Consider the following 115343-nt stretch of genomic DNA (forward strand, 5'->3'; position numbering starts at 1 on the left):
AGCTGGACCAAGCGGGTGGTGGCAGCGGTCGTCGATGCCGTGATCGCTGCGGGCGTGGCGTACCTCGCGCCGATCGGCGTCGGGACGACGTTCCCGTTCCTCGGGCAACCGGCTTCGCTCACCGGACTCAACCCGCTGGTCGGGTCGTGGTTCCGCAACCCGTGGGTGGTGGCCGTCATCGTGGTGACGATCGTCATGCAGGCCTACCTCGGCGTCACCCCGGGCAAGGTGCTGGTCGGGATCGCGGTGGTGAGCGAGTCGGATGCCCGTCCGATCGGGTTGGTGCGGACGTTGCTGCGGTGGCTGGCCCACGTGGTCGACGGGATCCTCTTCATCGGCTACCTCCGGCCGCTCTGGAACTCGCGCCGCAAGACGTTCGCCGACAGCGCCGTCGGGAGTGTTGTCCTGGTCACCCGACGTCCGCGGCCGCATCGCTGGCTCATCTCGCGGTCGGCGCCGGATGTGGGGCCGCCGTTCACGTGGGAGGCAGCCGCCACACCGAGGTGGCGCCGAGCGGCGACGTGGCTCTCGGTCCTCGCCGTCGGGCTGGGCGGCCTGTTCACCTTCGCGCCGTCCACGAGGGTGGATCCCGCACCGGCGGATCTCACGTGCACGATGACCAGGCTGGACGCCGGGGCCGCCAGGCTGACGCACGCGACCCTGCACGCGATCACGTCGACGGGGCTGGTCACCCGGCTCGGTGTGACCCGCCGACTCGGCTCGACGCCCCAGGGCGCGTGGGCCGACTGGACCTGGGGTGGGACCCTGTCACCGAACGACGAGGTCACGTTCCGTCTGGTCGTGACCGCCGCCGATGGGACGTCCACGACCCACGACTTCCCGTTCTTCGACACCTCCACGAGCTTCGCGACGATGCAGGTCCCCTCGAACACGCTGCAGGGAGTCGGCGACCGCTGGTCGTGGGCCGCGTCGGTCATCGTGAACGGCGTCGAGTCACCCGCGTGCGTGGGCCACGTGACCGGCCTCTTCACCTGACGCAGTCGTCCCACCGGCGCGTGGCGCCGACCCCGGGCCAGCAGTCACCACGGCTCCACCCCCGCCGCGTCGACGAGGGTCCCCGTCGGCCCGTCGGCCCCGATGAGCGCCATCCGCACGATCGCCACCGCACCCTGCTCGACGGTCTGCGTCCCGCGGTGACCGTTGAGGTCCGTCGCCGTGTAGCCGGGGTCCACGGCGTTGATCCGGATCCCGGGGAAGGCGCGCGCGTACTGCAGGGTGAGCATGTTCACGGCGGCCTTCGACGAGCTGTAGGCCACGAGCGTGAACTGCGCGGCGATGTTGTCGGGGTCGGTCGTCAGCGCGAACGACCCCAGCCCGCTGCTGACGTTCACGACGACGGGCGACGTGCTCGCCTCGAGCAGCGGCAGGAACGCGTGCATCATCCGCACGATGCCGAACACGTTGGTGTCGAAGGTCCGCACCATGTCGGGGCCGCTGACGTCCCGCGGGGTCGGTCCGCTCCCGGCGATGCCCGCATTGTTGACGAGCACGTCGAGGTGGCCTTCCTCGGCCCGGACGACGGCCGCGGCAGCCTGAACCGAAGCGTCGTCGGTGATGTCGATGAGGAGCGGCCGTGCGCCGATCGATGCGGCGACCTCCTGCCCGCGCTGCGCGTCGCGCGCCCCGAGGTAGACGGTGTGGCCGGCGGCGAGCAGCTCGCGAGCGGTCTGCAGGCCCAGGCCCTTGTTGGCTCCGGTGATCAAGGTGATGGTCATGCGCCCAGCATCGCCGGGCCCGTCCGTCGCAGGCAGTGCCCGCCACAGACCCTGGACCAGCAGGGCCAGGCTGCGACGGTCGCCGACGCCGCGCCGTCCCCGATACTGAGCCGGTGACCCAGCTCGGCCTCGCCCTGCACCGCTGGCGCGACCGGGTCAGCCCGGCGATGGTCGGGCTGCCCGACGCGGAACCTCGCCGCGCCGTCGGCCTCCGGCGCGAGGAGCTCGCCCAGCTCGCCGGGCTGTCCGTCGACTACCTCACGCGCCTCGAGCAGGGCCGCGCGACGCGCCCCTCCACGCAGGTCGTCACCTCGCTCGCGCGCGCGCTGCGGCTCTCGACCCAGGAACGCGACCATCTCTTCCTGCTCGCCGGGCACGCACCGCCCGCCGCCGGGCTGGCCCCGACGCACGTCCCCGCGGGGGTGCAACGCTTGCTCGACCGGTTGACCGACACGCCGGTCAGCGTCTACGACGCCACCTGGAACCTGCTCACGTGGAACCAGCGGTGGGCCGCTCTTCTCGGCGAGCCACCCGCGCGCACCGGCCACGAGCGCAACCTCGTCTGGCGGTATTTCACGGATCGGCCGAGTCGGGTGGGCCACACCCCGGAGCAGGACGACGCGTTCGCGAGTGCCCTGGTCGCGGACCTCCGTGCGGCGGACGCCCGGTACCCGAACGATGTGTCGCTGCGGTCGCTCGTGCGCGACCTGACCGAGGCGAGCCCGCGGTTCGTCGAGCTGTGGGACGGGTACGCCGTCGCCACCCACGAGTCGAGCCGCAAGACGATCCATCACCCCGAGGTCGGTGCGCTCACGCTCGACTGCGACGTGCTGACCGTCCCCGGCAGCGACCTGCGCATCGTCGCGTACACGGCCGAGCCCGGGAGCGACGCGGCCGACCGGCTGGCGCTGCTCGCCGTCCTCGGTACCAGCCCGTCGGTCTGACGCTCGCCGTCCTCGGCGCCAGCCCGTCGGTCTGGCCGGCTGTCGCCCGCCGCTCTCTCAGGCCGCTCGCGCTCAGGCCACGCGTGCCCACCGGGCGAGCTGACCAGCCGGGACGACGCGGTGCCGGGCGATCGCCGCGACCGTGAGCCCGAGCCCGACCAGGGCCCACACCACGAGGAGCACCACCGGTCCGAGCACGCTGCCGCTGCCGGTGGCCACGGCCTGCAAGGCCCCCAGGGCCGGCGACGGTGGGAGCAGCCCGAACGTCGAGTCGAGCACGGCCGGGACCGTGGACACCACGACGGTGGCCAGGGCGACCACGGCGATCACGACCGAGACGAATCGGCCGACCCCGCGGAACGCCGCCACCAGCCCCTGGTTCACGGCCGCGAACACGACACCGGCCAGCGCCGCCACGGCGCCGAACGCCACCCAGCCGCCGGGCGACAGGTTCAGCACGGCCGCCATCGACGCGGTCAGCACCACGCCCTGGATCGCACCGATCAGCGCCGCCGGGGCGAATGCCCGCAGCGCGAGCGACAACGACGACCGCGTGGACCCGAGCGCCCGTGCCGGTTGCGCCCCCAGGACGAGGAACGTGGCCAACCCACCCAGCCACAGCGCGACGACGATCAGGAACGGCACGCTGCTGGACCCGAACAAGGAGGTGTTCCCGTTCGACGCCGCGACGGGATCCGCGACGACGCCGGCGAGGGTCTTGGCCTGCTCGGCCGTGCTGGCCGGCACCTGTGCCGCGGCCTGACCCAACCCGTCGGCCAGCGAGGACGTGCCCGAGGCGATCGAGTCGGCGCCGCTGCCGAGGGACGTCGCACCGGAGGACACCTGCGAGGCGCCGGATGCGAGCGCGGTCGCGCCGCTGGCCAGCTGGTGCGCGGCGGAGGCGGACTTCGCGAGGTACGACGCGAGGGTGCGGAGCCCGGTCACGGACGACGTGGCGCCGTCGGCGATCGACTTCCCCCCGGCCGCGAGCTGTGCGGTGCTCGACGCGAGCGACGGTGCGCCGTTCACGCCGGTGTTCACCGCCGCGTCCAGACCGGCGGCCCCCTGGGCGAGCTGGGCTGCCGAGTATGCGAGGGACGGCTGCTGACCTGCGGCGGGTGCGCTGGTGCTCTGCTGCGCGGTGATCGTCGCGGTGAGCTGGTCGCACGCCGTCGTGACACCGGCCCGGCACGCCGTGGCGAGCTGGCTGATCCCGTCGAGGAACGTCCCGATGCCGCTGCTGAGCTGGGAGGCACCCGAGGACAACGACGCGGTGCCCGACGCGAGCCCGCCCGTCCCGTTCACCCCGGCGGAGAGCGCAGAGAGCCCGGATGCGAGCTGCTGGGCGCCGGGCACGGCGGCGGCCGCGGAGGTCGCCGAGGACGACGTCTGGGAGGCGAGGGCGTCGAGCCCCGAGGCGAGCTGCGCGGACCCGGAGGCCAGCGACGTCGCACCGGTGTCGAGCTGACCGGCGCCGCTGGCGAGCTGTTGCGCGCCACCGGTGAGCGACTGGGCTCCGCTCGCGAGCTTCCCGGCGCCGTCAGCGGCCTCGGTGAGCTTGCCGTGCAGGGTGTCGAAGCCGATGAAGACGTTCTGCAGGTAGGTCGTGGTCAGCTGCTGCCCGAGCACGCGCACGGCGGTGCTGGTGACCGCCTGGGCGACGGCCGTGTCGACGATCCGCGCCCGGTCGCTCATCGCGATGTCGATCGTCGCCTTCTCGGCGTGCGTCGGGTCGGTCGCGGTGGACGTCGCGGCGGCCGAGAAGCCTGAGGGGATCGTGACGACCGTCGCGTACCGGCCGTCGGCCAGCCCGGCTGCGGCGTCGGACGCGTCGGTGACCACCCAGGTGAAGTTGGTGGTCGCGTCCGAGCCCGAGACGTTGGCCGCCGCGGTCGGCGATGCGCTGGGCGAGGGGCTGGCCGACGGGGAAGCGGTCGGTGACGCCGTCGCGGACGCCGTGCTCGCCGTCGCTCCCGTCGACGTGACCAGACCGGCCGCGAGCTCGCGGCCGAGCGGGACGGTCTGGCCGTTGACCTTCACCGGGGTGTCGAGGTTGACCACCGCGGCGTCCATCCGGCTGAGGCGTTCGGTCGGTTGCCACAGCGCCCACGTGAGCAGGCCGCCGACGGTGAGCGGGACGAGCACGAGCCCGAGCACGGTGAACCAGGTCACGCGGCCGCCGGCTCGTGCACGCTCGGGACGCAGGAGGGTGTCCATGACAGGAGGCACGGCGATCAGAGCACCTTCGCGAGGTCGGGGACGGCGGTCAGCGTGAGTGTGGTGGTCGGCGGAGCGGGCAGCAGGTCCCGCACGGCCTCGACCGTCTGCGCGCTGACCACGAGCGTCAGCGGTCTTCCGTCGGCCGCCGCGGTGGTGAGGGCCGCGCGCAGCTCGTCGCGCACCGCACGTTGCAGCACCGGGTCGGCGACGGCGTCGAGGTCGTCCACCACGACGACCGGGGTGTGCGGGGCGAACGCCTCACGCAGCTCGCTCACCGGATCGGCGGCCCGCATGAGACGGGCGAACGCGACCCGGCGGCGGATGTCCCGTGCGCGCACCGGCGCGACGAGGCCGTCGACCTTCAGGGCGCCGTCGTCGGCGTGCGCTCGGCCGGCGATGGTCAGCAGCACCGCGGTGCGCCCGCTGCGGTGCGGCCCGGCGACGACCAGCACTCCCCCGGTCGGCACCCGGACGGAGACGTCCCGGTACAGCGGGGTGCCGTCGGGGCGGTCGAGCCGCAGCCCGGCCGCGACGATCGCGTCGTCGGCCCCGGGCTCCGGCCAGTCCGCGAGCGCCAGCTCGCTCGACAGCCCCTCGCCCTCGATGTCGAACGACGGCAGGATCCGGTCCAGGCGTCGGGGCATGTGCCAGGCGCGGTCGCCGAGCAGCTGCAGCACGGCGGGCACCAGCGTCATGCGCACCACGAACGCGTCGACGAACACGCCCGACGCGAGACCCAGCGCGATGGGCTTGATGTTGACGTCACCCTCGGGGACGAACGCCGCGAAGACGGAGAACATGATGGTCGCGGCGGCGGTGACGACGACGGCCGAGGCGGTGAACCCGCTGCGGATCGCAGCGCGCGCATCCCCGCCGTGCACGTAGTCCTCGCGCATCCGGGAGACGAGGAACACCTCGTAGTCCATCGCGAGACCGAACAGCACGCCCATGAGCACGATCGGCATGAAGCTGATGACGGGCATGGTGTGGTCGAGCCCGAACAGGCTCGCGCCCCAGCCCTTCTCGAACACCATCGCGACGACGCCGAACGACGCCGCGACCGACAGCAGGTAGCCGAGAGTCGCTTTGAGCGGCACCCACAGGGACCGGAACACCATGGTGAGCAGCACGAACGACAGCCCGACCACGAGGATCCCGAACGGCAGCAGCGCGTTGCCGAGCCGGTCGGAGATGTCGATCTGCACCGCGGTCACGCCGGTGACGGACAGGTTCACGCCGTAGGTCTGCTGGAAGTGGTCGTGCAGGCTGCGGATCTTGGCGACGAGGTCCTTGGTCGCCTGCGAGTCGGGGCCGCCGGTCGGCACGACCTGGATGATCCCGGTGGTCGCGTCGGCGTTCGGGGTGGCGACCGGCACGGATGCGACCCCGGGCAGGGCCTCGATCTCCTTCTTGAGGTCCGACATGAGCGTCATCGGGTCCTTCGAGCCGACGATCGTGCCGGTGACGATGAGCGGGCCGTTGTAGCCCGGGCCGAAGTGCTCGGCAAGGAGGTCGTAGCTGACCCGGGCCCGCGAGCCCGCGGCCTGCGTCCCGGCGTCCGGCAGGGCCAGGCGCAGGTCGAGCGCGGGGAGCGCGACGGCACCGAGCCCGAGGACGACGAGCAGGATCGTCACCACGGGCCAGCGCGTGACGGCCCGCACCCACCCGAGGAAGAACCGGTTCTGGTGCACCTGCTCGCCGGCGAGGTGCGAGCCGCGCGACGCGGCGGTCGCGGTCGCATCGCGCTCCGTGGTCTCGTCCGTGGTCGCGTCCGCGGCTGTGGTCGCTGCCACCGCGCCGTGCCGCCTCGACCCGCCGGTCGCCGCGTCGGCGTTCCGGGCCCGACGCGCCGCCCGACGCTCGCGCCGGTAGCCGGGCCGCACCCGGTCACCGGCGAAGCCGAGGAGGGCGGGCGTCAACGTCAGCGCGATCAGCACCGCGAGACCCACGGCGACGGCGGCGGCGAAGCCCATGATGGACAGGAACGGGATCCGGGCGACGGCCAACCCGACGAGGGCGATCATCACGGTGAGCCCGGCGAACACCACGGCGGAGCCGGCAGTCGCGAGTGCCCGGGCGGCCGACTCGCGCGGTTCCAGCCCGGCCCGGAGCTGGGCCTGGTGCCGGGACACGATGAACAGCGAGTAGTCGATCCCGACCGCGAGGCCGAGCATGAGCGCGAGCATCGGCGTGGTCGACGAGATCGTCGCGAACCGGGTGGCCAACGAGATCGCCGCGGTGGAGATGCCGACCCCGAGCAGGGCCGTGACCAGCGGCATGCCCGCGGCGAGGAACGACCCGAACGTCACGACCAGCACGGCGAGCGCGACGAGCACGCCGACGCCCTCGGTGGCGCTCACCGTCGGGATGTGGAGCGAGAAGAGGTCACCGCCGAAGATCGCGGTCGATCCGGCCGGGAGGGCCGATCGCAGCGTCGACTCGACGTCGAGCAGTGCCGTGCGGGTGGCGTCGGTGATGCTGCCGCTCTGCCCGTCCATCTGCACGGTGACCACGGCCGCGGAGCCGTCGTTCGACACCCCGCCGGTCACCTGGGTGCCGAGCGGGTCGGTCACCGCGGCGACCTGGTTGACGTCCTTGAGCTGGGTGACCGCGGCCTCGAGCGGGCCCTCGACGGCGGTGTCGCGCACCGTCATCCCTGGCGGCGCGACGACGACGAGCCGTGCCGACGTTCCGCTGACCTGCGGGAACGTGTGGGCGAGCTGGTCGAGGGCCACCCCGGACTCGGTACCGGGGATCGAGAAGGTGTTGTCCGTGCCGGTGCTGAGGAACCGCGCACCGATCCCGATCGCGGCGATGATCGTCAACCACGTCAGCAGCACGCGCAGTCGCGCGCCGAACGACCAGTGGCCGAGGCGGTAGAGCAGCGAGGACACGTCGGCTCCAAGGATGGGTGGTCGGGGATGGATACATCCACGTATCCGATACACGAACGTATCCGATACGATCGACACACGCCAAACCCACCAGGAGGTGGACACCATCTCGATCCAGCCCGACGCCATGCTCACCCCGCGCCGCCAGCGCACGCGTGAGCGGCTGATCGATGCTGCCTTCGACGTCTTCGCCGAGGAGGGCGTGCACGCCAGCACCGTGGAGCAGGTGTGCGAGCGGGCCGGGTTCACCCGCGGGGCCTTCTACTCCAACTTCACGTCGAAGGAAGAGCTGTTCGCGGCGCTCATGGAACGTCAGCAGGAGATCCTGCTCTCCGAGCTCGCCGCGAAGGTCGACGCCCTCGGGCCGCAGCTCGAGAAGGTCACCAAGCCCCTCGACGAGGACGGCCTCGGCGAGCTGCTCCTCGACTTCTTCATCGGCCCGATGGACGACCGCACGTGGTGCCTGATCGACGACGAGTTCCGCCTGCTGTCCCTGCGCGACCCCGAGGTCGCCGTGGTCTTCCAGGCCCACCAGGAGCAGTTCGAGACGTCACTGACCGCGATCGTGCAGCGGGCGATCGACGGCGCCGGTCGCGCGTTCGTCGTCCCCACCGGGGTGGCCGTGCGCGTGCTCGCCGACCTCTACAAGGACATGCTCCAGCGGGAGATCCGGGCCGGTCACTCGATGCGCGACCGCGAGGACGTCCGCCTGATGATGGCGCAGCTCGTGATCGCCCTCACGCGGCCGGTGGGGTAGAGGTCCGGTTCGGCGCAGGGACGTGGCTCGACACCCGCCAGTGACACGCGCTCCGCGTGCGAGAGGTGGGTCTCTACCTCGTACCGATGTTGCCTCGGTACTCCGCCGAGGAGACGATGCCCGCGATGATCTGCTCGTCGCGGTAGCCGGTCTGGATGAGGTGGACCCAGGTGGACTGGCCTGCGGGGTCGATGTGCCGGTGGAGCAGCTCGACGTAGTAGCCGTCCACGACCGCGGTCAGGTGCTCGGTCGAGTACAAGAACCCGAGCGCGACCTCGTACCGCGAGCTGCCGGTGTCGAGACGCCGCTGCCATGAGCTGACCTCGGCGTCTGCCGGGACACGACCCAGCACCTTGTCGTACAGACGCGTGATCCACCCGCGGTCGGTGCCCCCACCCAGCGCGTAGTACTCCGTGGACGAGATGAATCCCGCCTGCATGTCTTCGATGTGCAACGACACCCGCATCGCTGCAAGCCAGTCCGAGAACCCCGTCGGATCAGGAGCTCGGTCGAGGTACGTCCGATAGGCGTCGGTGATCATGCGCCCGCGGTATTCGTCCGAGTACGTGATCGCATCAGCGACCGCGCCGTACGGCACACCGTTGCCCAACGCCGTCGACCAGGTCCTCAGCCCGGCCGGATCCGGTGCACGGTCGAACAGGTCGCGATACACCTGGGTGATGTACCGCGCGATCGTCGCATCGCTCGGTACTGCGATCCCGGTCCACCACGAGCTCTGCATGTACGCGCCGCTCCAGCTGAGGGAGACGTGGACGTGATCGGTGTGCGGGACGGCGCCGGTGTAGGCGGTCCAGCCCGCTCCCGGGTTGTAGCTCCCCCAGATCTGCCGGTTCCAGATGACGTACATCACGCCGAGGCGCCGCGCGTTGTAGCCCGGCTTCCCGTCCGGGCCGTCCTCCGTGAGCCAGGTGGTGAACTCGTCCGCCGCAGCCTTCTCGACCGGGTTGTCGACGCTGACCCCCCAGTCAAGCGCTCGCCCTTCCTTGTGCTCGCTCGTCCCACCGACGGAGCACGCGCGGCCGATGCCCACGTCGCGCCCGACCCCGTAGTAGGTGAGGACCAGGTGCATGAGGTACGTGGCGCCAGGCTTGGGCGTCGGGTCGCACGTCGTCTGCGGCTGGTAGTGCGCGTAGGCGTCGATCGGATCCGGCGCAGGTGCCGGAGACGTCGGTCCAGGGAGAGGCGTCGCCCCGAAGGCCGGCGACACCACGGCGAACGGAAGCGCGACAGCGAGCGCGAGGATCACCAGGCGACGGGTCGAACCGACGGTCCATCTGAGCGAGCGCATGAGACTCCGAGCGAGCGGGCGGGCGTCGAGGCAGGGGAAAGCACGCCGGACCAGCCGCGCTGGAAGATCCACGATCGGTCCGCCGAGGCCCGACACTCGACTATCGACAACAACCCGCGCTGACTGAAGGCTCACCCAGCGTTCGCGGCGTCGATGATCAGTGGCAGGCCCGCGACGTCGACGATCTCGACGATCCGCTGATCGGTCGGCTCGTCGGCGAGCAGCAGCTCGTGCCGCAGCAGGACGACCGGCACGGAACAGACCAGGAGCGGGACGGGTGCGGGGCCGATCTCTCCGCGGTCGCGGGCGCGCTGCACCACCGAGCGGGAGATCTCGGCGGCGAACACGTCCGTGATCTCAAGGGCGACGTGGCGGAGCTCGTCATCGGCGTCCGCGATGATGCCCCGGATCGTCTGCGCCCCGACAAGGTCGAACCGGGTGCGCATCAGCTGCAGGAGCGCGATCAGGTCTCCCCGGAGACTTCCGGTGTCCGGGATCGGGAGCACGGGCGGGAGCTCGGCCGTCAGCGCGTCCAGGACCAGGTGGGCGCGCGAGCGCCAGCGCCGGTAGAGCACGGGTTTGCTCGTGTGCGCCCGTCGGGCCACGCCGTCGTAGGTGACGCCCGGGTAGCCCTGGTCCCGCAGCTCGTCGAGGACGGCGTGGAGGATCTCCGCCCGCAGCGCGTCGCCGTGCCGCCGGGTCGTCGGTGTCGACATGTCCGCCCTCTCCTGCAGAGTACGTTGCGTATCTTAACGCGATGCTCTACCGTCCGGAGATACGGGTCGTATCTTATCGATCCCCGACGCACGGAGGGCAGTTCCATGGCCATGGCACCGACGGCACCCCTCGGACACCCCGCTCCGTCGAGCTGGCGACGCATCGGGCTGACGACCCTCGGGCTCGTCGGCGGCGTCGTGATTCTGCTGCTCGCGTTCGCGCTGCCGGGGATCCACTCGGGCCTGCACCACGTCCCCGTCGCCGTCGTCGCGCCCGCTCCCCAGGCGGCGGCGCTCACCGCACGCCTCGAGCAGGCAAGCCCGGGCGGGTTCGACGTGCGCACGCTCACGAGCGTCGACCAGGCTCGCGACCAGATCCTTGGCCGAGAGATCTACGCGGCGCTCGTGGTCGACGGCTCCGGCCTCACCCTGGAGATCGCCACCGCCGCGAGCCCCACGATGGCCACCACGTTGACCCACGCGGCCACCACGCTCGCAACGGGCATGTCGGTGCCGCTGACGGTCGACGACCTGCGCCCGTTCCCCACCCGCGAGCCGACGGGCTTCGGGCTGTCCGCCGGCGCCCTGCCGCTCGCCCTCGGTGGCTGGATCGCCGCGGTGGGCATCATGGCGGGCGTGCACGGCGCCCGCCAGCGGGTGATGACCGGACTGGGGTTCGCCGTCCTCGGCGGCCTCGCGCTGACCGCCACCCTGCAGTTCGGGTTCGGCACGATCAACGGCAGCTACTGGCTCACCGCGCTGGGTGCGATGCTCGGCGCCGGTGCCGCCTGCTTCACCGTCCTGGGGCTGCAGCGGATGCTCGGGCGCGTGGGCCTGGGCCTGGCCGTCGTCGCGCTGATCCTGCTCGGCAGCCCCCTGTCCGGGCTGACCAGCGCGCCGGAGCTGCTCCCGACCCCGTGGGGCACGATCGGACAGCTCCTCCCCCCGGGCGCGACCGGAACCATGCTGCGCAACGTCGCGCTGTTCGACGGCGCTGCGATCACCCGTCCGCTATTCGTGCTGGCGGGATGGCTGATCGGGGGTCTCGCCCTGTTCGGGGTGGGGACGTGGCGCGACGGGCGGCGGCGCGAGCTCACCGTGTGAGGCGGTGTCCGACTCCCGGGGGCTGACATCCGCGTCGGGCTACCCGTCTGACGCCGCCTGAGTCCCCCCACGTGGCCGCGTCAGAACCATGGCGAAAGTGCCATGGTTCTGACACGCGTCACAAAGGTCGGCCGCCCACACGCGATACATCCCTTGACCTCGCGAAGGCGCAGAACGGGTTGGTGACCAGCCGGCAGGCCATCGCTGAGCTCGACGTCGGCCACACCGCATCCGATGCGTTCACCGCTCGCAGCCGGTTCGTGTTGAGGGTTGCCTGCGAACTGACCGATTCGCGTCCTGCTACTTGTCCGATTCACAGCGTGCAGGCCGCGTGAATCAACGACGGGGCACCTCTGCCACGTCTTCGACGACGAGCTGGCTGACCTCTTGAAGTAGATCCCCGAGCTCACCATCGACGGACCGCAAGCGCTCGGCACGACGGCCACCCCTGTCCGCCGCGTGACATCGACAGCACGCGCTACGCAGACTGGCCGGGTGGAGACGGACATGGGACGGGTGGCCGTGATCGGCGCAACCGGCCGGGTCGGCCGCAGCACGGTCGACGCCCTGCGGGCGGCGGGTCGCGAGGTGACGGAGGTCGCGAGGTCGACCGGGGTGGACGTGGTCACCGGCGCCGGGCTGGATGACGCGCTGCACGGCGTGAGCGTCGCCATCGACGTGACGAACACACCGGCGACGGACCCCGCCACGGCGGTGGAGTTCTTCGCCACCGCGACCAGCAACCTCCTGGCGGCCGAGCTCCGCGCGGGGGTCCGCCACCACGTCCTGCTGTCGATCGTCGGGCTGGACCGCGCGAAAGGCACCGGGCACTACGACGGCAAACGCCGGCAGGAGCAGCTGGTCGAGGCCGGAACGGTGCCGTGGACCATCCAACGCGCGACCCAGTTCTTCGACTTCGCCGAAATGGTCGTCGGCTGGACCACCCGCGACGGCGTCGCAACCGTCGCACCGCTCCTGCTGCAGCCGGTCGCGATCGCCGACGTCGCCGCCGTCCTGGTCGAGGCCGCCGCCGGTCCGCCGCAGGGCAGGGCCGTCGACCTTGCCGGTCCCGAGCCGCTGGACCTCGTCGACATGGCCCGGCGCACCCTGACCGCTCGACGGGACCCGACCCGCCTGCGCGCGAGCTGGCGGGATGGGCCGTTCAGCCTTGCGATGGCCGGTGAGGGGCTTCTGCCTGGACCGGGGGTACGGCTTGGTCTTGTCACGTTCGACGACTGGCTCGCGGAGCAGACGTCGGGGTGACGTACGCACCAGCGGCGGCCACCGCGGGCCTGGTTCGCCGCGGACGAGTCACGGCAACTTCCTCGCCTGGGGCGACCATCGTCGCCAACCCGACATTGGTCGCCCCTCGCCCCTCGCGCACCCGATCGAACGGTCCCGTCGTGCGCACCCATCCACGCGACAGCTCCGACAGAGTCGGCCGACTCATCAACCGCTCAGCGCGGCCCGTCCGAGCGAGCCGGCCCGGACCGCGACCGCCGCGCAGACACCCGCGCCCACCGGTACCCCACACCGACAACCAGCACCCCCACCCCGATCCCAATCGCGGCCGGCGGCAACGTCGCCACGAGCGTCACGCACCCCACGGCCCCGAGCACCGGCAGCCACCGCGGGAACCGCCGCCGCTCACTCCCCTGCGTGAACGCGGCGAGGTTGGCGATCAGGTAGTAGGTGAGCACCCCGAAGGACGAGAAGCCGATCGCCCCCCGCAGGTCCACCGTGACCACCAGCACGCTCACGACGACGGCGAGGGTCGCCTCGGCGCGATGCGGCACCCGGTAGCGCGGGTGCACCGCGTCGAGCCAGCCGGGCAGGTCACGCTCACGGGCCATCGCGAGCGACGTCCGCCCGACCCCGGCGACCAGGGCCAGCAGGGCACCGAGGGACGCGGCAGCGCCACCGATGCGGACCACGACCGTCGCCCACGTCCAGCTCCCGGCGTCGACCGCGGCAGCGAGCGGCGCACGGGTGGCGGCGATCCCGTCGGGACCGAGCACTGCGAGCAGCGCGACCGCGATGACCGCGTACACGACGACCGTCAGGCCGAGCGCGAGCTGGATCGCCCGCGGGATCGTGCGCGACGGGTCGCGCACCTCCTCCCCCAGCGTCGCGATCCGCGCGTACCCCGCGAACGCGAAGAAGAGCAGCCCGGCCGACTGCAGGATCCCGTACCAGCCGTGGCCGCCCAGGTCGAGCGCCGTCACCCGGCCGAGGTCCGTGTGCCCGCCGCCGAGGCTCGCGGCGACCACCACGGCGAGCGCGACCAGCACGACCGCGACGATCACGCGCGCAAGCCGCGCCGTCCGGGTGATCCCGCGGTAGTTGACCGCCGCGAGCGCGAGCACCGCGACGACGGCCACCGGCCGCTCGGCGCCCGGAGCGGCGTACGCGGCGAACGTGAGCGCCATCGCCGCACAGCTCGCGGTCTTCCCGATGACGAACGCCCACCCGGCGACGAACCCCCACCACTCGCCGAGCTGCTCACGCCCGTAGACGTACGTGCCGCCCGACGTCGGGTACTGAGCCGCGAGCTGCGCCGACGACGTCGCATTGCCATAGGCGACGACGGCCGCGAGCGCGAGCCCGACGAGCAGCCCACCGCCCGCTGCGGCAGCGGCCGGCGCGAACGCCGCGAACACGCCCGCACCGATCATCGAGCCGAGCCCGATCACGACGGCGTCGGCGGTTCCCAGTCGGCGCGCGAGGGCGGGACGGTCTGCGGGTGGTGCGGCTCCGGACATCGGCGCCCTCTCGCTCAGGTCGGTGGACACGGCCGTCACGACGGGACGCTACCGGTCACCTCGACCGTGTCACGACAGCGTGTGCCCGCTGAAGAAGTCCCAGATGACCGAGGTCGCGTCGAGGGCCTGCGAGGGCGGGTCGGTCCCCAGGAGGCGCTCGGCGACACGGTTCGGCGTCGCACCCGGCCACTGGTGACCGGCGCCGTCGATCGTGATGAGCTCGACGGTGCGGCCGCTCGGGCAGGTTGCGATCGAGGTCGTCACCGAACCGGAGGTCGTGACCTCGGGCGCGGCGCAGCCGTCGATCTGCCGCCAGTGCGCGTTGACGGTCGCCACCGGGGGGCCGTCGACATGCGCGGGTCCGTCGCCCACTCCGCCGTCGTACCGGATGGTCTGGTCGGCGGTCCCGTGCACGTGGATCACCGAGGTGGGGGCCGGGTCGGGGCAGTCGGCGAGCTCGGTCGCGGAGTCCGGGCCGATCGCGGCGAACAGCGTCGTCCGGCAGGCGAGCGTGTACGCCATGATGCCGCCGTTGCTGATGCCCGTCGCGTAGACGCGGGCGGGGTCGATCGGCATCGACTGCTCGACCGCGTGGACCACGGCGGTCACGAATGCGACGTCGTCCACCCCGGTCCGGGAGGGGGTGCCGCAGCACCCGCCGTCGGTGTTCCACGCCCGGTCGAGACCGTCGGGGTAGACCACCACGAAGTGGCCCGCGTCGGCCTCCTGGTCCCAGTGATAGGCCTTCTCCGCCTGGTCGGCCGAGCCGAAGCCACCGTGCAGGAACACCACGAGCGGCGCCGGGCTCGCGACCTCGGCCGGTCGGTACACGCGGTACGTCCGGGTGGCGGCGTCGACGGTGAGCGACTGCGACGTGGAGCCGACGGGGATCGTCGGCGCGGCCGGGTTCGGCGTCGCCGGGCCGACCGGCGACGTACCACCCGCGGCGGCCCCACCGGGTGCGGCACTCGGAGCACCGCCGGGCACACCGGCAGCGACGGTCGCCACGGGGCCGTCGGGCGTGGTCGCACGGCACGCGGTCAGCAGCACCAGCGGGAGAAGGACGAGGGCGATGAGTCGGGCTGTGCGGGATCGGGCAACGTGGCGTCGGGGCACGTGGCGTCGGGCCGAGTGGAGTCGGGCCGAGTGGGATCGAGGCATGCGGCAAGTCCAGCGCGGTCGTGTCTACGCCAGATCAGGATCATGTTCGGGTCGTGTCAGGCCGCCCGAGCGCGCCGACCGCTGCGGCCGCCTCGGGCACCGGAGCGCCCAGCCGCTCGCGCAGCCCCGCGATCACGGGCCCGAGCCCGTCGACGCACTCCAGCACCAGGTCGACCCCACGGGACGCGGAGACCGGCTGGGACGGGTCGACGGCGTAGGTCCACGCGCCGCTGGCAAGAGCGGACGCAATCCCGGTCGGTGAGTCCTCGACGGCCACGCAGTCCTTGGCGTCGACCCCGAGCCGCTGGGCGGCGGTCCGGTAGGCCTCCGGGTGCGGCTTGCCGCGCTTCACGTCATCGCCGGTGACGAGCACCTGGATCGTGCCCGGTGGGGCGGCGCGCAGCACGAGGTCGGCCAGGCGCCGGTACGTCATCGTGACGAGGGCGACCGGCACGTCGGCGTCGCGCAGCAGCGTGAGCAGCTCTAACGCGCCCTCGCGCCACGGCAGGGCGTCGAGCATCGCCGCGCCGACACGCGCGTGGAGCTGGTCGACGATCCAGTCCTCGTCCTGCCCGACGCCGCGACCGCGCAGGTACGCGGCCACGGCGGGGATGGACCAGCCGACGATCTCCCGGTCGTCGAACGTGCTCCAGGGCCGCCCCTGGCCCTCGGCGAGGTGGCGCGCGGCAGCGGACCACAGCGGCTCGGAGTCCAGGAGCGTCCCGTCCATGTCCAGCAGGACGGCAGCCGGACGGGTCAGTCGAGCAGCCACGTGGGCGATCGCCGGTACTTCTCGGCCACGGCGAGCGTGCCGTCCTTCTGGGCCGTCCACAGCGCGGGCGGCAGGGCGTCCTCGCGGTGCGTCGTCGTCCAGCCGAGCATCTGCAGGCGTCGGATCATCGACAGCGCGCACGCAAGCTCCTCGTCGGTGCGGGAGAGCGGGCGGACCTCGGAGTAGCCCTCGACCCACTCCTGGGCCATCATCGGAGCGTCGTCGACGTGCTCCATGAAGGACAGTGCCGACGCGAAGTCGTACAGGTACCAGGAGTACCCGCAGTCGTCGAAGTCGATGACCGTCAGCGTGCCGTCGTCGATCATGATGTTCGACGGGCGCAGGTCCGCGTGGATCAGTCCCCAGTCGGTCGGGGTGCGCGGGGCGCCGGTGATCGTCGCGAGCGCGGACCGCTCGGCGGACTCCAGGAGCCCGCGCTCGGCGGCGGTGAACGGCACCTCCTGCCACATGCCCCAGCGGCACGTCGGGCCCACCATGTCGGCGGTGGCCCACGAGTGCCGGCGGAAACCGGTCGGCGGGGTCCACGAGCCTGCGTGGTCGTGCAGGTGGGCCGTCGTCCGCCCGATCTCGCGGTAGTACGGGACCGGGTCGGTGAAGTCCTCGAGGATGCTCCCGGCGACGTACGAGTAGCTCACGCAGGACCACGACATGCCGCCGTCGTCGGCGATCACCGCCACGTAGGAGCCGTCGACCGTGGGGATCCCCCGCGGCACGCGCACGTACTCGGAGCCCGCGAGCGCCGCCACCCACGCGACCTCCGACTCGAACTCGACCGACCCCGCCATGTAGCCGGGGCGGGCCACCCGGGTCACCGCGACCGGGATGCCACCGATCGCGACGAGGAACGTCGCGTTCTCCGACACGGTGATCAGGTCGACCGACGCGAGGGCCGGGTCCAGGTCCCACGCGCGGACGATCCCGGCGACGAGCCACCCGGGCGCGGACGTGCCCTTGGCGGAGGACTCGAAGAAGCCGGTCGCGGGCGCGGTCTCGACGAAGGGGTTGCTGGTCATCGTATTTCTCCCATCAAAAATGCTGCGCGATGGGGCCGGCGGTCACCTTGGAAGATAGACGCCTGCAGGCGCCCCGGCAAGGACTTCACGGGGTCTGCGCGGACTTCCGGGTCCTCCAGGACACTTGTTCACAAGCCATTAACATTCGGGGCTCCGGCGGTAACACAGATATTACATCCGGCGCTGTTCCCGGTCGGGGCCGGGCAGAACCATGGAGCCATCGGTACACGCGGGCTTGGCGGTCCGCTCCTGCACAGCTCCACCGGTGCGGCCCCAACGACGTCGTCCCACCGGCCCTCATCGACCGCACATGGGAGGCAGACGTGAGCCAGACGACGATGACCAGTGTCTCGGGGGTGACCTACGCCCAGGCCGAGGAAGGGTATTTCGAGAAGCGCGGCCTGGTGCGCTCCGCAGGATTCTGGGGACTCACCGGGATCGGGGTGGCCGCCGTGATCTCCGGGGATTTCTCCGGATGGAACGGTGGAATTGGGACGGCCGGGTGGGGAGGATTCCTCATCGCCACCGTCCTGGTCACGGTGATGTATTTCGGAATGCTGTTCAGCATCGGTGAGATGTCCGCGGCGATGCCGCACACCGGCGGCGCGTACTCGTTCGCACGTGCGGCGATGGGCCCCTGGGGCGGGTTCGTCACCGGGCTCGCCGAGTCCGTCGAGTACGTCATGACCACCGGGGTCGTCGTGTACTTCTCCGGTCAGTACGCCGACTCGATCGCGACCACGCTGTTCGGGGCGTCGTTGCCGGTCTGGGCGTGGTGGATCGTCATCTACGGGGTCTTCCTCGCCCTGAACACCTTCGGCGCCGCGACGTCGTTCCGGTTCGCGATCGTCGTGTCGATCATCTCGCTCGCGGTGCTGGCGATCTTCGGCATCGCCGCACTCGCCTCGAGCAACCTCGACCTCGGCAAGCTGTTCGACATCGCCCCCGACGCCGGGCAGAGCACGTTCCTGCCGCACGGCATCAGCGGGGTGTTCTTCGCGCTGCCGTTCGCGATGTGGCTGTTCCTCGGCATCGAGGAGCTGCCGCTCGCCGCCGAGGAGTCGCACACCCCGACCAAGGACATCCCGCGCGCCGGCTTCTGGGGCATGGTGACCCTGGTGATCAGTGGGCTCGTCGTCGTGGTGCTCAACCCCGCCGTCACCGGCGCGAACGCCCTGAGCAGCTCGGGTGAGCCGTTGCTCGACGGGTTCCGGGCAATCCTGCCGAACAGCAACATCGCGGCGGTGCTGTCCGCGTTCGCCCTCGTCGGTCTGCTCGCCTCGACGCAGGGGATCATGTACGCCTACGGCCGCAACATCTACTCGCTGTCACGGGCCGGGTACTACCCGAAGTTCCTCTCGCTGACCGGCACCCGCAAGACGCCGTGGGCCGCGCTCCTGATGGGTGCCGCGATCGGGTTCGCCGCGCTGTTCGTCGTCCAGTACGGCGTCGCCGCGGCCGGCAGCGTGGTGCTCAACATCGCCGTCTGGGGCGCCGTGATCGCCTACGTGCTGCAGATGGTCTCGTTCGTCCTGCTGCGCCGGAAGTTCCCTGCCGCGGTGCGGCCCTACACGAGCCCGACCGGCATCATCGGCGCGGTCGTCGCCGGTCTGCTCGCGGCGATGATCTTCGTCGGGGTCATGCTCAACCCCGACTACCGGCTCGCGATCATCGCGATCGCCGTGGTGTTCGCGATCGGCCTCGGCACGTTCGCGGTGTACGGCCGCAAGCGGCTGATCCTGTCCCCGGAGGAGGAGTACGCACTCAACGGTGGGCTCCAGGCCGAGGCGGACGCCGAGCTGGACGACGAGCTGGATGTGATGCTCACCCGGTGAGACCCGCGTGCACGGTGCGATCCGTGACGCCCCTGGCTCGAGCAGCGATGATGGGGCGTTCGAGGATCGCATCGTGCACGCCAGCCCTTCGGGGCCACGACGATCGCATCGCGCGCGCCCCTCGGGGCACGGTCGCGCGGTGCGGTCCCCTCGGACACCGAGGACCACACGACACACCCGGGCAGCACCTCCGCCGAGCCCGGTCGGAACCAGCACGAGGAGACCCACGGTGGCGACCCGCTCGACGATCATGGACACGAACAGCTTCCGGCCCGGCATGGCGGAGGCGCTGCCCGCACCGCTCCGTGAGCTGGCCGAGCGGCGGGAACGCGTGCTGGGGCCGTCGTACCGGCTCTTCTACCGCGAGCCCGTCCACCTGGTGCGCGGAGAGGCGGCGCACCTCTTCGACGCCGACGGGAACCAGTACCTCGACGTGTACAACAACGTCGCGTCCGTCGGCCACTGCCACCCGCGCGTCGTCGCGGCGATGACCGCCCAGGCGTCGACCCTCAACACGCACACGCGCTACCTGCACGAGGCGATCGTGCGGTACTCCGAGGACCTGCTCTCGACGCTGCCCGACGCGATCGACAAGGTCATGTTCATGTGCACCGGCTCCGAGGCGAACGACCTCGCGGTCCGCGTCGCGCAGGCCTACACCGGTGGCACCGGCGTGATCGTCACGTCCGAGGCGTACCACGGCAACTCGATGCTGACCTCGGGGATCTCCCCCGCGCTCGGGACCGCGCAGCCGCTCGGTCGCGACGTGCGGACCGTGCCCGCCCCGGACGCGGCGCGACTCCGGGCTGCGCTCGACGCGGCGGGCGCAGGTGCGACCGACCTGGGGACTCCGGACCTCGGGACGTGGTTCGCCGACCAGGTCGCCGCGCAGATCGCCGACCTCGAGCGTCACGGCACGCGCTTCGCGGCGTTCGTCGCCGACTCGATCTTCTCCTCCGACGGGGTCTTCCCCGACCCGGTGGGCTTCCTGGCTCCGGCGATCGAGGTCGTGCACCGCGCCGGCGGCGTGTTCGTCTCCGACGAGGTCCAGCCCGGCTTCGCGCGCACCGGCCAGACCTTCTGGGGGTTCGAGCGTCATGGCGTCGTCCCTGACCTCGTGACCATGGGCAAGCCGATGGGCAACGGCATCCCGGTCTCCGCGATGGCCGCACGCAGCGAGGTGCTGGCGGCGTTCGGCGACTCGATCCCGTACTTCAACACGTTCGGCGGCAACCCCGTCTCGATCGCCGCGGCCCAGGCCGTGCTCGACGTCATCCGCGACGAGGACCTCCAGCTCCACAGCGACCGCGTCGGGTCGCTCATGCTCGCGGGGCTGCGCGGGATGACTGCCGACCACCCGCTCGTCGGCGAGGTCCGCGGCGCCGGGCTGTACATCGGCGTGGACATCGTCACGGAACCCGAGTCACGGAACCCCGACCAGGCCACGGCCCTCGAGATCATCGAGAAGCTGCGCGAGCGCCGGGTGCTGACCTCGGTGTGCGGGGCCGGCGGCAACGTCCTCAAGCTGCGCCCGCCGCTCGCGTTCACCGACGCCGACCTCGCGACGTTCTTCACCGCCTTCGACGAGGTCCTGGCGACGCTCCGGACATGAGCACCCCGGTCGACCTGCTGTGCTCGCGGATCCGCTCGTTGATCCGCGAGCACGAGGTGCGCGCCGGGGACCGGATCGGCGACGAGCGCTCTCTCGCCGCCTCGCTCGGGGTTCCGCGGTCGCGACTGCGCCTGGCCCTCGACCGGCTCGAGGCCGACGGGGTCGTGCGACGGCGCATCGGTCGCGGCGGTGGGGTCGTCGCGTCGGACGGACGCCTGGAACGGAACCTCAACACGATCGAGGGACTGCCGGAGATCGCCCGCCAGCAGGGGGTGCGGCTCGAGACCCGTGTGCTGCGTGCCGAGATCGCGCAGGCCTCCGGCCAGGACCAGCGGCTCCTCGACCTCGCGCCGGGCGACCACGTGTACCGGCTCCTGCGGCTGCGCGTCGCCGACGGTCACCCGTTGTCGCTCGAGGCGACCCGGCTGCCGACGGTGCCCTTCCCCGACCTTCTCCAGCAGGACCTCTCGAGCCTGTACGCCCTGCTGCGTGCGCGCTACGGCGTCTCCCCCGGCTACAGCGACGAGACGCTCGAGCTCACGCTCGCCGACGACGAGCAGGCCCGCCACCTCGAGGTCGCGACCGGCACCCCACTGATCCACGTGCACCGCGTCACGACGGCCTCCGACGACCGGCCGATCGAGATCGGACGCGAGTACTTCGTCGGCGCGGACGTGCGCTTCCACCTCCGCAAGTACGGGTACGTGCGGCATGCGCCACGCTCGCACGACGGCGATCACCCCGACGGGGGCGAGCACCTGCACGACGGCGGGTGAGCACGGGAGGTCAGTCGTCCATCAGCTCAGTCGTCCATCAGCTCAGTCGTCCATCAGCCAGGTCGGCGACCGGAGGAACTTCTCGGCGACGACGAGCGTCCCGTCGCGCCGCGCGGCCCAGAGGTCAGCCGGCAGGGCGTCCTCGCGGTGGGTCGTCGTCCAGCCGAGCATCTGCAGGCGTCGGATCATCGACAGCGCGCACGCGACCTGGACGTCGGCGCGAGTGAGCGGGCGGACCTCCGCATACCCGTCGATCCACTCGTGGGCCATGGTCGGTGCGGCGTCGAGGTGCTCGACGAAGGACAGCGCCGCGGCGAAGTCGTACATGTACCAGCAGTAGCCGGAGTCGTCGAAGTCGATCACCGTCAGACCGGCCTCGTCGATCATGATGTTCGACGGGCGCAGGTCCGCGTGGATCAGCCCCCAGTCGTCGGGCGAGCGCACGACGCTGCCGAGCGTCGCGAGCGCGGTGAGCTCGGCGGACTTGACCAGGTCACGCTCGGCGGACCTGAAGGCGACGTCCTGCCACATGCCCCACCGGCACGTCGGCCCGACCATGTCCGACGTCGCCCAGGAGTGGCGGCGGAAGCCTGCGGGCGGCTCCCACGCGCCGGTGTGATCGTGCAGGTGGGCGGTCGTGCGGCCGATCTCGCGGTAGTACGGCAGCGGGTCCGTGACGTCCTGCAGCACGCCGCCGTCGACGTACGAGAAGCTCACGCACCACCAGCCGTGACCGCGGTCGTCGAGGATCACCGCGACGTACGAGCCGTCGTGCGTGCGGATCCCCCGCGGCACCCGGACGTACTCCGAGGTTGCGAGGGCCGAGACCCACGCGAGCTCGGACTCGAACTCGTCGGCGCTCGTCATGTAGCCCGGCCGCGCGACGCGGGTGACCAGCACGGGCACCCCTCCGGAGGACACGACGAAGGTCGCGTTCTCGGAGACCGCCGCCAGGACGACCGTCGTGCGTGCGGGATCCAGCTCCCAGGACTCGACGATCCCGGCCACCAGCCAGTCGGGCGCCTCGGAGCCCGCGGAAGAGGATTCGAAGAACCCCGTCCGGGCGCTCAGATCGACGACGCGGTGTGCACCCATGACCGACCTCCCCTCAGGAATGCTGCGAGACGGGCCAGGTGATGGTGACGAAACTAGGTGCGATCCGGGGGTGCGGCAAGGCCTGCAGGCCGCGATTTCCGCATTCTGGTACGACCGGGCGGAGTATTTACATGCCATTAACATCTGCGGCTGGATGAGCACCGCAAGCGGACATCGGGCGAGGTGGATGTCCGCCTCCAGGCGGCCGGCGCGGCTTCGGGCGAAGCGGCCTGCGCGCGGCGGTGCGCGGCGGTGCGCGGCGGCGGCGCGAGCACCGACGAGAGAGTCGCGAACCCATCCCCGGAATTCGGGAACTGAATTGTGCTGGCTCCGGGTGTCAAATATGAGAACCTGGAACGCGCTCACCGATTTTCGCCCGACAGCTCTGGAGTGGATCCATGTACATGGCAGGTGGTTTCGGGCTCGTCGCGCTCCTCATCCCTGTCGTGATGTTCCTGCTCGTGGTTCTCGTCCTGTACCTCGTGATCCGCCGAGCAGTCCGCGACGGCATTCGTGACGCGCGAGACGACCTTCCGCCGGGCCCGCGGCCGGGCGGCTGGGCCTGAGCGGGTCGCCGGCTGTCACGTGATCGAGGGCGGGGTCGTCAGCGCCGGAACAGACCGGCCCACAGGAAGTCCTCGCCGAACGTGTCGCTGTCGGCGGGTTGCGGGTGCATCCGTCGCAGCTCGAGCTCGGTGAGCCAGCCGAACGTCCGCCGGAGCTCGTCGGCGCTGTAGGCGAGACCACCACCGAGGTTGCCGTCCCGGTAGAGCGCGAGATCCGACTGCTCGGTGCCCATGCCACCGGCGGCGAAGCACGCCAGGACGAAGGTTCCCCCGGGGCGGAGCGTGCGCTCGAGGAGGGCGCGGTAGCTGATCCGCCGGTGCGGCGGGAGGTGGTGGAAGCAGCCGCTGTCGAGGACCAGGTCGTACCCGTCGGTCGCGACGTCAGGAGGGGGCCAGCCGAAGATGTCCGCCTGGACGAACGTGACGTCGACACCCGCCGTGTCCGCACGCTCACGCCCCCAGGCAAGGGCCTCGGCCGACAGGTCCAGCGCGTCCACCCGGCACCCGTGCTCGGCGAGCCACACGGCGTTGCGTCCCGGCCCGCACCCGAGCTCGAGCACACGCGCTCCCGGCGGGAGATCGAGCCTGCCGTCCCGGTGCCACTCGACCAGGCTCTCGTCGGGCGCACACCGGAAGAACGGGACGTCGCGTCCACGGTCGGTGTAGAAGCTGTCCCACCAGGCGGCGCCGGCACCGTCGGACCAGCGGTGGGCGCGCTCGTCGAACAGCGCGTCGAGCAACGTCATGACGTCTTCCACCGACTGGACCGAACGCCCTGTCACCAGCACCACACTCCGCTCAGAAAGTACCTTTGACGTGCGCAGATGCACTGCCCCAGTCTAGTCGGGAGACTCCCGCCGCACAGGCCCGCAGGCCCCTGATCGACCGGTTCTCGTCATCGCGACGGGCGCCGGGTGACCCACACGCCGACCAGGCACAGTCCGCCACCGAGCAGCGCGAGCACCGGCGGGACCTCGGCGAGCAGAGCCCAGCCGAGCAGGATCGCGACGGGCGGGACGAGGTAGGTGGTCGCACCGAGCCGGCCGGCGTTCGTGCGCGCGAGCGCGTAGCCCCAGAGCGTGAACCCGAGGGCCGTCGGTCCGAGACCGAGGTACACGACTCCGGCCGCGGATCCCGGACCGGCGGCGCCGAGCTCGGAGACCAGCTGGGGCGCGAACGGCAGGCACACCACCACACCGACCGTGCAGGCGACCCAGGTGACCATCAGGGACGACGACCGCGCGAGCACGGGCTTCTGCAGGATCACCGCCACCGCGTAGGCCACCGCCGCGACGACGCAGAGCACCACTCCCCACACGTCGGCCTGCGTGCCCGTCGACGTGGCGACGCCGATCACCACGACGCCGCCGAAGCCGATCACGCTGCCGACGATCAACGGGCGTGGGAACCCCTCCCCCAGCCGCATCCCGGCGAGCAGGGCGAGGAGCACCGGGCCGATGTTCACGAGCATCGCCGCGGTCCCGGCGTCGACGCGATGCTCGGCCGCGTTGAGCGCCACGTTGTAGATCGCGAACCACAGCACGCCGATCGCGACCAGCCGCGGCCAGTCGGCGCGACGGGGCCACACCTCGCGCCGGGTCAGCAGCACCGCACCGAGGACGAGGCTGCCCACCGTCAACCGCCCGAGCGTGAGCGCACCCGGGGACACCGTCGGCCCGAGGTGACGGATCGCCACGAACGCCGACGCCCAGAGCAGTATCGTCACCGCCATCGCCGCGACGGGCAGGAGCGCGACGGTCCGCACCGACCGTGATGGGGCCACGCCGCGGTGCTTGTCAGGTCCGCTGTGCTTGTCAGGCCCGGCCTGCTCGACGTGTTCGGTCTGCTCGACGGGTTCGGCCGACCCGAGGCGCTCGGTGCTCATGGGAGGACGGTACGGCCCGGCACCGACACCGCGCCGCCCCGTCGGTGCCACAGGTCGCCGACATCCGGCCATCGCCGCGCGCCGTCGCCCGACGCCGCCGTCGCACCCGGTGAGGAATGACGCCGCCCCGGCGCGCGTTGCGTGCCAGTGGGCGCCCGCGACCGCATCGGTGCACGTCAGGTCGCGTCAGGCAAGATGACGACACGTGCGACGGTCCCGCCCGTCGCGTGCCGACAATGCGGAGGAGTGGTCCGTCGTGGTGGTGCTGTTCGCCTTCGGGTCGTTCGTGACGACCCTCCTCGGAGGCCTGACGGCGCTGCGGGTACGTGACTACCGGCACCTGATGCTCGGCCTCGCGGCCGGACTGATGCTCGGGGTCGTCGGGCTCGACCTGATCCCGGAGGCCCTCTCGCAGGAGCCCCGTGTGGTGTTCGGCGTGCCGGCGCCGTTGCTGACGTTCGTCCTCGGCTTCCTGGTGCTGCACGTGATCGAGCGGACCCTCGGCATCCACCGCGGCCACGAGCACGAGTACGCGGAGCACTCCCACGCACCCCAGGTCGGGCTGCTTGCGGCGTCGGGCCTGGTCGGGCACAGCGTCATGGACGGGTTCGCGATCGGCGCCGCGTTCCAGGCCGGCAGCACGGTCGGCATCGTCGTGGCCCTCGCGGTGATCGCGCACGACTTCGCCGACGGGTTCAACACCTACACGATCACGTCGCTGTACGGGAACACGCACCGGCGCGCACTGACGCTCCTCGCCGCCGACGCGATCGCGCCGGTGCTCGGCGCCTCGATCACGCTCGCGTTCATGATCCCCGCGCCGGTGCTCGGGTTGTACCTGGGGTTCTTCGCCGGCTTCCTGCTGTACCTCGCGACGTCGGACATCCTGCCGGAGGCCCACGCGAGCCACCCGACCCGGCTGACCGTGCTGTCGACGATCGTCGGCGTCGGCTTCATCTGGCTGGTCGTCGGGCTCGCCAGCTGAGGCGCGGCGGCGCACCCCAGAATGGTGACGTGACCAGCCCCTCCACCGCTCGCCGTACCGCCCGGCTCCGACTGGACCCGCTCACCCCCGCGGATGCGGAGGACGTCCTCCGGGTCTACGGGGACCCGGACACCTGGCGACACCTGCCCGAGGGTCGTTTCACCGGGATCGACCAGGCGCTCGAGCACATCGAGGGCTCCGAGCGCAGCCTTCGCGAGCACGGGCTCGGCACCTGGGCCGTCCGCGTCGACGTGGCAGGAGCGGACGCATCACTGCCGGAAGGGGCCTTCATCGGCTCAGGCGGGCTCCGATACCTCGACGACGGGGACGTCTGGAACCTCGGCTACCGGCTGGAACCGCGCGCCTGGGGACGGGGCCTCGCCACGGAGATCGCCGTCGCCACCCTCGAGGCAGCGGCAGAGGTCGCCCCGCACGTCCCGGTCACGGGACGAGTCCTCTCGAACAACCCGGCATCCGTCGCGGTGCTGGAGAAGCTCGGGTTCACGCTCGTCTGGGAGGGACCCCGGGCGAACGTCCCTACCCCAGAGGACGGCAGCACGCCTCCGCTGCGCCGGGTCTACTCCGACCGCGCGCTGACCCCCACCGCCTACGACTGGTTGGTCGCCCACGCCTAGAACCTGAGGAGTGTCGCGATCCGGGCGGGGATGGCGACGAGGTCGTCACGCGCGACCTGTTCCACCGATCCCGACCTGACGCAGCGCTGCGACCGCAGCCGCCGCGCCGGCGAGCCCGAGACCCACGACTGCGGCCACGACTGCGATCCACGCGTCCACCTGCGCCGCCCACAGCACCGCGCCGAGGAGGGCAACAACGGCTCCCCCGACGGTGAGCGTGTGTGCATGCCGGTCACCGCGCCCCCACCATCTCGCGGCCAGGACAGCGACGAGAACCGCCCACGCGAGCGTCGGCAGGGCGAACGGCCACGGACTGCCCGAGCGCGCCACGTCGTCAGCCGTCGCCAGCCCGAACGCCAGGAGCGCGAGCGAACCCAGAATCGCCAGGCGGGCCTCGAAACCGGCCTTCGAGGCCCCGGCGCGCGTGCTTCGTCGAATCACGTGGACACCCCCTGATCACGTGGACCTCTGAACGCCAGCACCATATGCCACCCACCGTCGTCCTTCCCGAGGACGGCGGCTGGCACGCCGATCCCGATGTCGAAGCTCGCGGGCTGCACGATTCCTCCACCGTCCGTCCGCCGTGGCATCCCCGCCTGCGGACAGACGCTTCGTAGCATCCCGGCATGGACTCTCGCCGCCCGGACGCCGTTGATCCGACCGCCACGGCCGGTGGACCGCGATGAGCGACGACGACACGCCGGCCGGACGGTCCGGAAGCCGCGCGCGCCCCGGGGGTCCGGCTCGACGCGTCGGCTCGACGGGCCGCACGCCCGCACGCCCGGTGCCACCGAGCTTCACCCCGCAGCACCCGGCGGCACCACGGCCGACGCCACCCCCCCACAGCTGGGGACGACGACGCGATCACGATCGTGCCCGGTCGCGCGACCCCGGAGCGGGCGACGCCGAGCCGTGCGAGGCCAGCACGACCAGTACCAGGCGGGTCGAGGCCGGCACGACCGGTACCGGGCCGGTCGACGCCTGTCCGGTCCACGTCGGCACAACCCGCGTCGGCACAACCTGCGCCGACGCGATCGGAGCCAGGGCGGCCGATCCCGCAGCGGTCGGCGACACCGGCCGGACGACGCCCGGCCGCGGCGCGGACGGGGTCACGTCCACCGGCGTCCGCTCGCGCGCCTCACCGTCGCCGCCGGAAGGTCGTTGCGATCGTCGCCGGCGGCGTCGCCCTGCTGCTCGGAGGGGCCGGCGTCTTCGCGGTCTCCACGTACCTCGACCTCTCGAACGGGATCCACCGCTCGAGCCTCAGCGCTCTCGCGAGCAGCGTCCCCCAGCACACCGGTGAGACGAACATCCTGGTGATGGGGCTGGACAGCAGGCTCGACGAGAACGGGAACCCGCTCCCGGCCAAGGTGTACAGCGCACTGCAGGCGGGCAACCAGTCCGACGGCGGCTACAACACGAACGTCCTGATGCTCCTTCACCTCCCCGCCGGCGGCGGCAAGGCGGTCGGCATCTCGATCCCTCGGGACGACTACGTCGCCCTCCCCGGGCACCCGGACGGCACCTCGATGGCGAAGATCAAGGAGGCCTACGGGCTCACGCTCGACCAGAAGCTCCGGCAGCTCGTCAACGCCGGAGGAATCTCCCATGCGGACGCCTACCAGCAGGCGCGGGCCGCGGCACGTCAGGCGGAGGTCGCGACCGTCTCGGCGTTCCTCGGCGGGGTCCCGATCAACCACTTCGTCGAGGTGACGATGGCGGCGTTCTACCAGGTCGCACAGGCCGTCCAGCCGATCACGGTGTGCCTCGACGAGGCCACGAGCGACACCTTCTCCGGTGCGAACTTCCGCGCGGGCGTCCAGCAGCTCAGCGCGTCGCAGGCCGTGAGCTTCGTGCGGCAGCGACGCGACAACACCCACCCCAACCTCGACTTCACGGACCTCGACCGCGAGCGTCGGCAGCAGGCGTTCATCATCTCGTTGGCGTACAAGCTCAAGCAGGCCGGCACGTTCACGAACCTCGGGACGCTGCGCTCGCTGATCGACACGGCCAAGCAGAACATCGCCCTGGACTCCGGGTTCAACCTCCTGAGCTTCGCCGGTGAGGCCTCGAAGCTCGCGGGCGGGAACCTCAGCTTCACCACCCTGCCGATCACCGGGTTCGGCGTCCGGAACGGGCAGGACGTCAACCTCGTCAACCTCGCCCAGATCCGTGCGGAGACGGCACGGCTGCTGTCCGGCACCCCCGCACCGTCGTCCGCTGCGGCCGGGACCTCGACCGGCTCGGGCGGGAAGAGCACAGGCGGGGCCGGCACGGGCTCGACCCGAGCGGGCACGACCGGCACGACGACGAGCACGTCGCACGGCACGACCGGTGCCGCCGCGAGCTCGTCGGCAGCTCAGGGTCCCGACGCCGCGACGTCGACCCCGCTGCAGTCCTCGGGCATCCCGTGCGTCAAGTGACCGCCTGCGCCACCGCACGCTCCACCCGTCCGAGCCGGCCGAGACGGCTGCCCGACCCGCCGGATCGGGTCCGCACCCGGTCGAGCGCGCCTGGCAGCCGGTGGATCGGTGGCGGTCATAGCCTGCGGGCATGACCGACAGCACCGACCCCACCGGGTCACCCGCGTCACCCGCGTCGCCTGCGCCCACCAAGCCGTCGACGTCAGCCGCGTCGGCGATCTTCACTCACGTCCCGCACCCGCGGATCGCCGCCCGCAAGGCGTCCGGCCCCGCGAAGACCTCCGAGCTGCGCGTCAAGGGCAAGGGCCCGATCGGCCGGTTCAACGCCAAGGTCGGCGTCGGCATCACGCTGGCCGTCGGCACGATGTGGACCGCGTACCTGTTCACCGTGCTGGCCCTGATCTCCCTGCCGGCCGCGGTGCGGTCCCACGACACGATCATCCTCGTCGCGTGGATCGCCCAGACGTTCCTGCAGCTCGTGCTCCTGCCGATCATCATCGTCGGCCAGAACGTGCAGGCCGCGGCCGCCGACCAACGGGCCGAGGACACGTACAAGGACACCGAGGCGATCCTGCACGAGACCCTGCAGCTCCAGGCCCACCTGCAGGCGCAGGACGCGATCATCGCGCGACTGCTCGAGGCCGCGGCCCTGTCGCCCACGCCGGCGGACGCGCCGTCGGTGGCAGCTTCGCCCGACGTCGCGTCGCCCACCGGTCCGGGGACCGCGATCGAGCCCTGACCGCCCGAGGAGCAGCGATTGGAAGTTAGGGTTACCTAACCTGTACGGTGTCGATCGATCGCCCGGGAGTCCGGAGCGACCCCGCTCGGACACCCCCACAGGACAGGAACCCTCCCGATGACCTCGACCTCGATCGCCGCACTGGGTGCCGTCGCGGGCGTCACGATCTTCTTCGGACTCCCCATCGGCCGGGTGCGCACCGCGATGCCGCGCACCCGCGCCCTGCTCAACGCTGCGGCCACCGGGATCCTGATCTTCCTGGTGTGGGACGTGCTCACGCACGCGTGGGAACCCGTGGACACGGCCCTCGCCGCGCGCGACCTGCGGACCGCCGGCATCGACGGCACCGTCTTCGCGCTGGCTCTCACGCTCGGGCTCATGAGCCTGGTGTACTTCGACCGCTGGCGCGCCGGCCGGGTCACGACGCCGCTCTCCCCCGGGCCCGGCGCCGCAGCCGTCGGTCAGCTCACGGACCTCGCACCCGGTGCGGTGCGGGCCCAACGGCTCGCGATGATGATCGCGGTGGGCATCGGCCTGCACAACTTCGGCGAAGGCCTCGCGATCGGCAACAGCGCCGCCTCCGGGGAGCTGCAGCTCGCGGTCCTGCTGGTGATCGGGTTCGCGCTGCACAACGCGACCGAGGGCTTCGGGATCGTCGCCCCGATGGCCGCCGAGGGGTACCGGCCGACCTGGGCGCAGCTCGGGCTCCTCGGACTGATCGGTGGCGGTCCGACGTTCGTCGGCACGCTCGTCGGGCAGAGGTTCGTCAGCGACCTCACGTCGATCGCGTTCCTGGCACTGGCCGCGGGCTCGATCCTGTACGTCGTGATCGAGCTGCTCGCCGTCGCCCGCCGGATGGGCCGCAAGGAGCTCACGACCTGGGGCATCGTCCTCGGCGTGATGCTCGGCTTCGCGACCGACGCGATCGTCACGGCCGCCGGGGCCTGAGCAGCCGGGCCGGCGCACGGGCGTAGCGTCGAGCCTGTGGAACCTGCTCCTTCGCACGACGGTCACCACCCCCAGGTCACGGTTCTCGCCGGTGCCGGGATGTCCACCGGCTCGGGCATCCCGGACTTCCGCGGGCCCGACGGCGTCTGGACGCGCGACCCCCTCGCAGCCCGCCTCCTGGACCTCGACTGGTATGTCACGGACCCGGCCATCCGCCGTCGCACCTGGCAGATGTGGCGCGAGAGCCCGGTGTGGACGGCTGAGCCGACCGCCGCGCACCGCAGCCTCACCCAGCTCGCGGCGGCCGACGCCCTGCGCGCCGTCTGCACCCAGAACTTCGACGGTCTTCAGCAGCGCGCCGGGACCTCCCCGGAGGCGGTCCTCGAGCTGCACGGAAGCCTCACCGGCACCCGCTGCCTGGACTGCGACGCCCGGCAGCCCACCGTCGACGTGCTGGCCCGCCTCGACACGGATCCCGACCCGCACTGCGCACGCTGCGGTGGGCTGCTGGCGACCGACGTCGTGATGTTCGGCGAGGCGCTGCCCACCGGCGTTCTCGAGGCCGCGGTGGAGGCCGCGACGTCCTGCGAGGTGTTCATCGCCGTCGGCTCCACCCTCAAGGTGCAGCCTGCGGCGAGCCTCACTGCGATGGCCGCCGAGGCCGGTGCGCACGTCGTGATCGTCAACGCCGACCCGACTCCCTACGACCGCCTCGCCGACGAGGTGGACCGTCGCCCGATCGACCAGGCGCTCCCCGAGCTCGTCGAACGGCTGCTGAGGGCCTGACCTTCACCTGGTCCCGCGTTTGCCGAGTCATGGGCCGGGGGACACGATGGACATGACTCCCGACCGCAGGATCGGGGGCGTGCGAGAGCACGGTGATGACGATGTTCACGGATCGCACCGACGCGGGACGCCGACTCGCCCAGCGGATGAAGCCCCACCGCGGTGAGGACGTCGTCGTCCTCGGCCTCCCCCGGGGCGGGGTCGTCGTCGCCTACGAGGTCGCCCACGCGCTCGGCGCACCCCTCGACGTGATCGTCGTGCGCAAGCTCGGGGTGCCGTACCAGCCCGAGGTCGCGATGGGCGCGATCGGCGAGGACGGCGTCCGGGTGATCGACCACGACACCGTCGCCCACGCCGGCGTCACGGACAGCGAGCTCGAGACGATCGAGCGGCGCGAGCGCACGCTGCTCGACGCGCGCGTGCAGCACTACCGCAAGGACCACCCGCGCATCGACCTGACCGGACGGGTCGCCCTGATCGTCGACGACGGCATGGCGACCGGAGCGACGGCCCGCGCCGCCTGCCAGGTCGCCCGCGGCCTCGGTGCCGCGCAGGTCGTGCTCGCGGTGCCGGTCGCGTCCTGCGGGGCGATCCGATCGATGACGGACGCGGACGAGGTCGTGTGCCTCGCCGCCCCGCACCCGTTCATCGCCGTCGGTGCGTCCTACGACGACTTCACCGCGACGACCGACGAGGACGTCGTCGTGCTCCTCGACCTCGCCGCACGCCGCGAGCCCGAGCAGCCCGGTCCCGTCGCCCAGCGGTCCACCGACACCGAGGTCCTGATCCCCGTCCCGGGCCATCCCCTGCACGGCGACCTGCACCTGCCGGGAAGTGCGCGCGGCGTCGTGCTGTTCGCGCACGGCAGCGGGAGCAGCCGGCACAGCCCGCGGAACCACTTCGTCGCGTCCGTGCTGCACCGCGCGGGCGTCGGCACGCTGCTGATGGACCTGCTCTCGACCGACGAGGAGCTCGACCGGTCGAACGTGTTCGACGTCGTGCTGCTCGCCAACCGTCTGGCCGCCGCGACCAGGTGGCTACGCGGACGACCTGAGGTGCACGGGATCCCGATCGGCTACTTCGGCGCAAGCACAGGCGCGGCCGCGGCGCTGTGGGCCGCGTCGGACCCGACGCTCGAGGTCCGCGCGATCGTCTCGCGCGGCGGGCGACCCGACCTCGCCGCGTCACGCCTCGCCGGGGTCACGGCACCCACGCTGCTGATCGTCGGCGCCGCGGACACCGAAGTCATCGGCGTCAACCGCGAGGCGCAGGAGCACCTGCGCTGCCCGAACGAGCTCGTGCTCGTCCCCGGCGCGACGCACCTGTTCGAGGAACCCGGCACGCTCGCCAAGGTCGCGCTGCTCGCGAGCGACTGGTTCACCGCCCACCTCGCCCCTGACAGCGCCCCCTCCCACGCGAGCCGACAACCGTGAGCGCCCAGAGCGCCGGACCGACCCACACCCACGTCCCCCTGACAGCCTCGCGCTGGGCGCAGGGCTCCTTCTGGGCGCTCGCCGTCTTCGCCTTGTGGACCGTCGCGTTCGTCGTGGCGAGCGGGCCGCTGGCGCAGGTGCTCGGATCCGACGTCCAGCCGACCGGCGAGGTCGCCTACATCGAGGGGTGGGCGCCGTGGATCGGGATCACCGTGCTGTGGGTGCTGCCGCTGCTGGTCGGGATCGCCCTCGGCGTCGTCGCCCGCGTGCGCGGCTGCGGGACGATCGCCCTGGTCGGCATCGGGATGAACGTCGCCGTGCTGCTGTTCGTCGTCGTCCCGGCGCTCGTTGACCGGATCCTGACCCTGTGATCGGAGCTGTCCCTCTCGGGGCAACCGTGCCTGCGGGGACCGTGAGGACGGCCGTCGGCACGGCCTGCAGGAGCGATCTGACCGACGAGGACGAGCGCATCCCCGACCGCCAGCAGGAGCCACGCACGGCGTCGTGAGGACTTGACGTGAACGTGGCGATCAGTGGTCCGTCGAATGCCGGGGCGCGGAGGCGGACGCGGACGAGCCCGCAAACCGGGCCTCGCGACGGGCTGCCGCGTCGATCCCGTCGAGCAGCAGGTCGAGGTCGACGTCAAACGACGCCCCGAACGAGTACCCCGGCTGCAGCACGTGCTGCATCGTGAACTCGGCGAGGTGCGGGTACTCGCCGACCGGGAAGGCCTGCACGAGCTGGTCGGCCAGCTCGCCGATCTCGCCCCCTCCGCCGGACGGCAGGGCTGCCTCCTGGAGCGCGAAGCCGTAGACGAACGCGTCGAGGAGCGCGTACGCATGGGCGGTCAGCTCCCAGGAGAAGCCGCCTCGGCGGAGGCACCCGAGGACGGCGTCGTGGTGGTGCAGGGTCGCCGGCCCGGGAGACGTGCGCGACTCGAGCAGGGGGACGGCCCAGGGATGGCGCCGCAGCACCTCGCGCGCCGAGGAGCACCGGTGCCGCATCGCGTCCTTCCACGACCCGTCCAGCGGGGGGTCGTCGATCTCGCCGAACACGAGGTCGACGACTCCGTCCAGGATCGCCTCCTTGGCGGGCACGTAGTGGTAGAGCGTCATCGGCTTGACCTCGAGCTCGGTCGCCAGCCGGCGGATCGTCAGCGCCTCGATGCCGATCCGGTCGGCGAGCGCGACCGCCGTCTCCAGCACCCGGGTACGCGTCAGCCTCCCCCGGGCCGCGTCTCGTGCGTCGGTCGTGGTCATCGCGCTCCGGTTCTCGATCGGCTGTTGACGTTCGTACTAAGTGCGCCTACTGTCGAGCCTACCACTCGTACTAAGTACGAACGACGCCAGGAGGAACGACATCGTGACCTCGCACGAGCACACCAGGGGCGCGGCCCGGCCGGGTCCCGCCACACTCGACCCGACACCGCAGGCACCAGCCGTATCGACAGCGCCCACGCTGCTCACAGGACAGACAGCGCCCACGGAGCCCACGGTGCAGACGGTGCAGACGGTGCCCACAGTGCCCAGCCACATGCGGGCCGTGACCCAGGACCGGTACGGCGACGCAGGCGAGCTGCGGGTCGGCGACGAGCCGACCCCGACTCCTGGCCCCGGGGAGGTCCTTCTCGAGGTCCACGCAGCCGGCGTCGACCGCGGCGTCTGGCACCTGATGACCGGCCTGCCCTACCTCACCCGCCTGATGGGCTACGGCCTGCGCCGGCCCGCACAGCGGGTGCCCGGCATGGACGTGGCCGGGCGCGTCGTCGCCGTCGGGGAGGACGTCACCGACCTCACGATCGGTGACGAGGTCCTCGGGATCGGCATCGGGACCTTCGCCGAGTACGCCCGTGCGCGGGCGGACAAGCTGGTCCGCAAGCCGGCCGGTCTGCCGTTCGACCAGGCGGCCGTCGTGGCCATCTCCGGGCTCACCGCCCACCAGGCCCTGCACAAGGTCGGCCAGGTCCGCGCCGGGCACACGGTGCTCGTGCTGGGAGCCTCCGGCGGCGTCGGCAGCCACGTCGTCCAGCTCGCCCGGGCCGCAGGCGCGGAGGTCACCGGCGTCGCCAGCGGAGCGAAGGCCGACCTCGTGCGCGAGCTCGGCGCGCACCGGGTCCTCGACCACACCACCACCGACCCCACCGACGGCTCCGCGCAGTACGACCTCATCATCGACACCGGCGGCCGGACCCCGGTGCGACGGCTCCGCCGGGCCCTGACCCGCACGGGCACCCTCGTGATCGTCGGCGGGGAGGGTGGCGGCAGGTTCACCGGCGGCTTCGGGCGTCAGCTGCGCGCCCTGGCCCTCTCGCCGCTCGTCAGCCAACGCCTCACGATCGTCATGTCCGTCGAGCACCGGGACGGTCTCGAGCCGCTGCGGGCCGCCATCGAGGCGGGCGAGCTGACCCCGGCCGTCGGGCACACCTACCCCCTCGACCAGGTCCCGCGGGCCATCCGCGACCTCGCCGAGGGTCGCGCCCGCGGCAAGTCCGTCGTCCACATCCGTCCGGCGTGCTGACCCGGCATCGACCCCGCGCCAGGAGCTCTCGGTCTCGCGCGACGGGTTCCGAGGCGGTTTTGGTGCTCGCTCGTCCCGGATGGGTGGGACGCGAACCGCGTGCACGCAGGCGACCTCAGGAAGGCTGACATCGTGCGGCACCTTCTCGCAGTCCTCGCTCTCGGCCTCGTCTCCGTCCTGCCAGGAAGCGCACCCGACGGATCGATCGAGGACGTCATCGACCACGAGCTGCCCGCGTCCGGCGTGCCCGGCCTGGCATACGCCGTGGTGGCCGACGGCGAGACGACCGCCGTCGGGACACGCGGCGTGGTCACGATCGGCAGCGGGATCGACGTCACGCCGGACACGACGTTCGTGATCGGCTCGATCTCCAAGAGCTTCACCGCGCTGGCCGTCATGCAGCTGGTCGAGGCGGGCGACGTCACCCTCGACGGCGCGATCTCGCAGTATCTCGACAAGTTTTCCGGACGGCCCGCCGGACCCGTCACGATCCGGCAGCTACTCAGCCACACGAGCGGCTTCTCCACGCTGCAGGGCAACAGCAGCACCGCCTCCGTCGACCCGAACGCGCCGGACGCGCTCGAGCGTTCCGTCGACGCACGTGCCGGGGAGGTTCCGGCCGGCCGCCCCGGCGAGACGTGGGAGTACTCGAACCTCAACTACCAGATCCTCGGCCGACTGATCGAGGCCGTGAGCGGGCAGGACTACCAGACCTACGTGACGGCCCACATCCTCGAACCGGTCGGCATGGACCACAGCTTCGTCGCCGACGGGACGACCCACAGCTCCATGGCGACCGGGCACACCCCATGGTTCGGGACGAAGCGACCGCTCACCGACAGCCCGCCCGGTCGCGCCACAGCCCCCCAGGGCGGGATCATCGCCACCGCCGGCGATCTCGCGCTCTACATGCAGATGATGCTGAACGGCCAGGACGACGTGCTCAGCGCCGCAGGCAAGGCGCAGATGATGCGCCCGGCCAGCGCAGCATCGCCGGGCTACGGCCTCGGCTGGTACCTCGACCCGGGCAACGGAAGCGTGTGGCACACCGGGTCGAGCCCCGGGTTCGAGTCGTTGGCATGGATGATTCCCGCACAGAAGAAGGGGGCAGTCGTCCTCGTCAACGCCGTCGGTGGAATCGGCTTCGGGGAGACGACCGAGCTCCGCACCGCGATCGCCGCCAGAGCACTGGGGGTCGACTACGCCGGCGAAGGCTCCCGCCTGCCCCAGAAGGCCCTGTTCATCGGCCTGGTGCTCCTGCCGGTCGTCTACCTGCTCAGCATGATCTGGGCCTGGCGCCACCGCGCCGCGATCCGCGCCAAATCGGGGGTCGCCGGCCGATTCAGCCTGTGGTTCCCGCTGCTCACCACGCTGGCCGCCGCAGGGTTCATCCTCGTTCTGGTGCCACGCCTGTTCGGCTCACCGCTCGCCCACCTCAGCCTGTTCCTGCCCGACTTCGTCCTGGCGCTCGTCGCCACCGCCGTCACGGGCGTGCTGTGGGCCGCGTTCCGGCTCGGGGTGGCGTACACCGGTCGATCCCGCACCGTCTGACCGCCGGCGAACCCGCGCATCGGCGTGACGCGCTCATCGCCACGAGCGGGTGGCGTCTCCGGGCTCATTCCTCCGCGGTGAGCGGCAACGAGCGGACGCTGCGGAACTGCCGAGACCGGCCGTCGACGGGGTCCGTGAACGCGACCTCGGCCGCGAGGAGCTGGAGGGGCCGGCGGAAGTCGTCGACCGGGACGTCCTTCACCACGGGGTACAACGGGTCGTCGACGATGGGGATGCCGAGCCCGAGCAGGTGCAGCCGCAGCTGGTGCGTCCGGCCCGTACGAGGTGTCAACCGGTAGATCCCGCCGCCGTCCACCTGACGCTCCAGCTCGACGCGCGTCTCGGCGTTGACCGGCGCCCCGGGCACGACCTCGGCGCACCAGGTGCCGGGCGCCTTGCGGATGTGGTTGCGGACGATCGCGGGCAGCTCCAGGTCGGCACGCAGCGGCGCGAGCGCCCGGTAGGTCTTCTCGACTGCGCGCCGCTCGAACGCCGTCTGGTACGGGCCCCTCCAGCGGCTCTCGGTGGCCAGCATCAACAGGCCGGACGTGACCCGGTCGAGGCGGTGCAGCGGCGACAGCTCGGGCAGGTCGAGCTCCGCGCGCAGCCGGACGACGACGCTCTGCATGACATGTCCGCCACGCGGGATCGTCGCGAGGAACGGTGGCTTGTCGACGACGACGAGGCGCTCGTCGCGGTGCACCACGTGGATCCGACCCGGCACCTCCGGCTCGTCGCGCAGGTCGCGGTGGAACCACACGAACCGCTGCGGCCCGTACGGGTCCGCCTCGCGCACGACGCGGCCGCTCTCCTCGACGAAGCGCTCCTGTGCCAGCATCGTCGGCACATCGACGCGCTCCGGCAGGCGGTGCCGCAGCCACGCGCCCATCGTCGGCCATGGCGTCGGGCTGCCTCGATCGCCGTCGGGGGTGCGTACCCAGGCGGCGGCGAGGCCGTGGCGTGCCGGGAGCGGTGAGCGGGGAGGCACCAGTCGATGGTACGAGCCACCGCGTCGACCGAGAGATGTCACCCGGCCCGACGCGGCCATGGTCATCGAACGTGGCGACCTCCGCCGGCGACCGCAACAACGCAGACTGGGCGTGTGCACCTCGCGACGTCCCCACCGAGGAGACGACCCAACGGGCTGACCACCATCGCCGCAACCCTGGGCCTGATCCTGTGCGCCGTGGTGTCCCCGTCCTCGTCGGCCCCCGTCGCGCCGCCGGTCCACCTGTCCCCGGTGCCGGCCCCCGGATCCACGGTGTACGGCAACGACATCTCCTGGCCCCAGTGCGCGACGAGTGAGGGCGGCTACGGACTTCCGGGCCCCCAGGACAGCGCATCGTTCGCGGTGCTGGGCCTGACCGACGGCGGGTCGTTCCGGGCCAACCCCTGCCTGGCCAGCCAGGTCGCCTCGGTCAGATCCCGTCATCTGTGGGCCGGCGCCTACGCCATCTCGACCTATCCGACCGATGCAGAGCTGGTCCGCTACGGCGGCACCGGAACCCTGACCCAGCAGCTACGTCGGGTCGGTGCCGCGCAGGCCGCCTTCAACCTCGCCACCATGGCCCGCGTCGGCCTGCAGTCACCGACGGTCTGGGTCGATGTCGAGCCCAGCAAGCGAACCCCGTGGTCGGCGGTCGCGGACCAGAACAACGCCGTCATCGACGGTGTCATCGCGGGCTACCAGGAAGCCGGCATCCACGCAGGCATCTACTCCTACGACAACGCCTGGAAGGCGATCACCGGCGCCCGGAGCATGCCGGATGTGCCCACCTGGGTGCCGGTCGGCAAGGCGAGCAAGTCGGACGCTGCGGCTCGGTGCGTCACGGCGAGCTACGCCGGGGGCACACCCTGGCTGACCCAGTGGACCGACGACGTGTACGACTTCGACCTCACCTGCCCGGGAGTCACCGGGCAGGCCGCACGCGGCAACCTCTTGACGCCCTACCTCGACGTCCGCCTGGCCAGCGGGTCACGCGGGAGCGCGGTGGTGATGCTGCAGCAACGTCTGGGCGCACCGGCCGCCGACGGGGTGTTCAGCCCCGCGACCCGAGCCAGCGTGATCGCCTTCCAACGCCTGCACCACCTGCCAGCCACCGGCGTGGTCGGTAACGCCGAGTGGCGAGCGCTGGGTGCAGGCACCGGCACGTACACCCCTCCGGTGCCCGGCGTCATGAGCATCCTGTTCGCCTCGACCTGAGCGGCGGCCCACGGGTACGCGCGGAGCCTGCGCCGAGGGTCAGCGGGGTGCCGCTGACCGGATGCTCAGTGGGTGGAGCGCAGGTGCTCGTCAAGGGTGCGGAAGACGGTGTCCGGGCCACCCCGCCATACCGGCTCGGGGTCCGGCTGTCCGGGCGTGGGCTGGTAGAGCCACCACAGGTTGCCCCACGGATCCCTCACCCGTGCCAGCGTCACCGAGCCGTAGAACGGCGTGGGCGGCGTCACAAGGTCGGCGGCGCGCTCGACGGCACGAGCGACGACCGCGTCGACGTCGGACACCCACACCTGGAACATGCCCGGGCGCGTGCCCCAGCCGTCTTGCGGGTCCGCGAGGAGCAGCAACGAGTCACCGACCCGCAGCTCGGCATGGATGAGCACGCCCGTCGGCGTCGGCGTCCGCGCTTCGGCAACCTCGACCGCGTCGAAGACCTGTTCCGCGAACGCGATGAATCCTGCCGCATCCTCGATGATCACGAACGGGTTCAGCGAGCGGCCACGACCGGTGATCGATGCGCCCTCGAGCGTGAGGCCTGGCTCAGTCATGGCACAAGGCATAGCAGCCGCAGCCGACATCTTCCGCGCGGCCCCAAGCCGACGGCCGAGGGGGGCCATGCCGGACCGCGGCATGTACGGGACGTCGGAGGCGCCCCATCGTGCTCGAGGGAACGACGTGGCCATCCTCGCCCAGGTCGACTTCGGGGCGTTGCGGTTCGCTGCGTGGACGACGACCATCGATGCCATGAGGTGGCGCGCCTTCTGGGCTGGAGTGAAGCACGACGTCAAGGCACTCCTGCGCCGTCAGCCCGATGTCGAGGGCTACCTCCCCGCTTGGGATCCGAGCATCCCGAAAGGAATGGCCTCATACGGGCCTGGCAGCCGACGCCGGAATCGTCCCCGGCACCACTGATGCATGAGCGGCTCGGCTCGAAGCCGTGTCGCGGCAGGACCGGCCGAGCGAAGCCGCCCGGAGCGCGGCACGACCGGGCGACGGCATGCCGGACAACGCCAGCGGCATCCGGCCGGGTTGCCCGGTCCGCCGGGAGCCCGCGTGGTCGGCCAGGAGTGATCAGCCAGGGATACCGGCGCGAGCGTCGAGCCGTTGCTGACGGATCCCGTCGGGGTCGATCAGCGGCATGGCGCGAGCGATGCGCTCTCGGACGCGGTCGAGGCTGAGCGATGCGTCGTGAGCCTCTTCGGAGTCCCAGATCTCCGTCACCCAGACGCCATCCGCGTCGGCCACGTCCACGGCGACCACGTAGAGGCGGCAGCCGGGAAGCAGCTCGGAGTCCTCGGCCATGATCGTCAGCAGCTCGTCGCGCTTGCCGACCTTGGCGCTGATCCGGACATGCAGCATGAACATGGCCACAACCTACGAGGTACCGAGGACATCGCAACCTTCGCTGACGAGAGACGTCGGTCGCGCTTTCCGCGACCACGAGGCGAAGATCACCAGGCTCCGGACGCCAGACGGCAGTGGTCGCCTCGAGATCGCCTCGGCGCGAGCCGGGCGAGGCAGATCCGGGCGAGCGTCGTCGCACTGACAGGAGCCATTGCCGGGCGCTCCGAGCCGGGTCGAGCTCGGGGTGACAGGTGAGCCCTGACCATGTCCGCTAGTCGCCGTCGATCAAGGCCCGCAGCGCGGCGACCGGGACGACGCCTTCTGCCTTCGCCGCCAGGTCGGGGTCCACCGTAACCAGCGCGTCGGCCTGCAGCCGGGTGATCGCGAGGTATTCCGCGTCGCGGAGCGTGTCCCAGCCGCGCTCGCGGGCGATCCGCCACGCCGTGCCGCGTGAGACCCGATCACCCAGCAGTCGCATCTTCAGCTCGGTGATCCGCACGTGGGTCTCCAGGGCGGCCGTGTCGGTTCGCGCGCCATCGGTGACGTCGCGCAGCAGCAGCTGCAGTGCCTCTGAGCGGATCGAGCTCGGCGCGACGAGCTGAACACTCGGGTCGATGCGCAGCTCGTGGTCGATGAGGTGCACCAACGTGGGAGCGTCGATGACGTAGCGCGTCATCGACTCAGCGTAGGCGGCTGCCGGTGCCCTAGGGTCGGGGCGTGCCGACCTTCCTCGCGTCTGATGGGGCTTCGCTGCACTACGACGTGCTCGGCGACGAGAGCGATCGCGCGTGCGCGGTCATCGTGCTGGCGGGTGGCGCGGCTCGCGATCCGGGATATCTCGGGGACCTGGCCGGGCTTACCGGTTCCTTCCCGCTGGTGGTGCCGCACCTGCGGGGTGTGGGGCGTTCTCCGGCGCCCGACCGCGTCGAGGACGGTTCCTTCTGGCGCCAGGCCGAGGACATCGAGGCGCTGCGCGTGCACCTGGGTGCTGAGCGCGTCGTGGTCGTCGGTCACTCCGCCGGCACGCGGCTGGCGATCGCCTACGCCACCCAGTCCCCGCACGCACTAGCCGGCCTGGTGCTGATCACACCACCTGCCGGGTACCTGGTCGACGAGCCCTCCGAAGCCGGTGCACTCATCGACGCACGCCGTGGCGAGCCGGCCTTCGACGCCGCCGTCGCCGCTCTGGAGGGGGCTCCGGACCTGGCGGGTGGCGATGACGCCTTCAACGCCTGGCAGCAGACGTCGGCCCCGGCCACCTACGCGTCGTGGGGACCGGTGGAACAGGAGCACGCGAGCATCGGGCGCTGGCACCTCGACGCGGCGCGCGCGTTCTTCAGCGTCGAGCCCCCGCACGACCTACGCGAACGCATTCGAGTCGTGAGCGCGCCCGTTCTGGTCATAGCCGGAGCCCACGACTGCCTGACGGGGGTGGCGCCGGTCAGGGCGCTGGCAGGACTCTTCCCGACCGGCCAGATCGTCGTTCTCGAGCGCTGCGGCCACTACCCGTGGGTCGAGCAGCCGGAGGCCTTCCGCGCGGCTGTCGACCCCTTCCTCACGGCCTGTGTCGCTGATCCAGCCGGAACCGCTGCCGACCGGCGGTAGACCGCACTGAGTGGTTCTCCGTCGGACACGGACGCTCCCTCTTCCCCCAGACAGGACCGCCCCGGCTCCTGCTCTCGCTCTTGTCCTTCTTGGCACGCCGGTGCTGCGACCGTCGCCGGTCTCTTTACCTGGCGGGCCAACACTGGAGCCTCTGCGGCGATCGGAGCCCTCGCCTGGGTGATGTTCGTGGTGGGCGTCGTGGCGCCGCTCGCGGCGCTGGCGCTCGGCGTGATCGCCGTACGCACGGGCTCAGGCCGCGCACTCGGCGCAGTCGCCCTGGTCGTGGCGCTTGTCGTGCTCGTCCTGGTGGGCGTCTCGACGATGGGATGGGGGGCCTGAGCCTCTGAGGCACACCGGTCTTGAGGCACGCCAACGATGGGGTCCCGGTGGGGAGCGTCCACTGCCCGCGGCGTCCCCATCAGCCTGGAGCTCGTCACCCCGCGGCACAGGGGTCGCAGCGTCGCTGCCACCATGAAGACTCGATCGCGCCATTGCCACATCCGCTCCCCCGAGTGTCCCCACGTGTATCGGTGACGCATGGTGGAAGCACGACGTCGGCTCGCTGTGAGCCGGCCGACCCGCCCCAGGAGGAACCGATGGAATTCCAGCGCACCGCACAGCTGAACGTGCCCTTCGCCGAGGCGGTGACCCGGACCCGCGAGGCGCTCGGCGCGCACGGCTTCGGCATCCTCACCGAGATCGACATGCAGGCGACGCTCCTGGCCAAGCGCGGCACCCAGATCGAGCCCTACGTCATCCTCGGAGCGTGCAACCCGGCCCTGGCCGAGGGTGCGCTCGCCGCCGACCCTCGGATCGGCGTGCTGCTGCCGTGCAGCGTCGTGGTGCGGGCGACCGGGCCCGACCGGAGCGAGATCCACGTCTTCGACCCCGATCTCATCCCCGCCGTCACCGGCAACCAGGCGCTGACCGAGTACGCCGACGATGCCGGAACCCGGATCGCGGAGGCGCTCCACGACCTCGGGTCGTAACCCCTACCGGGCAGGCGCCCGCACCTGCCCGGACGTCGGGCCATGTCCCTGCCTGAACCCGAGGCGCGCCAGATCCGGTCAACGCGATGTCGCCGCGCCGACATCGCCGACCGCGTCGGCAACTACGGCATCTGGCAGTACGCGTCAGCGGTGCGAACCTCGCTCTGCACGACGGCCACCGTGCCGTTCGCCGGGCAGGGGCTCTTGCCGTCGCCGTACTGCGGGCTCGTGCCGGTCACGGTGTACGTCCCCGGGGCCAACTCCATCGTGTAGCTGCCGTCGGCACCGACCGTGGCCGTGTGCCGCCCGTCAGGGCCAGTCGCGACGACTGTCCCGTCAACGGCACGCGGCGTCCCAGGCGCCGGCCCGCCGACCACGTAGAGGTGCCCCGACAACGTCCCGTGACCCGACGACCCACCACAGCCCGCGAGCACCACCAGGCCGATGAACAACACGCCAAGACACCGCACGGTCGCCCCCCGGGTCTCCCGCATGATGTTCATGGTGAGAGGACGCACGGGGCGTCGCAACTGTTCGCCGAAGAGCTCCTACGCCCGCGGCACGCGCGGGTCGGAACATGCCGCCACACCGGCGGCAGAGCAGTGCGCCGGTTCGGCCTGATTCTGCATGGCAGACTGCGATTCGTGTCTGGGACGATCAGCGCCGGGGCTGCCGGTACGTGGACGCTCGGAGATCTGACGGTCAACCGGATCGGGTTCGGTGCCATGCGCCTGCCGCAGCACGGCCGGGCGTTCGCCGGCGACGCGGCCCCGCGCGACCGTGACCAGGCGATGACCGTGCTGCGCACAGCCGTTGAGCTGGGTGTCAACCACATCGACACGGCCGCGTTCTACTTCTCGCGCCTGCGCTCCGCCAACGAGCTCATCAACCGAGCCCTGGCCCCGTATCCCGAGGACCTGGTCATCGCCACCAAGGTCGGGCCCGGCCGGGATCCCTCCGGTGAATGGCTTCCCATGGCCACGCCGCAGCAGCTACGCGGACAGGTCGAAGAGAACCTGCGCCAGCTCGGCCGCGACCACCTCGACCTGGTGAACCTGCGAGTGTCCGGACCGGGGGCGATCACCGAGCACTTCGAGGCGTTGGCCGCGCTGCGCGATGCCGGCCTGATCCGTCACCTCGGCATCTCGGCCGCCCGGCCCGACCACCTCGCCCAGGCCCAGGCCATCGCCCCGGTCGTCTGCGTGCAGAACCCCTATGGCCTGGGCTTCCGGTCCGCCCAGGACGAACTGGTTCGGGTCTGTGGGGCGCAGGGCATCGCGTTCGTGCCGTTCTTCGCCATCGCCGGTGTCGAGCGCGAGGCCGGCGGCAGCGGCACCGAGAACGACGAGGTGCTGTCCATCGCCCGGACACACGGGGCCACACCGGTTCAGGTTCGCCTGGCATGGGCACTGCATCGCGGCCCACACATACTGGTGATCCCGGGCACCGGTTCGCCTGAGCACCTGGTCGACAACGTTGCGGCCGCGAACCTGCGTCTGACCTCCGACGATCTGACCCGCCTGGAGACAGTTCATCAGGCCGAGCAGTAACACGAACCACCGCCATTGTCATCGCACGCTCAGCGGCACGAGTGCGGATCGCGACCATGACCGGGCGAGCGTCCCCGCCCCGACAGCGGCTGTGACCGGGCGAGCGCAGCCGCCCCGACAGCGGCATGAGCGGGCGGTTGGCGATCTGCCGCCGCCGCGGCGCCGCGGCGCTAATGTGCTGGGTGGTGGACTCTCCTACGTCAAGGAGCCGGTCGTGTCCCTGCTCATCACCTTTGTGGGCGTCTCCGCGGGCTTCGCCTACGCGGGATTCGTCGGTCGACGCCTCGGTCCTAGTGACTGGCGTTACTGGATTGCGCTCACGCCATTCTGGGTGCTCGCCGTGGGGGTAGGCCTGGCGCTGCACACCGTGAACGTGAGTGACCCGGCCCCGCGGGCGATTCAGGCGTTCGCCATCGGATCCTTCGGCGAAGCCTTGCTCGGTTCTCTCCGTGTGCGTGGGCGCGGACGCGCCAGCGGGTCGACGACGCGCGATGAGCGCACTGCCCCTCACACTCACGCGAGCTCCTGACCTCATAGCGATCTGATCAACCTGGGACTGTCGCAGCGTCGCGTTCGGCGAAAGTGGTGAGCGGCAGATCCGGGCGAAGGTTGCCGCCCTCGACGCGGCATGACCGGGCGAGCGTCGCCGCCCTTGCAGCGGCTACAGGTGTGGACGTCGGCTGAAGACTGGTCCCCCGGCGCCAGGGGCGCAGGTTACACGCGGCATCGACGGGAAGCCTGCTGCAGTAGGGGTATCGCCTGGGCGCACCGCTTCTGACACCATCGGCTGATGAGCGGCGTGGTCACGCGAGCACGCACTATCGAGGTCCGACGAGAGGAGCGCTAGATGGTCGCGAAGTTCGTGGCCGTGATCGTCGGATGCGTCATGGTGGCCATCTCAGTGGCCCTCTGGAGACACCGTGAAGCCTTCGCTAGGTTCACGGCCGAGGGCCAGCAGGCGATGTACGGGGACCGCTCGAAGCGGTCTCAGCGCGCAGCAACCGGCAAGAATGTGGCTTACCCGGCCGTCGGTTTCGCCGTGATCGGGGTCGCGTTCATCGCGGTAGGCATCTTTGGGCGAGCCACGTGAGGAGGTTGTTCGACGTCCAAGCGCCCACGTCGCTTGGCCGGCTCGGGCCCGAGCATGCCTGATCGCCGGTTTCAGCCTCGACGCTTCTTGCTCTTCGGCGTGGTCGTCGGGGTGCTCTGGACGTTGCTGGGAGTCGTCATCACCGTCACGACCGGGCAAGGGCGGTGGTGGGTCATCATCATCAGCGGCCTGGTGACGGCCGTGTGGGCCGCAGGTCGACTCAGGAACCACCGATACCCGCATTAGCCTCGATCCTCCTCGGGCTCGGGCATGCGGGTCATGCACGCGGCTCGGCGTGACGTCCCGCCGAGTGGTGGAGTTGCTCGACACCGTGCGGGTACGTGCGCTGAGCTGGCCGAGCGGCCACATCGCGACTTACGCACATCGGCATGAGCGGATGTCCGCCCGGCCCGCCCCCAACGCCGGCACCACGCGCACCTCGCCGCGAACACAGCCCATGACGGCCCGATCACGCCGGTTCACCCGCCAACGCTCAGCATTTACACATCGGAAATCAATCGGGGCGCCGCGCGTGACGATGACCGGGCGTGACCACGAGCACCCCGAGCAGCGCCGTGAGCAGCGCCGAGACGGCGGGCCTCGTCGCGTCGCTGCTCCGGCCGGGTGGCATCACCGCCGTGTTCCAGCCCGTCGTGCGGGTCGCCGACGGCGCAGTGATCGGCTACGAGGCGCTGTCTCGTTCGACCGACCACCCCGCGCTCGCCCCGGACGTCTGGCTGCGCCTCGCGGAGGAGCAGGGCGCCCGCGCGGACGTCGAGCTCGCCTGTCTCGCTGCGGCACGGGCGGCCGGCGACCCGCCGGGAAGCGCGCTGCTGTTCGTCAACGTGAGCCCCGCGGTCGCTCTCGACCCGCGCTTCACGGCACTGTGCCGGACGCTTCCCCGGCACGTCATCGAGGTCACCGAGCACGCGGCCGTCGACGACTACGAGCCGCTCATCGAGCGTCTCAAGGCACTGCGCTCGCACGGCTCCCTCGTCGCGGTCGACGACGTCGGGTCGGGCTACGCCTCGATGGCGCACGTCCTGCAGCTCAGCCCGTCGTTCATCAAGATCGACCGGTCGCTCGTCAGCGGACTGCACCGGGACCCCCGACGCCGCGCCCTGGTCGAGGCGCTTCAGGCCTTCGCCTCCGCGACGAGCGCGCTGTCGATCGCCGAGGGCGTCGAGACGGAGGCCGAGCTCCACGAGCTCCGCGCGCTCGGCGTCGACCTCGCCCAGGGGTACCTCCTCGCGCGACCCGGCGCACCGTGGCCCGCGCTCACGTCGCAGGCCCACGCGGTGATCGCACCGCCAGGACCGGCGCCGGTGACCCAGGACCCGGTCGGACTGGTCGCTGCCCTCGCGGCCGCCACGAACCCCGCCGACGCGTGCGAGCGTGTCAGCGAGTTCCTGGCCCACCACAGCGGCCTGCTGCCGAGCGTGTACCTCGAGCGCGGCGGCGTGCTGCGGTGCCAGTCGCGCCGCGGCCAGTGGCTCGTCATGGACGGGCTGCACCCGCGCACCGGGATCACCGGGGCGGCGTTCGCCGAGGAGGCCGAGATCCTCTCCCCGGACGTGCGCATCGACCCGCGCTACCGCCTCGCGATCCCCGGGGTGCTCAGCGAGATGGCCGTGCCGTTGCGGGTCCGCGACCGCACCGTCGGCGTCCTCAACGTGGACGCGCTCGCGCCGCTGCTCCCCGCGCACACCGACCTGATCCGCCAGTGCGCCCACCTGCTCGAGACCCGGCTCGCGTCGCTCGACAAGGCCGGGTCCTCGTACTCGACGCTGCGGGACCTCAGCCGGCTCGCACCGACACTGGCCCAGGCAGGGTCGGCCGGCGACCTCTGCCGGGCAACCCTCGACGCCGTCGCCGAGCTCACCGGGTTCGACGGCGGTTGCCTGTGGACCTTCGACGGTGAGCACCCCGAGGTCACCGGGACGGTCGGCCCCGCCAGCGGCGCGCTCGCGAGCCTCGACGACGCCCACGTCCTCGAGCTGCGCGACCTCGTCTCGGAGCTGGCGTCGTGCTACAGCGGCGGGACGGATCTGAGCCTCGCGGTGCCACCGACGCACGTGCTGCGCGAACGGGGCGTCCGCGGCGTCGTGCTCGTACCCATCCGGGACGGCTGGCGGCTCACCGACCTGCTCGCACTGTCCAGCGCGACGACGTCGTTCGTGTCCGCCGACGTCGTCGACGCGGTCGAGTCGCTGTGCCTGCAGGCCGGCAGCCGGCTCGCGTCGCTCCGCCGGGTCGCCGAGCTCGAGACGCTCGTGCACCGCGACCCCCTCACCGGGGTCGGCAACCGGGGCCTGTGGAACGTCGTCCTCCAGGACGCGACCCCAGCCCGTCCCGGCCGCGACTCGCCACCGAGCCCGGACCCCGTGTGGCTGGCGGTCGCCGACGTCGACCGGTTCAAGCAGGTCAACGACACCCGCGGACACGTGACCGGCGACGAGGTCCTCTGCGCGCTCGCGTCGCTGTTCTCGACGCTGCCGGGCTGGTCGGTGTTCCGGCTCGGGGGCGACGAGTTCACGATGTTCGGCCCGGCCGGGAGCACCCCGTGGCCGCACGACCTGGCCGCCATCTCCGCCCAGGCCCGGGACCTGCTCGCACCGTTCGGCGCCAGCGTGTCGATCGGCGCGGTGCGGACCACGCGCGACCGACTCACCAGTGCGATGGAGGTGGCTGACCGTGCCCTCTACCGCCGCAAGCGCGCGGGCGGGGACGGTCTGACACTCGATCGAGCGAGCATGGTTCCGACCACGGCAACCTGCCGGTAACGTCCGAGGTCCACGCTGGTCACCGCCGCCCAGCCGTGCGGCTCCGGGCGTCCGCCCGCGGGTCGCGGTCGCGGCCTGCCAGACGCCGCCCCCGGGGTCCGCCGGCCTCGGGGCCTCCGAGAGGACCGACGCCGATGACCGACAGCACGACGCGTGCGCCAGCCGTCACCGAACCCGGCACGACCCGAGGAACACCCCGCGCCCGCGTGGTCCTCGCCAGCACCGCGGGGATCTTCGTCGAGTCCCTCGACTGGTCCGTGTACGGCCTCGCCGCACCGTACTTCGCGACACAGATCTTTCCCGGGGCGGACCAGACCGCGGCTCGCCTCGGCGCCTACGCGGTGTTCGCCGCCGGGTTCGTCGCACGGCCGCTCGGCAGCTTCCTCATGGGCCGGGTGACCGACGTGCGCGGCCGGCGCACCGGGCTGACCGTCAGCGTCGCCCTGATCGCCGTCGGCTCCCTGCTGATCGCGGCGGCACCCACCTACGCGGTCGCCGGGCTCGGTGCCGCCGGGCTCGTGCTCGTCGCACGCCTGCTGCAGGGCATCGCGATGGGCGGCGAGGTGGCGACCGCCGCGACGTACGTCGTCGAGGTCGCACCGCCCGACCGTCGTCACCGCTACGGCGCGTTCGCGTACTCGGGCGACGCGTTCGGCACCCTCGGCGCCACGATCGTGCTCGCCGTCCTCCTGGCCGCGATGGGGACGTCGGGCGTCGAGAACGGTGGCTGGCGCATCGCGTTCGTCGTCGCCGGCCTGTGCGGCGTGCTCGCCTTCTGGATCCGGCGCGGCGTCCCCGAGTCCGAGGTGTTCACCCGGGCGAAGGAGGCCGGGCACGAGCCCGCGTGGCCGCTGGTCCGCGAGCACGCGCCACGGATGGCACTCGCGTTCGCGCTCACGATCGGGTCGACGATCGGGGTCTACTTCGGCAGCATCTACCTGCCGCAGTTCGCCGCGCACTCGGGTCGCCTCACCGAGTCGGAGGCCACCGGTCAGCAGACGATCGCCCTGGTCGCCCTGATCCTCGCGATGATCACGTCCGGGTTCCTCGCCGACCGGTTCGGACCTCTCGCCCTGATCCGGGTCGGCTTCACGGCGGCGGCCGTCCTCACGCTGCCGCTCATGCTCGGGTTCCTCGCGGGCGCCGTCCCGTACGTGGTCGCCGCACCGGCCTTCACGATCTGCATCGGCCTCCAGCTCGGGGTCACCCCGGTCGCGGGCGCGCGGCTGTTCCCCGTCCCGATCCGCGCGGTGGCGCTCGGCATCCCGGCGGCACTCGCGATCTCACTGTTCGGCGGGACGTTCCTCTTCGTGGCGGAGTGGCTCGTCTCACGTGGGCACATCGGCCTCGTCGCGGGCTACGTGACCCTCGGGCTGACGATCTCGGCGGTGGGCTCGTGGCTCGTCAGCTACCGGCTCCTGTACAGCGTGGACACCCTCGCCGGTACAGCGGCCGGGAGTAGCGTCGAACAGCCGACCGACTGAGCCTGCCGCACCGTCGACCTGAGCCCGCGGCACACCCGACCTGAGCCCGCGGCACGCCCGACCTGAGCCCGACGACACCCCGAGGACCTGCACATGACCGAGAACCCCGCGGACCTGCTCGTCGAGGCCACCGCGCTCGCACCCGCCCTGGTCGACCTCCGCCGACGACTGCACCGCGCCCCGGAGATCGGTCTGCACCTGCCGCTCACCCAGGCGATCGTCCTCGCAGAGCTGCACGCCCTCGAGCAGGACCACGGGGTCGACCTCGGGATCACGACGGGCACCGCGCTCAGCTCGGTCGTCGCCGTCGTCCGCGGTGCGCGACCGGGGCCGGCCGTCCTCCTGCGCGCGGACATGGACGCCCTCCCCGTGACCGAGGACACCGGCGAGGAGTTCACGAGCGAGCACCCAGGGGCGATGCACGCGTGCGGCCACGACCTGCACACCGCCGGGCTCGTCGGTGCGGCACGGCTCCTGGTCGCCCGCCGCGAGCAGCTCGCCGGTTCCGTCGTCCTCATGTTCCAGCCCGGTGAGGAGGGCGACCACGGTGCCCGGCTCATGATCGAGGAAGGGGTGCTCGACGCGGCCGGCGAGCGCGTCGTCGGTGCGTACGGGCTGCACGTGATGTCCTCCGTGCTCCCGGCCGGCCTCGTGACGACCAAGCCCGGCACGATGCTCGCGGCCGCCGACACGCTCACCGTCACGGTGCGCGGTCGCGGCGGGCACGGATCGATGCCGCACCTGGCCGCCGACCCGGTCACCGTCGCCGCCGAGATCGTCCTCGCCTTCCAGACGGCGGTCACCCGGCAGTTCGACGCCCTGGACCCCGTCGTCGTGTCCGTCGGTCGCATCGCCGCGGGGACCACCGACAACGTCATCCCCGCGACGGCTGAGATCGCCGCGACCGTCCGCACGTTCTCCGAGGAGACGCACGCCCTCGTCGAGGAGCGCCTGGTCCGGGTCGCGACGCACGTCGCCGCCGCCCACGGCCTCACCGTCGACGTCGACTACGTGCGCGGCTACCCGACGACCGTCAACACCCCTGCCGAGGTGGACCGCGCCGCACGGGTGACCGCCGAGATCCTCGGACCTCGCGGGTTCATGACGGCACCCCGGCCCATCTCCGGCTCGGAGGACTTCTCCTACGTGCTGCAGCAGGTGCCCGGCACCTACCTCGGCCTGGGCGCGACACCGCGCGGCACCGACCCGGCCACCGCGGCGTACAACCACTCGGCGCAGGCACGGTTCGACGAGTCGGCCCTGCCCGTCGGCGCCGCGGTGCTCGCCGGCCTCGCCCTGGACCGGCTCGCGCAGGCGTGACCGTCGCGGACCACACCTTCGCGCGCCGATCTCGGTCGCGCGGGCTCCTCCTCGCCTACGCCGCGTTCGTCCTCGTCGTCACCTGGTGGCCGTCCCCGCAGCACAGCGACGCCCCGCGGTGGGAGACGGCGATCCTCGACGCGATCCGTGGTGTCGGGATCCCGATGACGATGCCCGCCCTCGAGGCGGTCGCCAACATCGGGATGTTCGTGCCGCTCGGGATGCTCCTCGTGCCGTTCTGGTCAGCGCGGCTCGCACGCCCGGACCGCGCGGCGCCGGTGGCGCGTGAGGACACCCCCGGATCGGTCCGTGGACCCGCAGCCGCCGTCCTCGTCCGAACCGTCCTCACGGGCCTGGCCTTCACGATCCTCATCGAGACGGTCCAGCTCGCCATCCCCGGCCGCTACTCCACGGTGCAGGATGTGGTCATGAACACGATCGGCGCCGCGGTGGGTGGTGGCGCGGTGCTGCTCGTCCACCGCCTCCGGAGGGGCTGACCGCGATGACGGCGCGCCCAGCGGGGCCGTCCGGTCACAGACCACGCACAGCACAGCAACGGGGTTCCCCGAGCCGAGGCCGGGAACATCGAGGCATGACGACGCTCACGACGCCGACCTCGGCACCCGCGCGGAGCCCCCGCGCCAGGCCGCTCCGCGCTCCCGTCCGTCGCACCTGGTGGCCCGACGCCGTCGGCGTCGTGGTGTGGTTCTCCGCACTCGTGGTCGTCGCCCTGTGGGTCTCGAACGGCGGTGTGCAGAACCTGTTCGCCGGCGCCGGCGACTCGATCCTCTCCCTCGGGCGGCTGACCGGGCTCGTCAGCTCCGACATGCTGCTGCTCCAGGTGCTCTCGATGGCGCGGATCCCGTGGGTCGAGCGGGCGCTCGGCCAGGACGCGATCTCCCGCTGGCACCGGCTGCTCGGGTTCACCTCGGTGAACCTGCTGCTCGCGCACGCGGTGCTGACGACCCTCGCCTACGCGATGCTCGGTCGCCTCCCGTTCCTGTCCGAGCTCTGGTCCCTCGTGACCACCGCGCCCGGGATGCTGCTCGCGACCGCCGGCACCGCGCTGTTCGTCATGATCATGGTCACGTCGATCCGCGCCGCCCGCCGCCGGATGCGCTACGAGTCGTGGCACCTGCTGCACCTGTACGCGTACCTCGGCGCAGGCCTCGCCCTGCCGCACCAGCTCTGGACCGGTGCGGACTTCCTCGCGTCACCGGTGGCCACGGCCTACTGGTGGGGCCTGTACGCGTTCGCGCTCGCCTCGGTGCTCGCGTTCCGGGTCGCGATGCCGTGGCGGTTGTCCCGGCAGCAGAACCTCGTCGTCTCGAAGGTCGTCACCGAGGCTCCCGACGTGGTGTCGATCCACCTGACCGGCAAGCACCTCGCGAGGATGCCGGTGGCCGCCGGGCAGTTCTTCGTGTGGCGGTTCCGCACCGGACCGGGCTGGACCCGCGGCCACCCCCTGTCGCTCTCCGCGGCGCCCACCACCGCCGGCCTCCGGGTCACGTCGAGCACGCAGGGCGACGACGGCGACCGCCTCGCCCGGATGAAGCCCGGCACGCGTGTCCTCATCGAGGGGCCGTACGGCCGTCTCACCCCGGACGTCCGCACGCAGCCCCGCCTCGCGGTCATCGGCAGCGGCCTCGGCCTGGCCCCGTTGATCTCGGTGCTCCAGGCCACGGTCGCCAACCCCGGACCCACCGAGTGGCCGGTCACCGTGATCCGCCGCTTCCACGCCGCCGGGCCGCAACCGCTGCAGGCCGAGCTCGATGCGCTCGTCGCCTCCGGCGCCGTGAAGGTCCTCGACCTCGTGGGGCCGCGCAGCACCGCCGGCACGACGTGGCTGCCCGCGCACCTGGGGCACGTGCCGGGCCCCGAAGCCCTCACGCGACTCATCCCCGACCTCGACCGCACGGACGTGTACGTGTGCGGGGCCGCACCCTGGGCCGAGGCGGTCGGCGCCGATGCGCGCGCCGCCGGTGTCGGGAGCCACGCCCTGCACGTCGAACGCTTCAGCTGGTAGACCAGCAGGACACCCGGAGAACCCTCATGCGCCGCATCATCATCGCCCTTGCCAGCACCGTCACCGCCGTCGTCATGCTCTTCTCGTGGCCCACGAGCACCAACCGGTCGGTGTCCACCGGTCCCGGTGGGACCTCGGGCACCGGGACGACCGGCGGCACGAGCTCCGGAACCGGCTCGTCCGGCACCACCACGACGACCTACGACGGCGACGTCGCCTCGACCCGGTGGGGTGACGTCCAGGTGCGGATCACCGTCACCGACGGGAAGGTCACCGCGTCGGAGGCCATCGCCTACCCGAACGGCAACGGCCGTGACCAGCAGATCAACGCCTACGCGATCCCGATCCTCAACCAGGAGGCCGTGGCGGCGCAGTCCGCGAACATCTCGATGGTGTCCGGGGCGACGGTCACCAGCCAGGGCTACGTGCAGTCGCTCCAGAGCGCTCTCGACAAGGCCGGCATCTAGGGTCGACGTCCCCGCGTCGACTCAGACCTGGAAGAACTCCAGCAGCGCCGGCGCGAGATCCTCCGGCGGCACAGTGTGGAAGCTACCGTCGAGGAGCCGGGACGTCGCACCCGGCACCCGCGCCGCCGTCGCCGCGACGGCGTCCTGGAGCCAGGCAGGGCTGCCGGTGCTGCCGAGCGCCAACGTCGGGACCGTGATGCGCGCGAGCGCCGCGTCCGGGGGCCGGTTGTCGCCCATGACCTGCAGGTCGTAGAGGATCGTGTGGGCCAGGGCCTCGAGCGCCGGCCAGGCGGGTGACTGACGGGTCTGCGCGACGGCCTGCGGCGGGAGTCCGACGGCGTCGGTCATGAACCTCTCGACCACCTCGCCGCGGCGACCCGCGTCCAGCAGCGTGCGGAGCTCCTCGACGAGGTCGACCGGCCCGGCGGGCCGGTCCCCGACCGCAAAGGGCGGCTCGAACACGACCAGGCGCCCGATCGGCACGCCTGCTGCTGGCGCAGCGAGTGCGAGAGCCGCACCCGAGGAGTGGCCGTACACGAACGCGCGGCCACCGGCCGCGTCGATCACGGCCGCGAGGTCCTCGATCTCCCGCTCGACCGCGTAGGGCGGGGTGTCGCCGCTGTCACCGCGCCCGCGACGGTCGTAGGTGATCGCGCGCAGGTCGGTCGCGAGCACCTGGGCCAGCGGAGCCGCGCTGCGGCGGTCGCTCAGGGCGCCGCCGATCAGGACGACGGGTGTGCCGTCGCCGACTGCGTCGTACCCGATCGCTGTGCCGTCCCGCGAGACAACCGTCGCCATGGGGCTCTCCGTTCGCGGTCTCGATCCTGCGGAGACGCTACAACGCGCGGCCGACACGGGCCCGTCGCCGCTCCCCCGCGACCGGTACCCGACACCCGCTCAGCTGGGCCTGACGTGCTCAGCTGGTCTTGACGTGCTCAGCTGGTCTTGACGTACTCGGCTGTCTGCCACGTCGTGCCCACCACGTGCAGCCCGGCGTCGGTGACCTCGATCGAGGTGATGTCCAGGCCAGGGATGCGCGCGAGCCTGTCGTTCACCAGGCTCTCGAGCACGCTGGACCCCCGAGAGAGCAAGTTGGACGGGACGTGCATCGGGCCGACCGAGGCGTCGGCGATGTCGGCCCACAGGGTCGAGCCGCTGAAGCCGGCCGTGCCCTCGACGTACACCGGCCAGTCCTGCCCCCCGTAGGTGACCACCGCGGACATCCGTGCGCTGTCGGGTCCGGTGATGTCGACCTGGACGTCGCTGACGGGCCAGTACGACGACGAGTGCCGGAACGACATGAGGGCGGACAGCTCGGCCTCGGTGAACGTCGCGTCCAACGGCTGCGACCCGGTGTAGACCCGCTCGTAGTCGGCCGGGTTCGCACCTGCCGGCAGGACCGGCCACTGGACGCCAGCCTTGACCAGGGCGCTGTCGAAGTCGGCCTCGGTGGCGTGCACCCCGAGATCGCGGGGCTGACTCTGGCTCCGCATCCACACGTACACCCCACCGGCACTGACCAGCAGGATCACGAGCACGATCACGAACGAGGTCAGGCACCCGTGGCGCTTGCGTGCGGGGGGCGGCGGAGGGGCCGGGACCGGTGCATCCGTGCCGGCGGTCGACGGGTGCGGCTCGTTCGGCTCGTTCGGAGCAGCCGACTTGACGTCATCGTCCATCGCGCACCACCTCAGAGAGGAAGCCGATCGTCTTTCGACACTAGGAGGGCGCGGCGGCGCGGCGCATGGGTCCGATGTCCTATGCGCTGGATGTGACACTCCTGTGTAGACCCGGGTGCGCGTGACCCCCGGTTCGACCCGCACCTCCGGGCCGCGTCAAGACTCGCCTCTCCGGCGTGAAGAACGCGTCAAGATCGCCGATCGGCCCGTGCGGCCGAGGGTTGACTCGAGCTGTGTCCCAGGTCATCAGTGTGCCCAAACGCCTGCTCGTCGGGCGCCCCCTGAGCAGTGCGCGCATGGGTGAGACGTTGCTCCCCAAGGTGCTCGCGCTCCCCGTCTTCTGCTCGGACCCGTTGTCCTCGAACGCGTACGCGACCGAGGAGATCCTGCTCGTCCTGTCCGTCGGTGGGCTGTCGTTGATCCACCTCGCCCCGTGGGTGGCGGCCGGGGTGATCCTGCTGCTGGCGGTCGTGGTGATCTCCTACCGGCAGACCACGTACGCCTACCCGAACGGTGGCGGCGCCTACGCCGTCAGCCGCGCGAACCTCGGGCAGAACGCGGCGCTGATCGCCGCCGGTGCGCTGCTGATCGACTACGTGCTCACGGTCGCCGTCTCGGTCGCGGCAGGTGTCGCGAACATCGTGTCCGCGTTCCCGTCCCTCGCGCCGCACACCGTGACGCTGTCCGTCGGCGTGGTGGTGCTGCTCGCGCTCGCCAACCTGCGCGGCCTCAAGGAGTCCGGCAAGGCGTTCGCGGTGCCGACCTACGCGTTCGTCGGCTCGGTGTTCCTCATGATCGCGGTCGGGCTGTTCCGCACCGCGACGGGCGCCGCCCCGGTCGCCGAGTCCGCGCACCTCCAGGTCGCCGCCCTGCCCGGCGCGGCACCGAGCGGGCTGCTGCTCGTCGCCGTCGTGCTGCGCGCGTTCGCGTCCGGGTGCACCGCCCTCACGGGCGTCGAGGCGGTCAGCAACGGGGTGCCGAACTTCCGGCCGCCGAAGAGCAAGAACGCCTCCGCGACGCTCGGCATCATGGCCGGCCTGACGATCGCCATGTTCATCGGGCTCACCGCGATGGCCCTGATCGCGCACGTCCACATCTCCGACGACCCGGCGCGGTTGATCGGCGCACCGGCCGGCTACACGCAGCGCACCGTGATCGCCCAGCTCGCCGGGGCGGTGTTCGGCAGCGCGAGCCTCGGGTTCTACCTGGTCCAGACGTTCACGGCGCTGATCCTCGTGCTCGCCGCGAACACCGCGTTCAACGGGTTCCCGATCCTCGCGTCGATCCTCGGGCACGACGGGTTCCTCCCGCGCCAGCTCTCCCGTCGCGGCGACCGGCTCGTGTTCAGCAACGGCATCATCATCCTGGCCGGGTTCGCCGTCGTGCTCCTCGTCGCGTTCGAGGCCAGCCCGACCCGACTGATCCAGCTGTACATCCTCGGTGTGTTCGTCTCGTTCACGCTGAGCCAGGCCGGGATGGTGCGGCACTGGACGGACAAGCTGCGGGAGGCCGAGCGCACCGAGCGCGGGCACATCCTCCGCGCCCGGGCGATCAACGGCTTCGGTGCGGCCCTGACCGCGCTGGTCCTCGTGATCGTGCTCGCGACCAAGTTCACGCACGGCGCGTGGCTCGTCGTGATCGCGATGCCGATCCTGTACTCGCTCATGCACGGGATCAAGCGGCACTACGAGCGCGTCGACCGGGAGCTGGTGCCCCGGGTCGACGGGGTCCCGCTGCCGAGCCGCGTGCACGCCGTCGTCCTCATCTCGCGCCTCAACGCACCGGCGCTGCGCGCCCTCTCGTTCGCCCGCGCGACCCGCCCGTCGACGCTCGTCGCCCTGACGGTCCGCACGGACAAGGCCGACACGGACCGCCTCGTCGCCGAGTGGAAGGCACGCGACGTCCCCGTCCCGCTGACCGTGCTCGACTCGCCGTTCCGCGACATCTCCCGACCCGCGATCGAGTACATCGCGGACATCCGCCGCAAGGGGCCGCGGGACGTCGTCGCGGTGTTCATCCCCGAGTACGTCGTCGAGCACTGGTGGGAGCAGCTCCTGCACAACCAGAGCGCCCTGCGGCTCAAGGCACGCCTGCTGTTCCAGAGCGGTGTGATGGTGACGAGCGTGCCGTGGCGGTTCGGCGGCGAGCCGGTACCGCAGACCGTGACGCCGGACACCGTGGCGCCGTCGACCACAGGGTCGCAGACCGCAGCGCCGCGGACCGCAGCGCCGGGACCTGAGCCCGTGCCCGTGCCACGCTGATCCCATGGCGACAGACGACGCGACCGGCGGCTCGACTCGCGTCGGCGGTCTCCCGCTGCCCGACGCGGGGCTCTCGCCGGCGCGGCGCTGGTCGGGGCTGGCGATCGCCCTCGTCGGTCTGCCCCTGCTGACCTGGGTGCTGGTCGGGCAGGACCTCGCGCTCGGGAGCGTGCTCCTGCTGTACGTGCTGGCCGACGTCGTCGTGGCCGCTGTCGGCGGGCTGTGGCCGGGGATCCTCGCGGCGGCCGCGTCGTTGTTCGCGGCGAACTGGTTCCTGACGCCGCCGTACCACACGCTCGCGGTCGAGAACCGCGACAGCATCGTCGAGCTCGTGGTGTTCGCCGTCGTGGCGATCATCGTCAGCCTCACGGTCGAGGTCGCGGCCCGGGACCGTGGACGTGCCGCTCGGAGCGGCGTCGAGGCGCGCCTGCTGTCGCGGTTCGCGGCCCGGCCCGCCGCCGAGCTGAGCCTCACGCAGGTCCTCGAGAACGTCCGCACGACGTTCGGCATGACGTCCGCGGCCCTCGTCCGGTCCACGCCCGCCGGTGACGGTGCCGTCATCGCGCGCGTCGGCCCGCCCGAGGCCAGCCCCGCGAGCATCCGCGTCCCGGCCGGTGGCGAGCTCGTGCTCGTCGCCCACGGCCCGACGCTGTTCGCCGAGGACCGACGCGTGCTCGAACGCCTGGCCGCAGCGGCCGCCCGGGCCTGGGAGGCCCAACGGCTCGCGGCGCAGGCCGACGAGCTGACCCAGACCGACCGGGTCCGCTCCGCGCTGCTCGCCGCCGTCGGCCACGACCTCCGGACTCCGCTCGCGGGCATCAAGGCCGCCGTGAGCAGCCTGCGTCAGGACGACATCGCGTGGTCCCCCGAGGAGCAGGACGAGCTGCTCGCCACGATCGAGGAGTCGTCCGACCGGCTCACGGACCTGATCGCGAACCTGCTCGACATGAGCCGGCTCCAGGCGGGCCGGGTCACGGTGCAGCTCACCGCCGTCGCCCTCGACGAGGTTGTCTCGCGTGCGGTGCTCGACACCCCGACCAGCGCGATCGTCATGGAGATCCCCGACACCCTGCCGCTCGTCGAGGCCGACCCGGGCCTGCTCGAGCGCGCGGTCGCGAACCTCGTCGACAACGCCCGCCGGCACAGCCCCGCCGGGCGGCCCGTCGTGCTCGGTGCGTCGGTGAGCGGCGGTCGGGTGCACCTGCACGTCGTCGACCACGGCAGCGGCGTCGCACCGGAGAGCTGGGGGTCCATGTTCGCGCCGTTCCAGCGGCTCGACGACCGCACCGACGGTGCCGGCGTCGGGCTCGGCCTGGCGATCGTCAAGGGGTTCTGCGACGCGATGGGCGTGACCGTGACCCCGCGCACGACTGCCGGCGGCGGCCTCACCATGACCCTCGAGATCCCGCTCGCCCTCGAGACCCCGGTGCACCCATGACCAAGATCCTCGTCGTCGACGACGACCCCGGGCTGCTGCGCGCACTGTCGATCAACCTGCGCGCCCGGCACTTCGAGGTGCAGACGGCCTCCGACGGCGCGAGCGCGCTCCGGCTCGCCGGGAGCTTCGTGCCCGACCTCGTGGTGCTCGACCTCGGGCTGCCGGACCTCGACGGGGTCGACGTCGTCGCCGGGCTGCGCGGCTGGACGACCGTGCCGATCATCGTCCTCTCGGCCCGCGACAGCCAGGCGACCAAGGTCGATGCCCTCGACGCCGGCGCCGACGACTACATGACCAAGCCGTTCGGCATGGACGAGCTGCTCGCCCGGATCCGCGCGGGCCTGCGCCGCGCGATCCCGGACCCGCCGGCGCCCGTCGTCCGCACCGCGAGCTTCACGGTCGACCTCGCCGCCAAGCGGGTCGAGCGGGACGGGGTGACGATCCGGCTCACCCCCACCGAGTGGCATCTGCTCGAGATCCTCGTCCGCAACGTCGGCAAGCTCGTGAGCCAGCAGCAGCTGCTGCGGGAGGTCTGGGGACCGCACTACGAGCACGAGACCAACTACCTGCGCGTCTACCTCGCGCAGCTCCGCCGCAAGCTCGAGCCGGAACCGGCCCACCCGCGCCACCTGATCACCGAGCCGGGGATGGGGTACCGGTTCGAGCCGTGACCCGGCTCGCGCGTCGGCCGACGCGTTCGGGGCGGCTGCTCGTCGCGCGCGTGAGGTCGAGGAGTCAGACGGCCGGACCCGGATCGCTCGTCGGAGCGCCGAGAACCTGCTCGAACCACCCGCCCGGCGCCACGACCGGTCGGGCCGGTGGCCGCGGCTCGTACTCGTCGGCCGATGCGGGCTCCACCAGCCAGAGCTCGACCACGCAGGCGGCTGCCTCGGCGAGAGGACCCGCATCCAGGACGGTCACGGTCTCCGGGATCCCGAACGCCGGCCAGGCGCACACGATCCTGAGGTCGCCCGCCGGCGGGACGACGGTCAGCCAGTAGGAGGCGTCGTACGTCCGCCCGCCGCCTCCCGCCCCCCGAGAGACGAGTGCGACGTCCAGCGAGTCGTCCTCCGAGAGATGCCGGAACCACGGGTCGCCCAGCATCGCGGCCCTTCGGCCGTCGGCCAGCTCGACGCCGAGCATCAGCTGGCGCCCGTCCGCAGGAGGCAGGTGCCCGCCGTGCGCCAACGCGACGAGGTCCTCTGGGCGGTCGGGCTCACCGTCGCGACGGCGGCGCACGATGATCCGGAGGAGGACCCCGGTGCTGAAGACTGTCGCACCGTCGAGCCCGACGGCGACGTCATCGGTGCGCGCGAGCACCGCGCTCAGTGCCGCCGCGCACGGGATCTCGTTCTCCGGAGGGTTCATCCTCCGCGCCCGCTCCGCGGCACGCGCGGCGTCCGGTCCCCCTGACCTGCTCACGAATTGCATGCCCCGAGGGTTCCGCCGGCGGGCGCGCTCGTCAACCGCCGGCGCTCGCCGCCGCCGGCGCGAACCGTGATCAGGGCGCGTGCCAGACTGCGCGGATGACCGACACGACGTGGGAGCAGCGGGTCGCGGACCTGTGGGCGGCGGCCGACCGATACCCCGAGGCCGAGCTCCGGGAGCTCATGGAGGGGCTCGTGGCCGAGCTTCCTGACGGCAGCCCGATCGCGGCGTACGAGCGGGGCTCGGTGTGGGACTCCACCGGGCACCCCGACCGTGCCGTGCCGTTGTACCGGGACGCCCTCGCGAACGGGTTGTCCGGCCGACGTCGTCGCGAGGCCGTGATCCAGCTCGCGAGCTCGCTGCGGAACCTCGGGCAGGCGGACGAGAGCGTCGCGCTGCTCACCGCCGAGGCCGCCGCCGGGTCGGACGGGCTCGACGACGCGGTCGACGCGTTCCTCGCGCTCGCCCTCGTCGACACCGGGCGCGAACGCGAGGCCGTCGCCGTCGCGCTCACGGCCCTGTCACGACACCTGACACGGTTCCAGCGGTCGCTCGTCGCCTACACGCGAGAGCTCACCGACACGTCGGACGACTGACCCGGCGTCGGCTCGCCGGGTCTCGCTCACCGGCGTCCGCGCACCAGGTCTCGCTCACCGGCGTCCGCTCGCCGTCGTCCGCTCGCCGGTGAGTCGCACGCGGACCATCGGCAGCTCGGTCACCGGGGCGCCGACCGCCACCTCGATCGTCTCGCGCAGCTTCGCCCAGGCCTTCGGGTGCACCTCGATGTAGCGGCGGAGAGCAGCGGACGACTCCTCGGGGGTCATCGGCACCGCGGTCGCGGCCAGCTGCCGGCGGAACCCGATCGACACCCGCACCCGCGGCTCGGCGAGGACGTTGCGGTACCACTGCGCCCGCGCCCCGAAGCCGGAGACGATCACGTACACGTCGGGCGACGGGTGGTCCACGACCTCGAGCACGACGTACCGGCGCCGGCCGGACGTCCGCCCGCGGTGCTCCAGCATGATCAGCCGCGAACCGAAGAGGAACCCGAGCCCGGCCCGGTAGAGCCCGATCGGCGCGCGGACGAGCCACCGCGTCGTCAGGCCCCGTGCACCGATCCGTGCGGCGATCCCTGCCATCGTCGACCTCCCGTCGGTCATCGACCCACCGGACAGACAACCACACCCTGCCGACGCGGCCGATGGCCCTTCGCGGCGACGCGGCCGTCGGGTCGCCCCGGCGATGCGGTGACCGTCAGGACCGACGAGCGATCAGGTAGTCCCCCATGAAGCCGCCGCCCGTGTCGTTGGAGACGTCGAGGTGGACCGTGTACTGCACGTTCGCGAAGTCCCCGGTCCACCGCATCTCACCGGGTCTGGTCTCCGAGACGACGTCGTAGCCTGCGGTGAGGAGCGCCGCTCGCGCCCGGTCGTACCCCCCACGATCGGCGAGCTCCACGTCGACCTGCCACCCTCCCGCGTCGAGTGCGACGACGCGGAGGAGCCGGTCGACGACGAGCGGGATGTCGGTCGGCACCGCATCGAGATCGACGACGTGCCCCTCGGTCGCCGGTCCGGCGGTCGGCTCGGAGCTCGGTCCGGCGGTCGGCTCGACTGTCGGCTCAGCCGCCACGAACGCGGATCCGACCGCCGCCATCGACGGGGGCGCGGCGTCCGACGACGTCGTGCCCGGTGTCGTCCCTGCGCCGCAACCCGCCGCACCGAGCGCAAGACCCGCGAGGGTCACCGCCCAGGCGGTACGTCGCAGCCGACCCGCCACCGGGATCCGCGCGCGGGCGAACGCCGCCCCCGCACGACCACGCACCGCGTCGTGCCCGCTCCAGCCGACCATCGTCGCGCTCCCGCGTCTGCGGCATGCGCCGCGCCTCTCGGTCCACGACCTCCTGCGCTTCTCGTGGGCCGTCGCTCGACGCTACTCGCGCGCGCGGTCGGCGCGGGCCCGTTCGCCGCACCGTTCCCGCAGGCGCGGCCGGGGCGGACGTACGACCTCAGCCGCCGGCCAGCGTCAGGTACACGAGGCCGAGGTTGAGCAGGGCGACCAGCGCGACGACCACCGTCATCGTCCAGCGCATCACCCGGCTGTTGACCGCGACACCCATCAGGCGGCGGTCGCTCGTCAGCCGCAGCAGCGGGAGGAGCGCGAACGGGATGCCGAAGCTCAGCACCACCTGGCTCACCACCAGCGCCCAGGTCGGGTCGATCCCCAGACCGAGCACGACGAGCGCCGGGATGATCGTGATGGCCCGCCGCAGCAGCAGCGGGATCTGCTTGTGCACCAGCCCCTGCATGATCGTCGCGCCCGCGTAGGCGCCGACCGACGTCGATGCGAGACCCGAGGCCAGGAGCCCGATCGCGAACACCAGCCCGATGGTCGGGCCGAGGGCGGAGACGACGGCGGCGTGAGCGCCCTCGATCGTGTCGGTGCCACTCATGCCCTGCAGGCTCGAGGCGGCCAGCAGCAGCATCGCGATGTTGACGAGGCCGGCGACTCCGAGCGCACCGATCACGTCCCAGCGCGTGGCCCGGAGCAGGTGGACGTGCCCGTCGGCACGGTCGCGGCCGCTGAAGCGGTCCCGGACGAGCGCCGAGTGCACGTAGATCGCGTGCGGCATGACGGTCGCGCCGAGCATGCTCGAGGCCAGCAGCACGCTGTCCGTCCCGGCGAAGCGCGGGACCAGACCGGAGACCACGCTCCCGGCGTCCGGCGGATCGACCACCACACCGGCGACGAACCCGACCGCGATGACCCCCAGCAGCGCCATGATGACCGACTCGAACGAGCGCTGCCCGTACCGGGTCTGGACCATCAGCATGAGCATCGACACCGCACCGACGATCACCCCGCCGACGAGCAACGGCAGGCGGAAGAGCAGGTACAGCGCGATCGCACCGCCGATCACCTCGGCGAGGTCGGTGGCCGCAGCGACGATCTCGGCCTGGACCCAGAACGCGATCCGGGACGGACGGTTGAGGCGCTGGCCGATCAGCTCCGGGAGCGTGCGGTCCGTGACGAGGCCCAGCTTGGCCGACTGGTACTGGACGAGGACCGCGATCGTGTTGGCGAGGACGAGGACCCAGACGAGCAGGTAGCCGTAGCGGGACCCGGCGGTGAGGTTCGCGGCGACGTTGCCGGGGTCCACGTACGCGATCGCTGCGACGAACGCCGGGCCGAGCAACGGGAGCAGGCGCCGGTACCGCACGGTGCGGAACACCGACTCAGCGACCACCGTGGCCTCCACGTCAGCAGAGTTCGGGTATCCGAACTTTCGAGATGACCAGTACAGCACATCGCCGCGGACGACAGCTGACAGCTCGACGCGCACGTGACCGACACCCGGTACCGACGCCCCGTACCCGCGACACTGCCCGCCGTCGCACCCCGTCGTCACACCCCGCCATCACCCCCGACGACCTCCACCCGACCTCAACTCCGGCCCGGCGATGCCGATGTCATGGGTATGGAGTCGCCATGACGCCGCCGCCGGCTCGCGCGGCCACGGCCTCGACGCGACCGGCAACGGCGCGGCAGGCAGCGGTGTCGCGCGCACGTGGCGTGAGCCACCGGGCGTACCTCGGCGCGGGCCTCGTCGCATCCGTGGCGATCCTGGCTCTCCCGCACGGGCTCCTGCGCGACGCCGTCTACGAGGCGATCGGCGCCTCGGCCGTCGTCGCGATCATCATCGGGGCCCGCCGGAACCGGCCGCACGCAGCCGTCGCCTGGTACCTGCTCGCCGCGGCAACGACCCTGTGGGTGATCGGCGACGCCATCTTCTCCTGGTACCAGGACGTCAGGCTGCTGGACCCGTTCCCGTCGCTCGCGGACGCGCTGTACCTGCCTGCGTACGTCGTCCTCGCCGCAGCGCTCCTCGTCATGTTCGCCCGATCGAGCACCCAAGGGTCCTCGACGGCCTTCATCGACAGCGCGCTCGTGACGGTGGCCGTCGCTCTCCTGTGGTGGGTCTTCGTCATCGCACCGATGTGGTCGGGCACCGAGGGCTCGACCTTCGCGCGGCTGGTCGCGGCTGCGTACCCGATCGGCGACATCCTCCTCTTCGCCGCGCTGGTCCGGGTCTCCTGGAGCCGCACCGAGCGCCCCGTCGCCGGCCTGACGCTCACGCTGGCGTTCGTCCTCCTCCTCGTCGCGGACACGTTGTACGACGTGTCGACCTTCACCCCCGCGATCGCCGCCCGCGTCGACAGCCTCGATGTGCTGTGGCTCGCGTCCTACGTGCTGTTGGGCGCGTCCGCACTGCACCCGTCGATGACGGTGCTCTCGGCCCCTGTGGACCGGGCGCCCGCGCCCGTGCGCGCCCGCGAGGTCGGTGCGCTCGCTTCCGTCTGCCTCGTCGGCCCCGGGCTCATCGCCTGGGAGCTCGCGACCGGGCGCCCGCTGCACCTGTGGCCGGCCATCGCCGTCGGGGTCACGATGATCGGCCTCCTGACCCTGCGCATCATGCACATGGTGCGCGACCTCCAGGAGCACGCACGCCGGCTCGACCGGCTCGCCGGCACGGACTTCGTCACCGGCCTGATGAACCGGCAGCGGTTCGCCACCCACCTCCGCGAGTTCCTCGCCGCCCCGCGTACCCGCGACGCCGGCCTGCTCCTCGTGGACCTCGAGCGCTTCACCGAGATCAACAACGTCCTCGGGCACCAGACCGGGGACGCGATCCTGCGCGGCGTCGGCGACCGGCTCGTCGAGATGGCCGGCGAGCAGGGTGTCGTGGCGCGGATGGGCGGCGACACCTTCGTGGTGCTGTGCCGCCGGATCTCCTCCGAGGTCGACGTCCTCCCCGTCGCCTCCAGCGTGCTCCGCTCGCTCAACTGCCCGTACGAGCTGCCCGGGGTGACCGTCGCGGTCGAGGCGCGGATCGGTGCGCTGCTCCTCACCGACCAGGTCGTCGACCCCAACGCCGCGCTGAGCTGGGTCGATGCGGCCGCGACCGCAGCCAAGTCCCGACCCGACCACATCGCCGAGTACGACGAGCGCTCCACCGCCGCCGCGGAGCACGCCTCCCTGCTCGCCGGGGAGCTGCCGCGCGCCCTTACGAACGACGAGCTCGTGCTCCACTACCAGCCGCAGGTGCGCATCGGGGACGGCCGCGTGCTCTCGGTCGAGGCGCTCGCACGCTGGCAGCACCCGCAGCACGGGCTCCTCGGCCCGGACTCGTTCATCGCCGCCGCCGAGCAGACCGGGCTCATCGGCCCGCTGACGCACCACGTCCTCGACCTGGCCCTCGCGCAGTGCGCGCGCTGGAACCAGGACGGCCACCCGCTGACGGTCGCCGTCAATCTCTCCGTGCGCAACCTGCTGGACCCGCACCTCGTCGCGGACGTCGAGGCCGCCCTCGAGCGGCACGGGCTGCCGGCATCGTCCCTCGAGCTCGAGATCACCGAGAGCGTCGCCATGGTCGACCCGGGGCGGTCGAAGCGCACCCTCGAGGAGCTGGACCGGCTGGGCGTCACCCTGTCCGTCGACGACTTCGGCACCGGCCACAGCTCGCTCGGGTACCTGCACCAGCTCCCCGTCCGGCGGCTCAAGATCGACAGGTCGTTCGTCACCGACCTCCTCACCGACCCGGTGAGCGAGGCCATCGTGCGAGCGACCATCGAGCTCGCTGAGGCGCTCCACCTCGACGTCGTCGCCGAGGGGGTCGAGGACGACCGCACGTTCTTGCGCCTGCGGGACCTGCACTGCTACTCCGCCCAAGGGTTCGGCCTCGGCCGACCGGTGCCCGCGGATCAGGTGCCCGCGCTCGTCACGACGATCGAGCGTCGCCTCCCCACCCTGCTCGAGGCCACCCTGCCGACGCCCCGACGCGAACCCGGCCCGGCGGTTCCCGAGTCCGTCACCTCCGTCTGACCCTCTCCGGGACGTGCGGACCGGCCGGCCGGCTCACGCCCCGACGAGGTCCCGTCGCTCGAACGCGAGCACCCCGGCCACCGTCGCCGCGACCCCGATCGCGACCATGACCACCGCGGCCGTCAGCCCGAACGGGTCGACCGGGACGGCCTCGAGGTGACGGAACGGCGAGATCCCGATGACGGCCTCGGGCCACGACAGCATCGGCCCGACGACCTGCAGCACGTAGGTCGCGATCGCGGCCGACGCGGTGACGGCGACCGTGACCCGCGGCGCGACGCCGTAGACCAGCACCGCGAGACCGCCGAACACGACGACGGCCGGCACCGTGTTGAACATCGACGCGAACGCGTCGCCCACCGACAGGTCCGCGCCCGTGACCGAACCACCGAGCCACATCGCCGTCGCCGAGACCGCGGTGAGCAGCACGACGGACCCCAGCATGAGGACGACGTGCCCGCCGAGCCAGCGGCGTCGCAGCACCGGACGTGTCACCAGGTGCTCGAGCCGGGCCGCCGCCTCCTCGGTCCAGGCCGCACCGATCCGCCACGCGGCGAACAGCGCGATCACCAGACCGGTGATCACGGACGCGAGCGCCACGAAGGTCCGAGGGACGTCCGACACCCGGACACCGAGCGTCGCGAGCAGGTCCCGGTAGCTCGGGTCCGCCGCGATGAAGTCGGCGACGCTCCGGACCAGCAGCCCGATCACCAGGCTCCAGATCGCGAGGCCGGCGACCCAGCCGACGAGCACCGCCAGGTTGGTGCGCCACGCGAACGCGAGCGGGCTGCCGAGGCCCCACAGCCGCGACCGACGGCTCTCCTGCCCGCCGACCAGGCCCGCCCCGGTGTCGCGCGCGTCCCGCAACCGGATGGCAGTCACCACCAGGACGACGACCACTCCGACCGGGACCGCGAGCACGGGCCACCGGTCGTCCCCGAACGGGCGAAGCTGGTCCATCCACCCGAGCGGCGTCAACCACCCGATCCAGCTGCGCGAGTCCGCGCTGTTCGCGACCATCCGCACGAGCACGGCCGCCCCGAGCACGGCGGCCGCGACGCTCACCGCCCGCGAGCGCGCGACGAAGACCTGCGCGGCCACCGCGGCGACCGCCACGAAGAACGCGGCGACCCCGGCGACCTCCGCGCCGAACAGCAGCGCACCCGGCAGCGCGGCGCCCGCCAGGCTGAACGCGACACCGATCGTCGTCCCGACGAGGAGACACGCGGCGACCAGCACCGCGAGCTGGGCCAGCAGGGCACGCCCGGCCCGGATCGACCCGGTGAGCACGAGCTCGGTCCGGCCGGTCTCCTCGTCGCCGCGGAGCACGCGGACCGCGACGATCAGCGCCCACACCGACACGATCACCTGGAGGATCCACCCGGCGTCCCAGGTGACGAACCCGCCGACCGTGTCGACCGCGTGCGGGACCCCCTGCATGATGCGGACCGCCGGGTCGTCGCCGAACGCGGCGAGCCGGGCACGCGACGCGGCGTCGGGATACGCGGCCTCGTACGAGACGGCCTCGATCACGACGTAGACGCCCGTCGAGGCCGCGACCACCGCCGCCCCGCGCCGGGTCAGCCGCCAGGTCAGACCGGCGACCGCTCGACCGGTGCCGCGGCGACGGGCGCCACGGTGCCGTCGACGCGTGACCGGCCCCGCGGCCGGCCCCTCGGTGACCGTCACCTCGTCCTCCCCTCGTACCGTCGTCGCACCTGTCCCGCACCGCACCGTCCGGGCGCCCGAGACCCGTCAGTAGTACGTCAGGAACACCTGCTCGAGCGTCGCCTCCTCGGTGCGCAGGCTCGTGACCGGGAGCGTCGCGAGGCGGGCGATCAGCGCGGACGGCGACCCGGTGAGCGAGACCCGGACGCCGCCGGGCAGCGGCTCGCTCGCGGTGACGCCGTCGACGTCGTCGAACGACGGCACCGGGCCGTCCATCAGCACCTCGACGATCGTCGTGTGCAGACGACGCAGGTCGTCGAGCGCGGCGACCTCCACCAGCTGCCCGGTGCGGAGGATCGCGACCCGGTCGCACAGGTCCTGGACCTCGTCGAGGATGTGCGACGAGAGGAAGATCGTCTGGCCGCGTGCGGTCGCCTCACGCGCCAGGTCCTGGAACACCGCCTCCATGAGGGGGTCGAGGCCCGCGGTCGGCTCGTCGAGGAGCAGGACGTCGGGCCGGGTCATGAAGGCCGCGACCAGGGCGATCTTCTGCCGGTTGCCCTTCGAGTACGCGCGCGCCCGCACGGACGGGTCGACCTGCAGCCGCTCGACGAGCTCGTCGCGGAAGGCCACGTCCACGCGCCCGGAGATCCGGCCCAGGAGCTCGAGGGTCTCGGCGCCGGTCAGCTGCGGCCACAGCGCGACGTCACCGGACACGTACCCGACGTGCCGGTGGGACCGCTCGACGTCCTCGACCGGGACGCCCATGATCGTCGCGCTGCCGCTCGTGGGCCGGATGAGGTGGAGCAGGAGGCGCACCGTCGTCGACTTCCCGGACCCGTTCGGTCCCAGGTACCCGAAGATCTCACCCTGGTGGACCTCGAGGTCGAGGTGGTCGAGGGCGACCACCGTCCCGAAGTGCTTGGTGAGACCGCGCGCCACGACCGCAGGGGTGTCCACCGTGCGCCTCCCGTCGTCCACGTCGGTCGGCCGTCCGAGGTCCGGCTCTCCCGGAGGGCTGCCCGTGCTCCCAGGCTTACCACCGGCCGGCCCCGCCCGCGGCTCGGGACGCCCGACCGGACTACGACGAGAACGGCGCGGTGCCCCCCGGTCTGCGCTCGGCGGCGGACGGGACCTCGGAGGTCTCGATCCAGAGCGCCTTGCGTGGGCAGGCCCGGACCGCACGCCGCGCGGCGGAGAGCTCACTCCGGGAGAGCTCGCGGGCCGTGATGATCGGGAAGCCCCAGCGGTCGAGCTCCAGGACCTCCGACGCCAGGTGGGCGCACACGCCGATGCCGTCGCAGGCCGCCGCGTCGATGCGCAGACGTGACGTCTCGCCGTGCTTCTTCATCGGTGTCCCCCCGGGACGGGCAGGGTGATCCGCCCCGACTCGTAGCACGGCCGGCCGGCGACGTGCTCGACGACGTCGTGCTCGAAGACCTCCAGCGCGGACGCGATCAGGCGCGTCGCACCGTCGGGGTGGTGGCACGCACCGCGCCCCTCGACGAGGCGCAGGTCCTCGAGGAGCTGGGCACGTTCGCGGCGGGAGGCCTCGCCTGCCGCGAGGGCCCGCATGCCGTCCGTCAGCGCCGGGAGCCCGAACAGGCACGGCCCGCACTGCCGGGCGCTCATCGATGCGAGGTAGCCGGTGAGGGCGGCGGTCTCGGCGAGACCGCACGCGCCGTGGGCGATCGGTGCGACGACTCCGGCGCCGATGCTCAGGCCGGCTGCGCGCAGCGCGGGCTCGTCGAACGTCGCCGACCGCAGGTCACGCCACGACGCCCACATGCCGCCGTACCCGCCGAGGAGCGCCGCCTGCGGCGCGCCGTTCCGCAGCCAGCCGGTGGCCTCGAGCACGTCGATCACCGGGGTCCCGCGCGGCACCTCGAGGACCATCCGGCTGACCGGGGTCAGCACGGTGAGCAGCATGGTCGGCAGCGGCGGGTACCCGCGGGCGATGAGCGCCAGCCGGGCCAGGGTCTCGACGTTGTGCACGAGCGTCCGGGGGCTTCGGCTCCGTGGGTCCCGGGGACGACGCGCCGTGGGGAGGGTCGGGCCGCCCTGCAGCGCGCGGGTGATCGCGCTCGACTCGCCCGACAGGTAGTGCGAGGGGCCCATGACGAGCTCGGGGGCGGGCTCGTGCAGGCGTGCGGCGCGCCGCTCGGCGATCGCACCCTGGAGGGTCGCCGCGGTGCCGTGGTCGTCGCCGTGCAGCCAGACGACGGCCCGGTCCGCCCCGAGGGCCTCGGCGGCGAGGGCCAGCCCGTCGAGCACCAGGTGGGGGCGCTGACGCATCAAGGTGGCGTCCTTCGCGCTGAGCGGCTCGCTCTCGGCACCGTTCGCCACGATGGTCAGGGGCCCGTCGCCTTGCAGCGTCTTGCGCCACTTCGCGGCCGCCGGGACGTGCGCGCCACCGTGGCCGGTGAGCCCCGCGCGTTCGATCATCGCGACGAGGTCGAGGCTCCCGTGCGGCCGCGGACCGACCCGGCCGACGAGGTGCTCGAGGTGCTCGACGGCGGCGGGCTCCCACGGGTCGGCCTCGCCGACGCGGTCGAGCTGCACGCCGTGCAGCAGCAGCGCGGGCCGCGCCTGCGCCGCGCCGTGCGTGGTCGACGTCTGCGTGGTCGACGTCTGCGTAGTCGAGACCCGGGCGGGGGACGTCCGGGCGGGCGCGCCCCATGCGACCGTCTCTGCTCCCGTCGAGCGCGACCGGTCCCACGCGAGCTGGTCCCGGGTGACCCTGAGCTGCTCGGTGCGGTCCGTGCCGGACCACGCACGCGACGGGTCAGCCGTCAGCTCGTCCGGGCTCATCGCAGGGCCCCGTCGCGTCGATCGTGGTCACGTTGGCGCGGCACGTGCCGCAGCTCCGGGGGGACGTCGAGCGCCCGCGTCAGCTCGGCGACCCGGTCCTGCGGGGTGCGGGCACCGTAGCGGCTCACCGCGAGGCCGATCAGCGCGAGGCCGGTCGTGAGGTAGAAGCCGCGCAGGGCGAGGATGTCGCTGCCGGCCAGCACGCTGTGCCCCCACACGAGAGCGAGCGAGACGGCGGCGACCTTGTGGATCGGCCACCACACCCGCGCGGCGACCGACCCGGCGAGCTTCGCGGTGACCCCGGTGATCAGCCCGGCCCACAGCGCGATCACCCCGAGCGTGACCGGGACCGGTCGGTACACCGCGGCCATCGGCAGCAGGGCACCACGCCACCCGACCTGGGCCCACGGGTCGGTCGCGAGCACGACGACGTGCAGGACCGTGAAGGCGAGCGTGAAGGTGGCGAGCCCGACGTGCAGGCCGATCCGCGTCGCCGCCGACGGCCGCCTGAGCCCGCGGGCCCACGGGTGCGACAGCACCAGGCCGGTCGCCACGAGGCAGGTGAGGAGCACGTACGACGTGACACCGCTGGCGCGTCCCAGCAGCCACGGGACCTTGGTCTGCCCGACGAGCGTGTCGCGGACGAGGAGGACGCCGAACGCGACGGTCGCCGCGCCGGCGACGACGAGCAGGATCGACCCCAGCACCCCGGCGAGCGAGGGCGTGGACGTGGGCGTCGAGGACGTGCGAGCCGGTCTCATCGGTGCGCCTCCAGCTCTCGTGCGGTCCAGATGACCAGCGGGTCCATCCGGGTCGTCGTGCCGACGGTGCCGTCCTCGTGCACCCAGGCGGCCGTCAGGCCGAGGTCCTCGGCGACCGACCGGATCTCCGAGGCCCCGGCGAGGAACAGCGTCTTGCTCCAGACCTCCGACCAGGCGGCATCCGGTGCCAGGACGGTCACGGCGGCCAAGCCGGCACCACCCGGACGCCGCGTGCGCGGGTCGACGAGGTGGTGGACGTGCGCACCGCCGGAGGTCCACCGACGACGCCGGATCGACGAGGTCGCACACCCGGTGTCGGTGACGTCGAGGACGAGCACGAGCTCGGCGTGGTCGGACGGGTCCTCGACCCCGACGCGCCAGCGTGGGCCGTCGGGTCCGACGCCTGCGAGTGCCTCGTCACCGCCGGCGTCGACCGCGTAGCCCGCGCCGGCGTCGGCCAGCTCGTCCGCAGCCCACCGCACGGCCAGGCCCTTGCCGATCCCGCCGAGGTCGATCGGCTGGTCACCCAACCGGATCCACCACTCCCCGTCGCTCTCCACGATCTCGGGATGCCACGGGGCGGGCCGTCGGACCGTCGCCGCCGGGGTGACGGCCGGGAGCGCAGCCGGGTCGCGCGTCACCGCACCGTCGACGAACGGCAGCGTGCGGTCGTAGCCCCAGCCGAGCAGGACGTCGAGGATCCGCGGGTCGAACAGGCCGTCGGTCTCACGGTGCGCCCGGTACGCCTCGGAGACCGCGGCGGCGAGCGTCGCCGGGACCTGGTGCCACTGCTCGGGCGCCGCATTGGCCCGGGACAGCGCGCTCGTGGCGTCGAACCGCGAGCACGTGCGCTCGACGTCGCGCACGGCCTCGACCGCGCGGGTGAGGTGGAGCTCCGCGTCCGGTCCGGGGTCGACGACCGTCAGGGTCACGGGGCTCGCCATCGACCGGAACGACACGACGACCAGCTCATCCGAGCGCGTCACCTCGACACCGTCGGCGGCCAGTCCCTGGACGGTAGGCATCGGGACCAGGCTCACGAGGCCTTGGTGACGGTGTTGACCTTCGGCGCGGGCGCCGGGGCGGGCGCGGGCGCAGCGGCCGGGGCGGGCGCCGGCGCGGCGGCTGCCTTCGGTGCGACGGCCGTGGTCTTCGGCGCGGTCGTCGTGGTCCGCGGGGCCGCGGCCTTCGCCTGAGGTGCCGCAGCCGCTGCCAGCTTGGCTTCGAGCGTGGCCTGGAGTGCGGCGATCTGCTCCTGCGCGGCCTGGACCTGCGCCTTGAGCTCGGCGACGTGCTGGTCGGCGGCGGCGCGGCGGGCGGCGTCGGCAGCGGCGCTCGCCTCAGCCGCTGCCGTGGCCTCCGCAGCGGCCGTCGGGTCGACGGTCGGTGTGCTCGAGGCGCTCGACGCGGCGAGCGGGTCGTGCGACCCGGCCCACGCGACGCTCGCACCGAACAGGCCCGCGGTCGCGGGGATCAGGGCGAGCGCCGTCGCCCGGCGGCGGAGGGCGCGGGAGTCAGTCATCCGACTCGTCCTCCGAGTCGTGGCTCTCCGTGTCGTGGCTCTCGGTCTCGTGCGACTCGTACGTCGGCGCGGCGGCGGGGCTCGGTGCCGCAGCCGGTGCCGGTGCGGGTGCCGTCGTGCCCGAGTACGTGTAGCTCGGCGACGGGGTCGGCACTGCGGCGACCTCGGCCTCGAGGGTCTTGACCTGGTCGAGCAGCTCGGCGACGGTCTGCTCGAGGGCGGCCGTCTCGGCGTCGGTGGTCGACGTCGGCGTCGGCGTGGGGGTCGGGGTCTGGACCGCGGTGGGCGCGGGCGCGGGCTGGGCGGTCGTGACGGCGTTCGCCACGGCGGCAGCCCCGGCGCCCGTCAGGACGGTGGCCGTCATCACGGCGATGGAGGAGCGGCTCTTCCAGTTCATGGTGGATCCCTCGTTCGGTGGGACGACAAGTACGACGTTGAGGACCACCCTGGCGGTGCCAGCGTTCGGGGCGCGGCAAGTGACCGCTAAGACTCGGTTAAGCCTGAGAGGGCAGTTCCAGGACGATCCGGGCGCCGCCGGACATACCGGCTCCGATGACCAGCCGGCCGCCCGCGCGCTCGGCCGTGCGCCGTGCGACGTCGAGGCCGAGACCTGTCGACCCGGTGCCGCTGCGGCCGCGTTCTGCCAGGTCGGCGGCGACGAACCCGGGCCCGTCGTCCTCGACGACGACCTCGACCAGCGGCCCGACGACGGCGACACCGAGGACGAGCGACGTGTGCGCCGGCGTATGGCTGAACACGTTGTCGACCAGGACGTCGAGGGCCGCGCCGAGCTCGACGACGCTCGTCCCGACAACGGCTGCGGCGTCGGGCACGTCGACCCGGAGGTCGCGGCCCTGGTCGGCGGCGAGCACTCCCCAGAACCTGCCCCGGTCCCGTACGACCGTCGCGGCATCGCACCGGCTCACCGGGGCGTTGTGCACGGGGTGCCGCGCAGCCCACACGACGGCGTCGACCGCGTCGACGAGAGCGTCGACGTGCTCGGTCATCCGCTCGCGCTCCTGGGCGTCGTCGATCAGCTCGACGTCCAGCCGCAGCGCGGTGATCGGCGTCCGGAGCCGGTGCGACAGGTCGGCGACGAGCTCGCGCTCGTCCGCGAGGAGCCCGGCGACACGCTCCCCCAGACCGTTCAGGACCCGCCCCACGGAGGCGACCTCCTGCGGTCCGGAGGGCTCGACCCGGGCCGCGAGGTCACCGGACCCGAGCTTCTCGGCGACCGAGGACAGGTCGCGCACCGAGCGGGAGAGCCGCGACGCGATCCTGTCCCCCGCTGCCATCGTCGCCACGATCAGCACGACGCCGACGCCTGCGAGCACGAGCCAGGACTGCTGGACGCCCTTCGTGAGCTCGGAGTCCGGGATGAACGTCCGCACCACGGAGACGCCTGCGGACCCTCCGACGGGAAGCAGCACCTGGACGCCCCCGTCGGTCCGGGCCGTGAGCGCACGGCCGAGCTGCGCGAGGTCGATCGCCGGCGACGGCCCCGCCGGTGCGCCGACCGTCTTGCCGTCGGGCAGGAACACCGTGGTGCGCCGCTGCGCCCCGTTGACCGCGAGCACGGCCGCGTCGAGCCGCGCGGAGTCCTGGGTGGCGCCGCCGGCGAACACCGCGACGCTCTGGGCGTCCTGCCGACCGGCGGACAACGCACGCTCCTCGGCGAGAGACCTGGCCAGCAGCCCCAGCGGGACGAGGAACGCCACGACGACGACCGACGTCATCGCCAGCCCGTAGAGGACCAGGAGGCGCCTCATGCGGGCGGCGCCAGCTTCACCCCGACACCACGGACCCGGACCAGGTACCGGGGGGCGTCGGCGGTCTCACCGAGCTTGCGTCGCAACCAGTGCAGGTGGACGTCCACGGTCTTGTCGGCGCCGCCGTACGGCTGGTTCCAGACCTTCGCCAGGAGCTCACGCTTGCCGACGACCTCACCGGCGCGCTCGGCGAGGTACAGCAGGAGGTCGAACTCCTTCGGGCTGAGCTCGAGAGCAGCCCCGTCGAGCGATGCGATGCGGGAGCGGGCGTCGATCACCAGACCGCCGACGGTCACCGGCCCGACGGTCTTGGTCGCGTCCGAGCGACGCAGCACGGCGCGGATCCGCGCGTCGAGCTGGTCGGCCGCGAACGGCTTCACGAGGTAGTCGTCGGCGCCGGCGTCGAGCACGGCCACGATCCCGTCGCCGTCGTCGCGTGCGCTCACCACGATCACCGGGACGTCGCTCACCGAGCGGATCATCGCGAGCAGCGCGGTGCCGTCCAGGTCGGGGAGCCCGAGGTCCAGCACGACGACGTCCGGGCGGTTCGCGACCAGGCTCTGCAGGCCCTCCATCGCGGTCGGTGCTGTCATCGTGGAGTGCTGGCGCGCAGTGAGCGCCCGCACCAGGGCGGTGCGGATCGTCGCATCGTCCTCGACGATCAAGACATCGGCCACACGACGGACGGTAGGCCATCGGCGGGCCGAGAGCGTGGAGCCGCGGGCGAACGTCTCGGAGAACTCTCGGAACTTGTCGGCGCCTTAACCCCGCCTTCACCCGGATCCGCGGCACCATGCGGGTATGCGGATGGAGTGGCCGACGTGATCGCGCCGCGCGGACCCCGGACGTCCAGGAGCCCCCTGGTCGGCCGAGGCGTCGCGGTGCTCATGTGGGCGGCCGCGGCGATCCTCGCCGGGACCGTGACGTCCTGGGCGGTCACCGTGATCGGTGGCGAGAGCAGCGGGTCCTCGAGCACGGTGCTCAGCGAGGCCGACGTCCGGGCGGCGCTCGCGACCCAGACGGCGACGCCGGTCCCGGTCCCGACTCCGCGCGTGACCGCCACAGCGACGGCGACCGTCGCCCCCACTCCCACGCCGACGCCCACGCCGGTCACGACGCCGACGCACCACCCGACGACACCGCCGCCGACTCGCGTCACGACACCGCCGGCCGCTCCCGCGCCGGCGGCCGTCGTGCGGTTCTGGGACGTCACCGGCGGCCACATCAGCGCGACCTGCACGGGCTCGACCCTGCAGGTGTACGCGACCCCGAGCGACGGGTGGTCCGTGCACGTGAAGACCGAAGGCTCGACCACCGCCGAGGTCGAGCTCCGGTCGGGTGAGCAGGAGAACACGGTCTACGTTGCCTGCGCCGCCGGGGTCCCCACCCAGTCGACCCACGACACCACCGCGGGCGACGACTGACCGGTCACGCGCGACCCCGGCGCACCGACGGCGCCCGGCAGCCCGTGCGCGCAGATCAGCGGCGGGCGGAGCCTGCGAGGTCGTGGCGGAGCGCGCTCGCGAGTACACGGCGACGCGCGCTCCCGGCCGCGTGGCGGACCGTGCTCGCGGGCCGGCGAGGTGCCGTGGTGACCTGGGTCGCGATCAGTCTCTGGACGGCGGCGTGGGGCTGGAGCCGCCTGCCGTACTCCGGGGTGTCCTGGCACTTCTTCACCGACGGGACGCGCGCCCTGCTCGGCAGGTCCGGGCTGCACCTGTACGCGCAGCACCCGGATCTCCAGATCGGTCCGCTGGCGTTCCTCGTCGCCGGGGTGACGTCGCCGCTGCCCGCCGGGGTCCAGCGCGGCGTCGCGCAGGTCGCGATGACGGCGGTCGCGCCGCTGCTGCTGTGGCTGCTGGCCCCGCTGGTCGGCGGCGACCCGGGCCGTCGACGGCTGCGGCTGCTGCTCGCCGGCCTGGTGCTCGCACCCACCTGGACCGTGCTGTCCGTGCGCTGGATGCACCTCGAGGACGTGCTCGCGCTGGGACTGTCGGTGCTCGCGGTCCGGTTGGTGGGGCTCGCGGTCCGTGACGACGGCGCGGCGGAGCCTGGTCCGTCGGCGACGTCGGCGACGTCGGGTGGCTCGGCCTGGTCGGGTGGCTCGGCCTGGTCGGGTCGTTCAGCCTGGTCGGGCGCCGCCGCCGGTCTCGCCCTCGGGGCGGCGATGACGGCCAAGCCGTGGGCGATCGGGTTCGTGCCGCTCCTGCTGGCGCTGCCGCTGCGGCAGGTGGTGAGGGGAGTCGCGGCCGCGACGGCGACCGCGCTGGCGGGCTGGGGGCCGTTCGTCGCGGCCGATCCCGGGACCCTGGCCGCGTTGCACCCGCCGGTGCCGGTCACGGACTCGTCCGGGCTGTGGACGTTGGGGATCCGAGGCCCGGCGGTCCCGGCCTGGGGTCGGACCGTCCAGCTCGTCGGCGCCCCGCTCGCCGGTCTGCTCGCGGTGCTGCGTCGGCGGTGGCCCGGGGTCATGCTCGCGGCGGTCGCCGTCCGGCTGGCGCTGGACCCGCAGGACATCGCCTACTACGCCGCCGGGGCCGTCGTCGCGGCGCTCGTGGTCGACCTCCTCGTCACCCGGTGGGTGGTGCCGTGGACGGCGCTGGTGACGGCGGTCGTGCTGTGGCAGCCGTTCGCGTACGACTTCACGCACCGGTTCACCACCGAGCACGGGTTGGCCCTGTGGTGGTTCCAGCACCCGTGGCCCGTCGGGGTCGTCCACCTCGCCTGGTCGGTGGCCGCGGTGGTGCTCGCGGCGGTCGTCCCGACGGCACCGGACGCACCGGTGCACGCCGGTCAGCGGCGCACGCGCAGCGGCACGAACCGCGGGGTGCGGGCCGCGTAGGCCGCGTACCCGTCGAACCTCCTCGCGAGCCGCGCCTCCTCCCACCGCGCCTTGACGTTGAGCAGGGCGATGAGCAGCGCGAGCACCACGACTCGGGCGACGCTCCCGGACGCGAGGGCGTACGCCGTCGCGGAGAGCAGCAGACCCGTGTAGATGGGGTGCCGGACGAACCGGTAGAGGCCGCCGGTGCGCAGCTGGGCGTGCTGGTTCGGCAGCGGGGTCGCCGTCAGACCCTTCCCGAGCGACGTCGCACCGAGGCCCATGATCGCGACCCCGACCAGGACGAGGACCGCGAGGACGACCTGCAGCCCGACCGGCACCGGCCAGCCGTGGCCGCGGGGGACCACGGCGAGCAGCCCGATGAGGCCGAACTGCGCCGTGACCAGGTAACGTGCGACCACGACGTCCTCGCGCGGGTGCGTCACGTGATCTCCTCCGGTCGGGGGACGGCGTCCCACCCTGACGTTCCGGGCCGTCTCGGCGGAGGCCGGCCGGTGGCGCGTCCGTGCGCCCGATGGTAGGCCTCAAGGTGATGTCGGTCTGCGCGCGTGAGGCACGACACATGGATACCCCAGCCGGTATGGGACGGTCGTCCCCCGGCGTCAGACCACCCTTCTCGTACCGTCGAGACCATCATCCACGAGGACAGGAATCCCCATCATGAAGATCGTCGTCGTCGGCGGTGTCGCGGCCGGCATGTCGATTGCTGCCCGGGCGCGTCGCCTGGACGAGTTCGCAGACATCGTCGTGTTCGAGCGCGGGCACCACGTCTCGTTCGCCAACTGCGGGCTGCCGTACCACATCGGTGAGGTCATCACCGAGCGCAGCCGCCTCATGCTCCAGACGCCCGAGAGCCTCCACGAGTCCCTGGACATCGACGTGCGCGTCGGTGTCGAGGTGCTGAGCATCGATCGCGCCGCCAAGACCGTCCGCGCGCGTGACCTCGACTCCGGCGAGGAGTACGACGAGCCGTACGACAAGCTCGCGCTCGCCCCCGGCGCCCACCCGGTCCGCCCGAACCTCCCCGGTATCGACCTGCCCCAGATCCACGTGCTGCGCCGCATCGGCGACATGGACCTCATCAAGGCGGCCGTGGACGGCGACGGCAGCAAGAAGCGCACCGGCGGCATCACGCACGCGGTCGTGATCGGCGCCGGCTACGTCGGCCTCGAGATGGCGGAGAACCTGCACGAGCGCGGCGTCTCCGTCGAGATCGTCGAGATGGCGGACCAGATCATGCCGCCGCTCGACCGCGAGCTCACCACCACGATGGAGAACTACCTCGAGGCGCACGGCATCCCGTTGCACCTCAAGACGGCGGCCGCCGCGTTCACCCAGCGCCCTGACGGCCGCATCCGCGTCGAGCTCCGCGACAACACGTCGATCGACACCGACCTCGTCGTGATGGCGGCCGGTGTGCGGCCGAGCACCGAGCTCGCCGTCGCGGCAGGGCTCGAGATCGGGCCGCGCGGCGGCATCACGGTCGACAAGCACATGCGGACGTCCGACCCGGACATCTACGCGGCGGGCGACGCCGTCGAGGTCGCGCACACGATCCTCCCGGACACGTGGCTGATCCCGCTCGCCGGGCCGGCCAACCGCCAGGGCCGGGTCGCCGCCGAGAACATGTGCGGACGCGACACGGTCTTCGACTCCACCCAGGGCACGTCGGTCGTCAAGGTCTTCGACATGGTCGCGGGCGGCACCGGTGCCTCCGAGAAGCAGCTCGTGGCGGCCGGCGTGCCGTTCACCGCGGTCCAGACGCACCCGCACGGTCACGCGGGCTACTACCCGGGCACCGCGATGATGCACGTCAAGGTCCTCTACGCGCCCGACACCGGCAAGATCCTCGGCGCCCAGATCGCCGGGTTCGACGGCGTCGACAAGCGGCTCGACGTGCTCGCGACGGCCCTGCGCGCCGGCATGACCGTCTACGACCTCGAGAACCTCGAGCTCTCCTACGCGCCGCCGTTCGGCTCCGCGAAGGACCCCGTCAACATGGTCGGGTTCGTCGCTGCCAACACGCTGCGCGGCGACCTCCAGCTGTGGCACGCGGGCGACTACCCCGAGGCCACCGAGGGCGCCCGGATCATCGACGTCCGCGGCCCGGACGAGTTCGGCATCTGGCACCTGCCCGGCGCGGAGAACGTGCCGCTCAAGGAGCTCCGCCGGCTGCAGGCCGACTGGGACCGGTCCACCCCGATCCGGCTCTACTGCGCGGTCGGGTTCCGCAGCTACCTCGCGTACCGGATCCTCGTCCAGCGCGGCTTCACCGACGTCAAGACCCTCTCCGGGGGCATGGCGACGTTCCGGGCGTACCACGACGTCGCGCCGACCGAGATCGACGCCCCGGTGCCGGTGATCTCCTACGCCGAGGCCGCCTCGAAGCCCGCCGGCCCGGCCGAGGCGACCGGGGTGCTCGTCGACCTCGACTGCACCGGTCTGGCCTGCCCCGGCCCGATCATGAAGCTGCAGGAGAACATCAAGCCGCTCGCACCGGGCGACGAGATCCTCGCGCACGTGTCCGACTCCGGGTTCCGGCTCGACGCCCCGGCGTGGGCCGCCCGCAACGGGCACACGATCGTCTCGCTGACCCCCGAGGGAGCGGGCTACGCGGCCCGGATCCGCAAGGGCGGCGCGGCCGTCAGCCCGTTCGGGCAGATCCCCGCCGCGGCGGCACGCCTCAAGGACAAGAAGTCGTTCGTGGTGTTCTCGGGCGAGATGGACAAGGTGCTCGCGGCGTTCATCATCGCCAACGGCGCGGTCGCGATGGGCGACGAGGTCTCGATGTTCTTCACGTTCTGGGGACTGAACGCGCTGCGTCGCGACAACCCGCCGTCACGGCCGAAGTCGCCGACGGACCGGATGTTCGAGGCGATGATGCCGTCCGGCGCGGACGACCTCAAGCTCTCGAACCTCAACATGCTGGGCGGCGGGACGGCCCTCATGAAGAAGATCATGCGCGACAACAAGGTGCCGAGCCTGCCGGAGCTGATCGTCTCCGCGCAGCAGGCCGGCGTCCGCCTCGTCGCGTGCACCATGACGATGGACCTGCTCGGGATCGCCCCCGGCGACCTCATGGACGGCGTCGAGATGGGTGGCGTCGCGACCTTCCTCGGCGACACGAACGAGTCGAACGGCGCGTTCTTCATCTGACGCGCACGACGAGACCCGCCCGGCAGCCCTCGGGCGGGTCTCGTCGTCCGTCGGCTGTGGCGTCGTCCTCCCTCAGCCGAGCTGCGGAGCGACCTCCTGCGCCACGAGCGCCAGGTGGTCCAGGTCCGCGAGGTCGAGCACCTGCAGGTACACGCGCTGCGTCCCCGCCTCGGCGAGCGCAGCGAGACGGTCGACCACCTCGCTGACGGTCCCCGCCACACCGTTGCGGCGCAGCTCCTCCGGCTCGCGGCCGATCGCCGCGGCCCGGCGCGCCACCTCGGCGTCGTCCGATCCCGCGCACAGCACGAGGGCCACCGAGTACACGAGGTCGTCCGCCGGCCGTCCGATCTCCTCGCACGCGGCGCGGACCCGGCCGAACAGCATCGGGACGTCCTCGATCGGGGGAAGGACGCGTTGTACTCGGCGCCGAACCGGGCCGCGAGCGCCGGGGTGCGACGCGGACCACGGCCACCGATGATCACCGGGACGCCGGCGCGCGCGGGGTCGAGCGGGCTGCGCTGCACCGGCTTCGGCAGGGCGGGTGAGTCGGCGAGCGTGTAGTGCTCGCCCTGGAAGTCGAACCGCTCGCCCAGCGGGGTGCCCCACAGCCCGGTGACGATCTCGAGCTGCTCGGTGAGCAGCCCGAACCTCTTCTCGGGGAACGGGATGCCGTAGGCCGCGTGCTCGGCTGCGTACCAGCCGGCCCCGAGCCCGAGCTCGATGCGGCCGCCGGACATCTGGTCGACCTGCGCGACCTGGATCGCGAGAACTCCGGGGTGGCGGAACGTCGCGGCGGTCACGAGGGTGCCGAGCCGGATGCTCGACGTCTCGCGAGCAAGGCCGGCGAGGGTCGTCCAGGCGTCGGTCGGGCCGGGGAGGCCGTCGCCGTCGCCCATCACGAGGTAGTGGTCGGACCGGAAGAACCCGTCGTAGCCGAGGGTCTCGGCGGCCTGTGCCACCCGGAGGAGGTCGTCGTAGGTGGCGCCCTGCTGGGGCTCGGTGAAGATGCGCAGATCCATGGGTCCAGCGTGCCAGGTCAGGGGTCACCGGTCTTGACACCCCACATGCGGAACGTTAGATTTCACACGTGATTGCATCAAGATCACACGCTGTTAACACCTAGTGCAGAGAGGCACAGGGTGGGACGGGCAGCGTGGCACCGCAACGGAGGCGACCCGGGACGACGACGCCCGAGCCGCGACGAGCGACACGGACCGGCGCGTCCGATGAAGGATGGACGATACGCGTGACCGTCTACATCGGCACCAGCTGGAAGATGAACAAGACCCTCGACGAGGCGCGCACCTACGTCGAGACGCTCAACGGGGCCCCGACGTGGCCCGGCACCGTCCAGCCGTTCGTGCTCCCCCCGCACACCGTGCTGTCGACGGTCCGTGCCACGCTCGACCCCGCGACAGGCGTCTGGGTCGGCGCCCAGAACGCCCACTGGGCGCCCCACGGGCCGTACACCGGCGAGGTCTCGATGACCATGGTCAAGGACGCCGGGGCCGGGATCGTCGAGATCGGCCACTCCGAGCGACGCGAGCTGTTCAACGAGACCGACCGCAGCGTGAACCTCAAGATCGTCGCCGCGCTCGCCGCCGGACTGATACCGCTCCTGTGCGTCGGCGAGGGGCTGGAGACGCGGAGCCGCGGCGAGGCTCTCCGGTTCGTGCTCGCCCAGGTCGACGCCGCGTTCGCGGGCATCCCCGCCGAGGACACCCGCAAGGTCCTGGTCGCCTACGAGCCGGTCTGGGCCATCGGCGACGCCGGCATCCCCGCGAGAGCCGAGGACGTCGCCGACGTCATCTCCGCGATCAGCACCAGCCGGGACCTCCGCGGCGTCCTGTACGGCGGGAGCGTCAACCACGCCAACGCCGCCGAGCTGCTGTCCGTCCCCGCCGTCGACGGCCTCTTCGTCGGCCGCTCCGCCTGGGACGCCGACGGATTCCTCTCGCTGGTCTCCCTCGCGGCCGAGGTGCGGGGCACGAGCCCCGTGCCGCCGACGCCGCTCCACGCCCCCGTACGGTGACGACAGGAAGGTACGACGATGACCGAGGTGTTCGGACGGCCGCTCGCTGAGGTGCGGCGCAGAGTGGGATCGCTCGCCCAGGTGGCGCGCATCGACAGCCTGGTGGAGAGCGAGGGCGAGCCGCGCGGGAGCAGGCGCCTGCGACTCGTCAACGGATCGGGCATCGAGGTCGAGCTCCATCCGGACCGCGGTCTGGACATCGGGCAGGTGAGCGTCGACGGCATCCCCGTCGCCTGGCTCACCGGAGCCGGCATCGCCGCACCGGCCTTCTACAACCCCTCGGGCGCCGAGTGGCTGCGCACCTTCGGCGGCGGGTTCCTCACCACGTGCGGCCTCGACACGTTCGGACCGCCGAGCCACGACGAGGGCAAGGACTTCGGCCAGCACGGCCGCATCAGCGCCGCCCCCGCCCGCATGATCACGACGAGCACCGAGAACGGGGTCGTCGTCGTCGAGGGGATCATGCAGCAGTCCGCCCTGCACGGCGAGAACCTGACGCTCCGCAGGCGGGTGAGCTCGGCCATCGGCTCGGACACCTTCACCGTCGACGACGTCGTGACCAACGAGGGCCCGGGCGAGCAGCCCCACATGATCCTGTACCACGTCAACCTCGGCTGGCCGCTTCTCGAGGAGGGTGCGGTGCTCTCGATCCCGTCGCAGGAGATCGTGCCGCGCGACCCCGTGACCGCCGAGGGGCTCGCGACGTCGAGCACGATCACCGCCCCGACCCCCGACGCCCCCGAACGGGTCTTCCTGCACACGTTCGACGGGTCCGGTCACCGCGACGTGACGTTGGAGAACCACCGCCTGGGGATCGCGCTGGAGATGCGGTTCGACCTCGCCACGTTGCCGGTCATGTACCAGTGGAGCCTCTTCCGCGAGGGGTCCAACGTGCTCGGTCTCGAGCCCGCCAACTGCGCCGGGGTCCACGGGCGCGCACAGACGCGTGCCGACGGGAACCTGCCGATCCTGCAGCCGGGCGAGAGCGTCAGCTACCGGATCGACTTCCGTCTCCGGCGGCTCTCCGACACGCACTGAGCCGCACCGACATGTACACCGACATGTACTGAGACGCGTACACGACGACGGGGCCGGCGTGGAGAGGATCCTCTCCACGCCGGCCCCGTTCTCGTCCGGCTCCCCGCGCCTCGGCTCGCTGCGGGTGCCGATGGTCCGACGGACCCGGGCGGCCTACCGCTTCAGGCCGGCCCGCGGTGCGTCCGGGTTGATGTCCGGCCCGAAGAACTTGACCAGCACCAGGTCCTCCGCGCCGGTGTTGACGATCTCCACCGGTTCGACCGCCCTGTCGTGCACGATCAGCAGCTCGTCGTCCCCCGGCGTGCCGCCGCGCACGGCGTGCCCGGCGACGGTGCCCTCACCACGCCAGACCAGCAGGTTGTGCACACCACGCTCGACGTCCACGACACTCGCACCCGGCGCCAGCCGCAACCGCTTCCCGGAGAACTTCGGCGACCCGTAGAACACCCACGCCTCGTCGACCCCTTCGGCCTCCTTGAACGTGCGCGGGATCAGGACGCGGTTGTCGTAGAAGTGCGGGTCGCCGTTGGCCTTCCAGTCGACCCAGCGCATGAGCGCACGCTCGTGCAACGCCTCACGGTCCTCGGCCGAGACGTCCTTGTAGAGCATCTCCTTGCTGATGATCTTCCCGGCGTTGAGCGCCTGGAACATCGACATCGTGTCGGCGTCCTCCTGGAGCTCGATCGTCAGCGCCGTCCCCGGGGCGTGGAGGATCCCCGACTCGATCAGGAACCCCTCCTCAGGAACCTGGAGGTACGCGAACGCGTGCTTGAGGATCGCGTCGTCGTCCCACGCCTCGAGGTACGGAAGGAGCACCTCGGCGCCGTCGCCCTCCGCGATCCACGGGTGCACCCCGTAGAACGACTCCGGGTGCGCGCCCATGTCGACGTCCGGCGGGAACCAGTACGCCTCGTCCTTCGAGTTCCGGCCGACGAGCGCGGCCTGATCCGTCGGCGGGTGGATGTGGTACGGGATCCGGGCGCCGTAGTCGAAGATCTTCGCCAGCCGGCCGAGGTCCGCATGCGTCGCGGCGTAGTCCGTCCCCATGACGAGCGCCGGGGCCGCCGCCACCGCATCCTTCAGGTTCAGCCGCTCGCCCGAGGTCCGGATGTAGCTGATCCCCTCGTCGTCGGGACCGATCCGGTTGTCGGCGTGCGTCGTCGAGCCGAGCCAGCGCTCGCAGACGAATCCCCGCTCTCCGAGGTCGTAGTCCTCCTCCGCGAGCCCCAGACGGCGACCGGGCGGCAACCAGTCGCGCGCGACGAGCGCAGGGTCGAGCCTCAGCACCCCACCCGTCTCGTCAATGGCCGCCTTGACCTTCTCGAACATCGTCTCCACCTCTTCCGACCTCGTTGTCATGTCATCGCGACTAACGGCACTCCGGCGTGACCTCCGGCACCGGCGAGCCGGCGCCCTCGTAGTCCGCAAGAATCTGCACCTTGCCCGCCGACGCGGACGTCTCGTCGAACCGGTACGTCAACCACTCCCGCGCCAGTCGGCGTGCGAGCTCGAGGCCCACGACGCGCTGCCCGAAGGTGAGGACCTGCGCGTTGTTGCTGAGCACGGCCCGCTCGACCGAGAAGCTGTCGTGCGCGGTGACCGCGCGCACCCCCCGCACCTTGTTCGCGGCGATCGCCACACCCAGACCCGTCCCGCAGACCAGCAGGGCACGGTCCGCCAGGCCCGCGCTGATCATCTCGGCCGCAGCGACCGCGATCCGCGGGTACTCCGTGTGGCTGTCCTTGTCGACGCCGACGTCGACGACGGACTCCACGAGCTCGCTCGCCTCGAGGTCCGCCTTGAGGGCCTCCTTGTACGTGAAGCCCGCGTCGTCGGACCCGACCACGAGCCGTAGCTTGTCGCTCATCGCGCCACCTCACCCGTCGCCAGCACCTCGTTGACCGCACCGATCGCCAGCGCGAGCGAGACCGCACCGGGGTCCGGCGTACCGATGCTGCGTTCCGCCAGCGGTCGCGCCCGGCCGATCCGCGGGGTCAGCCCCGCCGTGCTGCGCGCAGCCTCGTCGGCCCGCCCGCTCGCGGTCGCCCAGGCCTCGACGAGGGGGGCGCCGCCGTCCGCGGCCTCCCGCAGCGCCGCGCTGAACGGCGCGAGGACGTCCACCAGGGTCTTGTCGCCGATCTCCGCCCGGCCGAAGCGCACGACCTCGGCGAGCGCTGCCTCGACGCCGGTCGCGACCGATCCCACGTCCGGACGCTGCTCGTCACCGAGCGCCGACCCGAGTGCGCGCAGGACGATCCCCCACAGCGCGCCCGACGTGCCACCGGCCCGGTCGGCCCAGGCATCACCGGCAGCGCTCAGGACCGTCCCCGCGCCCGCCTGGTCCGACGCGACGTCCCGCGCGGCGCGGACCGCAGCCTCGACACCTCGCTGCATCCCGATGCCGTGGTCGCCGTCCCCGGCGATCGCGTCGAGCCTGCCGAGCTCCTCGACGTTGTCGTTGATCACCGTCCGGACGGCCTCCAGGCTCGCCAGCACCGACGGCACCGACTCGCGGGAGTCCTCCGACGCGGCCCACCGATCAGTCGGTGCCTCGTCCGGCACGTCGACCAGGACGTCGGCCGCCTCCGCCCGGGTGGGGGCCAGGTTCTTCCGGAACGACGGCGAGTCCGCCGGTGCACGCCACAGCCGCTCGAGGTCGTCGTCGAGCCAGGCCAGGGTGAGGGACACCCCTGCCATCTCGAAGCTCGTGACGAGCTCGCCCACCTCCGGCTCGACGACGGTGAGCCCGGTGCCCTCGAGCAGCTCGGACACCCGGCGGAACACCACGAACAGCTCCTCGTACTTGACCCCGCCGAGCCCGTTGAGGAGCGCGACCACGCGGCTCCCGCTCGCGCCGTCCGCCTCGGGGTGACGCTCGTCGAGGAGGCGGGACACCAGCAGCTCGGCGAGCTCGTCGGCGGTCGGGACGTCCGTCTCGCCGACACCGGGCTCGCCGTGGATGCCCATCCCGACGGCCATCCGGCCGGCCGGGACCGTGAAGAGCGGCGCCGACGCCCCGGGGAGCGTGCACCCGGTGAACGCGACGCCGAACGAGCGCGTCCGGTCGTTCGCACGGGCCGCGACCTCAGCGACCTCCGCGAGCGAGGCGCCCGCGTCGGCCAGCGCACCGGCGGCCTTGAAGACGACGAGGTCGCCCGCGATGCCGCGCCGCTTGGCGGTCTCGTCCACGGAGGCGCTCGAGACGTCGTCGGTCACCACGACCGTCGTGACGTCGATGCCCTCGCTCCTGAGCCGCTCCTGGGCCTGGGTGAAGTTCAGCACGTCACCCGCGTAGTTCCCGTAGCACAGCAGGACGCCGCCGCCGCTGTGGGCGGCCTTGGCGACCGAGTACACCTGCTGCGCGGACGGCGACGCGAACAGGTTGCCCATCGCGGCGCCGTGGGCCAGGCCCTCACCGACCAGCCCGGCGAACGCCGGGTAGTGGCCGGAGCCGCCGCCGATGACCACCGCCACGTGCCCCGGCACGGGTCGGCTCGCGCGCACCACGCCACCCGGGACCTGCCGTACCCGGTCGCGGTAGGCGGCGGCGAACCCTTCCGTGAACTCGTCAGCAAAATGGGTCGGGTTGTTGAACAGGTATGCCATCGTCAACAGCCTCCTCGGCAGTGATCGGGGCCCGGTCTCGCCACTGACGCGACGTCGCGGACGAGGTGGTCGTGAGAAGCCGCCGCACGCCCGGCGTGGCGGTCTGATGCCACGCCGGGCATTGCGGGTCGGGCTAACCGATGGTTCCGGACGGGAATTCCTCGCGGAACTGCCAGTCGTGACCGGGAATGATGATGTCCGCCTCGATGTGCAGGCGGTCGTAGCCCTTCATGAGGTCCTGCAGGTCCCAGAAGGAACCGGTGGGCCAGTTGAGCTCGAGGTTCCGGTAGTTGTACATGATGTCGCCCGCGAGGCACACCGTCCCGAGGTCGGTCGTGACCATGACGACCATCGTCCCCGGGGTGTGCCCGCCGATCTTCACCAGTCGCACGCCCTTGTCGATCTGGGCGTCGCCGTCGATCACCTCGATACGGTCCGCCACGTCGGCGATGTGGTGCGAGTACTCCGCGTAGGAGAACTGCGTGTAGCGCGGGGGCGTCAGGCCCTGGACGACCTCTTCCCGCTGCACGATGAACTTGGCGTTGGGGAAGAGGTGGTTGTTCCCGACGTGGTCGAAGTGCAGGTGCGACAGCACCACGATGTCGACGTCCTCGGGGGCGACGCCGTGGGCCGCGAGCCCGGCGACGATGTCCTGGTCCTCGGAGCGCGTCGCGAGCATGTCGGCCCCGTACGTGCCCATCAGGTCCATGATCTCCTTGAGGTCACCGAGACCCGTGTCGATCAGGATCGTCTTCTCGGTGCCCTCGAGCAGCCACACCGGGATCGGCACCATGCCGCCGGGGGCCTGCGTCCCGTCGTTCATCACGTGGTCGCGGGTGAAGCCGAACGGGAGCACCGAGTCCGGGTCGATGTGCGGGTGGTTGCCCGAGTTCAGCAGGTGGCCGGCGAGCGTGTTCTCCAGCTCTCCTGTGATGATCTGGTGAATCTTGATTCCCATGCGACTTCTCCTCCGGTTTCTGATGCATCGGACGGCTGTGTCCGCGAGCGTGGGGGGCGATGACGGTGCGCGGGGCTAAGCCCGTGCGTATTTCCTGGCGATGGTGGAGAGAGCGACGGCCGCGACGAGGATCCCGCCCTTGAACAGGTACTGGTAGAACACCGGCGTCCCGAGCAGGCTGAGCCCGTTGAACCCGACATTCACGAGCAGCACCCCGATCAGGGTCCCGACGATGTGGAACTCACCGTCGCGAAGCGTCGCGGAACCGAGGAACACCGCCGCGAACGCATCCAGCAGGTATCCGTCGGCCGCGCTGACCGTGCCGCTTCCCAGCAGGGAGGCCAGCAGGATCCCGGTGAGACCCGCGCACAGCCCGGTGATGACGAAGGCGGAGATCTTGGCCCGGTCGGTCCGGATACCGGCGAGCCGGGCAGCGTTCGCGTTCGCACCCACGGCCTGGATGCGCTGGCCCAACGGGGTGCGGTTGAGGATGACCCACAGCAGCGTGAGGACGATCGCCATGTACCAGATCGGGTTCGAGAGCCCGAGGAAGTGCCCGAGGGTGAGGTTCGTGAACTCCTTGGGCACCTGGAGGATCGGGGTACCGGCCGTGTAGCCGAAGCTCAGCCCGACGACCACCGTCCCCACACCGAGAGTGGCGACGACGGCGTTGACCCTGGCCTTCGTGACGAGCAGGCCGTTGACGGTCCCGACGGTGCCGGCGGCGGCGATGGTCAGGAGGATCGCGAGGACGAGGCTCACGCCCTGGTTGGCGATCAGACCGGTCACGAGGACGCCGGCGAGGCTCGCCGTGTACCCGATGCTCATGTCGAACTCACCGACCACCAGCACGATCGTCAGCCCGGCCGCGATGATCGCGGTGAGCGTCGATTGGTTGACGATGTTGAGCAGGTTGTCCCGGCTCAGGAAGACGGCGTTCGGGGCGGCGACGCTGAAGATCAGCACGAGGAGCGCCATCGCGAAGAGCGTGCCGTACTTCGACAGGATCATCAGGGCCCGCCGCCGACCCGCAGGTCGATGCGTGAGGGTCGGCCGAGGCCGGACCGCGGTATCGGTGCTCATGACTGCACTACCTTCACTTTCTCGTGGCCGAAGCTCCGGTGGACGATGTGGTCGATCGTGATCGAGGCGCCGCTCAGCTCGCCGGTCACCCGGCCCTCGGTCATCACGACGACGCGGTCGCAGAGCCCGACGAGCTCTTCGTTGTCGGAGGACACCGCGAGGACCGCGGTGCCGCGGGCTGCGAGCTCCCTGATCACCTGGTGCACCTCGGCGCGGGCGCCCACGTCCACGCCTCGCGACGGCTCGTCCAGGATGAGGAGGCGCGGCGGGGTGACGAGCCAACGCGCGATGACGACCTTCTGCTGGTTCCCTCCGGAGAGCGAGCCGACGATCTGGCCGACGTCCGACGCCTTGACCGTGACGAGGTCCGCCACGCGCTGGGCACGTCGCCGCGCCTCGCGCAGCCGCAGCAGCGGCCAGAAGCGCGAGCGCACGAGCGCGTCGACCCCCGCGATGTTGATGTTGAAGTCGATGGTCCGGTCGAGGAAGAGACCCTCCGACCGGCGCTCCTCGGGCACCAGGCCGATGCCGGCCCGGACCGCGTCCTCCGGGTGGTGGAACCGCGTCTTCCTGCCGTCGAGCCACACCTCGCCCGCCGTCGCGCGAGCGGCGCCGTAGACGATCTTCACGAGCTCCGTCCGGCCGGCACCGACCAGCCCGCCGAGCCCGACGATCTCGCCTGCGTGGACCGTCAGGGACACGTCCCGGAGCAGCTTCTCGTCACTGATGCCCTTGACCTCGAGCACGGGCCGGCCGGCGGGGCCCGGCTCCAGCCCGTGCTCGGGGATGACGAGGTCCTTGCCGACGATCGCCCGCACCAGCTCGGCCTTGGTCACGGTCTCGCCGACGACACGCTTGGTGACCATGCCGTCCTTGAACACCGTGATGTCCTGGCAGAGGTCCGAGACCTCGTCCAGCCGGTGGGAGACGAACAGGACCGCCGTCCCCTTGGCCGCGAGGTCGCGGATGATCGCGTGCAGGCGTTCCGCCTCGACCGAGGAGAGCGACGCGGTCGGCTCGTCCATCGCGATCAGCCGGGCGTCGTGCATGAGCGCGCGACCGATCAGGACGAGCCACTGGTCCGCGGTGCTCAACGTGTCGACGTTGGTCAGCAGCCCGAACTCGAACCCGAGGAGCTCGGCGACCTCCCGGGCACGCTGCCCGGTCGGCCGCCAGTCGATGACGCCCAGGTGGGTGGTGGGGGTGATCCCCAGCGCCATGTTGCGCAGGACGTCCCACCCCGGGATCAGGCTCATCTCCTGGTGGATGAACGCGAGGCCGAGGGCGGTCGCGTCGTCGGGGTTGTCGATCGCGACCGCCTCCCCGTCGACCTCGATGCGACCGGAGTCCGGCGTCCCGACGCCGGCAAGGCACCGGATGAGCGTGGACTTGCCGGCGCCGTTGGCGCCGACCAGCCCATGCACCACACCCGGTCGGATCTCGAACGACACGTCGCTCAGCGCGTTGACCCCGCCGAAGCTCTTGCTGACGCCGTCGATCCTGATCAGCGGCCTGTCGCCCGAGGCCTCATGACTCCGGTGCACCGATGCCTCCATGCTCTGCACAGCCCTTCGCGCGTCGTCCTGCGACTACCCGAGGATCCCGGGGTGGTCCGTCAGGAACTGGTCGATGGTGTCCTTGTTGATCAAGATGCCCGGGACGTCGACGACCTTGGCGCTCCAGCTGGAACCCGCGTCGATCGCCTCGAGGGTCGTCTCGAACATGGCCTTGCCCTCGGCGGCGCCGTCCTCGTACGTGGTGGCGGTCATGCTGCCGTCCTGGACCGCCTTGATCGCGGTCACCGAGCCGGCGACGCCGTACGTCTTCACGTCGGTGCGTCCGAGCTGCTTGAGAGCGGAGATCGCCCCGAGCGTCGGGTCGTCCCAGCAGCCCCAGATGGCCAGGTTCCCGGAGTCCTTGGGGTGGCTGCCGAGCCAGGCGGTCGCGTAGTTCGCGCCGTCCTGGAGGAACCCGGGGATCCGGACCTCCTGCTTGGTCACCTTGATGCCCGGGTTCTGCTCGATGACCTTGTCGAACGCCGCCTCACGGTCGATGCAGACCTGACCGCCGTGGTAGGTCAGCGCGAGCACGTCGCCCTTCCCGCCCATGTCCTTCGCGAGGGCCTCGGTGGTCGTCGTCGCGAACGGGCCGCCGTCGCCGGTCGACATCACGATGCCGTCGCCGGGGCCACCGCCCCAGGAGGCGACCGGGATGCCGGCGGACTTGGCTGCTGCCAGACCGGCACCGAGCGAGGACGCAGGGAAGACCAGGTCGAAGATCATCCCGGCCTTCTTGTTCGCGAAGTTCCGGAACGCGGCGTTCGCGGTGTCGGCGTTCCCCTGCGCGTCGACGACCTCGACCTTCCAGCCAGCCTTCTCGGCGGCCTCCGTGGCCCCCTTGATGGCCAGCGCGTTGCCGGCCTCGTTCGCGGTGATCGAGACGATCCCGAGCAGCTTGTTGGTCGTGCCGCCGGTTCCGCTCGAGCTGCTGCCCGCCGGCCCTGAGCAGGCGGCGACCGCCATGGCGAGGGCGGCAGCGGCTCCGATGACCGCGATGGCTCTGTTCTTGCGCATGTCCTTCTCCTTGGGAGAGTGAGGTGACGGGGTCGACGGGGGCGTCGACGGGGGGAGACGTCCGGTCTCGGGGGAAGTGAGGGGGTCAGATCGGACGCCGCTGTGGACGATCAGGAACCGAGGTGCTGCCTCGGTCGGAGCGGGCTCCTTCGCGGACGTGCCGCGGTGCTGGGGGATGCCGGCGCCCACGCGTCACGAGGTGATCGCGGGCGGGCGGCAGAGCGGGGCAAATCACCTCCACGTTGAGGTTCGACTGACTGCGGGGCCTGGCTCCCGACCACGACGGTGCGGGTGGTGCTCGTACAGTTCGCCATGTCACCGACTCGGCCTGGGGGGGCTGACGTCGTGTTACGACTCTGTTATCTTGGTGGCTGGCGATGTGAAATCTAACATCGCATTTTGAGAGGTGTCAAGACTCCCTCAACGTCGACGGAGGGCACGACGGACGCCGGCACCCGCGCCGCACGCACCTCCCGGAACCCCAGGGACGCGGCCGGACCCGGTGCTAGCCTCGTGCGTCGATGCACTGGCCGAGGGGCAGTCGCCGGCGTCGAGATTGGGAGAGCCGTGAGTGCAGAGAACTCCACCCAGAAGAGCCACGAGTCCCGCCAGGCCGTGCGCCAACGCGCGATCTCCGAGGCCGTGATGACCGCGGGCAGCGTACGGATCGAGCAGCTCGCCGAGCGGTTCGACATCAGCCTGATGACCGTTCATCGCGACCTCGACGAGCTCGAGTCGCGAGGTCTGCTCCGCAAGTCCCGCGGCGTCGCGACCGCGCTCTCGTCGAGCCTCGTCGAGTCGAGCGACGTGTTCCGCGCCGGCCAGCAGCACGCCGCGAAGCTGGAGGTGGCGCAGGCGGCGCTGGAGTTCATCGAGCCCGGCCAGGCGGTGTTCCTGGACGACTCGACCACGGTGCTGCAGCTCGCACGGCTCCTGCACGAGAGGGCCCCGCTGACGGTCATCACGAACTGCCTGACCATCATCAACGAGCTCAACAACACCCGTGGGATCTCACTCGTGGCGCTCGGCGGCTTCTACCACAACTGGTGCAGCTCGTTCATGGGGCAGATGACCACGACGGCCATCGAGCAGCTCCGCGCCGACGTGTTCGTGATGTCGACCGCCGCGATCACCGACGACCGCTGCTTCCACCAGAGCCAGGAGACCGTCAGCACCAAGCACGCGATGTTCGATGTCTCCGCGGCCCGGATCCTGCTTGCCGACCACACGAAGTTCGAGAAGCGGGCGCTGTACGGGCTCGTCGACCTGACCGAGTTCGATCACGTGATCGTCGACTCCCGGACGCGCGACGAGGACGTCGTCCGGCTCCGCGGGAAGGGCGTCCATGTCACCGTCGCGACGCCGTCGGCCACGCCGCACCGGTAACGGTTCCGCCACGGAAGCGGGTTCGGCACCGGTGCGCCGTGCGAGGGAGGGTCAACCGACCGCCGGGACCCCGAGCTCGTCGAGCAGCGCGAGGACCCGCACCCGGATCTCGTCGCGGATCGGCCGCACGGACTCGATGCCCTGACCCGCCGGGTCGTCGAGCGCCCAGTCCTCGTAGCGCTTGCCGGGGAAGATCGGGCACACGTCGCCGCAGCCCATCGTGATGACGACGTCGGACGCCTGCACGGCCTCGGTGGTCAGCACCTTGGGCTGCTGGTCCCGGATGTCGACGCCGACCTCGAGCATCGCCTCGACGGCGACGGGGTTGATCTGGTCGGCCGGGAGCGACCCGGCAGACCGGACCTCGACGGCCCCGCCGGACAGCGCGGTGAGGAACCCGGCGGCCATCTGCGACCTCCCGGCGTTGTGGACGCAGACGAACAGGGCGCTCGGTCGGGTGGTGGTCTCGGTCATCGTGGTTCCTCCGGGGCGGTGGCTGGGTGGGTGGCGGTTCAGCGTCGGGTCGAGCGGGGTGAGCGGGCGTCGGGCGGGGCAGGGCAGGTCAGGGCAGGTCAGGGCAGGTCAGGTCGGGCGCGGGATCGGTCGGGATCCGGCCCGGGCCGCAGCAGCTCCGCGAGGAGCGTCTGGACCCGCCGGTCGATCTCGTCCCGGATCGCGCGAACGCCGTCGGGCGAGGCGAGCGCGGGATCCCCGACGGCCCAGTCCTCGTACCGCTTGCCGGGCAGGACCGGGCACACGTCGCCGCAGCCCATCGTGACGACGACGTCGGCCGCCCGGACCGCGTCGTCGGTCAGCGGCTTGGGGAAGGGCGTCTCGCCCGAGTCGTCGATCTCGTCGAGCAGGGTCTGGACGGCGGCGTGGACGTCGTCGGCGGGGGCCGAGCCCGCGGACCGCACGACGACCGCGTCCCCCGCGCGGGCACGCATCAGCGCGGCGGCGAGCTGGGACCTGCCGGCGTTCGCGACGCAGACGAAGAGCACCTGAGGCGGACGCGGGCCTGCGGCGGGCTCAGCCACGCGGACGAGGTCGTCGAGTCGCTGCCGCGCGAACGCCTCGGCGGTCGCGACGAGGTGGGCGCGCACGCCGGCGCCGCGGGCGAGGGAGGCGTACGACTCACGCACGAGATGGGTCACGAGGCCCGGGTCGACGGTCGGGTAGCGGCTCGCGAGCGCTGCCGCGATCCGGTCGAGCGTCGCGTCGGCGTCCACCAGGCCGGTCGGGTGCGGGACGCCGTCGGCCATCGTCGCCGGGGCGAAGGCCTCGAGCAGCGTGGTCACGGCCCGTCGTGCGGACGGGGTGATGCGGTAGAACACCCACGTCCCGCGGCGCTCGGACTCGAGGACGCCGACCTCCTTGAGGACCTTGAGGTGGTGGGAGACGGTCGGGGCGGTGACCTCGGCGACGCTGGCGATGTCGCACACGCACGCCTCACCGGTGGGGCTGCTCGAGATCAACGAGAGGATCCGGAGACGGAGCGGGTCGGCCAGCGCCTTGAGGGTCGCGGCCACGTGGGCGGCGGGTTCGGCACCCATCGCGTGGTCCCCCACCACGACGGGGCCCGACTCTCCGTCGAGCGGGAGGCACCCGGGCTGGTGGTCGTCGATCTCGGGACGGGTGGCGGCTCCGGAGGCCCTGCCCCCGCGAGCGCCGACGACGGGGACGGTCATGGCCACTCCTTCGCGTCGACGCCTGATTAGATGCCCGTCAATTTAGATGGACATCTAATCAGACGTCAAGGGCGCCTCCGGACCCGCCCGGGCTCAGCTCAGCGGTCCCAGACCTCGCCCGAGGCCGTCGCCTGCACGGTCCGGGTCGCGACGACCGCCCAGAACCCGATCAGCGACGCGAACAGCAGGACCCCGACGACCTCGATCACCGGCGCCTCCCACGCGCGCGCCACGTTGAGGGTGGCCACCGTGAACGCGCCGAGCGGGAAGGTGAACCCCCACCACCCGAGGTGGAACGGCAGCCGCCCGGCCCGCAGGTACCGCACCAGCAACGTCGCCGCCGCCGCGTACCACCACAGACCGAAACCCCACAGCGCCGTCGCGATCAGCAGGCTGATCATGCTCACCGACGTCGCCGTCGGACCGAACAGGGTGTGACCGGCCCGGGCGAGCGCGAGCGACGCCAGGACGGCGACGCCGATCGGCCCCAGACCGATCCACAGCGACGGCGCGAGGGCCGACGGGGGCAACGGGTGCAGCACGAGTCGGTCGTGCAGCAGGCCCATGACGAACAGGTAGAGCAGGAACCCCATCCCGAGCGCCGCATACCCGAGTGCGAGCAGCAGCCGCGCGTTGCCCGAGCTGACATGGGGCATCAGGGGTACCAGCACCATCGGGATGATGATCGTCACCACCGGCGGGATCAGCCAGCCGCCGTTGACCGCCTCGGCGGGCGGTCGGCCGCTGAACAACGTGATGCTGAACGCGACGCTGAGGACCAGGGCGATCGCGATCCCGACGACGGCGAGCACCGCGATGAGGCCGACGGCGAACTGCTCCGGCAGGTAGGCCGTACCGACCGCCGAGGTCATCACCGCCAGGACCAGCAGGCCCCCGGGGAGCGTGCCGTGCATCGCGCCGAGCACCGGGTGGCGCAGGTCCGCGAGCGACGCGTCGGAGTGCCGCGCCCACCGGATCGCGAACGCCACGGTGAGCGCGACCCCGAGGGCGTAGGCGACCACCGAGAACGCGATCCCGACCGCGTGCGCGACCCCGACCAGGCCGGACACGTTCCCGGGGTTCTGGTACGTCGCGACGGCGACGATCGCCGTCCCCATGACCGAGGCGAACCATCCCGGGTGGAGCGAGCGGATGCGTGAGGCGGCCGTCGCCGCGGGCGCGGTTGCCGCGGGCACGGCTGCCGCGGGCACGGCTGCCGCGGGCACGGCCGCTGCGGGCACGGCTGCCGCGGGCACGGCCGCTGCGGGCACAGCCGCCGCCGGCGCTCCGGCCACCGCCGCAGCACCGTCGGCCGGCACCGCTGCCGACGCCGACATCGGCGCCGGGACGGGCTCGCGCGGCGGCTCGACCGGTTCATTCATTTCAATGGCAGTTGAATCAGTCACGTTCGAAACGTAGAGCGACTCGCTTCACCCCGCCTGGGACGAAAGTCCCGCATCTTCGCCGCCACCCCCGCACCCCGTCCGTCAAGTGGAGCGAAGTGCGACAGACACGCTCGCGTGTCGTCGCACTTCGCTCCACTTGACGAGGGGCGGGGTCAGGGGAGGTCGCGGTAGTGGACCTCGACCGACTCGACGGCTCCGGGGGTGCGCGGGCCGCGCAACGAGCCCACGAACCGGTCGAGCGCCGCCGAGTCCCCGCGAGCCACCACCTCGACGCTGCCGTCCATGAGGTTCGTCGCCGACCCGGTCAGCCCCAGCCGGCCGAGCTGGTCGCGCGCCCACCACCGGAACCCGACACCCTGCACGTCCCCCCGTACCCGCGCGATGCACTCCCGGTTCACGCCCTCACCCGCGACCATCGCCCCCGACCTCCGTCAACTGGAGCGATCCGGCGCGACACGCCCGCGTGTCGCGCGCGGATCGCTCCAGTTGACGGAGAGGCGGAGGGTTTCGGCGGAGGGGCCGAGGCCGGTCTCGCGGGTCAGGACCTCGCAGCACTCGTCGTAGGCGTGCCGGGCCTCGGCGCGGTTGCCCTCGGCCAGGTGGATGCGGATCACCGCGCGGTGCGCGCTCTCCCGCAGCGCGTCGGCGCGCAGGGCCGCGAGCGCGGCCTCCATCGCCATCCCGTACATCCCCTGCGTGGCCAGCTGCGACGCCAACGTCTCGAGGACGTGCAGCCGCAGCTGGCGCAGTCGCTCCCGGTCGATCACGAGCCACTCGTCGTTCCAGTCCGGCAGCAGGTCCCCCTCGACGTACTGCAGCCCGGGGGCGTCGAGCAGGAGGCTCGCGCGACCGTCCATGACGTCGTGAGCGGTCCGCACCAGACGCGCGACGTCGACCTCGACGTCCGGCGCCAGGTCGAGGGAGTCGTGGCCGGAGACCAGCAGCCCGGGTGCCGTCTGGTTGGCCCGCCAGATCGCGGTGCGCAGGCTCGCGAGCGCACGGAGCTCGGTGGTCTCCGGCCACAGCGAGCCCGCGAGCCGGCTCCGCCCGCACCGGCCCCGGAGCGCGAGCAGGGAGATGATCCGCTGGGTGCTCGCCGGGACGGTCAGGTCCTCGCCGTCGACCGTGAGGCGGAAGCCACCCAGCAAGGTCACGCGTCGACGCGACCCCGTCGACGCGCGGGGACGAAGGTCGACGACCTGAGCACTTTCCATGAGGTCCACCCCCTGACGTGCTGCGGACGGGTGCCCGGGTGCCCACCATCCCGAACCACGGGGCATCGCGCAACAGGAGACGTTGGTCCCTTGTATCTGCGCCGGTCGGGGCGTCGATATGCCCGATTGCGTGTGACGTGCCTGTGACGGTCGAGTGACGCGACCGCAGCGACGATCCGGCCATGGGCGGTTACCCGGGAAGTCCTCGCACGCTGCGCGGCGCGATCGTCGCCGTCGACCCGTTGAGCCCGCTCTCGCGCATCGTGGTCTTCCAGTACAACCCCGACTCGGTCACCCGCACCTTGCGCCCCCGCGCCTCGAGCGGCGGGGCGAGCGGTGGCGGCGCCCAGGCGACCGACACGCACCGGATCTGGGGGGCACCGCAGGAGACCGTCACCATGACGGTCGAGCTCGACGCGACCGACGGGCTCGAGACCGGTGACCCCCTGGCCGCGAGCCTCGGCGTGCTCCCCCAGCTCTCCGCCCTCGAGATGCTGCTCTACCCGAGCGTCGCCCAGGTGATCGTCAACACCGGCCTGCTGCTCGCCGGCACGATCGAGGTTCTGCCGCCCGAGAGCCCGCTCACCGTCCTCGTGTGGGGACCGGGCCGAGCCGTCCCGGTGATGGTCGAGTCGTTGACGATCACCGAGCAGGCGTTCGACACGGCGCTCACACCGATCCGCGCGAGCGTCGAGCTCGGAGTGCGCGTGCTCACGTACTCGGACCTGCCCGCCACCGACCCCGGCTACGCGCTGTTCCTCGTGCACCAGGTCCTCAAGGAGACCACCGCGTCGATCGCCGGCGTGAGCGGTGCGGTGTCCGCGACCGTCGCCCTGGGAGGCTGACGTGACCGGTCCGGGTCGGTACGACGACGTCGACGTCGCGACCACCGAGGTGCCCGACGGGATCGGCGGCACGCGCGAGGTCCGCTACCTGCGCCGGCGGCGGCCACCTGCGACGCCGACGCTCCCGCCGCTCGCCCACCACCGCGTCGCGGACGACGACCGGCTCGACCTGATCGCCTCCCGCTACCTCGGCGACCCGCTCGCGTCCTGGCGCGTGGCCGACGCGAACGCCGCCCTGGACCCGCAGGAGCTCACCGCCGCACCGGGCGTCGTCCTCACGGTGCCGACCCCGGAGGCCTGACGTGGCGTCCCTCGGCACGCACCTGACCGTCCTCGCCGGCCCGACGGTCCCGCTCCCGCTGCCCGGACCGCTCGCCGGGCGGCTCCGCTCGGCCACCGTCCGCGAGACCGACACCGAGCGCTCCGCGTTCACGCTGACGTTCGACGCCGGGCGCTCGGGACCGGGTGCCGCGTTCGACCTGCCGATGCTCACGACGTCGCCGCTGCGCCCCGGCGCGCGTGTGAGCCTGCTGCTGACCGTCGGCGCGATCCCGACGGTGCTCGCCGACGGGTTCGTCACGCAGGTCGAGCTCACCCCCGGTCAGGCGGCGGGCGGTGCCGAGCTCGTGATCACCGGCGAGGACGTCTCGTGGCTGCTCGACAAGGAGGAGGTCAACCGCGAGCGCCCGCTCGACGACTACCCGCAGGTGCTCGCGATCCTCGCGCCGTACGCGGCGCACGGCGTGATCCCGATGGCGCTCCCGCCGATGGACATGGATCCCCCGCTGCCGATCGAGCGGGTCCCGCAGCAGCGCTCCACCGACCTGCAGCAGCTCGTCGACATGGCCGAGCGGCACGGGTACGTCACCTACGCGATCCCCGGCCCCGCACCCGCGACCAGCACGTTCTACTGGGGGCCACCGGTCCGGGTCGGCGTGCCGCAGCCCGCGATCACGATCGACCAGCCGCCGTACACGAACGTCACGTCGCCGCCGACGTTCCGCCTCGACGCGTTGTCGCCCGTGCAGGTGCAGGGCCGCGACCAGGACGCACGCACCAACACCGACCTGCCGGTGCGCACCGTGCCGCCGCTGCGGATCCCGCTCTCGGCGATGCCGCTGTGGGCCACGAACGCGGGCGACACGCGGATCCGGCTCGTCGAGCAGTCCGGGTCCTCCCCCGTCAGCACGATCGCGCGCGCCCAGGCGGAGGTGGACCGTCGGGCCGACGCGGTGGTCGGCGAGGGGCAGCTCGACGGCGCCCGCTACCGGGGGGTGCTCCGACCTCGCGGGCTCGTCGGCGTGCGCGGGGCCGGCTGGTCGCACGACGGCCTGTGGTACGTCCGACGCGTCGAGCACCGGCTCGCCCCCGGCTCGTACACGCAGAGCTTCACGATCGCCCGCGACGGCTACGGGTCGACGGTCCCGGCGGTGCTGCCATGAGCCGCCGCCGGTCGCGGGCCACGACGAGCGAAGGGCTGCCATGACGAGCCCGACCGGACCACGCCGCTACTACGGCAAGTACCGCGGCACGGTGACGAACAACCTCGACCCGATGCAGCAGGGCCGCGTGCAGGTCTCGGTGCCGCGCGTCCTCGGCGACGGGACGCTCGCGTGGGCCATGCCGTGCGTGCCGTACGCGGGCAACGGCGTCGGGCTGTTCGCGGTGCCGCCCGTCGGCGCGAACGTGTGGGTCGAGTTCGAGGGGGGCGACCTCGACCGGGCGATCCTCGCCGGCTGCTTCTGGGGTGTCGGCGAGGTCCCGGCGAGCCCGGCGATCGCGGAGATGAAGGTGTGGAAGACCGACGGCATCTCGCTCGAGCTCAGCGACCTGCCCGGTGCCGGCGGGCTGACGATCTCGGTGGGGCCGCCCGCGGTGCCGGTCCCGATGACGGTGTCCTGCACGGCCTCCGGGATCGAGCTGTCGATCGGCGCGTCGAAGGTCGTGCTGTCCGCGGCCTCGGTGTCGGTCAACAACGGCGCGCTGGAGGTGATCTGATGCCGGCTCCGCTCGTCCAGCAGGGCGCGACGGTGCTGTGCGCCCACGGCGGCCAGGCCCAGCCGACCGTCCCGAGCCCGCGCGTCACCCTCGGGGGCCAGCCCGCGCTCCTGCTTCCGCCGCCGTGGACGATCGCCGGCTGCACGTTCCCGCCCAACGCCGGTGGGCCGTGCGCGACCGCGATGTGGAGCGTCGGGACCGTCCGCGTCACCTCGATGGGTCAGCCGCTCGTGATCGCGACCGGGACCGCGACGTGCGTCCCGACCGGGGTGCCGCTCATGGTCGTCGTCGCCCAGCCGAGGGTGCAGGCGACATGACCCACGTCGGCTTCCCGCTGCGGCTCGACACCCGGGGCCGCACCGCTCTCGTCGACGACGAGGAGTACCTGCGCGGCCTGGTCGAGCAGGTGCTCTTCACCCGACCCGGCGAACGCGTGAACCGGCCCGACCTCGGCAGCGGCGTGGACCGGCTGGTGTTCGCGCCGACGGACGACGCCCTCGCCCGGTCGACGTCGGCCCTGGTGCACGGGGCGCTGCAGCAGTGGCTCGGCGACCTGCTCCGCATCGACGAGGTCGACGTGCGCTCCCACGAGGCGACGCTCGAGGTCACGATCGTCTACTCGCCGCTGCAGGCGCCCGTGGGTGAGCGGCGGGTGCTGCGGGTGAGCAACGCGAGCGGCACATCGGGCACAGCAGGCACAGGGGGCGTGCCATGAGCGTCACCGCGTCGTCGCCGGCGGACGAGACCGCGGCCCTGGTCGCCTCGGTCGACCGGGATGCCCGGCGCGCCCTCCTCGACGGCGCGCCGACCGCCCCCGACGGCATCGACTTCGTCGAGGTGCTCTCCAACCACGTCGGCAGCCCGGGGTACGTCGCCGGCGCCCCGGTGGCCCGCACGCTCGTCGTCCACCTGATGCGCGGACCCGTGCCGGCGGCGTGGGACGCGAGCCGCGTGGTGGTCGCCGGTGGCGTGCGCGCCGACCCGACGCTCAACCCGGTGGGGGTGGCGTGGGCGTACCCGGCGCCCGCCGTCACCGGGACCCCGGCCAACCCCGGGGGTGACCCGCTGCCGGGCGTGTCCGCAGCCGATCGCGACCTCGTGCGCGCCGCCGTCCCCGCCGGTCGTCGTGACCGTGCGCTCGTCGTGCGGACCACGACGCACGGCGACCTGTCCCGCTACCTGCTGCGGATCGTCGGACCGGGCGGGGTCGGTCTGCCGACCGAGCTCGACCCGCCGCTCGCGCAGGACGCGTTCGCGTTCTCGGTGGACTGCCCGTCGGACGCGGACTGCGCGGCGCCCGCGGACCAGCCGCCGACCACCGTCGAGTCGCCCGTCCTCGACTACCTCGCGCGCGACTACGAGCTTCTCCGCACCCGGCTCCTCGACCGGCTCGCCGCCCTGGTCCCCGGCTGGACCGACCGCAACCCCGCCGACGTCGCCGTCATGCTGGTCGAGCTGTTCGCCCAGCAGGGCGACCGCCTCGCCTACTGGCAGGACGCGATCGGCGTCGAGGCCTACCTGACGACCGCCCGCCGTCGTCCCTCGGTGCGCCGGCACGCGCGGCTGCTCGGCTACGCGATGCACGACGGCTGCGCGGCCCGCACGTGGCTCGCGCTGACCACGGACACGACGTTCACCCTGCCGGCCCGCACCTCCGTCGCGGACACCGTGCCGGACGAGCGGGCCGGCTTCCCGAGCGGGCCGGGGCACCGCACCCCGGCCGCGGTCGTCGAGGTCGGCGGGGTCGTCATGGAGACGCTGCACCCGGTGGTCGTGCGACCGGCGCGCAACGCGATCCCGCTGCACACGTGGGAGGACCCGGTGCACGTGCTGCCGGCCGGCAGCACGTCGGCGTTCCTCGCGGTGCCGGCGGGTGAGGACCCGACGCTGCACCGTGGCGACGTCGTGGTGCTGGCCGAGCTGGCGCCGGGGGGTGGCGCGGGTCCCGGGGGTTCCGGCTCCGGAGGCTCCGGCTCCGGGGGCTCCGGCTCCGGGGGCTCCGGCTCCGGCGGCTCGGCCGGTGGCGCGGTGAACGGCGACCCCGGGCGGCGGTACCCGGTACGCCTCGACCGGGAGCCGGTCACGCGCGCGGACGCGCTCGACCCGGCCGTCACGGTGCTCGAGATCCGGTGGGGGGCGCAGGACGCCCTGCCGGGACCGCTCACGGTCGCCGAGCGCGGCCCGTCGGGGTCGCCGATCCCGCGCGCCGTCGCGCTCGCCAACGTCGTCCTCGCCGACCAGGGGGCCTCGGTCGTCGACGAGCTCCTCGACCCGCCGCAGGTCGTCGAGGGAGCGCCGTACCGCCCGCGCACCCGCCGCCCGCACCTGGCGTTCACGGACCCGACCGGCACGAACGCCGACGGCACCGACCCGGGCGGCACGGGTTCGGGCGGCACGGGGTCAGGCGGCACGGGGTCAGGCGGCACCAGCGGGACGACGTCGGCCACGCCCAGCGCCGCAGCCGCGCTGCACCCCGACCCGCGTCGGGCCCGCGCCGCGCTCACGCTCGACGACGGCACCCGCACCTGGACCGCGCAGCCGGACCTGATCGCGAGCGGTCGGCTCGACCCGCACGTCGTCGTCGAGACCGAGGAGGACGGCGTCGCCCGGCTCCGGTTCGGCGACGGGACGGCCGGCCGACGCCCTGCGATCGGCGCGGTGCTGCGCGCCACCTACCGCGTCGGCGCGGGCGCGCAGGGGAACGTCGCCGCGGGCCGTCTGACGTTCGTGCTCGATCGACCCGACGGGACGTCCCCCGTCCCGTCGGGCGCGGTCGTCGACGTGTGGAACCCGGTGCGCGCCACCGGCGGCACCGACCCGGAGCCGCTCGAGGCCGTGCGCCAGCTCGCGCCGTACGCGTTCCGGCACCAGCTCCGGGCGGTCACCTCCCCCGACTACGCCGCCGTCGCCGAGGCGCAGGACGGCGTGCAGCGGGCGGTGGCGCGGCGCCGGTGGACGGGCTCCTGGTACGCGCAGGAGGTCACGGTCGACCCGGTCGCCGCCCGCGCGGAGGACCCGACCGTCCCGGCGTCGGTGCTCACGGCGCTCGAGACCCGGCGCATGGCCGGGGTGGACGTCGAGGTCGCCCGACCGGTCGACGTGCCGCTGCACCTGGTGCTCGACGGCTGCGTGTCCCCCGGGTACCTGCGGCCGGACGTCGAGGCCCAGCTCCTCGATGCGCTCTCGTCGCGCGTGCTGCCGAGCGGTCGCCGGGGGTTCTTCCACCCGGACGCGTTCACGTTCGGCCAGCCGCTGTACCTGTCCGACGTCGTCGCCGCCGCGATGGCGGTGCCCGGGCTCGACTGGGTGCAGGTCACGACGTTCGCGCGGTCCGGCGCGCCCGTGCGCGAGAGTGCCCGTGCCCTTGCCGCCGGGGTGATCACCGCGGCACCCCGCGAGGTGCTGCGCTGCGACTCGGACCCGAACAACCCGGAGAACGGCCGCGTCGACCTCGTGCTGCGAGGTGGGTCGTGACCGACGTGACGAACCCGCCCGGCCAGCCGACGCTGCACCGTCGGGTGCGCGTGCACGCCGAGTCCCTCGCCGCGATGCGCGCGGAGCTGGCGGCGCCGGGTCGCCCGGTCGTGCTGCGGGGGCTCGCGCAGCAGGAGACGACCGACCCGTCGCTGGCCCTGCTCGACACGTGGGCGGTGGTCTGCGACGTCGTCGCGTTCTACTCCGAGCGGATCGCCACCGAGGGCTACCTGCGGACCGCGACCGAGCGCGGCTCCGTCCGGGAGCTCGCGCGCACGCTCGGCTACGAGCTCCGGCCGGGGGTCGCCGCGCAGGTCGAGCTCGCGTTCCACGTCGAGACGGCGCCGGGTGCGCCGAGCGTCGTCCAGGTGCCGCACGGCACGCCTGCGCAGTCGGTCCCGGGCCAGGGCGAGCTGCCGCAGACCTTCGAGACCTCCGACGACCTCGAGGCGCGCGCCGCGTGGAACGCGCTGCCCGCGGTCGCGGCCCGCCGCCAGGGCCTCGGGTACGACGTGTCGGCGGTCTGGCTCACCGGCGCGCGCACGACCGTCCGGCCGGGCGACACGGTGCTCGTCGTCGGTGCGGAACGGCGCGAGTACGGACGACGACCGGGCGCCGGCTCGTCCGACGGCGTGACCGGCACGGCCGGGCTCGCGCGCGACAAGGAGAAGTGGGACGTCCGTACCGTCGCCGCCGTGGTCGCCGAGCCGGACGGCCACCCCGGCTGGACCCGCCTCGACCTCGACACGCCGATCGGGTTCCGCCGCAGCCTGCCGCTCGTGGCGCGCGAGGACGTCCGGGTGTTCGCGCTCACCGAACGCACCCAGCTGTTCGGGGCGACCGCGGCCGACCCGGCCCTCCTCGTCTCGACCCGCACCGGTGTCCCGGCCGGGATCGAGAACGTCGGGACCGCGGCCGACCCGGTGTACCGGTGGATCGGCTACGCCGCTGTCGATCCGGGTGCACCGGACCGGATCGAGATCGACGGCGACCGCAGCGGGATCCTCACCGACTCGTGGATCGTGCTCGACCAGCCCGGGCTGACCGAGGCGTACCGGGTCGAGGACGCGCGACCCGACGGTGCGTCGAAGTTCGGGCTCAGCGGGCGCCTCACCCGCGTCCGGGTCGACGTCGCGGCGAACCTCGACGGCTTCGACCGCCGCCAGGCCATGGTGCACTGCACCTCGGTCGAGCTGCCGGCCGTGCTCGAGCCGCTCCAGGAACCCGTGTCACCGGGGGCGACCCTGCACGTGCCGGCGTGCGACCCGCTGCTCCCGGTGGGTCGGCTCGTCCTGGTGCACGGCGTCGACCCGTCCGGCGAGCCGGTCACGGAGGTGACGACGGTCGTCGGCTGCGCCCGTGACGCCACCGACCTCCCCGCGCCGGTCGGGACCGGTCCGGGGACCCCGACCATGACGGTGACCGTCGACCCACCGCTCACCGGCACGTACCGCCCCGGCAGCATCGTCGTGCACGCCAACGCCGTCGCGGCCACGCACGGCGAGACGGTGCGTCAGGTGCTCGGCAGCGGCGACGGTCGCACGCCGTTCCGGCGCTTCACGCTGCGCCGCACCCCGTTGACCTCGGTGCGGGCCCGGACCCCGAGCGGCGCGACCCCCGAGCTCGAGGTCCGCGTCGACGACGTGCGCTGGCACCAGGTGGAGAGCCTCGACGAGGCCGGGCCGCAGGACCGCGTGTACGTCGTGCGGCCCAGCGAGGGCACCCCGCCGGGGACCGGGGACACCGCGGAGGACGCCGGCCCGGTGACGATCGTCCAGGGCGACGGGGTGCACGGCGCGCGGGCCGCGACCGGTGCGGAGAACGTGGTCGCGACCTACCGGGTCGGCATCGGGTCGCCCGGGTCGGTCACGGCCGGCCAGGTCAGCCTGCTGGTCCGGCGGCCGCTCGGCATCCGCGACGTCGTCAACCCCGGCCCGTCGCACGACTGGGCACCGCCCGAGACGCTCGAGGAGGCCCGTCGGAACGCGCCGCAGCGGGTGCGCACGCTCGACCGGGTGGTGTCGGTCGCGGACCACGCCGACCTCGCGCGCTGCTACGCGGGCATCGGGCAGGCGCGCGCGGAGACGGTCTGGGACGGCACCACGAGCACCGTCGTGCTGAGCGTCCTCGGGGTGCAGGGAGCGGCGCCGAGCACCGGGCTGCTCGCCGACCTGCGCCGGACGATCGACGACGCCCGCGACCCCGGTCCGGCCCTCGCGATCCTGCCCGGCGAGGTGCGACGGTTCGGCGTGCGCGTCGAGATCGCGCACGACCCGGACCACGTGCGGGCCGACGTCGAGGCCGCGGTTCGGGCCGCGCTCGAGGCGCACCTGGGCGTCGCGGTCCGGGACTTCGCGGCGCCGGTCACCGCGGCGGAGGTGCTCGTGCTGGTGCACGACGTCCCCGGGGTGGTCGCGTGCACGATGCCGCGTCTCGTGGCCGCGGCGGGAGGCTCCGGGTCCGCGACGGGAACCTCTGGAGGGCCCGCGACGGACCTGCTGGTCGCGCTCGGCGCGCGGTGGGAGTCCCCGGCGGGCGCGACGCCCGGGCTGCGGCCGGCGCAGGTGCTCGCCCTCACGCCGGGTGACGTGCAGCTCGGCGTGCCCGACGTCGGCCCGGGTCCGGCCACCCGGACGGCCACCCGTGCGGCCCGTCGCGCCGTCGACCTCGGCCTGCGCATGGGAGGGGCGCCGTGACCACCGCCGACGACCTGTTCGCGCTGCTGCCCGTCCACGTCCGTGCGCGTGACGACGAGACCGGCGGGACGCTGCGTGCCCTCCTCGACGTCGTCGCAGGCGAGCTCGGGGTGCTCGAGGAGGATCTCGACGCCCTGTACCGGAGCTGGTTCGTGGAGACGGCCGACGACTGGGCCCTGCCGTACCTCGGGGACCTGCTCGGCATCGACGACCTCCCCGCCGGGCCCGGGCGACGCGCGGTCGTCGCGCACACCGTCGACTACCGGCGCCGCAAGGGCACGCCTGCGGTGATCGAGCAGGTCGCCCGTGACGTCACGGGCTGGCCGACGCGGGCGGTCGAGCTCGTCCGGCTGCTCGCGGCGAGCGCGCACGTCAACCACGTGCGCCTCGACCGACCCGCCGTCGCGGACGTGCGGCACGCCGCCGACCTCGGCTCGCCGCGGATCGCCCGCGAGAGCCTGGATCCCGCGATGCACACCGTGGAGGTGCGTCGGATCGCCCGCGGTCGCGGTCGCTACGGGATCGGGAACGTCGGGGTGTTCCTCTTCCCGCAGCAGGTGTACGCGGTCGACCGTGCCCCGGCGCGCGCCGTCGGCGGCGGCTGGTCGGTGCACCCGCTCGGTGCGGACACCCCGCTCGTCGCGGTGCCGACGGTCGAGACGACCATCGAGCACCTGGCCGTCGAGGCCGACCTCCCCGTCCCGCTCCGACCCCGCCGCCTGCTCGACCTGCTCCGGCTGGCCCGGGCGGGCGACCTGGACGCGGGTGCGCTCCCCGTCGCGGTGACCCTCGAGGCACCGGGACTGACCGGCCCGACGCTGCTCGGCCCCGAGCGGGTGCGCGTGTGCGGGCTCGAGGACCTCGCACGCGGCCCCGACGTCGTCGCACCGGACCACACCGTCACACCCGGGCCGGTGCTGGACGGCTGGCAGGTGATGGTCGACGCGGTCACGGGACGCCTCACCGCGTTCCGCGACGGCGTGCGGGTGCCCTCCGACCCGGACCCGGCGACGAGCACCGTGACCGTGCACACGCGCCACGCGTACGGCGGGCTCGCGGACGTCGGCGCCGGCACGTACGACCGCACCGACGTGCACGACGCCGTCCTCGCGGCCGACCCGTACGTCCGTGCCACCGCCGCCGAGGTCGTCGCGCAGCACGTCGCGCGGCTGGACTCCCCGGTGCCGGGGTCGGGCGACCCGGCCGGGCCCTCGCTGCCCGACGTGCTCGACCTCGTCGCCCACGAGTGGGCCGGCACCGCGGCCCCCGGCGGGTCCGTCCCGACGACGGGCTCGACGACGGTCGTCTCGATCGCCGACTCGGGCTCGTGGACGGGCGACCTCACGATCGACCTGCCACCGGCGACGCGGCTGGTCCTGGTGGCGGCGCACTGGTCGCCCCGGGTCCGGGCGAACGGTGAGGTGCTCCCGGCCGTGCCCGGCCAGTACGCGCCCGAGGGCCTGCGCCCGCACGTCCACGGCACCATGACCGTGACCGGTGGTGCGGGCAGCGCGCTCGTCGTCGACGGGCTGCTGCTCGAGGGCGACCTGGTGGTGACCGCAGGCGACCTGGGGTCCCTGGCGGTCAGCCAGTCGACCGTGACCGGGACCGTGCGCGTCACGGCCGGGTCGGTGCACCGCAACAACGACCTCCAGGTGCGGCTCGTCCGCGCGGCCGTCGGGGGGGTGCAGCTCGCGGCGACGGTCCCCGACGTCCGGGTCGAGGACAGCGTGGTCAGCGCGGAGGTCGGCGCGGGAGGCAGCGGTGGCGGGGGCAGAGGAGTCGGCGCAGGCACGTCGCTCGGGACCGGGCTCCGCGCCCCCGGTGCGCACCTGACCGCCGTGGGCAGCACGGTGCGCGGCGACCTCGAGGCCCGGACGCTCACCGCGAGCGACTGCGTGCTCGACGGCACCGTGACGATCGAGAACCGCCAGACGGGGTGCGCGCGGTACAGCTACGTCGGCGCGGGTTCGCACGTGCCGCGCCGGTTCCGCTGCGTCCCGCCCGACGACGCGACGGCAGCGCCAGGACCGGTGTACGCGTCCGACCATCTCGGGTCGCCGTCGTTCCTCGCGCTCGCCGGGAGCTGCCCGGCCGAGATCCGCACGGGCGGCGAGGGCGGCACCGAGATGGGCGTCCACGCGCACCTGCGACGACCGGGACGCGTCGACGCGGCGGCGCGGCTGCTCGCCGGCTACGTGCCGGTCGGGCTCGAGATCGGGATGGTCCGCGATGGGTGAGGAAGTGGGGCACGGCCATGCACGGTGACTTCTCGCGATGGACCTTCGCCGCGGCGCACGACTACCGGAGCGTGCTCCTGCAGCAGGGGCGCGTCCTGCTGGACGCCGACTGGAACGAGCAGACGCGACTGACCGCCCACCACGACGAGGTCCGCACGCTCGACGTCGTCGGGCGCAGCGGTGGGCCGCTGCCCGAGGACGGCGGCGCCGGCCCGTTCGCGATCCTCGCGTCCGACGGCTCGGTGCCGACCGGGACGGCCTGGGCGGACCTCGTCGTGACCCCGGGGCGGTACTACGTGGACGGCGTGGTCGCCGAGTCGTGGCCGCGGTCGTCTGGCGGAACCCCGGCGGGCTGGGCCGTGACCGACCAGCCGTTCCTCGCGACGATCGGCTCCGGCGTGACGGCCGACCCCGGCCTGCCCGAGCCGCCGACCTCGCCGGACGGCACCCGCTACGCGCTCTACCTGGAGGTGAGCGAACGCCAGGTGACCGCCGACGAGGCGCCCGAGCTGCGCGAGTCGGCGCTCGGCGGGCCGGACACGACGACGCGCGCGCAGACGGTGTGGCAGGTCCGCTGGCAGCGGATCGACGACGCGGAGCAGTGCACCGACCTGCACGCCACCGACTGGCTCGCCCGCACGCCGCGCACCATGGTCGCGGCCCTGCGCGACGCGGAGGCGGACGCGGACCCGTGCCGGATCACCACCACGGGCGGCTACCGGCGCCTCGAGAACCAGCTCTACCGCGTGCAGGTGCACGAGGCCGGCGACGACGCGACCCCGACGACGTTCCTGTGGTCGCGCGAGAACGGCAGCGTCGTCGCCGGTCTGGTGGCCCTCACGACGTCGGCCCTGCCCGGTGTCGACGCGGTGCTGCAGCAGGACCGGGTGGGGCGCGACGACGAGCTGTCGATCCGGCAAGGTGACCTGGTCGAGGTGACCAGCACCGACCGGGCGCAGCGTCGACTGCCCGGGTACCTCGCCCGTGCGGGGGTGCCGGACGGTCTCGACCTGCCGGTGGCCTGGCTGGCCGGCCACCCGACGTCCCTCGCGGCCCTCGGCAGGGCACCGATCGTCCGCCGCTGGGAGGGCGGGCCGGTCCGCGCGTCGGCCACCGCCGTCGACCTCGAGGACGGCCTCACGGTCCGGTTCCCCGCCGGTGGTCAGGCGGCGACCGGGGACTACTGGCTGGTCCCGGCGCGCGCGGTGCGGCTCGCGTACGGGGTCAGCGAGCTGCGCGGGACGATCGACTGGCCGGTGGACGGCTCGACGCCACGGGCGATGCCGCCGGCCGGACCACCGCGCCACGTGGCACCGCTCGCGATCCTGCACCGGACCGGCGGGCTCTGGACCCGCGAGTCGGACTGCCGTCTGCTGTTCCCGCCGCTCACCGGGCTGGTCGGCCTCGACCTGGTCGGCGGCGACGGGCAGGAGGACCTCCCGGGCGAGTGGCTCGACGAGGCGGTGCGCGTCGTCGTGCGCAACGGCGGCACGCCGGTCAGCGGGGTGCCGGTGCGGTTCACGGTGCCCTCCGGCGGCCTGCTCGCGGACGCAGTCGGTGCAGCGACCCCGCCGGTCGGCGCGGCGGGTCCGCTCACCCTCACCACCGGCGCCGACGGCGTCGCGGCCGCCCGGTGGCGGCTCGACCCGGGCGGCCCGACGACGCAGACGCTGCACGTGCGGCGGCTCGACGACCACGCCGCCGGGGTCGACGTCGAGGTGGTCGCGACCGCGCGGCTGTCGGTCGCGACCGAGGTGGCCTGGTCGCACGCGGACTGCCCCGGACTCAAGCACGTGACGACGGTCGCCGGGGCCCTCGACCGGCTGGTCGAGCGTCCGGAGCTCCGGCTCGTCGGTGGCGACGGGCAGCACCTGGTCGTCGGCCGACACGTGCTCCCGCAGCCTGTCCGGCTCCTGGTGGACAACGCGTGCGGGCCGATGGCGGGGGTCCCGGTCAACGCCCGCGCGACGTCGGGTGCACTCGTCGCACCGGCGACGGCGGGCGACGCCGCACCGACGGACCTCACCGGCACCGGCTCCGACGTCGCCGACTCGACCACCACCCCGGACGGTGGCGCACTGTTCTGGTGGCAGCCGGACGTGTCGACCGGCAGCGACACCCTCGAGCTCCGCCTCCCCGGCGACGACCCGCACGCGCCGATCGTCGTGACCGCCCAGGCCGCACCGGGTCGTCGCACCCCGGGGGTGCACCTCGAGAAGGTCGAGTTCGGCACCGGGGCGGAGTTCGTGAACGGCTCGACCGTCGACCCGGAGACCCTGGCGAGCGGGATCGTCGTGACGCTCGACGGTGCCCTGGCACCGGATGCCGTGACGGGCACGCCGGCGATCCGGGTCGAGCTCGAGCTGCCGTGGCCCCTCGGCGACGACGGCGCGATGTGGAGCGAACGTCCGATCGGCACGCGCACCGTCACCCTTGACGGGGCCGCCGAGGCGAGCGGCACGCGGGTGCGCTGGACGCCGTCCACCGCGTCGTCCGCCTGGTTCCGTGACCAGCTGTGGGCGGTCCTCGACGCCAACGGGTGGAAGACCCCGCTGCTCGGCAGGTTCCTGCTGGACGGCTGGGCGCTGCCGACGATCGAGCCGAAGGGCTTCGACGTGAACACGCACGCCGACGCCGTCCTCCGTGGCGGGCGCACCGTGCTGCGGCTCCCGACGGACGACGACGTCACCGGGGGGACGTTCGTGCAGTGGTTCCGGCTGCAGCAGAGGGTCGTGCTGCGACCCGGTCGCGTCCTGGTCCCGGACCTCACGGGGATGACCCTGGCGCAGGCGCGGCGCGCACTGAAGGCGGCCGGGATCGTCGTGCAGGACACCCGCGTCGAGGCCGTCGCCGGACTCGCGAAGGGCCGCATCGCGGCGGCCGAACCGCCTGCGGGCACCGAGGTGGACACCGGCTCCGGCGTGCTCCTCACTGTCGCCCGAGGCTGACCCCGACCCCACCCCCTCCCCCGTTGTCGAGTGGAGCGAAATGCGAGTGACACGCGGGCGTGTCGCCGCATTTCGCTCCACTCGACAACGGAGTTCGCTCCACTCGACAGCAGGGTTCGGTCTGCTCGACGACGTGGGGGTGGGCGGAGGAGATGCGAAACGCGGTGAGTCGCGGCACAGTCGGTGGATCACGACGGTGAAGCGAAGCGAGGTCGCCATGACACCGGCCCTGATGCTCCCCGCGGACCTGATCGGCACCGTGCCCGAGGTCCGCGACCGGATGCTGCCGCGCGTCGAGGCCTTCCTCACCGGCGAGCCCTGGACGGCGGGAGCACCGCCGCTCGTCGACGCGCGCGAGGTGCCCGGTCTGGTCGCCCTGGCGCCCCCTCCGCCTCCGCTCGACGAGCAGCCGCACGTGCTCCCCTACCTGCCGCTCGCCCTGCTCACCCAGGCGGTGGTCGCCGCGCAGGTCGAGCGCACGCGTGAGGACGACGCCGTCGCCACGTGCCTCGAGACGCCGTGCGGTCTCCTCGGTCTGCTGTCGCCCCAGAACGAGGTGCTCGTCTACCCACCGGAGCGGCACCGGCCGATCCTCTCCGCCGCGCTGCGGTTCTGGGACACGCTGGACAGCGCCGGCGCCCGCTACAGCATCGGGGGGCCGACCGGCGCCTACCTGTGGGACCTCACCACCAACCTCACGCACGTCCTCGGACGGCTGGGCGTCCCCGAGCGGGTGCTGCGCGAGCCGCTGCCCCCTGAGGGCCTGTGGGCGATCGTGCCGCAACGCCTCATGTGGTGACCGGTCTCTGCTGACCGAGTGCGCCTCACCGCAGCCGGACGGACGGCATGCGGAGCACCGCCGACGTCGGCAGCCCGAGAGCGGCGGCGACCACGTCGAGGGCGGCTCGCCCGTCCATCCCGCCGTCCGTGCCCACGAGACCAGTGAGACCAGCGAGACCAGTGGTCCCCGCCACCGCCCGTGGGTCCTCGCTGTTCCGTGGGCGTCCGAGGCGTGCGGCCAGCGGGACGTGCAGGGCCGGGCGCACCGGGGCGTCGTCGGGAAGCCCGGCCCGCGAGCGCGCGATCCGGACCGCGTCCCGCAGGCCGCCCAGCTCGTCGACCAGCCCGACGTCCCGCGCGTCGCTGCCCGTCCACACGCGCCCGCGTGCGATCTCGGCGATCTCGGCGACCGGTCGATGCCGCCCCTGCGCGACCTTGGCGACGAAGTCGTCGTAGATCGCGTCGAGCGACGCCCCCAACCGTTCGCGCTCGTCGTCGGTGAAGCCGCGCCGCGCCGAGTACATGAGCGCACGCTCGCCGCGGGAGACGGTGCCCGTCGTCAGCCCGACCCGTTCGAGCAGGTCGCTCACGACGGCCTTCCCGCCGAACACCCCGATGGACCCGGTCAGCGTCGACGGGAGCGCCACGACGACGTCAGCAGGGCACGCGACGTAGTACCCGCCCGACGCCGCCACGCGACCCATCGAGACGACCACCGGACGGCCGGTGTCACGCAGCCGGCACACCTCACGCCAGATCGTCTCGGACGCGACGGCGGACCCGCCGGGCGAGTCGACGTGCACCACCACGGCGCGGACGTGGCGGTCGGCGGCTGCCGCGCGCAGGGCCGCGCCGACCGTGTCGCTGCCGGCCTGCCGTCCCCTCGGCCCGCGGTGCGACCGGCCGGTCACGATCTCCCCGTGCACCGCGACCAGCGCGACGTGGCCCGCGCGTGGGCGCGGCAGCGACGGTGCGTGGCGCGGCCGCCACCGGTCCGCGAACAACAGCTCGGCGTCGGGTCCCACCCGTCGTCGCACCGCGGCGTAGACCTCGTCGCGATAGCCGAGGGAGTCGACGAGCCCGGCCTCGAGCGCCTCCGCGGCGGTGCGGGGACCGGCATCGACGAGCTCACGCACGCGGGTCGGGTCGAGACCTCGCCCCGCGGCGATCCTCGCGACCGCGTCGGAGTAGATCGACTCCGCGATCCGATCGAGCGCGACGCGGTGCGCCTCGGTGAGCTCGTGGCGCATCACCCGGTCGGCCGCGTTCTTGAACTCGTGACGCTGGTCGAGCTGCGGCTCGATCCCCAGCCGGTCCAGCGCACCGCGCAGGAACGTCGTCTCCACGCCCACGCCGAGCACCCCGACCCCACCGCCCGGCTGCAGCCAGATCTCGTCGAACGCGGTCGCGAGCACGTAGGCCGTCATGTCACCCGTGCCGTCGCCGATGCTCTCCGCCCACGCGACGGTCGGCTTGCCGCTCGCCGCGAACGCCTGCACCCCGAGGCGCAGCTCCTGCATCGCGGCCCACGGCAGGCGCCCGCCGATCTTCGCGACGAGTCCGACGACGTGACGGTCCGCAGCAGCCTCGTGCAGCGCGCGCAGGATCGGCCGGAGCTGCGGGCGCCCCCGAGCGAGCAGCCGTGCCACCGGGTCGTCGGGCGGCGCGACGGGAAGCGTGGAGAGGTCGACCTCGAGCAGCTGGCGGGGCCGGTGACCGGGCATCGCGGGCATGCGCCCACAGTAGGCCGGGCCCCGAGGCGTCGCCCGGTCGGGCCGCCGTCCGTCGGCGACCACGCGACCGGGTGGACGGTAGCCTGTGTGGACCACGGTGCGGGCCGAGTCCGAGGAGGGCTGATGGGCGACACCACCGATCAGCCCCTCCCCACGACGCGGACGACCGCCTCGCTCGGTCACGACCGGGTGCTGATCGGGATCCTGCTGGTGATCCTGGGGTCCGTCGTCGCGTACGGGTTCGACCTCGGTCCGCGTTCGGTGCAGGTGGTCGCCTGCTGGGTGCTCCTGCTGGGGTTGCACGTCGGGCTGGCCGTCATCGCGTCCCGCGTCGCGCGCGTCCCGGGCACCGCACG

104 protein-coding genes and 1 pseudogene (2 of these 105 running past the window's edge) are annotated in these 115343 nt (G+C 72.5%); 55 read left to right on the plus strand and 50 right to left on the minus strand.

Annotated features, from left to right (window positions below; all coding sequences use genetic code 11):
• On the plus strand, positions 1-996 hold the 3' portion of the coding sequence (locus LJB74_RS08640; protein ID WP_259308142.1) for an RDD family protein. Its footprint begins 78 nt before the window's first position; only the last 996 of its 1074 coding nucleotides appear in the window; its start codon lies beyond the left edge, outside the window; its stop codon occupies positions 994-996.
• Positions 997-1040: 44 nt separating this feature from the next.
• Here LJB74_RS08640 and LJB74_RS08645 read toward each other — a convergent pair whose 3' ends face one another.
• Positions 1041-1736 (minus strand): SDR family NAD(P)-dependent oxidoreductase, encoded by a 696-nt coding sequence (locus LJB74_RS08645; protein ID WP_259308143.1) that lies wholly within the window; start codon positions 1734-1736, stop codon positions 1041-1043.
• Positions 1737-1849: 113 nt separating this feature from the next.
• On the opposite strand from LJB74_RS08645, the gene LJB74_RS08650 reads away from it, so the two are divergent.
• Complete coding sequence (locus tag LJB74_RS08650) at positions 1850-2680, plus strand: helix-turn-helix transcriptional regulator (RefSeq protein WP_259308144.1); 831 nt, start codon at positions 1850-1852, stop codon at positions 2678-2680.
• Positions 2681-2752: 72 nt separating this feature from the next.
• Here the strand turns inward: LJB74_RS08650 and LJB74_RS08655 are convergent, their stop codons facing one another.
• Both LJB74_RS08655 and LJB74_RS08660 read right to left on the minus strand, forming a co-directional pair.
• Entirely contained in the window at positions 2753-4909 is a 2157-nt protein-coding gene (locus LJB74_RS08655) for a hypothetical protein (RefSeq protein ID WP_259308145.1), read from the minus strand.
• Between the two features lie 5 nt (positions 4910-4914).
• Positions 4915-7794: an MMPL family transporter gene (locus LJB74_RS08660; protein ID WP_259308146.1), complete on the minus strand. Its 2880-nt coding sequence runs from the start codon at positions 7792-7794 to the stop codon at positions 4915-4917.
• A 97-nt stretch (positions 7795-7891) separates the two neighbouring features.
• Between LJB74_RS08660 and LJB74_RS08665 the strand changes: the two genes are divergently transcribed.
• On the plus strand, positions 7892-8551 hold the full coding sequence (locus LJB74_RS08665) for a TetR/AcrR family transcriptional regulator (protein ID WP_259308147.1): 660 nt from the start codon (positions 7892-7894) through the stop codon (positions 8549-8551).
• Between the two features lie 73 nt (positions 8552-8624).
• On the opposite strand, the gene LJB74_RS08670 is transcribed toward LJB74_RS08665, so the two are convergent.
• Together LJB74_RS08670 and LJB74_RS08675 are read right to left on the minus strand one after the other, a co-directional pair.
• Entirely contained in the window at positions 8625-9860 is a 1236-nt protein-coding gene (locus tag LJB74_RS08670) for a DUF4214 domain-containing protein (RefSeq protein ID WP_259308148.1), read from the minus strand.
• Positions 9861-9991: 131 nt separating this feature from the next.
• Complete coding sequence (locus LJB74_RS08675) at positions 9992-10576, minus strand: TetR/AcrR family transcriptional regulator (protein ID WP_259308149.1); 585 nt, start codon at positions 10574-10576, stop codon at positions 9992-9994.
• 105 nt (positions 10577-10681) lie between these two features.
• On the opposite strand from LJB74_RS08675, the gene LJB74_RS08680 reads away from it, so the two are divergent.
• Together LJB74_RS08680 and LJB74_RS08685 are read left to right on the plus strand one after the other, a co-directional pair.
• Positions 10682-11680: a hypothetical protein gene (locus LJB74_RS08680; RefSeq protein ID WP_259308150.1), complete on the plus strand. Its 999-nt coding sequence runs from the start codon at positions 10682-10684 to the stop codon at positions 11678-11680.
• Positions 11681-12175: 495 nt separating this feature from the next.
• Positions 12176-12943 (plus strand): SDR family oxidoreductase, encoded by a 768-nt coding sequence (locus LJB74_RS08685; RefSeq protein WP_259308151.1) that lies wholly within the window; start codon positions 12176-12178, stop codon positions 12941-12943.
• Between the two features lie 194 nt (positions 12944-13137).
• Here the strand turns inward: LJB74_RS08685 and LJB74_RS08690 are convergent, their stop codons facing one another.
• From LJB74_RS08690 to LJB74_RS08705, 4 genes are all read right to left on the minus strand, one after another.
• Positions 13138-14442, minus strand: coding sequence for an APC family permease (locus LJB74_RS08690; RefSeq protein ID WP_259310320.1), 1305 nt, complete (start codon positions 14440-14442; stop codon positions 13138-13140).
• A gap of 69 nt (positions 14443-14511) precedes the next feature.
• Positions 14512-15603: a PHB depolymerase family esterase gene (locus LJB74_RS08695; RefSeq protein ID WP_259308152.1), complete on the minus strand. Its 1092-nt coding sequence runs from the start codon at positions 15601-15603 to the stop codon at positions 14512-14514.
• A gap of 40 nt (positions 15604-15643) precedes the next feature.
• Entirely contained in the window at positions 15644-16375 is a 732-nt protein-coding gene (locus LJB74_RS08700; protein ID WP_259308153.1) for an HAD family phosphatase, read from the minus strand.
• The gene (locus LJB74_RS08705; RefSeq protein ID WP_259308154.1) at positions 16360-17409 is read right to left on the minus strand and encodes a phosphotransferase enzyme family protein; all 1050 of its coding nucleotides are present in this window, start codon (positions 17407-17409) and stop codon (positions 16360-16362) included. The genes LJB74_RS08700 and LJB74_RS08705 overlap by 16 nt, the downstream gene beginning before the upstream one ends.
• A 338-nt stretch (positions 17410-17747) precedes the next feature.
• On the opposite strand from LJB74_RS08705, the gene LJB74_RS08710 reads away from it, so the two are divergent.
• The 3 genes from LJB74_RS08710 (at position 17748) to LJB74_RS08720 (ending at position 21632) form a co-directional block, all read left to right on the plus strand.
• Positions 17748-19244: an amino acid permease gene (locus LJB74_RS08710; protein ID WP_396125221.1), complete on the plus strand. Its 1497-nt coding sequence runs from the start codon at positions 17748-17750 to the stop codon at positions 19242-19244.
• A 229-nt stretch (positions 19245-19473) separates the two neighbouring features.
• Positions 19474-20856, plus strand: coding sequence for an aspartate aminotransferase family protein (locus LJB74_RS08715; protein ID WP_259308156.1), 1383 nt, complete (start codon positions 19474-19476; stop codon positions 20854-20856).
• Positions 20853-21632 carry a GntR family transcriptional regulator gene (locus tag LJB74_RS08720; protein WP_259308157.1) on the plus strand — a complete coding sequence of 260 codons (780 nt, stop codon included), beginning with the start codon at positions 20853-20855 and terminating at the stop codon, positions 21630-21632. Before LJB74_RS08715 ends, LJB74_RS08720 begins: the two co-directional genes overlap by 4 nt.
• A gap of 42 nt (positions 21633-21674) precedes the next feature.
• On the opposite strand, the gene LJB74_RS08725 is transcribed toward LJB74_RS08720, so the two are convergent.
• On the minus strand, positions 21675-22727 hold the full coding sequence (locus LJB74_RS08725; protein WP_259308158.1) for a phosphotransferase enzyme family protein: 1053 nt from the start codon (positions 22725-22727) through the stop codon (positions 21675-21677).
• Positions 22728-23131: 404 nt separating this feature from the next.
• Between LJB74_RS08725 and LJB74_RS08730 the strand changes: the two genes are divergently transcribed.
• On the plus strand, positions 23132-23293 hold the full coding sequence (locus tag LJB74_RS08730) for a hypothetical protein (protein ID WP_259308159.1): 162 nt from the start codon (positions 23132-23134) through the stop codon (positions 23291-23293).
• A gap of 38 nt (positions 23294-23331) precedes the next feature.
• Here LJB74_RS08730 and LJB74_RS08735 read toward each other — a convergent pair whose 3' ends face one another.
• Both LJB74_RS08735 and LJB74_RS08740 read right to left on the minus strand, forming a co-directional pair.
• Positions 23332-24039, minus strand: a complete 708-nt coding sequence (locus LJB74_RS08735) for a class I SAM-dependent methyltransferase (protein WP_259308160.1) — start codon at positions 24037-24039, stop codon at positions 23332-23334.
• A 149-nt stretch (positions 24040-24188) separates the two neighbouring features.
• Entirely contained in the window at positions 24189-25178 is a 990-nt protein-coding gene (locus LJB74_RS08740) for a DMT family transporter (protein ID WP_259308161.1), read from the minus strand.
• Between the two features lie 205 nt (positions 25179-25383).
• Here LJB74_RS08740 and LJB74_RS08745 point away from each other — a divergent pair, with 205 nt between their 5' ends.
• Both LJB74_RS08745 and LJB74_RS08750 read left to right on the plus strand, forming a co-directional pair.
• Complete coding sequence (locus tag LJB74_RS08745; protein ID WP_259308162.1) at positions 25384-26163, plus strand: ZIP family metal transporter; 780 nt, start codon at positions 25384-25386, stop codon at positions 26161-26163.
• Between the two features lie 29 nt (positions 26164-26192).
• On the plus strand, positions 26193-26798 hold the full coding sequence (locus LJB74_RS08750; protein ID WP_259308163.1) for a GNAT family N-acetyltransferase: 606 nt from the start codon (positions 26193-26195) through the stop codon (positions 26796-26798).
• A 45-nt stretch (positions 26799-26843) separates the two neighbouring features.
• Here the strand turns inward: LJB74_RS08750 and LJB74_RS08755 are convergent, their stop codons facing one another.
• Positions 26844-27239 carry a hypothetical protein gene (locus LJB74_RS08755; RefSeq protein WP_259308164.1) on the minus strand — a complete coding sequence of 132 codons (396 nt, stop codon included), beginning with the start codon at positions 27237-27239 and terminating at the stop codon, positions 26844-26846.
• 878 nt (positions 27240-28117) lie between these two features.
• On the opposite strand from LJB74_RS08755, the gene LJB74_RS08760 reads away from it, so the two are divergent.
• The 6 genes from LJB74_RS08760 to LJB74_RS08785 all read left to right on the plus strand — a co-directional run bounded on the left by LJB74_RS08760 (position 28118) and on the right by LJB74_RS08785 (position 33498).
• Positions 28118-29221, plus strand: coding sequence for an LCP family protein (locus LJB74_RS08760; protein WP_259308165.1), 1104 nt, complete (start codon positions 28118-28120; stop codon positions 29219-29221).
• A gap of 130 nt (positions 29222-29351) precedes the next feature.
• Entirely contained in the window at positions 29352-29960 is a 609-nt protein-coding gene (locus tag LJB74_RS08765; protein ID WP_259308166.1) for a DUF1003 domain-containing protein, read from the plus strand.
• 117 nt (positions 29961-30077) lie between these two features.
• Entirely contained in the window at positions 30078-30908 is an 831-nt protein-coding gene (locus LJB74_RS08770; protein ID WP_259308167.1) for a ZIP family metal transporter, read from the plus strand.
• A 36-nt stretch (positions 30909-30944) separates the two neighbouring features.
• Complete coding sequence (locus tag LJB74_RS08775; protein ID WP_259308168.1) at positions 30945-31694, plus strand: Sir2 family NAD-dependent protein deacetylase; 750 nt, start codon at positions 30945-30947, stop codon at positions 31692-31694.
• Between the two features lie 95 nt (positions 31695-31789).
• Positions 31790-33127: a phosphoribosyltransferase family protein gene (locus LJB74_RS08780; RefSeq protein ID WP_259308169.1), complete on the plus strand. Its 1338-nt coding sequence runs from the start codon at positions 31790-31792 to the stop codon at positions 33125-33127.
• On the plus strand, positions 33124-33498 hold the full coding sequence (locus LJB74_RS08785; protein WP_259308170.1) for a hypothetical protein: 375 nt from the start codon (positions 33124-33126) through the stop codon (positions 33496-33498). The genes LJB74_RS08780 and LJB74_RS08785 overlap by 4 nt, the downstream gene beginning before the upstream one ends.
• Before the next feature lie 159 nt (positions 33499-33657).
• Here LJB74_RS08785 and LJB74_RS08790 read toward each other — a convergent pair whose 3' ends face one another.
• Positions 33658-34386, minus strand: a complete 729-nt coding sequence (locus LJB74_RS08790) for a TetR/AcrR family transcriptional regulator (protein ID WP_259308171.1) — start codon at positions 34384-34386, stop codon at positions 33658-33660.
• A gap of 253 nt (positions 34387-34639) precedes the next feature.
• On the opposite strand from LJB74_RS08790, the gene LJB74_RS08795 reads away from it, so the two are divergent.
• Both LJB74_RS08795 and LJB74_RS08800 read left to right on the plus strand, forming a co-directional pair.
• Complete coding sequence (locus tag LJB74_RS08795) at positions 34640-35644, plus strand: NAD(P)-dependent alcohol dehydrogenase (RefSeq protein ID WP_259308172.1); 1005 nt, start codon at positions 34640-34642, stop codon at positions 35642-35644.
• A 132-nt stretch (positions 35645-35776) separates the two neighbouring features.
• Positions 35777-37195: a serine hydrolase gene (locus LJB74_RS08800; RefSeq protein ID WP_259308173.1), complete on the plus strand. Its 1419-nt coding sequence runs from the start codon at positions 35777-35779 to the stop codon at positions 37193-37195.
• A gap of 64 nt (positions 37196-37259) precedes the next feature.
• On the opposite strand, the gene LJB74_RS08805 is transcribed toward LJB74_RS08800, so the two are convergent.
• Positions 37260-38183, minus strand: coding sequence for a pseudouridine synthase (locus tag LJB74_RS08805; protein WP_259308174.1), 924 nt, complete (start codon positions 38181-38183; stop codon positions 37260-37262).
• Positions 38184-38297: 114 nt separating this feature from the next.
• Here LJB74_RS08805 and LJB74_RS08810 point away from each other — a divergent pair, with 114 nt between their 5' ends.
• Positions 38298-39398 (plus strand): peptidoglycan-binding protein, encoded by a 1101-nt coding sequence (locus tag LJB74_RS08810; RefSeq protein ID WP_259308175.1) that lies wholly within the window; start codon positions 38298-38300, stop codon positions 39396-39398.
• Positions 39399-39463: 65 nt separating this feature from the next.
• Here LJB74_RS08810 and LJB74_RS08815 read toward each other — a convergent pair whose 3' ends face one another.
• The 3 genes from LJB74_RS08815 to LJB74_RS08825 form a co-directional block, all read right to left on the minus strand.
• A complete protein-coding gene (locus LJB74_RS08815) occupies positions 39464-39961 on the minus strand; it encodes a VOC family protein (protein WP_259308176.1) in 498 nt (165 codons plus the stop codon).
• A gap of 523 nt (positions 39962-40484) precedes the next feature.
• A complete protein-coding gene (locus tag LJB74_RS08820) occupies positions 40485-40778 on the minus strand; it encodes a putative quinol monooxygenase (protein WP_259308177.1) in 294 nt (97 codons plus the stop codon).
• A gap of 250 nt (positions 40779-41028) precedes the next feature.
• On the minus strand, positions 41029-41433 hold the full coding sequence (locus LJB74_RS08825) for a hypothetical protein (protein ID WP_259308178.1): 405 nt from the start codon (positions 41431-41433) through the stop codon (positions 41029-41031).
• A 41-nt stretch (positions 41434-41474) separates the two neighbouring features.
• Between LJB74_RS08825 and LJB74_RS08830 the strand changes: the two genes are divergently transcribed.
• The 3 genes from LJB74_RS08830 to LJB74_RS08840 all read left to right on the plus strand — a co-directional run bounded on the left by LJB74_RS08830 (position 41475) and on the right by LJB74_RS08840 (position 43351).
• Positions 41475-42362 (plus strand): alpha/beta fold hydrolase, encoded by an 888-nt coding sequence (locus LJB74_RS08830; protein WP_259308179.1) that lies wholly within the window; start codon positions 41475-41477, stop codon positions 42360-42362.
• Between the two features lie 198 nt (positions 42363-42560).
• Complete coding sequence (locus LJB74_RS08835) at positions 42561-42701, plus strand: hypothetical protein (protein WP_259308180.1); 141 nt, start codon at positions 42561-42563, stop codon at positions 42699-42701.
• 257 nt (positions 42702-42958) lie between these two features.
• Entirely contained in the window at positions 42959-43351 is a 393-nt protein-coding gene (locus LJB74_RS08840; RefSeq protein WP_259308181.1) for a DUF302 domain-containing protein, read from the plus strand.
• A gap of 122 nt (positions 43352-43473) precedes the next feature.
• On the opposite strand, the gene LJB74_RS08845 is transcribed toward LJB74_RS08840, so the two are convergent.
• Entirely contained in the window at positions 43474-43845 is a 372-nt protein-coding gene (locus tag LJB74_RS08845) for a hypothetical protein (protein WP_259308182.1), read from the minus strand.
• 150 nt (positions 43846-43995) lie between these two features.
• Here LJB74_RS08845 and LJB74_RS08850 point away from each other — a divergent pair, with 150 nt between their 5' ends.
• The 9 genes from LJB74_RS08850 (at position 43996) to LJB74_RS08890 (ending at position 54071) form a co-directional block, all read left to right on the plus strand.
• Complete coding sequence (locus LJB74_RS08850) at positions 43996-44901, plus strand: oxidoreductase (RefSeq protein WP_259308183.1); 906 nt, start codon at positions 43996-43998, stop codon at positions 44899-44901.
• Positions 44902-45115: 214 nt separating this feature from the next.
• Complete coding sequence (locus tag LJB74_RS08855; RefSeq protein WP_259308184.1) at positions 45116-45430, plus strand: hypothetical protein; 315 nt, start codon at positions 45116-45118, stop codon at positions 45428-45430.
• Positions 45431-45748: 318 nt separating this feature from the next.
• Positions 45749-45991 (plus strand): hypothetical protein, encoded by a 243-nt coding sequence (locus LJB74_RS08860; RefSeq protein ID WP_259308185.1) that lies wholly within the window; start codon positions 45749-45751, stop codon positions 45989-45991.
• Between the two features lie 548 nt (positions 45992-46539).
• Complete coding sequence (locus LJB74_RS08865) at positions 46540-48774, plus strand: EAL domain-containing protein (protein WP_259308186.1); 2235 nt, start codon at positions 46540-46542, stop codon at positions 48772-48774.
• A gap of 134 nt (positions 48775-48908) precedes the next feature.
• Positions 48909-50258: an MFS transporter gene (locus LJB74_RS08870; RefSeq protein ID WP_259308187.1), complete on the plus strand. Its 1350-nt coding sequence runs from the start codon at positions 48909-48911 to the stop codon at positions 50256-50258.
• A 93-nt stretch (positions 50259-50351) separates the two neighbouring features.
• Positions 50352-51578 (plus strand): M20 family metallopeptidase, encoded by a 1227-nt coding sequence (locus LJB74_RS08875; RefSeq protein WP_259308188.1) that lies wholly within the window; start codon positions 50352-50354, stop codon positions 51576-51578.
• Positions 51575-52075, plus strand: a complete 501-nt coding sequence (locus LJB74_RS08880) for a VanZ family protein (RefSeq protein ID WP_259308189.1) — start codon at positions 51575-51577, stop codon at positions 52073-52075. The genes LJB74_RS08875 and LJB74_RS08880 overlap by 4 nt, the downstream gene beginning before the upstream one ends.
• 95 nt (positions 52076-52170) lie before the next feature.
• A complete protein-coding gene (locus tag LJB74_RS08885) occupies positions 52171-53604 on the plus strand; it encodes a ferredoxin reductase family protein (protein ID WP_259308190.1) in 1434 nt (477 codons plus the stop codon).
• 26 nt (positions 53605-53630) lie between these two features.
• The gene (locus LJB74_RS08890) at positions 53631-54071 is read left to right on the plus strand and encodes an FMN-binding protein (RefSeq protein ID WP_259308191.1); all 441 of its coding nucleotides are present in this window, start codon (positions 53631-53633) and stop codon (positions 54069-54071) included.
• A gap of 21 nt (positions 54072-54092) precedes the next feature.
• On the opposite strand, the gene LJB74_RS08895 is transcribed toward LJB74_RS08890, so the two are convergent.
• Together LJB74_RS08895 and LJB74_RS08900 are read right to left on the minus strand one after the other, a co-directional pair.
• The gene (locus tag LJB74_RS08895; protein WP_259308192.1) at positions 54093-54869 is read right to left on the minus strand and encodes an alpha/beta fold hydrolase; all 777 of its coding nucleotides are present in this window, start codon (positions 54867-54869) and stop codon (positions 54093-54095) included.
• A 137-nt stretch (positions 54870-55006) separates the two neighbouring features.
• The gene (locus LJB74_RS08900) at positions 55007-55750 is read right to left on the minus strand and encodes a hypothetical protein (protein ID WP_259308193.1); all 744 of its coding nucleotides are present in this window, start codon (positions 55748-55750) and stop codon (positions 55007-55009) included.
• Between the two features lie 296 nt (positions 55751-56046).
• Here LJB74_RS08900 and LJB74_RS08905 point away from each other — a divergent pair, with 296 nt between their 5' ends.
• The 3 genes from LJB74_RS08905 to LJB74_RS08915 are packed head-to-tail and all read left to right on the plus strand — an operon-like array spanning position 56047 to position 60120.
• Positions 56047-58011 carry an APC family permease gene (locus tag LJB74_RS08905; protein WP_259308194.1) on the plus strand — a complete coding sequence of 655 codons (1965 nt, stop codon included), beginning with the start codon at positions 56047-56049 and terminating at the stop codon, positions 58009-58011.
• Between the two features lie 4 nt (positions 58012-58015).
• Entirely contained in the window at positions 58016-59449 is a 1434-nt protein-coding gene (locus LJB74_RS08910) for a DUF4118 domain-containing protein (RefSeq protein WP_259308195.1), read from the plus strand.
• On the plus strand, positions 59446-60120 hold the full coding sequence (locus LJB74_RS08915; protein ID WP_259308196.1) for a response regulator: 675 nt from the start codon (positions 59446-59448) through the stop codon (positions 60118-60120). The genes LJB74_RS08910 and LJB74_RS08915 overlap by 4 nt, the downstream gene beginning before the upstream one ends.
• Positions 60121-60184: 64 nt before the next feature.
• Here LJB74_RS08915 and LJB74_RS08920 read toward each other — a convergent pair whose 3' ends face one another.
• On the minus strand, positions 60185-60880 hold the full coding sequence (locus LJB74_RS08920) for a hypothetical protein (protein WP_259308197.1): 696 nt from the start codon (positions 60878-60880) through the stop codon (positions 60185-60187).
• A gap of 95 nt (positions 60881-60975) precedes the next feature.
• On the opposite strand from LJB74_RS08920, the gene LJB74_RS08925 reads away from it, so the two are divergent.
• The gene (locus LJB74_RS08925; protein ID WP_259308198.1) at positions 60976-61473 is read left to right on the plus strand and encodes a tetratricopeptide repeat protein; all 498 of its coding nucleotides are present in this window, start codon (positions 60976-60978) and stop codon (positions 61471-61473) included.
• Positions 61474-61527: 54 nt separating this feature from the next.
• Here LJB74_RS08925 and LJB74_RS08930 read toward each other — a convergent pair whose 3' ends face one another.
• The 3 genes from LJB74_RS08930 to LJB74_RS08940 all read right to left on the minus strand — a co-directional run bounded on the left by LJB74_RS08930 (position 61528) and on the right by LJB74_RS08940 (position 64124).
• Complete coding sequence (locus LJB74_RS08930; RefSeq protein WP_259308199.1) at positions 61528-62037, minus strand: nitroreductase family deazaflavin-dependent oxidoreductase; 510 nt, start codon at positions 62035-62037, stop codon at positions 61528-61530.
• Positions 62038-62131: 94 nt separating this feature from the next.
• Positions 62132-62728 (minus strand): PT domain-containing protein, encoded by a 597-nt coding sequence (locus tag LJB74_RS08935; protein WP_259308200.1) that lies wholly within the window; start codon positions 62726-62728, stop codon positions 62132-62134.
• Between the two features lie 157 nt (positions 62729-62885).
• Positions 62886-64124, minus strand: coding sequence for an Nramp family divalent metal transporter (locus LJB74_RS08940; protein ID WP_259308201.1), 1239 nt, complete (start codon positions 64122-64124; stop codon positions 62886-62888).
• A gap of 242 nt (positions 64125-64366) precedes the next feature.
• Here LJB74_RS08940 and LJB74_RS08945 point away from each other — a divergent pair, with 242 nt between their 5' ends.
• Positions 64367-66760, plus strand: coding sequence for a bifunctional diguanylate cyclase/phosphodiesterase (locus tag LJB74_RS08945; RefSeq protein WP_259308202.1), 2394 nt, complete (start codon positions 64367-64369; stop codon positions 66758-66760).
• Between the two features lie 33 nt (positions 66761-66793).
• Here LJB74_RS08945 and LJB74_RS08950 read toward each other — a convergent pair whose 3' ends face one another.
• The 10 genes from LJB74_RS08950 to LJB74_RS08995 form a co-directional block, all read right to left on the minus strand.
• Positions 66794-68449, minus strand: a complete 1656-nt coding sequence (locus tag LJB74_RS08950; RefSeq protein ID WP_259308203.1) for an ABC transporter permease — start codon at positions 68447-68449, stop codon at positions 66794-66796.
• Positions 68450-68515: 66 nt separating this feature from the next.
• Positions 68516-69388, minus strand: a complete 873-nt coding sequence (locus tag LJB74_RS08955) for an ABC transporter ATP-binding protein (RefSeq protein ID WP_259308204.1) — start codon at positions 69386-69388, stop codon at positions 68516-68518.
• Positions 69389-69509: 121 nt separating this feature from the next.
• On the minus strand, positions 69510-69779 hold the full coding sequence (locus LJB74_RS08960; RefSeq protein WP_259308205.1) for a ferredoxin: 270 nt from the start codon (positions 69777-69779) through the stop codon (positions 69510-69512).
• Positions 69776-71239 carry an NADH-ubiquinone oxidoreductase-F iron-sulfur binding region domain-containing protein gene (locus LJB74_RS08965; protein ID WP_259308206.1) on the minus strand — a complete coding sequence of 488 codons (1464 nt, stop codon included), beginning with the start codon at positions 71237-71239 and terminating at the stop codon, positions 69776-69778. The genes LJB74_RS08960 and LJB74_RS08965 overlap by 4 nt, the downstream gene beginning before the upstream one ends.
• Complete coding sequence (locus LJB74_RS08970) at positions 71236-72000, minus strand: hypothetical protein (protein WP_259308207.1); 765 nt, start codon at positions 71998-72000, stop codon at positions 71236-71238. Before LJB74_RS08970 ends, LJB74_RS08965 begins: the two co-directional genes overlap by 4 nt.
• Positions 71997-73025, minus strand: coding sequence for an FAD:protein FMN transferase (locus LJB74_RS08975; protein ID WP_259308208.1), 1029 nt, complete (start codon positions 73023-73025; stop codon positions 71997-71999). The genes LJB74_RS08970 and LJB74_RS08975 overlap by 4 nt, the downstream gene beginning before the upstream one ends.
• Before the next feature lie 11 nt (positions 73026-73036).
• Positions 73037-73522 (minus strand): hypothetical protein, encoded by a 486-nt coding sequence (locus LJB74_RS08980; protein ID WP_259308209.1) that lies wholly within the window; start codon positions 73520-73522, stop codon positions 73037-73039.
• Entirely contained in the window at positions 73515-73919 is a 405-nt protein-coding gene (locus tag LJB74_RS08985; protein WP_259308210.1) for a hypothetical protein, read from the minus strand. Before LJB74_RS08985 ends, LJB74_RS08980 begins: the two co-directional genes overlap by 8 nt.
• A gap of 97 nt (positions 73920-74016) precedes the next feature.
• Positions 74017-75291: a HAMP domain-containing sensor histidine kinase gene (locus LJB74_RS08990; RefSeq protein WP_259308211.1), complete on the minus strand. Its 1275-nt coding sequence runs from the start codon at positions 75289-75291 to the stop codon at positions 74017-74019.
• Positions 75288-75968, minus strand: a complete 681-nt coding sequence (locus LJB74_RS08995) for a response regulator transcription factor (RefSeq protein WP_259308212.1) — start codon at positions 75966-75968, stop codon at positions 75288-75290. The genes LJB74_RS08990 and LJB74_RS08995 overlap by 4 nt, the downstream gene beginning before the upstream one ends.
• Before the next feature lie 144 nt (positions 75969-76112).
• Between LJB74_RS08995 and LJB74_RS09000 the strand changes: the two genes are divergently transcribed.
• Both LJB74_RS09000 and LJB74_RS09005 read left to right on the plus strand, forming a co-directional pair.
• Positions 76113-76715, plus strand: coding sequence for a hypothetical protein (locus LJB74_RS09000; RefSeq protein WP_259308213.1), 603 nt, complete (start codon positions 76113-76115; stop codon positions 76713-76715).
• Between the two features lie 167 nt (positions 76716-76882).
• A complete protein-coding gene (locus LJB74_RS09005; protein ID WP_259308214.1) occupies positions 76883-78133 on the plus strand; it encodes a hypothetical protein in 1251 nt (416 codons plus the stop codon).
• On the opposite strand, the gene LJB74_RS09010 is transcribed toward LJB74_RS09005, so the two are convergent.
• A complete protein-coding gene (locus LJB74_RS09010) occupies positions 78085-78558 on the minus strand; it encodes an isoprenylcysteine carboxylmethyltransferase family protein (protein ID WP_259308215.1) in 474 nt (157 codons plus the stop codon). The genes LJB74_RS09005 and LJB74_RS09010 overlap by 49 nt on opposite strands.
• 235 nt (positions 78559-78793) lie before the next feature.
• On the opposite strand from LJB74_RS09010, the gene LJB74_RS09015 reads away from it, so the two are divergent.
• Positions 78794-81289 (plus strand): FAD-dependent oxidoreductase, encoded by a 2496-nt coding sequence (locus LJB74_RS09015; RefSeq protein ID WP_259308216.1) that lies wholly within the window; start codon positions 78794-78796, stop codon positions 81287-81289.
• A 72-nt stretch (positions 81290-81361) separates the two neighbouring features.
• Here LJB74_RS09015 and LJB74_RS09020 read toward each other — a convergent pair.
• Positions 81362-82308: pseudogene (locus LJB74_RS09020) on the minus strand (LLM class F420-dependent oxidoreductase).
• A 227-nt stretch (positions 82309-82535) separates the two neighbouring features.
• Here LJB74_RS09020 and LJB74_RS09025 point away from each other — a divergent pair.
• Complete coding sequence (locus LJB74_RS09025) at positions 82536-83321, plus strand: triose-phosphate isomerase (RefSeq protein WP_259308217.1); 786 nt, start codon at positions 82536-82538, stop codon at positions 83319-83321.
• Between the two features lie 18 nt (positions 83322-83339).
• Positions 83340-84359 (plus strand): aldose 1-epimerase family protein, encoded by a 1020-nt coding sequence (locus tag LJB74_RS09030; protein WP_259308218.1) that lies wholly within the window; start codon positions 83340-83342, stop codon positions 84357-84359.
• Positions 84360-84512: 153 nt separating this feature from the next.
• Here the strand turns inward: LJB74_RS09030 and LJB74_RS09035 are convergent, their stop codons facing one another.
• From LJB74_RS09035 to LJB74_RS09065, 7 genes are all read right to left on the minus strand, one after another.
• The gene (locus tag LJB74_RS09035; protein ID WP_259308219.1) at positions 84513-85718 is read right to left on the minus strand and encodes a hypothetical protein; all 1206 of its coding nucleotides are present in this window, start codon (positions 85716-85718) and stop codon (positions 84513-84515) included.
• Positions 85719-85728: 10 nt separating this feature from the next.
• Positions 85729-86226, minus strand: a complete 498-nt coding sequence (locus tag LJB74_RS09040) for a ribose-5-phosphate isomerase (RefSeq protein ID WP_259308220.1) — start codon at positions 86224-86226, stop codon at positions 85729-85731.
• The gene (locus LJB74_RS09045) at positions 86223-87965 is read right to left on the minus strand and encodes a dihydroxyacetone kinase family protein (protein ID WP_259308221.1); all 1743 of its coding nucleotides are present in this window, start codon (positions 87963-87965) and stop codon (positions 86223-86225) included. Before LJB74_RS09045 ends, LJB74_RS09040 begins: the two co-directional genes overlap by 4 nt.
• 133 nt (positions 87966-88098) lie before the next feature.
• On the minus strand, positions 88099-88923 hold the full coding sequence (locus LJB74_RS09050) for an N-acyl homoserine lactonase family protein (RefSeq protein WP_259308222.1): 825 nt from the start codon (positions 88921-88923) through the stop codon (positions 88099-88101).
• A gap of 75 nt (positions 88924-88998) precedes the next feature.
• Positions 88999-90006, minus strand: a complete 1008-nt coding sequence (locus LJB74_RS09055; RefSeq protein WP_259308223.1) for an ABC transporter permease — start codon at positions 90004-90006, stop codon at positions 88999-89001.
• The gene (locus tag LJB74_RS09060) at positions 90003-91550 is read right to left on the minus strand and encodes a sugar ABC transporter ATP-binding protein (protein WP_259308224.1); all 1548 of its coding nucleotides are present in this window, start codon (positions 91548-91550) and stop codon (positions 90003-90005) included. The genes LJB74_RS09055 and LJB74_RS09060 overlap by 4 nt, the downstream gene beginning before the upstream one ends.
• Before the next feature lie 45 nt (positions 91551-91595).
• On the minus strand, positions 91596-92579 hold the full coding sequence (locus LJB74_RS09065; RefSeq protein WP_259308225.1) for a sugar ABC transporter substrate-binding protein: 984 nt from the start codon (positions 92577-92579) through the stop codon (positions 91596-91598).
• 567 nt (positions 92580-93146) lie between these two features.
• Between LJB74_RS09065 and LJB74_RS09070 the strand changes: the two genes are divergently transcribed.
• On the plus strand, positions 93147-93965 hold the full coding sequence (locus tag LJB74_RS09070) for a DeoR/GlpR family DNA-binding transcription regulator (protein WP_259308226.1): 819 nt from the start codon (positions 93147-93149) through the stop codon (positions 93963-93965).
• Between the two features lie 51 nt (positions 93966-94016).
• Here the strand turns inward: LJB74_RS09070 and LJB74_RS09075 are convergent, their stop codons facing one another.
• From LJB74_RS09075 to LJB74_RS09095, 5 genes are all read right to left on the minus strand, one after another.
• Entirely contained in the window at positions 94017-94439 is a 423-nt protein-coding gene (locus tag LJB74_RS09075; protein WP_259308227.1) for an arsenate reductase ArsC, read from the minus strand.
• A gap of 98 nt (positions 94440-94537) precedes the next feature.
• Positions 94538-95518 carry a metalloregulator ArsR/SmtB family transcription factor gene (locus tag LJB74_RS09080; protein ID WP_259310321.1) on the minus strand — a complete coding sequence of 327 codons (981 nt, stop codon included), beginning with the start codon at positions 95516-95518 and terminating at the stop codon, positions 94538-94540.
• A 233-nt stretch (positions 95519-95751) separates the two neighbouring features.
• Positions 95752-97035, minus strand: coding sequence for a hypothetical protein (locus tag LJB74_RS09085; RefSeq protein ID WP_259308228.1), 1284 nt, complete (start codon positions 97033-97035; stop codon positions 95752-95754).
• 176 nt (positions 97036-97211) lie between these two features.
• Entirely contained in the window at positions 97212-97475 is a 264-nt protein-coding gene (locus LJB74_RS09090) for an acylphosphatase (protein WP_259308229.1), read from the minus strand.
• Between the two features lie 15 nt (positions 97476-97490).
• The gene (locus LJB74_RS09095) at positions 97491-98213 is read right to left on the minus strand and encodes a BTAD domain-containing putative transcriptional regulator (RefSeq protein WP_259308230.1); all 723 of its coding nucleotides are present in this window, start codon (positions 98211-98213) and stop codon (positions 97491-97493) included.
• A 242-nt stretch (positions 98214-98455) separates the two neighbouring features.
• On the opposite strand from LJB74_RS09095, the gene LJB74_RS09100 reads away from it, so the two are divergent.
• From LJB74_RS09100 to LJB74_RS09150, 11 genes are all read left to right on the plus strand, one after another.
• Positions 98456-99118, plus strand: a complete 663-nt coding sequence (locus LJB74_RS09100; protein ID WP_259308231.1) for a hypothetical protein — start codon at positions 98456-98458, stop codon at positions 99116-99118.
• Position 99119: 1 nt separating this feature from the next.
• A complete protein-coding gene (locus LJB74_RS09105) occupies positions 99120-99419 on the plus strand; it encodes a hypothetical protein (RefSeq protein ID WP_259308232.1) in 300 nt (99 codons plus the stop codon).
• A 1-nt stretch (position 99420) separates the two neighbouring features.
• Entirely contained in the window at positions 99421-100560 is a 1140-nt protein-coding gene (locus LJB74_RS09110) for a hypothetical protein (RefSeq protein WP_259308233.1), read from the plus strand.
• A 40-nt stretch (positions 100561-100600) separates the two neighbouring features.
• The gene (locus LJB74_RS09115; protein ID WP_259308234.1) at positions 100601-101116 is read left to right on the plus strand and encodes a phage baseplate assembly protein V; all 516 of its coding nucleotides are present in this window, start codon (positions 100601-100603) and stop codon (positions 101114-101116) included.
• The gene (locus LJB74_RS09120; RefSeq protein ID WP_259308235.1) at positions 101116-101433 is read left to right on the plus strand and encodes a hypothetical protein; all 318 of its coding nucleotides are present in this window, start codon (positions 101116-101118) and stop codon (positions 101431-101433) included. Before LJB74_RS09115 ends, LJB74_RS09120 begins: the two co-directional genes overlap by 1 nt.
• Positions 101430-101831 (plus strand): GPW/gp25 family protein, encoded by a 402-nt coding sequence (locus LJB74_RS09125; RefSeq protein WP_259308236.1) that lies wholly within the window; start codon positions 101430-101432, stop codon positions 101829-101831. Before LJB74_RS09120 ends, LJB74_RS09125 begins: the two co-directional genes overlap by 4 nt.
• Complete coding sequence (locus tag LJB74_RS09130) at positions 101828-104590, plus strand: putative baseplate assembly protein (RefSeq protein WP_259308237.1); 2763 nt, start codon at positions 101828-101830, stop codon at positions 104588-104590. Before LJB74_RS09125 ends, LJB74_RS09130 begins: the two co-directional genes overlap by 4 nt.
• Entirely contained in the window at positions 104587-107286 is a 2700-nt protein-coding gene (locus tag LJB74_RS09135) for a baseplate J/gp47 family protein (protein WP_259308238.1), read from the plus strand. Before LJB74_RS09130 ends, LJB74_RS09135 begins: the two co-directional genes overlap by 4 nt.
• The gene (locus tag LJB74_RS09140) at positions 107283-109526 is read left to right on the plus strand and encodes a hypothetical protein (protein WP_259308239.1); all 2244 of its coding nucleotides are present in this window, start codon (positions 107283-107285) and stop codon (positions 109524-109526) included. Before LJB74_RS09135 ends, LJB74_RS09140 begins: the two co-directional genes overlap by 4 nt.
• The gene (locus LJB74_RS09145; protein ID WP_259308240.1) at positions 109523-112474 is read left to right on the plus strand and encodes a PASTA domain-containing protein; all 2952 of its coding nucleotides are present in this window, start codon (positions 109523-109525) and stop codon (positions 112472-112474) included. The genes LJB74_RS09140 and LJB74_RS09145 overlap by 4 nt, the downstream gene beginning before the upstream one ends.
• A gap of 196 nt (positions 112475-112670) precedes the next feature.
• Positions 112671-113273, plus strand: a complete 603-nt coding sequence (locus tag LJB74_RS09150) for a hypothetical protein (RefSeq protein WP_259308241.1) — start codon at positions 112671-112673, stop codon at positions 113271-113273.
• Between the two features lie 25 nt (positions 113274-113298).
• On the opposite strand, the gene sppA is transcribed toward LJB74_RS09150, so the two are convergent.
• A complete protein-coding gene (sppA, locus tag LJB74_RS09155) occupies positions 113299-114987 on the minus strand; it encodes a signal peptide peptidase SppA (RefSeq protein WP_259308242.1) in 1689 nt (562 codons plus the stop codon).
• Positions 114988-115110: 123 nt separating this feature from the next.
• Between sppA and LJB74_RS09160 the strand changes: the two genes are divergently transcribed.
• On the plus strand, positions 115111-115343 hold the start of the coding sequence (locus LJB74_RS09160; protein WP_259308243.1) for a GGDEF domain-containing protein. Its footprint extends 1387 nt past the window's final position; the window shows 233 of its 1620 coding nt (coding positions 1-233); it begins with the start codon at positions 115111-115113; its stop codon lies off the right edge, out of view.

The organism is Cellulomonas sp. P24, from assembly GCF_024704385.1.
Taxonomy (GTDB): domain Bacteria; phylum Actinomycetota; class Actinomycetes; order Actinomycetales; family Cellulomonadaceae; genus JAJDFX01.

Bases quoted from the DNA above. Each gene is read 5' to 3' on its own strand.
- LJB74_RS08645 (WP_259308143.1), bottom strand. From the start codon at position 1,736: ATGACCATCACCTTGATCACCGGAGCCAACAAGGGCCTGGGCCTGCAG.
- LJB74_RS08670 (WP_259308148.1), bottom strand. From the start codon at position 9,860: ATGCGCTCGCTCAGATGGACCGTCGGTTCGACCCGTCGCCTGGTGATC.
- LJB74_RS08675 (WP_259308149.1), bottom strand. From the start codon at position 10,576: ATGTCGACACCGACGACCCGGCGGCACGGCGACGCGCTGCGGGCGGAG.
- LJB74_RS08680 (WP_259308150.1), top strand. From the start codon at position 10,682: ATGGCCATGGCACCGACGGCACCCCTCGGACACCCCGCTCCGTCGAGC.
- LJB74_RS08690 (WP_259310320.1), bottom strand. From the start codon at position 14,442: ATGTCCGGAGCCGCACCACCCGCAGACCGTCCCGCCCTCGCGCGCCGA.
- LJB74_RS08695 (WP_259308152.1), bottom strand. From the start codon at position 15,603: ATGCCTCGATCCCACTCGGCCCGACTCCACTCGGCCCGACGCCACGTG.
- LJB74_RS08705 (WP_259308154.1), bottom strand. From the start codon at position 17,409: ATGACCAGCAACCCCTTCGTCGAGACCGCGCCCGCGACCGGCTTCTTC.
- LJB74_RS08710 (WP_396125221.1), top strand. From the start codon at position 17,748: ATGACCAGTGTCTCGGGGGTGACCTACGCCCAGGCCGAGGAAGGGTAT.
- LJB74_RS08720 (WP_259308157.1), top strand. From the start codon at position 20,853: ATGAGCACCCCGGTCGACCTGCTGTGCTCGCGGATCCGCTCGTTGATC.
- LJB74_RS08725 (WP_259308158.1), bottom strand. From the start codon at position 22,727: ATGGGTGCACACCGCGTCGTCGATCTGAGCGCCCGGACGGGGTTCTTC.
- LJB74_RS08730 (WP_259308159.1), top strand. From the start codon at position 23,132: ATGGCAGGTGGTTTCGGGCTCGTCGCGCTCCTCATCCCTGTCGTGATG.
- LJB74_RS08735 (WP_259308160.1), bottom strand. From the start codon at position 24,039: ATGACGTTGCTCGACGCGCTGTTCGACGAGCGCGCCCACCGCTGGTCC.
- LJB74_RS08740 (WP_259308161.1), bottom strand. From the start codon at position 25,178: ATGAGCACCGAGCGCCTCGGGTCGGCCGAACCCGTCGAGCAGACCGAA.
- LJB74_RS08760 (WP_259308165.1), top strand. From the start codon at position 28,118: ATGGGGCTGGACAGCAGGCTCGACGAGAACGGGAACCCGCTCCCGGCC.
- LJB74_RS08765 (WP_259308166.1), top strand. From the start codon at position 29,352: ATGACCGACAGCACCGACCCCACCGGGTCACCCGCGTCACCCGCGTCG.
- LJB74_RS08770 (WP_259308167.1), top strand. From the start codon at position 30,078: ATGACCTCGACCTCGATCGCCGCACTGGGTGCCGTCGCGGGCGTCACG.
- LJB74_RS08780 (WP_259308169.1), top strand. From the start codon at position 31,790: ATGACGATGTTCACGGATCGCACCGACGCGGGACGCCGACTCGCCCAG.
- LJB74_RS08790 (WP_259308171.1), bottom strand. From the start codon at position 34,386: ATGACCACGACCGACGCACGAGACGCGGCCCGGGGGAGGCTGACGCGT.
- LJB74_RS08815 (WP_259308176.1), bottom strand. From the start codon at position 39,961: ATGACTGAGCCAGGCCTCACGCTCGAGGGCGCATCGATCACCGGTCGT.
- LJB74_RS08820 (WP_259308177.1), bottom strand. From the start codon at position 40,778: ATGTTCATGCTGCATGTCCGGATCAGCGCCAAGGTCGGCAAGCGCGAC.
- LJB74_RS08825 (WP_259308178.1), bottom strand. From the start codon at position 41,433: ATGACGCGCTACGTCATCGACGCTCCCACGTTGGTGCACCTCATCGAC.
- LJB74_RS08840 (WP_259308181.1), top strand. From the start codon at position 42,959: ATGGAATTCCAGCGCACCGCACAGCTGAACGTGCCCTTCGCCGAGGCG.
- LJB74_RS08845 (WP_259308182.1), bottom strand. From the start codon at position 43,845: ATGCGGGAGACCCGGGGGGCGACCGTGCGGTGTCTTGGCGTGTTGTTC.
- LJB74_RS08860 (WP_259308185.1), top strand. From the start codon at position 45,749: ATGGTCGCGAAGTTCGTGGCCGTGATCGTCGGATGCGTCATGGTGGCC.
- LJB74_RS08870 (WP_259308187.1), top strand. From the start codon at position 48,909: ATGACCGACAGCACGACGCGTGCGCCAGCCGTCACCGAACCCGGCACG.
- LJB74_RS08875 (WP_259308188.1), top strand. From the start codon at position 50,352: ATGACCGAGAACCCCGCGGACCTGCTCGTCGAGGCCACCGCGCTCGCA.
- LJB74_RS08885 (WP_259308190.1), top strand. From the start codon at position 52,171: ATGACGACGCTCACGACGCCGACCTCGGCACCCGCGCGGAGCCCCCGC.
- LJB74_RS08890 (WP_259308191.1), top strand. From the start codon at position 53,631: ATGCGCCGCATCATCATCGCCCTTGCCAGCACCGTCACCGCCGTCGTC.
- LJB74_RS08895 (WP_259308192.1), bottom strand. From the start codon at position 54,869: ATGGCGACGGTTGTCTCGCGGGACGGCACAGCGATCGGGTACGACGCA.
- LJB74_RS08900 (WP_259308193.1), bottom strand. From the start codon at position 55,750: ATGGACGATGACGTCAAGTCGGCTGCTCCGAACGAGCCGAACGAGCCG.
- LJB74_RS08905 (WP_259308194.1), top strand. From the start codon at position 56,047: ATGGGTGAGACGTTGCTCCCCAAGGTGCTCGCGCTCCCCGTCTTCTGC.
- LJB74_RS08910 (WP_259308195.1), top strand. From the start codon at position 58,016: ATGGCGACAGACGACGCGACCGGCGGCTCGACTCGCGTCGGCGGTCTC.
- LJB74_RS08915 (WP_259308196.1), top strand. From the start codon at position 59,446: ATGACCAAGATCCTCGTCGTCGACGACGACCCCGGGCTGCTGCGCGCA.
- LJB74_RS08920 (WP_259308197.1), bottom strand. From the start codon at position 60,880: ATGCAATTCGTGAGCAGGTCAGGGGGACCGGACGCCGCGCGTGCCGCG.
- LJB74_RS08925 (WP_259308198.1), top strand. From the start codon at position 60,976: ATGACCGACACGACGTGGGAGCAGCGGGTCGCGGACCTGTGGGCGGCG.
- LJB74_RS08930 (WP_259308199.1), bottom strand. From the start codon at position 62,037: ATGACCGACGGGAGGTCGACGATGGCAGGGATCGCCGCACGGATCGGT.
- LJB74_RS08935 (WP_259308200.1), bottom strand. From the start codon at position 62,728: ATGGTCGGCTGGAGCGGGCACGACGCGGTGCGTGGTCGTGCGGGGGCG.
- LJB74_RS08945 (WP_259308202.1), top strand. From the start codon at position 64,367: ATGACGCCGCCGCCGGCTCGCGCGGCCACGGCCTCGACGCGACCGGCA.
- LJB74_RS08960 (WP_259308205.1), bottom strand. From the start codon at position 69,779: ATGAAGAAGCACGGCGAGACGTCACGTCTGCGCATCGACGCGGCGGCC.
- LJB74_RS08965 (WP_259308206.1), bottom strand. From the start codon at position 71,239: ATGAGCCCGGACGAGCTGACGGCTGACCCGTCGCGTGCGTGGTCCGGC.
- LJB74_RS08970 (WP_259308207.1), bottom strand. From the start codon at position 72,000: ATGAGACCGGCTCGCACGTCCTCGACGCCCACGTCCACGCCCTCGCTC.
- LJB74_RS08975 (WP_259308208.1), bottom strand. From the start codon at position 73,025: ATGCCTACCGTCCAGGGACTGGCCGCCGACGGTGTCGAGGTGACGCGC.
- LJB74_RS08980 (WP_259308209.1), bottom strand. From the start codon at position 73,522: ATGACTGACTCCCGCGCCCTCCGCCGCCGGGCGACGGCGCTCGCCCTG.
- LJB74_RS08985 (WP_259308210.1), bottom strand. From the start codon at position 73,919: ATGAACTGGAAGAGCCGCTCCTCCATCGCCGTGATGACGGCCACCGTC.
- LJB74_RS08990 (WP_259308211.1), bottom strand. From the start codon at position 75,291: ATGAGGCGCCTCCTGGTCCTCTACGGGCTGGCGATGACGTCGGTCGTC.
- LJB74_RS09015 (WP_259308216.1), top strand. From the start codon at position 78,794: ATGAAGATCGTCGTCGTCGGCGGTGTCGCGGCCGGCATGTCGATTGCT.
- LJB74_RS09030 (WP_259308218.1), top strand. From the start codon at position 83,340: ATGACCGAGGTGTTCGGACGGCCGCTCGCTGAGGTGCGGCGCAGAGTG.
- LJB74_RS09035 (WP_259308219.1), bottom strand. From the start codon at position 85,718: ATGACAACGAGGTCGGAAGAGGTGGAGACGATGTTCGAGAAGGTCAAG.
- LJB74_RS09040 (WP_259308220.1), bottom strand. From the start codon at position 86,226: ATGAGCGACAAGCTACGGCTCGTGGTCGGGTCCGACGACGCGGGCTTC.
- LJB74_RS09045 (WP_259308221.1), bottom strand. From the start codon at position 87,965: ATGGCATACCTGTTCAACAACCCGACCCATTTTGCTGACGAGTTCACG.
- LJB74_RS09050 (WP_259308222.1), bottom strand. From the start codon at position 88,923: ATGGGAATCAAGATTCACCAGATCATCACAGGAGAGCTGGAGAACACG.
- LJB74_RS09055 (WP_259308223.1), bottom strand. From the start codon at position 90,006: ATGAGCACCGATACCGCGGTCCGGCCTCGGCCGACCCTCACGCATCGA.
- LJB74_RS09065 (WP_259308225.1), bottom strand. From the start codon at position 92,579: ATGCGCAAGAACAGAGCCATCGCGGTCATCGGAGCCGCTGCCGCCCTC.
- LJB74_RS09075 (WP_259308227.1), bottom strand. From the start codon at position 94,439: ATGACCGAGACCACCACCCGACCGAGCGCCCTGTTCGTCTGCGTCCAC.
- LJB74_RS09080 (WP_259310321.1), bottom strand. From the start codon at position 95,518: ATGGGTGCCGAACCCGCCGCCCACGTGGCCGCGACCCTCAAGGCGCTG.
- LJB74_RS09085 (WP_259308228.1), bottom strand. From the start codon at position 97,035: ATGAATGAACCGGTCGAGCCGCCGCGCGAGCCCGTCCCGGCGCCGATG.
- LJB74_RS09090 (WP_259308229.1), bottom strand. From the start codon at position 97,475: ATGGTCGCGGGTGAGGGCGTGAACCGGGAGTGCATCGCGCGGGTACGG.
- LJB74_RS09100 (WP_259308231.1), top strand. From the start codon at position 98,456: ATGGGCGGTTACCCGGGAAGTCCTCGCACGCTGCGCGGCGCGATCGTC.
- LJB74_RS09115 (WP_259308234.1), top strand. From the start codon at position 100,601: ATGACGAGCCCGACCGGACCACGCCGCTACTACGGCAAGTACCGCGGC.
- LJB74_RS09120 (WP_259308235.1), top strand. From the start codon at position 101,116: ATGCCGGCTCCGCTCGTCCAGCAGGGCGCGACGGTGCTGTGCGCCCAC.
- LJB74_RS09125 (WP_259308236.1), top strand. From the start codon at position 101,430: ATGACCCACGTCGGCTTCCCGCTGCGGCTCGACACCCGGGGCCGCACC.
- LJB74_RS09130 (WP_259308237.1), top strand. From the start codon at position 101,828: ATGAGCGTCACCGCGTCGTCGCCGGCGGACGAGACCGCGGCCCTGGTC.
- sppA (WP_259308242.1), bottom strand. From the start codon at position 114,987: ATGCCCGCGATGCCCGGTCACCGGCCCCGCCAGCTGCTCGAGGTCGAC.